The sequence below is a fragment of the Hasllibacter sp. MH4015 genome, assembly GCF_020177575.1.
Lineage (GTDB): Bacteria > Pseudomonadota > Alphaproteobacteria > Rhodobacterales > Rhodobacteraceae > Gymnodinialimonas.
Window position 1 is genome coordinate 108753 of record NZ_JAHTBK010000001.1, and the last position, 108633, is coordinate 217385.

128 protein-coding genes and 1 riboswitch (2 of these 129 running past the window's edge) are annotated in these 108633 nt (G+C 64.5%); of the genes, 59 read left to right on the top strand and 69 right to left on the bottom strand.

The features are described 5' to 3' along the window. Together KUW62_RS00625 and KUW62_RS00630 are read left to right on the top strand one after the other, a co-directional pair. Positions 1–612, top strand: the 3' portion of a protein-coding gene (locus KUW62_RS00625) for a serine protease (protein WP_224813582.1). 243 nt of this gene lie to the left of the window's left edge; 612 of the gene's 855 nt are visible here — the last part of the coding sequence; its start codon lies beyond the left edge, outside the window; the stop codon is at positions 610–612. 178 nt (positions 613–790) lie between these two features. After that, entirely contained in the window at positions 791–1252 is a 462-nt protein-coding gene (locus tag KUW62_RS00630; RefSeq protein WP_224813583.1) for an Hsp20 family protein, read from the top strand. A 52-nt stretch (positions 1253–1304) separates the two neighbouring features. On the opposite strand, the gene KUW62_RS00635 is transcribed toward KUW62_RS00630, so the two are convergent. Both KUW62_RS00635 and KUW62_RS00640 read right to left on the bottom strand, forming a co-directional pair. Then, the gene (locus KUW62_RS00635) at positions 1305–2147 is read right to left on the bottom strand and encodes a Hint domain-containing protein (protein WP_224813584.1); all 843 of its coding nucleotides are present in this window, start codon (positions 2145–2147) and stop codon (positions 1305–1307) included. Positions 2148–2237: 90 nt separating this feature from the next. Beyond that, complete coding sequence (locus KUW62_RS00640) at positions 2238–3116, bottom strand: hypothetical protein (RefSeq protein ID WP_370632914.1); 879 nt, start codon at positions 3114–3116, stop codon at positions 2238–2240. 171 nt (positions 3117–3287) lie between these two features. Here KUW62_RS00640 and miaB point away from each other — a divergent pair, with 171 nt between their 5' ends. Next, positions 3288–4601: a tRNA (N6-isopentenyl adenosine(37)-C2)-methylthiotransferase MiaB gene (gene miaB, locus KUW62_RS00645; RefSeq protein WP_224813586.1), complete on the top strand. Its 1314-nt coding sequence runs from the start codon at positions 3288–3290 to the stop codon at positions 4599–4601. Positions 4602–4628: 27 nt separating this feature from the next. Here the strand turns inward: miaB and KUW62_RS00650 are convergent, their stop codons facing one another. After that, positions 4629–4958, bottom strand: a complete 330-nt coding sequence (locus KUW62_RS00650; RefSeq protein ID WP_224813587.1) for a helix-turn-helix domain-containing protein — start codon at positions 4956–4958, stop codon at positions 4629–4631. Positions 4959–5440: 482 nt separating this feature from the next. Between KUW62_RS00650 and KUW62_RS00655 the strand changes: the two genes are divergently transcribed. The 3 genes from KUW62_RS00655 (at position 5441) to KUW62_RS00665 (ending at position 7619) form a co-directional block, all read left to right on the top strand. Beyond that, positions 5441–5992: an OmpA family protein gene (locus KUW62_RS00655; protein WP_224813588.1), complete on the top strand. Its 552-nt coding sequence runs from the start codon at positions 5441–5443 to the stop codon at positions 5990–5992. Between the two features lie 17 nt (positions 5993–6009). Continuing rightward, on the top strand, positions 6010–6378 hold the full coding sequence (locus KUW62_RS00660) for a hypothetical protein (protein WP_224813589.1): 369 nt from the start codon (positions 6010–6012) through the stop codon (positions 6376–6378). Positions 6379–6596: 218 nt separating this feature from the next. Continuing rightward, entirely contained in the window at positions 6597–7619 is a 1023-nt protein-coding gene (locus KUW62_RS00665; RefSeq protein WP_224817007.1) for a PhoH family protein, read from the top strand. On the opposite strand, the gene KUW62_RS00670 is transcribed toward KUW62_RS00665, so the two are convergent. After that, entirely contained in the window at positions 7592–7789 is a 198-nt protein-coding gene (locus tag KUW62_RS00670) for a hypothetical protein (protein WP_224813590.1), read from the bottom strand. The genes KUW62_RS00665 and KUW62_RS00670 overlap by 28 nt on opposite strands. Before the next feature lie 279 nt (positions 7790–8068). Here KUW62_RS00670 and KUW62_RS00675 point away from each other — a divergent pair, with 279 nt between their 5' ends. From KUW62_RS00675 to aroA, 7 genes are all read left to right on the top strand, one after another. Continuing rightward, positions 8069–8545, top strand: a complete 477-nt coding sequence (locus KUW62_RS00675) for a GNAT family N-acetyltransferase (RefSeq protein WP_224813591.1) — start codon at positions 8069–8071, stop codon at positions 8543–8545. A 61-nt stretch (positions 8546–8606) separates the two neighbouring features. After that, on the top strand, positions 8607–9104 hold the full coding sequence (ybeY, locus tag KUW62_RS00680) for an rRNA maturation RNase YbeY (RefSeq protein ID WP_224813592.1): 498 nt from the start codon (positions 8607–8609) through the stop codon (positions 9102–9104). Positions 9105–9149: 45 nt separating this feature from the next. Beyond that, a complete protein-coding gene (locus KUW62_RS00685) occupies positions 9150–10049 on the top strand; it encodes a transporter associated domain-containing protein (protein WP_224813593.1) in 900 nt (299 codons plus the stop codon). After that, positions 10046–11560: an apolipoprotein N-acyltransferase gene (lnt, locus tag KUW62_RS00690; protein ID WP_224813594.1), complete on the top strand. Its 1515-nt coding sequence runs from the start codon at positions 10046–10048 to the stop codon at positions 11558–11560. Before KUW62_RS00685 ends, lnt begins: the two co-directional genes overlap by 4 nt. Before the next feature lie 29 nt (positions 11561–11589). Continuing rightward, positions 11590–11637: riboswitch (SAM-SAH riboswitch) on the top strand. A gap of 6 nt (positions 11638–11643) precedes the next feature. After that, positions 11644–12825 (top strand): methionine adenosyltransferase, encoded by a 1182-nt coding sequence (metK, locus tag KUW62_RS00695; protein ID WP_224813595.1) that lies wholly within the window; start codon positions 11644–11646, stop codon positions 12823–12825. A 108-nt stretch (positions 12826–12933) separates the two neighbouring features. Continuing rightward, positions 12934–13629: a tRNA (guanosine(46)-N(7))-methyltransferase TrmB gene (locus tag KUW62_RS00700; protein ID WP_224813596.1), complete on the top strand. Its 696-nt coding sequence runs from the start codon at positions 12934–12936 to the stop codon at positions 13627–13629. A gap of 192 nt (positions 13630–13821) precedes the next feature. Further along, the gene (gene aroA, locus KUW62_RS00705; protein ID WP_224813597.1) at positions 13822–15177 is read left to right on the top strand and encodes a 3-phosphoshikimate 1-carboxyvinyltransferase; all 1356 of its coding nucleotides are present in this window, start codon (positions 13822–13824) and stop codon (positions 15175–15177) included. Here the strand turns inward: aroA and KUW62_RS00710 are convergent. Genes KUW62_RS00710 through KUW62_RS00720 form a run of 3 tightly spaced genes read right to left on the bottom strand, consistent with a single transcriptional unit; the run spans position 15174 to position 17429 of the window. Next, positions 15174–15590: a hypothetical protein gene (locus KUW62_RS00710; RefSeq protein WP_224813598.1), complete on the bottom strand. Its 417-nt coding sequence runs from the start codon at positions 15588–15590 to the stop codon at positions 15174–15176. The genes aroA and KUW62_RS00710 overlap by 4 nt on opposite strands. Continuing rightward, positions 15583–16521 carry an acyl-CoA desaturase gene (locus KUW62_RS00715; RefSeq protein ID WP_224813599.1) on the bottom strand — a complete coding sequence of 313 codons (939 nt, stop codon included), beginning with the start codon at positions 16519–16521 and terminating at the stop codon, positions 15583–15585. The genes KUW62_RS00710 and KUW62_RS00715 overlap by 8 nt, the downstream gene beginning before the upstream one ends. Beyond that, positions 16518–17429 carry an acyl-CoA desaturase gene (locus tag KUW62_RS00720; RefSeq protein WP_224813600.1) on the bottom strand — a complete coding sequence of 304 codons (912 nt, stop codon included), beginning with the start codon at positions 17427–17429 and terminating at the stop codon, positions 16518–16520. The genes KUW62_RS00715 and KUW62_RS00720 overlap by 4 nt, the downstream gene beginning before the upstream one ends. 75 nt (positions 17430–17504) lie before the next feature. On the opposite strand from KUW62_RS00720, the gene KUW62_RS00725 reads away from it, so the two are divergent. The 7 genes from KUW62_RS00725 (at position 17505) to rpsA (ending at position 23094) form a co-directional block, all read left to right on the top strand. Beyond that, positions 17505–17861 (top strand): metalloregulator ArsR/SmtB family transcription factor, encoded by a 357-nt coding sequence (locus KUW62_RS00725; protein WP_224813601.1) that lies wholly within the window; start codon positions 17505–17507, stop codon positions 17859–17861. Between the two features lie 50 nt (positions 17862–17911). Further along, positions 17912–18322, top strand: a complete 411-nt coding sequence (locus KUW62_RS00730; protein ID WP_224813602.1) for a GFA family protein — start codon at positions 17912–17914, stop codon at positions 18320–18322. Continuing rightward, positions 18319–18813, top strand: coding sequence for a hypothetical protein (locus KUW62_RS00735; protein ID WP_224813603.1), 495 nt, complete (start codon positions 18319–18321; stop codon positions 18811–18813). Before KUW62_RS00730 ends, KUW62_RS00735 begins: the two co-directional genes overlap by 4 nt. Further along, on the top strand, positions 18810–19424 hold the full coding sequence (locus KUW62_RS00740) for a d(CMP) kinase (RefSeq protein WP_224813604.1): 615 nt from the start codon (positions 18810–18812) through the stop codon (positions 19422–19424). Before KUW62_RS00735 ends, KUW62_RS00740 begins: the two co-directional genes overlap by 4 nt. A 102-nt stretch (positions 19425–19526) precedes the next feature. Continuing rightward, a complete protein-coding gene (locus KUW62_RS00745; protein WP_224813605.1) occupies positions 19527–20084 on the top strand; it encodes a hypothetical protein in 558 nt (185 codons plus the stop codon). Between the two features lie 457 nt (positions 20085–20541). After that, positions 20542–21129: an outer membrane protein gene (locus tag KUW62_RS00750; protein ID WP_224813606.1), complete on the top strand. Its 588-nt coding sequence runs from the start codon at positions 20542–20544 to the stop codon at positions 21127–21129. Between the two features lie 216 nt (positions 21130–21345). Next, positions 21346–23094, top strand: coding sequence for a 30S ribosomal protein S1 (rpsA, locus tag KUW62_RS00755; RefSeq protein WP_224813607.1), 1749 nt, complete (start codon positions 21346–21348; stop codon positions 23092–23094). Positions 23095–23157: 63 nt separating this feature from the next. Here rpsA and KUW62_RS00760 read toward each other — a convergent pair whose 3' ends face one another. After that, a complete protein-coding gene (locus KUW62_RS00760) occupies positions 23158–23709 on the bottom strand; it encodes a hypothetical protein (protein ID WP_224813608.1) in 552 nt (183 codons plus the stop codon). A 94-nt stretch (positions 23710–23803) separates the two neighbouring features. Between KUW62_RS00760 and KUW62_RS00765 the strand changes: the two genes are divergently transcribed. From KUW62_RS00765 to KUW62_RS00775, 3 genes are all read left to right on the top strand, one after another. Next, positions 23804–24652 (top strand): MBL fold metallo-hydrolase, encoded by an 849-nt coding sequence (locus KUW62_RS00765; RefSeq protein WP_224813609.1) that lies wholly within the window; start codon positions 23804–23806, stop codon positions 24650–24652. Positions 24653–24750: 98 nt separating this feature from the next. Beyond that, a complete protein-coding gene (locus tag KUW62_RS00770) occupies positions 24751–25488 on the top strand; it encodes an HAD-IA family hydrolase (RefSeq protein WP_224813610.1) in 738 nt (245 codons plus the stop codon). Positions 25489–25596: 108 nt separating this feature from the next. Next, entirely contained in the window at positions 25597–27102 is a 1506-nt protein-coding gene (locus KUW62_RS00775) for a winged helix-turn-helix domain-containing protein (RefSeq protein WP_224813611.1), read from the top strand. On the opposite strand, the gene KUW62_RS00780 is transcribed toward KUW62_RS00775, so the two are convergent. Next, entirely contained in the window at positions 27099–27275 is a 177-nt protein-coding gene (locus tag KUW62_RS00780; protein WP_224813612.1) for a hypothetical protein, read from the bottom strand. The two genes, KUW62_RS00775 and KUW62_RS00780, sit on opposite strands and share 4 nt — an antisense overlap. 211 nt (positions 27276–27486) lie before the next feature. Between KUW62_RS00780 and KUW62_RS00785 the strand changes: the two genes are divergently transcribed. From KUW62_RS00785 to KUW62_RS00795, 3 genes are read left to right on the top strand one after another with little or no spacing between them, the layout of a single operon-like run. After that, positions 27487–28044 (top strand): GbsR/MarR family transcriptional regulator, encoded by a 558-nt coding sequence (locus tag KUW62_RS00785; RefSeq protein WP_224813613.1) that lies wholly within the window; start codon positions 27487–27489, stop codon positions 28042–28044. Then, positions 28045–29481: a cytochrome ubiquinol oxidase subunit I gene (locus KUW62_RS00790; protein ID WP_224813614.1), complete on the top strand. Its 1437-nt coding sequence runs from the start codon at positions 28045–28047 to the stop codon at positions 29479–29481. It abuts the gene before it with no gap. Between the two features lie 6 nt (positions 29482–29487). Next, a complete protein-coding gene (locus tag KUW62_RS00795) occupies positions 29488–30501 on the top strand; it encodes a cytochrome d ubiquinol oxidase subunit II (RefSeq protein WP_224813615.1) in 1014 nt (337 codons plus the stop codon). A gap of 160 nt (positions 30502–30661) precedes the next feature. Here the strand turns inward: KUW62_RS00795 and KUW62_RS00800 are convergent, their stop codons facing one another. After that, positions 30662–31471: a division plane positioning ATPase MipZ gene (locus tag KUW62_RS00800; RefSeq protein ID WP_224813616.1), complete on the bottom strand. Its 810-nt coding sequence runs from the start codon at positions 31469–31471 to the stop codon at positions 30662–30664. Between the two features lie 206 nt (positions 31472–31677). On the opposite strand from KUW62_RS00800, the gene KUW62_RS00805 reads away from it, so the two are divergent. Further along, positions 31678–32955, top strand: a complete 1278-nt coding sequence (locus KUW62_RS00805; protein ID WP_224813617.1) for a tetratricopeptide repeat protein — start codon at positions 31678–31680, stop codon at positions 32953–32955. 230 nt (positions 32956–33185) lie between these two features. Here the strand turns inward: KUW62_RS00805 and rpmE are convergent, their stop codons facing one another. Beyond that, complete coding sequence (gene rpmE, locus KUW62_RS00810) at positions 33186–33407, bottom strand: 50S ribosomal protein L31 (RefSeq protein ID WP_224813618.1); 222 nt, start codon at positions 33405–33407, stop codon at positions 33186–33188. A gap of 12 nt (positions 33408–33419) precedes the next feature. Continuing rightward, the gene (rplS, locus tag KUW62_RS00815; protein WP_224813619.1) at positions 33420–33809 is read right to left on the bottom strand and encodes a 50S ribosomal protein L19; all 390 of its coding nucleotides are present in this window, start codon (positions 33807–33809) and stop codon (positions 33420–33422) included. A gap of 321 nt (positions 33810–34130) precedes the next feature. Between rplS and KUW62_RS00820 the strand changes: the two genes are divergently transcribed. After that, on the top strand, positions 34131–34541 hold the full coding sequence (locus tag KUW62_RS00820; protein WP_224813620.1) for a MarR family winged helix-turn-helix transcriptional regulator: 411 nt from the start codon (positions 34131–34133) through the stop codon (positions 34539–34541). Positions 34542–34595: 54 nt separating this feature from the next. Then, positions 34596–34985 carry a hypothetical protein gene (locus tag KUW62_RS00825; protein WP_224813621.1) on the top strand — a complete coding sequence of 130 codons (390 nt, stop codon included), beginning with the start codon at positions 34596–34598 and terminating at the stop codon, positions 34983–34985. 2 nt (positions 34986–34987) lie between these two features. On the opposite strand, the gene trmD is transcribed toward KUW62_RS00825, so the two are convergent. Then, a complete protein-coding gene (gene trmD, locus KUW62_RS00830) occupies positions 34988–35809 on the bottom strand; it encodes a tRNA (guanosine(37)-N1)-methyltransferase TrmD (protein ID WP_224813622.1) in 822 nt (273 codons plus the stop codon). A gap of 50 nt (positions 35810–35859) precedes the next feature. Further along, the gene (locus KUW62_RS00835) at positions 35860–36390 is read right to left on the bottom strand and encodes a hypothetical protein (protein WP_224813623.1); all 531 of its coding nucleotides are present in this window, start codon (positions 36388–36390) and stop codon (positions 35860–35862) included. A 189-nt stretch (positions 36391–36579) separates the two neighbouring features. Here KUW62_RS00835 and KUW62_RS00840 point away from each other — a divergent pair, with 189 nt between their 5' ends. Together KUW62_RS00840 and KUW62_RS00845 are read left to right on the top strand one after the other, a co-directional pair. Then, positions 36580–37518 (top strand): ABC transporter ATP-binding protein, encoded by a 939-nt coding sequence (locus KUW62_RS00840; RefSeq protein WP_224813624.1) that lies wholly within the window; start codon positions 36580–36582, stop codon positions 37516–37518. Then, a complete protein-coding gene (locus tag KUW62_RS00845; protein ID WP_224813625.1) occupies positions 37515–38276 on the top strand; it encodes an ABC transporter permease in 762 nt (253 codons plus the stop codon). The genes KUW62_RS00840 and KUW62_RS00845 overlap by 4 nt, the downstream gene beginning before the upstream one ends. Positions 38277–38421: 145 nt before the next feature. Here the strand turns inward: KUW62_RS00845 and rimM are convergent, their stop codons facing one another. From rimM to KUW62_RS00905, 12 genes are all read right to left on the bottom strand, one after another. Beyond that, the gene (gene rimM, locus KUW62_RS00850) at positions 38422–38967 is read right to left on the bottom strand and encodes a ribosome maturation factor RimM (RefSeq protein ID WP_224813626.1); all 546 of its coding nucleotides are present in this window, start codon (positions 38965–38967) and stop codon (positions 38422–38424) included. A 75-nt stretch (positions 38968–39042) separates the two neighbouring features. Beyond that, a complete protein-coding gene (gene rpsP / locus KUW62_RS00855; RefSeq protein ID WP_224813627.1) occupies positions 39043–39504 on the bottom strand; it encodes a 30S ribosomal protein S16 in 462 nt (153 codons plus the stop codon). 48 nt (positions 39505–39552) lie between these two features. Next, a complete protein-coding gene (locus tag KUW62_RS00860; RefSeq protein WP_224813628.1) occupies positions 39553–39852 on the bottom strand; it encodes a chorismate mutase in 300 nt (99 codons plus the stop codon). Positions 39853–39940: 88 nt separating this feature from the next. Then, positions 39941–40447, bottom strand: coding sequence for a GNAT family N-acetyltransferase (locus tag KUW62_RS00865; RefSeq protein ID WP_224813629.1), 507 nt, complete (start codon positions 40445–40447; stop codon positions 39941–39943). Continuing rightward, positions 40444–40905 carry a GNAT family N-acetyltransferase gene (locus KUW62_RS00870; RefSeq protein WP_224813630.1) on the bottom strand — a complete coding sequence of 154 codons (462 nt, stop codon included), beginning with the start codon at positions 40903–40905 and terminating at the stop codon, positions 40444–40446. The genes KUW62_RS00865 and KUW62_RS00870 overlap by 4 nt, the downstream gene beginning before the upstream one ends. Then, positions 40902–41441 carry a GNAT family N-acetyltransferase gene (locus KUW62_RS00875; RefSeq protein WP_224813631.1) on the bottom strand — a complete coding sequence of 180 codons (540 nt, stop codon included), beginning with the start codon at positions 41439–41441 and terminating at the stop codon, positions 40902–40904. The genes KUW62_RS00870 and KUW62_RS00875 overlap by 4 nt, the downstream gene beginning before the upstream one ends. A gap of 88 nt (positions 41442–41529) precedes the next feature. Further along, positions 41530–42090, bottom strand: a complete 561-nt coding sequence (locus tag KUW62_RS00880; RefSeq protein WP_224813632.1) for a GNAT family N-acetyltransferase — start codon at positions 42088–42090, stop codon at positions 41530–41532. Beyond that, positions 42090–43616 (bottom strand): signal recognition particle protein, encoded by a 1527-nt coding sequence (gene ffh / locus KUW62_RS00885; protein WP_224813633.1) that lies wholly within the window; start codon positions 43614–43616, stop codon positions 42090–42092. The genes KUW62_RS00880 and ffh overlap by 1 nt, the downstream gene beginning before the upstream one ends. 3 nt (positions 43617–43619) lie before the next feature. Then, positions 43620–43943, bottom strand: a complete 324-nt coding sequence (locus KUW62_RS00890; RefSeq protein ID WP_224813634.1) for a hypothetical protein — start codon at positions 43941–43943, stop codon at positions 43620–43622. Between the two features lie 262 nt (positions 43944–44205). Beyond that, positions 44206–44718 (bottom strand): hypothetical protein, encoded by a 513-nt coding sequence (locus tag KUW62_RS00895; protein ID WP_224813635.1) that lies wholly within the window; start codon positions 44716–44718, stop codon positions 44206–44208. A 118-nt stretch (positions 44719–44836) separates the two neighbouring features. Then, positions 44837–45202 carry a DoxX family protein gene (locus KUW62_RS00900; protein ID WP_224813636.1) on the bottom strand — a complete coding sequence of 122 codons (366 nt, stop codon included), beginning with the start codon at positions 45200–45202 and terminating at the stop codon, positions 44837–44839. An 11-nt stretch (positions 45203–45213) separates the two neighbouring features. Next, positions 45214–45792 (bottom strand): FMN-dependent NADH-azoreductase, encoded by a 579-nt coding sequence (locus KUW62_RS00905; protein ID WP_224813637.1) that lies wholly within the window; start codon positions 45790–45792, stop codon positions 45214–45216. Between the two features lie 224 nt (positions 45793–46016). Here KUW62_RS00905 and KUW62_RS00910 point away from each other — a divergent pair, with 224 nt between their 5' ends. The 3 genes from KUW62_RS00910 (at position 46017) to KUW62_RS00920 (ending at position 48359) form a co-directional block, all read left to right on the top strand. Then, on the top strand, positions 46017–46892 hold the full coding sequence (locus KUW62_RS00910; protein ID WP_224813638.1) for a LysR family transcriptional regulator: 876 nt from the start codon (positions 46017–46019) through the stop codon (positions 46890–46892). A gap of 70 nt (positions 46893–46962) precedes the next feature. After that, positions 46963–47808, top strand: coding sequence for a DMT family transporter (locus tag KUW62_RS00915; RefSeq protein ID WP_224817008.1), 846 nt, complete (start codon positions 46963–46965; stop codon positions 47806–47808). Positions 47809–47867: 59 nt separating this feature from the next. Then, on the top strand, positions 47868–48359 hold the full coding sequence (locus KUW62_RS00920; protein WP_224813639.1) for a ClbS/DfsB family four-helix bundle protein: 492 nt from the start codon (positions 47868–47870) through the stop codon (positions 48357–48359). Between the two features lie 322 nt (positions 48360–48681). Here KUW62_RS00920 and KUW62_RS00925 read toward each other — a convergent pair whose 3' ends face one another. After that, positions 48682–49299 (bottom strand): hypothetical protein, encoded by a 618-nt coding sequence (locus KUW62_RS00925; protein WP_224813640.1) that lies wholly within the window; start codon positions 49297–49299, stop codon positions 48682–48684. A 60-nt stretch (positions 49300–49359) separates the two neighbouring features. Beyond that, positions 49360–49686, bottom strand: coding sequence for a helix-turn-helix transcriptional regulator (locus tag KUW62_RS00930; protein WP_224813641.1), 327 nt, complete (start codon positions 49684–49686; stop codon positions 49360–49362). A gap of 197 nt (positions 49687–49883) precedes the next feature. Here KUW62_RS00930 and KUW62_RS00935 point away from each other — a divergent pair, with 197 nt between their 5' ends. The 5 genes from KUW62_RS00935 (at position 49884) to KUW62_RS00955 (ending at position 52571) form a co-directional block, all read left to right on the top strand. Then, positions 49884–50216: an AtpZ/AtpI family protein gene (locus tag KUW62_RS00935; RefSeq protein WP_224813642.1), complete on the top strand. Its 333-nt coding sequence runs from the start codon at positions 49884–49886 to the stop codon at positions 50214–50216. Positions 50217–50307: 91 nt separating this feature from the next. Further along, positions 50308–51054 (top strand): F0F1 ATP synthase subunit A, encoded by a 747-nt coding sequence (locus KUW62_RS00940; RefSeq protein WP_224817009.1) that lies wholly within the window; start codon positions 50308–50310, stop codon positions 51052–51054. A 57-nt stretch (positions 51055–51111) separates the two neighbouring features. Further along, positions 51112–51348 (top strand): F0F1 ATP synthase subunit C, encoded by a 237-nt coding sequence (locus tag KUW62_RS00945; protein ID WP_224813643.1) that lies wholly within the window; start codon positions 51112–51114, stop codon positions 51346–51348. 88 nt (positions 51349–51436) lie between these two features. After that, a complete protein-coding gene (locus KUW62_RS00950; protein WP_224813644.1) occupies positions 51437–51994 on the top strand; it encodes a F0F1 ATP synthase subunit B' in 558 nt (185 codons plus the stop codon). A 4-nt stretch (positions 51995–51998) separates the two neighbouring features. Continuing rightward, positions 51999–52571, top strand: coding sequence for a F0F1 ATP synthase subunit B (locus KUW62_RS00955; protein WP_224813645.1), 573 nt, complete (start codon positions 51999–52001; stop codon positions 52569–52571). A gap of 74 nt (positions 52572–52645) precedes the next feature. Here KUW62_RS00955 and KUW62_RS00960 read toward each other — a convergent pair whose 3' ends face one another. The 9 genes from KUW62_RS00960 to KUW62_RS01000 form a co-directional block, all read right to left on the bottom strand. Then, entirely contained in the window at positions 52646–53635 is a 990-nt protein-coding gene (locus KUW62_RS00960) for a P1 family peptidase (protein ID WP_224813646.1), read from the bottom strand. Next, positions 53632–53961 carry a hypothetical protein gene (locus tag KUW62_RS00965; RefSeq protein WP_224813647.1) on the bottom strand — a complete coding sequence of 110 codons (330 nt, stop codon included), beginning with the start codon at positions 53959–53961 and terminating at the stop codon, positions 53632–53634. Before KUW62_RS00965 ends, KUW62_RS00960 begins: the two co-directional genes overlap by 4 nt. Continuing rightward, positions 53958–54308 carry a cupin domain-containing protein gene (locus KUW62_RS00970; RefSeq protein WP_224813648.1) on the bottom strand — a complete coding sequence of 117 codons (351 nt, stop codon included), beginning with the start codon at positions 54306–54308 and terminating at the stop codon, positions 53958–53960. Before KUW62_RS00970 ends, KUW62_RS00965 begins: the two co-directional genes overlap by 4 nt. Next, positions 54305–55045: an SDR family oxidoreductase gene (locus KUW62_RS00975; protein WP_224813649.1), complete on the bottom strand. Its 741-nt coding sequence runs from the start codon at positions 55043–55045 to the stop codon at positions 54305–54307. Before KUW62_RS00975 ends, KUW62_RS00970 begins: the two co-directional genes overlap by 4 nt. Continuing rightward, positions 55042–55602, bottom strand: coding sequence for a hypothetical protein (locus tag KUW62_RS00980; protein ID WP_224813650.1), 561 nt, complete (start codon positions 55600–55602; stop codon positions 55042–55044). The genes KUW62_RS00975 and KUW62_RS00980 overlap by 4 nt, the downstream gene beginning before the upstream one ends. A 135-nt stretch (positions 55603–55737) precedes the next feature. After that, on the bottom strand, positions 55738–57183 hold the full coding sequence (locus KUW62_RS00985) for an aldehyde dehydrogenase family protein (RefSeq protein ID WP_224813651.1): 1446 nt from the start codon (positions 57181–57183) through the stop codon (positions 55738–55740). After that, positions 57167–58747 (bottom strand): ABC transporter ATP-binding protein, encoded by a 1581-nt coding sequence (locus KUW62_RS00990; protein ID WP_224813652.1) that lies wholly within the window; start codon positions 58745–58747, stop codon positions 57167–57169. The genes KUW62_RS00985 and KUW62_RS00990 overlap by 17 nt, the downstream gene beginning before the upstream one ends. Then, entirely contained in the window at positions 58744–59571 is an 828-nt protein-coding gene (locus KUW62_RS00995; RefSeq protein ID WP_370632821.1) for an ABC transporter permease, read from the bottom strand. Before KUW62_RS00995 ends, KUW62_RS00990 begins: the two co-directional genes overlap by 4 nt. Then, positions 59568–60509, bottom strand: a complete 942-nt coding sequence (locus KUW62_RS01000; protein ID WP_224813653.1) for an ABC transporter permease — start codon at positions 60507–60509, stop codon at positions 59568–59570. Before KUW62_RS01000 ends, KUW62_RS00995 begins: the two co-directional genes overlap by 4 nt. Positions 60510–60707: 198 nt before the next feature. Here KUW62_RS01000 and KUW62_RS01005 point away from each other — a divergent pair, with 198 nt between their 5' ends. Continuing rightward, entirely contained in the window at positions 60708–61718 is a 1011-nt protein-coding gene (locus KUW62_RS01005) for a Hint domain-containing protein (RefSeq protein ID WP_224813654.1), read from the top strand. A gap of 18 nt (positions 61719–61736) precedes the next feature. Here KUW62_RS01005 and KUW62_RS01010 read toward each other — a convergent pair whose 3' ends face one another. The 4 genes from KUW62_RS01010 to KUW62_RS01025 form a co-directional block, all read right to left on the bottom strand. Then, the gene (locus KUW62_RS01010; RefSeq protein WP_224813655.1) at positions 61737–63128 is read right to left on the bottom strand and encodes a hypothetical protein; all 1392 of its coding nucleotides are present in this window, start codon (positions 63126–63128) and stop codon (positions 61737–61739) included. 88 nt (positions 63129–63216) lie between these two features. Then, positions 63217–64170, bottom strand: a complete 954-nt coding sequence (locus KUW62_RS01015; protein WP_224813656.1) for a hypothetical protein — start codon at positions 64168–64170, stop codon at positions 63217–63219. Positions 64171–64226: 56 nt separating this feature from the next. Beyond that, positions 64227–65699, bottom strand: coding sequence for an ABC transporter substrate-binding protein (locus KUW62_RS01020; RefSeq protein ID WP_224813657.1), 1473 nt, complete (start codon positions 65697–65699; stop codon positions 64227–64229). Positions 65700–65773: 74 nt separating this feature from the next. Next, complete coding sequence (locus KUW62_RS01025) at positions 65774–66643, bottom strand: sulfotransferase (protein WP_224813658.1); 870 nt, start codon at positions 66641–66643, stop codon at positions 65774–65776. Positions 66644–66777: 134 nt separating this feature from the next. On the opposite strand from KUW62_RS01025, the gene KUW62_RS01030 reads away from it, so the two are divergent. Continuing rightward, a complete protein-coding gene (locus KUW62_RS01030; protein ID WP_224813659.1) occupies positions 66778–66978 on the top strand; it encodes a hypothetical protein in 201 nt (66 codons plus the stop codon). A gap of 9 nt (positions 66979–66987) precedes the next feature. Here KUW62_RS01030 and KUW62_RS01035 read toward each other — a convergent pair whose 3' ends face one another. Further along, entirely contained in the window at positions 66988–68259 is a 1272-nt protein-coding gene (locus tag KUW62_RS01035) for an acetylornithine deacetylase/succinyl-diaminopimelate desuccinylase family protein (RefSeq protein ID WP_224813660.1), read from the bottom strand. 93 nt (positions 68260–68352) lie between these two features. Here KUW62_RS01035 and KUW62_RS01040 point away from each other — a divergent pair, with 93 nt between their 5' ends. Together KUW62_RS01040 and KUW62_RS01045 are read left to right on the top strand one after the other, a co-directional pair. Beyond that, positions 68353–68613 carry a hypothetical protein gene (locus KUW62_RS01040; RefSeq protein WP_224813661.1) on the top strand — a complete coding sequence of 87 codons (261 nt, stop codon included), beginning with the start codon at positions 68353–68355 and terminating at the stop codon, positions 68611–68613. 14 nt (positions 68614–68627) lie between these two features. Beyond that, positions 68628–69236, top strand: a complete 609-nt coding sequence (locus tag KUW62_RS01045; RefSeq protein ID WP_224813662.1) for a DUF1523 family protein — start codon at positions 68628–68630, stop codon at positions 69234–69236. 86 nt (positions 69237–69322) lie between these two features. Here KUW62_RS01045 and KUW62_RS01050 read toward each other — a convergent pair whose 3' ends face one another. The 6 genes from KUW62_RS01050 to KUW62_RS01075 form a co-directional block, all read right to left on the bottom strand. Further along, a complete protein-coding gene (locus tag KUW62_RS01050) occupies positions 69323–71662 on the bottom strand; it encodes an aldehyde dehydrogenase family protein (RefSeq protein ID WP_224813663.1) in 2340 nt (779 codons plus the stop codon). After that, positions 71663–71944: a hypothetical protein gene (locus KUW62_RS01055; protein ID WP_224813664.1), complete on the bottom strand. Its 282-nt coding sequence runs from the start codon at positions 71942–71944 to the stop codon at positions 71663–71665. It lies immediately after the preceding gene. A 3-nt stretch (positions 71945–71947) separates the two neighbouring features. Then, on the bottom strand, positions 71948–72229 hold the full coding sequence (locus KUW62_RS01060; protein WP_224813665.1) for a hypothetical protein: 282 nt from the start codon (positions 72227–72229) through the stop codon (positions 71948–71950). 6 nt (positions 72230–72235) lie between these two features. Further along, positions 72236–72481: a hypothetical protein gene (locus KUW62_RS01065; protein WP_224813666.1), complete on the bottom strand. Its 246-nt coding sequence runs from the start codon at positions 72479–72481 to the stop codon at positions 72236–72238. Beyond that, positions 72478–73479 (bottom strand): deoxyribose-phosphate aldolase, encoded by a 1002-nt coding sequence (gene deoC, locus KUW62_RS01070; RefSeq protein WP_224813667.1) that lies wholly within the window; start codon positions 73477–73479, stop codon positions 72478–72480. The genes KUW62_RS01065 and deoC overlap by 4 nt, the downstream gene beginning before the upstream one ends. A 98-nt stretch (positions 73480–73577) precedes the next feature. Beyond that, positions 73578–74024, bottom strand: coding sequence for a DMT family transporter (locus KUW62_RS01075; protein ID WP_224813668.1), 447 nt, complete (start codon positions 74022–74024; stop codon positions 73578–73580). Positions 74025–74124: 100 nt separating this feature from the next. Between KUW62_RS01075 and rpe the strand changes: the two genes are divergently transcribed. After that, positions 74125–74805, top strand: coding sequence for a ribulose-phosphate 3-epimerase (gene rpe / locus KUW62_RS01080; RefSeq protein WP_224813669.1), 681 nt, complete (start codon positions 74125–74127; stop codon positions 74803–74805). Between the two features lie 102 nt (positions 74806–74907). On the opposite strand, the gene KUW62_RS19060 is transcribed toward rpe, so the two are convergent. The 4 genes from KUW62_RS19060 to KUW62_RS01100 form a co-directional block, all read right to left on the bottom strand. Continuing rightward, positions 74908–75300 (bottom strand): thermonuclease family protein, encoded by a 393-nt coding sequence (locus KUW62_RS19060; RefSeq protein WP_224813670.1) that lies wholly within the window; start codon positions 75298–75300, stop codon positions 74908–74910. Positions 75301–75923: 623 nt separating this feature from the next. Beyond that, a complete protein-coding gene (locus tag KUW62_RS01090) occupies positions 75924–76742 on the bottom strand; it encodes a hypothetical protein (protein WP_224813671.1) in 819 nt (272 codons plus the stop codon). Between the two features lie 233 nt (positions 76743–76975). Continuing rightward, positions 76976–78271, bottom strand: coding sequence for a crotonyl-CoA carboxylase/reductase (gene ccrA / locus KUW62_RS01095; protein ID WP_224817011.1), 1296 nt, complete (start codon positions 78269–78271; stop codon positions 76976–76978). A gap of 197 nt (positions 78272–78468) precedes the next feature. After that, complete coding sequence (locus KUW62_RS01100; RefSeq protein ID WP_224813672.1) at positions 78469–79863, bottom strand: 1-acyl-sn-glycerol-3-phosphate acyltransferase; 1395 nt, start codon at positions 79861–79863, stop codon at positions 78469–78471. Positions 79864–80072: 209 nt separating this feature from the next. Here KUW62_RS01100 and KUW62_RS01105 point away from each other — a divergent pair, with 209 nt between their 5' ends. From KUW62_RS01105 to KUW62_RS01120, 4 genes are all read left to right on the top strand, one after another. Beyond that, positions 80073–82037, top strand: coding sequence for a protein meaA (locus KUW62_RS01105; RefSeq protein ID WP_224813673.1), 1965 nt, complete (start codon positions 80073–80075; stop codon positions 82035–82037). 110 nt (positions 82038–82147) lie between these two features. Beyond that, complete coding sequence (locus KUW62_RS01110) at positions 82148–82465, top strand: H-NS family nucleoid-associated regulatory protein (protein ID WP_224813674.1); 318 nt, start codon at positions 82148–82150, stop codon at positions 82463–82465. Between the two features lie 130 nt (positions 82466–82595). Beyond that, entirely contained in the window at positions 82596–83300 is a 705-nt protein-coding gene (gene deoD / locus KUW62_RS01115) for a purine-nucleoside phosphorylase (RefSeq protein WP_224813675.1), read from the top strand. After that, positions 83297–84268 carry an aldo/keto reductase gene (locus KUW62_RS01120; RefSeq protein WP_224813676.1) on the top strand — a complete coding sequence of 324 codons (972 nt, stop codon included), beginning with the start codon at positions 83297–83299 and terminating at the stop codon, positions 84266–84268. Before deoD ends, KUW62_RS01120 begins: the two co-directional genes overlap by 4 nt. 216 nt (positions 84269–84484) lie before the next feature. Here KUW62_RS01120 and KUW62_RS01125 read toward each other — a convergent pair whose 3' ends face one another. After that, entirely contained in the window at positions 84485–85654 is a 1170-nt protein-coding gene (locus KUW62_RS01125) for a type III PLP-dependent enzyme (protein ID WP_224817012.1), read from the bottom strand. Positions 85655–86012: 358 nt separating this feature from the next. On the opposite strand from KUW62_RS01125, the gene KUW62_RS01130 reads away from it, so the two are divergent. Further along, the gene (locus tag KUW62_RS01130; protein ID WP_224813677.1) at positions 86013–86330 is read left to right on the top strand and encodes a multidrug efflux SMR transporter; all 318 of its coding nucleotides are present in this window, start codon (positions 86013–86015) and stop codon (positions 86328–86330) included. A gap of 103 nt (positions 86331–86433) precedes the next feature. Here the strand turns inward: KUW62_RS01130 and KUW62_RS01135 are convergent, their stop codons facing one another. From KUW62_RS01135 to KUW62_RS01145, 3 genes are all read right to left on the bottom strand, one after another. After that, positions 86434–87288 (bottom strand): DUF1989 domain-containing protein, encoded by an 855-nt coding sequence (locus KUW62_RS01135; protein WP_224817013.1) that lies wholly within the window; start codon positions 87286–87288, stop codon positions 86434–86436. Between the two features lie 135 nt (positions 87289–87423). After that, positions 87424–88866: a cell envelope integrity protein CreD gene (gene creD / locus KUW62_RS01140; RefSeq protein WP_224813678.1), complete on the bottom strand. Its 1443-nt coding sequence runs from the start codon at positions 88864–88866 to the stop codon at positions 87424–87426. Positions 88867–89396: 530 nt separating this feature from the next. Continuing rightward, complete coding sequence (locus KUW62_RS01145) at positions 89397–91028, bottom strand: FAD-binding dehydrogenase (protein ID WP_224817014.1); 1632 nt, start codon at positions 91026–91028, stop codon at positions 89397–89399. 96 nt (positions 91029–91124) lie between these two features. Between KUW62_RS01145 and KUW62_RS01150 the strand changes: the two genes are divergently transcribed. Continuing rightward, entirely contained in the window at positions 91125–91826 is a 702-nt protein-coding gene (locus tag KUW62_RS01150; RefSeq protein WP_224813679.1) for a DUF1868 domain-containing protein, read from the top strand. A gap of 17 nt (positions 91827–91843) precedes the next feature. On the opposite strand, the gene KUW62_RS01155 is transcribed toward KUW62_RS01150, so the two are convergent. From KUW62_RS01155 to KUW62_RS01210, 12 genes are all read right to left on the bottom strand, one after another. Next, complete coding sequence (locus tag KUW62_RS01155) at positions 91844–93217, bottom strand: TrkH family potassium uptake protein (protein WP_224813680.1); 1374 nt, start codon at positions 93215–93217, stop codon at positions 91844–91846. Positions 93218–93485: 268 nt separating this feature from the next. Continuing rightward, a complete protein-coding gene (locus KUW62_RS01160; protein ID WP_224813681.1) occupies positions 93486–94280 on the bottom strand; it encodes a succinate dehydrogenase iron-sulfur subunit in 795 nt (264 codons plus the stop codon). Between the two features lie 51 nt (positions 94281–94331). Then, positions 94332–94634, bottom strand: a complete 303-nt coding sequence (locus tag KUW62_RS01165) for a hypothetical protein (protein WP_224813682.1) — start codon at positions 94632–94634, stop codon at positions 94332–94334. Between the two features lie 14 nt (positions 94635–94648). Then, entirely contained in the window at positions 94649–94996 is a 348-nt protein-coding gene (locus tag KUW62_RS01170; protein ID WP_224813683.1) for a succinate dehydrogenase, read from the bottom strand. A 1-nt stretch (position 94997) separates the two neighbouring features. After that, positions 94998–95189 carry a hypothetical protein gene (locus KUW62_RS01175; protein WP_224813684.1) on the bottom strand — a complete coding sequence of 64 codons (192 nt, stop codon included), beginning with the start codon at positions 95187–95189 and terminating at the stop codon, positions 94998–95000. Further along, the gene (sdhA, locus tag KUW62_RS01180) at positions 95189–97009 is read right to left on the bottom strand and encodes a succinate dehydrogenase flavoprotein subunit (protein ID WP_224813685.1); all 1821 of its coding nucleotides are present in this window, start codon (positions 97007–97009) and stop codon (positions 95189–95191) included. Before sdhA ends, KUW62_RS01175 begins: the two co-directional genes overlap by 1 nt. 12 nt (positions 97010–97021) lie before the next feature. Next, positions 97022–97393: a succinate dehydrogenase, hydrophobic membrane anchor protein gene (gene sdhD / locus KUW62_RS01185; protein WP_224813686.1), complete on the bottom strand. Its 372-nt coding sequence runs from the start codon at positions 97391–97393 to the stop codon at positions 97022–97024. Between the two features lie 13 nt (positions 97394–97406). Continuing rightward, complete coding sequence (gene sdhC, locus KUW62_RS01190) at positions 97407–97790, bottom strand: succinate dehydrogenase, cytochrome b556 subunit (protein ID WP_224813687.1); 384 nt, start codon at positions 97788–97790, stop codon at positions 97407–97409. Positions 97791–97996: 206 nt separating this feature from the next. After that, entirely contained in the window at positions 97997–99034 is a 1038-nt protein-coding gene (locus KUW62_RS01195) for a MaoC family dehydratase (RefSeq protein ID WP_224813688.1), read from the bottom strand. Further along, on the bottom strand, positions 99031–99234 hold the full coding sequence (locus KUW62_RS01200) for a DUF1737 domain-containing protein (RefSeq protein WP_224813689.1): 204 nt from the start codon (positions 99232–99234) through the stop codon (positions 99031–99033). The genes KUW62_RS01195 and KUW62_RS01200 overlap by 4 nt, the downstream gene beginning before the upstream one ends. A gap of 3 nt (positions 99235–99237) precedes the next feature. Beyond that, the gene (locus KUW62_RS01205) at positions 99238–99807 is read right to left on the bottom strand and encodes an NnrU family protein (RefSeq protein WP_224813690.1); all 570 of its coding nucleotides are present in this window, start codon (positions 99805–99807) and stop codon (positions 99238–99240) included. Then, positions 99804–100670, bottom strand: a complete 867-nt coding sequence (locus KUW62_RS01210; RefSeq protein WP_224813691.1) for a CoA ester lyase — start codon at positions 100668–100670, stop codon at positions 99804–99806. Before KUW62_RS01210 ends, KUW62_RS01205 begins: the two co-directional genes overlap by 4 nt. 276 nt (positions 100671–100946) lie before the next feature. Between KUW62_RS01210 and KUW62_RS01215 the strand changes: the two genes are divergently transcribed. Then, positions 100947–101258 (top strand): hypothetical protein, encoded by a 312-nt coding sequence (locus tag KUW62_RS01215; protein WP_224813692.1) that lies wholly within the window; start codon positions 100947–100949, stop codon positions 101256–101258. 120 nt (positions 101259–101378) lie between these two features. Continuing rightward, positions 101379–102341 carry a malate dehydrogenase gene (gene mdh / locus KUW62_RS01220; RefSeq protein ID WP_224813693.1) on the top strand — a complete coding sequence of 321 codons (963 nt, stop codon included), beginning with the start codon at positions 101379–101381 and terminating at the stop codon, positions 102339–102341. Positions 102342–102396: 55 nt separating this feature from the next. On the opposite strand, the gene KUW62_RS01225 is transcribed toward mdh, so the two are convergent. After that, positions 102397–103410 (bottom strand): glycosyltransferase family 2 protein, encoded by a 1014-nt coding sequence (locus tag KUW62_RS01225; protein WP_224813694.1) that lies wholly within the window; start codon positions 103408–103410, stop codon positions 102397–102399. Positions 103411–103670: 260 nt separating this feature from the next. Here KUW62_RS01225 and sucC point away from each other — a divergent pair, with 260 nt between their 5' ends. The 7 genes from sucC to sucD form a co-directional block, all read left to right on the top strand. Beyond that, positions 103671–104864: an ADP-forming succinate--CoA ligase subunit beta gene (gene sucC / locus KUW62_RS01230; protein WP_224813695.1), complete on the top strand. Its 1194-nt coding sequence runs from the start codon at positions 103671–103673 to the stop codon at positions 104862–104864. 4 nt (positions 104865–104868) lie between these two features. Further along, the gene (locus KUW62_RS01235) at positions 104869–105330 is read left to right on the top strand and encodes a hypothetical protein (RefSeq protein ID WP_224813696.1); all 462 of its coding nucleotides are present in this window, start codon (positions 104869–104871) and stop codon (positions 105328–105330) included. Continuing rightward, the gene (locus tag KUW62_RS01240) at positions 105327–106139 is read left to right on the top strand and encodes a class I SAM-dependent methyltransferase (protein WP_224813697.1); all 813 of its coding nucleotides are present in this window, start codon (positions 105327–105329) and stop codon (positions 106137–106139) included. Before KUW62_RS01235 ends, KUW62_RS01240 begins: the two co-directional genes overlap by 4 nt. Beyond that, the gene (locus tag KUW62_RS01245; RefSeq protein ID WP_224813698.1) at positions 106136–106792 is read left to right on the top strand and encodes a class I SAM-dependent methyltransferase; all 657 of its coding nucleotides are present in this window, start codon (positions 106136–106138) and stop codon (positions 106790–106792) included. Before KUW62_RS01240 ends, KUW62_RS01245 begins: the two co-directional genes overlap by 4 nt. 62 nt (positions 106793–106854) lie before the next feature. Then, positions 106855–107334 (top strand): succinyl-CoA synthetase subunit beta, encoded by a 480-nt coding sequence (locus KUW62_RS01250; RefSeq protein WP_224813699.1) that lies wholly within the window; start codon positions 106855–106857, stop codon positions 107332–107334. Further along, entirely contained in the window at positions 107331–107876 is a 546-nt protein-coding gene (locus KUW62_RS01255) for an STM3941 family protein (protein WP_224813700.1), read from the top strand. The genes KUW62_RS01250 and KUW62_RS01255 overlap by 4 nt, the downstream gene beginning before the upstream one ends. A 36-nt stretch (positions 107877–107912) precedes the next feature. Further along, on the top strand, positions 107913–108633 hold the 5' portion of the coding sequence (gene sucD / locus KUW62_RS01260; RefSeq protein WP_224813701.1) for a succinate--CoA ligase subunit alpha. The gene runs 161 nt beyond the window's last position; only the first 721 of its 882 coding nucleotides appear in the window; the start codon lies at positions 107913–107915; its stop codon lies off the right edge, out of view.

A 108633-nucleotide genomic window follows, 5' to 3' on the forward strand; every position in this document is an offset into this window, starting at 1 on the left:
GACGCCGCGTTCGTGCCCGACGACCTCACCTTTTCCGCAGGTTTGCGAAACGGACGCGCCGCCGCCGTGCGCGGGGTGCGGCGGACGGTTGTCCTGCCCGATTACACGCCCGAGATCGGCGAGGAGATGGACATGATCGGGGCCGACCTTGCGCTGCTGCAATTACAGCACCCGATTTCGGAGGCCTCCATCCAGCCGATCCCGACCGGGCGCACCGGGCGCGGGGACGATCCGGTCACGGTCGTATCTTACGGGATGGAGCGGGAAGCCTATGCCTCCATCGAGGAAGGGTGTGAGATCCTCGCGCGGCGCGGGCCGGTACGCTCGTTGAGTTGCGAGGTCGTGTCGGGGGCGTCCGGCTCTCCGGTCTTGCGCATCGCGCAAGGCCGAGCCGAAATCGTGGCCGTCATGTCCGCTATGGCCGAAGTGGACGGGGAAGCCGTGTCGCTTGCGGTGATCCTGGACGATCAGCTGGCGCAATTGCTCGATCAATATGAACGGGAGGGGGGTATCGGCCTGTCCCGCCCGAGCCAGACCCTCGGTGGCACCGCGTTTCTGGGCCAGGGCAATGACGGGCGCGAAACCATCGGCGCGCGGTTCATCCGGCCCTGAAAACCACGCCTTTTCGGGTCTTGAAACCCGGCGCAGGGCTTCCCAAATTTGCTGGTGTCGGCGCCGTTGATCGGGCCGGCACCTGAACCGGTGGCCCGTTTCGGCCGCCAGCACCTGGGCTTGCGCCTTCTGAAAGGGCAGCCCGCACAAATCGTTGTCGCTCAATGGAGGATGACCCATGCGAACCTATGATTTTTCCCCGCTTTACCGCGCAACCGTCGGCTTTGACCGGATGGCAGACATGCTTGACCGCGTCCTGACGCAAGATGGCAGCACGCCGACCTACCCGCCCTACAACATCGAAAAGACCGCGGACGATGCCTACCGCATCTCGGTCGCCGTGGCGGGCTTCACGGAAGCCGATCTTTCGGTCGAACAGCGCGAGCAGGAAGTCGTCGTGTCCGCCCGTCGTGAGAAGGACGAGGAAAAGCGCACCTATCTGCACCGCGGCATCGCCACGCGCGCGTTCGAGAAGCGCTTCCAACTGGCTGACCATGTCCGCGTGACCGGTGCGGTTGCCGAAAACGGCATGCTGCATATCGACCTGGTGCGTGAAGTGCCCGAGGCGCTCAAACCCCGCCAGATCGAGATCGGGTCCGGCACGGCCAAAGCCATCGAAGGTGAGACGGTCGACGCCTAAGTCGCCATCGCCTTGAGACAAGCGGGGGGCGGTCCAATCGGGCCGCCCTTTTTCATGCGCGCCTCAGCCGCCGGGGGCGCATGCCGGGCTGCTCGACCCGCCGGGCGGGTTCCATCCCGATACACCGGTTCAGGAGCGCCCGCGCCGCCCTGTGGTGGTGCTCAAGACTGCGCGACGTGACCAACATGCTTTCGACCCAGCACCCGGCGGCCTGGATGATCGAATGCCGCTCCATCACGATGGACAGGTAATGGGCCTTTTTCCGTCCGCGCATCCGCCGGACGCCGTTCTGGCCAACCAATTTGATCGCGGGGACCAACACCTCCTCCCCCGTCGCGTGGTCGATGCGCAGGACGCGGTGTTGGGGCGACGTAATCAGATCGGAATGCGGCGTATCTTGGCCCAACGCGCCTTTGGGGATCAGGATCGGCTTGGCGGGATCATCGTCGGCTTTGAATGTCATCCGCTCGAACATGACAAGGCGGATCGCCTGCCAGCCGAGATCCTTTGTCCAGACGATGTCATCGGGGCGCAGATCCTCAATCGGGATTTCGCCCCGTTCGGTGCAGATCGGCGTTCCCTCATGCAGGCAGAAGGGCCCGGCGGAAAAGGTGAAATCGGATGCCGAGACGTCCGACATGCCCACGTCTTTCAGGCGCAACGTTTCGCCGTTGTCGAAGGTCAGGACGGTGTCGCCCCCATCCCCCGACATGCGCGCCCGGACATCTTCGTAGGAGGAGAGTTCGGCCATGTCGAACGTGACGCGATCCGTGCCGGGTCGAAACCCTTCGAGGACGTCACAGCCGTGCCCATCGCGAAACACGAACGTCTCGCAGGCACCATGGGCCTCTGCCCGATCCAAGCCTGAGACGCCGTCGGCACGGCCAGTCGACATAACGGGACCTCGTCGCAATTTTCGTGCGACAGCGGTAGGAAACCGGGCCTAATTGTCGGTGAATGGAGCGGATTACTTAGGTAAAATTGACTAGAACCATTGCCCCGGTTCCATCAACCCCAGCTCCATCAATTGCATGGAGGACCACTGGAATTGCACGGATTTGTGCCAGCGGAAATCGGGGATGTCGTGGCGGGAGCCGGGATTGGTCCTGAGCGCCTTGGCCACCCGGAACGAGCAGATCGTGGCACTCAGCGAATGGTGCCAGGGGCAGGTATAGGTGTTCAGCTCTTCGTTGCTGAGCGTGTGGTCGTCCCGCAGCCTGAGGCCCGGTTGCGCCTGGAACAGGCCGACGCGGTCGATCTTGCGCTTCGGTTTGGCGACATGCTCCTCAAACCGCCAGCGCAGGCCGCCGTAGAAGTTGAGCTGCCGGTCCATGACGTCGTCGCCCTCCGGCCCGCCCCGGCGTGTCTCGGCGTAGTAGCCGGAGCTGTCGAGAAGCGCACTGTCCAGATCGACCGCGTTGGGGTGGGCGGTCAGGTCGCCCGCGTAAAGGTCGATGACGTAGGTCAGAACCGCCTCGCGCCGTTCCTCCATCACCCATGTCACAAGCTCTCCCACGGTGCGATCTTCGCAGAAGGGGAAGAACAGGAATTCACCGTTATAGCAGTAGTGAATCCACTGCCCCGGCACCTTCTCGATCAAGGCGTTGACGACGTCGACGGCCACGCCGGGCCTGCGCGACGGGTGGCGAATGATATGTTGCCGGGCCGTCGTGTCCGCGGGTGCGTCCGGCACTTCCACCTCTTCGGGGGCCACGACGATGATCCCCTTGAAGCCGAGCGAATGGAGGTGGTCGAGGCTGCTCGCAAGCTCCACCCGGTCCTCAGCGATCAGCACGGCGAACGGCCCCTTGCCCAATTCGCCGGGGGCGAGGGCCTGAAATTTCGTGAGGTTGGAATGCTCTATGGCCATGCTGCTCGTCGTTATTGCCGGACGCGTGTGCCACGCCGAACCGCTTTGCGCGCCAAAATGCCTGCAAGTCGGCGATATTGCAATTCCGCCATCGGTTGAAGCGCGGGCCGCGGCACGATAGAGGACGGCGGTTGATAATTCCTTGTCCCGAGGGTGCCTCCCGCGATGACCAAGAAGCTCTACGTCAAAACCTATGGCTGTCAGATGAACGTCTATGACAGTGAGCGCATGGCCGAGGCCCTGAGCGGCGAAGGGTATGAGCAGGTCGACAGCCCCGAAGACGCCGACATGATCCTGCTCAACACCTGCCACATCCGGGAAAAGGCGGCAGAGAAGGTTTATTCCGAACTGGGCCGGTTCCGCCCGCTTCGCGATGCCAACCCCGACCTCAGGATCGGTGTCGCGGGTTGCGTGGCCCAGGCCGAGGGCGAAGAGATCATGCGCCGTCAGCCGATGGTCGATCTTGTCGTAGGCCCCCAAACCTATCACCGCCTGCCGAAAATGATGGAAGCGGTGGAGAAGGGGCAAAAGGCGCTCGACACCGATTTCCCCGAGGAAGACAAGTTCCTGAAACTGCCCAGGCAGCGCGCCACGCGGGGGCCGACGGCGTTCCTGACGGTGCAGGAAGGCTGTGATAAATTCTGCGCCTTCTGTGTTGTCCCCTATACCCGTGGTGCGGAGGTCAGCCGCCCGGCGGATCGGCTTCTGGGGGAGGCGCGCGATCTGGTGGACCGTGGCGTGCGGGAAATCACGCTTTTGGGGCAGAATGTGAATGCCTATCACGGCGCGGGTGAGGGCGGCGATTGGGGCCTTGCGCGGCTGATCCGAGAAATGGCGAAGATCGACGGGCTGGATCGTATCCGCTTTACCACCTCGCATCCAAACGACATGAACGACGACCTGATCGCGGCCCACGGCGATTGCGAAAAGCTGATGCCCTACCTGCATCTTCCGGTGCAGGCGGGGGCGGACAAGGTGCTGAAGGCGATGAACCGCAAGCACACGGCCGAGGATTACGTCCGCCTGATCGAGCGTATTCGCGCCGTGCGGCCCGATCTGCACCTGTCGGGCGACTTCATCGTCGGCTTCCCCGGCGAGACGGAGGCGGATTTCCAGGATACGCTGTCGCTGGTCGAAACGGTCGGCTACGGCACGGCCTATTCGTTCAAGTATTCCAGCCGTCCGGGCACCCCCGCGGCGGAACGGGCGGGCCAGGTATCAGCCGAGGAAGCGAGTGACAGGCTCCAACGGCTGCAATCTCTCCTCACGCAGCAACAGCGCGCGACGCAGGACGCGATGGTGGGCCGCCGCGTCCATGTCCTGTTCGAGAAGCCAGGGCGCGAGGCGGGGCAGATGGTCGGCAAATCCGAATACCTGCACGCCGTCCATGTCGACGGGCCCGCCGAGTTACGCGGACGGATCGCACCGGTGGAGATCGTGGAAAGCCGCACCAACTCCCTGCGCGGACGCCTGGTCTAGGGCGGGACAATGCCCGCCCCACGGGATTTACCGGCCCGGCGGGTTTTCCGCGATGATGCGATACATCACCTGAACCGCCGCGTCGGGCCGATCCACGGTGGAGGGATCCCGGCACACCCGCTCTCCGATCGCGTGGGCCTCCGGATAGGAATATCCGGCGTTCACAAGGCTATCTATGAAGACCGGGTTGGGCCGGTCCCAGATCACCTCGGTAAACGGGCCGCGGAAACAGCTGACCGTCACTGTGATCGTGTTCACGATCATTCGGTATTCGTAGGTGGTGGCTTGGACCGGTGCAGATAATCCGGCCAGAACGACTGCACCGGCGGCACCGGTGCGCGCAAATTTACTCAACATTTATACTTCCCCAATCAGTCGGCGCGCCCGTGTTGGCAGACAGGGCTCCGTGCGCCGGTTCGTGACGGCACGGTATCACGATGCGCGGGCGGCGCGGATCACTTTTGACTAAAATCGGTAAGATTCGAATTGGCGCGAAACAATGCCGGGCCGATTCGCCCAATGTTCGCAAATCACTGACAATCTGACGCGGCACGGCCCCTTCGCGCCGATCCTACGCCAAATCTCCGTCGAAGGACCGGCAAAAATAGCCGAATCGCGGCCAAGCTGTTTCCGAATCCGCAACCTTCGGGCGATTAAACCCCTTCCCAAGTGGGGATAAGGTGCTATCCTGCCGAAATCTAACGCGTTTTCGCCATGGGCGCTGCCATGCCCGATGAATTGGCGACAAATGCAGGACATGTTGCCGAATCCGCGCCTGCGTTTTCGGGGGATTCGAAACGAGAGGGGATGCAGGTGTGATCTACGCTTTGACACGCAGATTGACGGGTGCGCTTGGTGCGGCTGCCTTGGCGGCGGGGGTGATGTTCGCCGTCGCGACGCCGGCCGCTGCGCAGCAAACCGTGACGATTACCGGAACCGTTCAACCGGGTCTTTGGGTTGATCCGGATGGCTGTATGCACTGGGTCGCCGATGGCGGGATCGAGGGCTATATGGAAGGCCGCGTGAACCCCCATAACGGGATGCCCGTGTGCCTTGATGTGAACCCGTGCGGCGTCGCGAACACCGATACGATGTTCCACACCGATTCCGCGCGATTGACCTCCGCCGGCCGCGCGCATCTTCAGCAATTCTTCCAAAGCGCCGGGGCCTTCGCCTACGCCATCTATGGCCACACCGACAGCCGCGCCTCCGACGAATACAACATGCGCCTGAGCAACCGTCGCGCCGCCGCGGTGGCGAACCTCGCACGCTCCATGGGGGCCCGCGTCGCTCGCGAGATCGGGTATGGTGAACGCCGTCCGGTCGCGCCCAATGACAGCGCCGCTAACATGCAGCGCAACCGCCGCGTCGAAATCGTGTGCTACCGCTAAGCGGGAAAGGGACAGACATGAATATTCTCAAACTTCCCCTGCTGATGGCCGCACCGCTTGCGCTGATGGGCTGCGTGGAAAACTTCGAAGGGGTGGGCCCCGCCCGCCTGGGTCCCAACGGCGAACCGCCGGTGATCGCCATCGGTGAAGACCGCGGTCGGGATGCCGGGTCCCTGTCGCGGCTAGAGGCCGGGATCTACATCGACCCCGACGGTTGCCACATCTGGATGATCGACGACGGGCTTGAGGGCTACTGGTCGCGCCGCCTGGATCCGCGCTCGGGTCTGCCGGTCTGTACCGAGCCTGCGCCGCGCGGCTCCATCATCGGGGATTACAGCTCCGGCAGCCCGGGTATCGCGGATCGCGTGCCACGCATCCGGCGCTGACGCCATCGAGAATACCTTGCGGCAGGCGGTCCTTCGGGGCCGCCTGTTTTCGTACCGGCACCGGGCAGGTGTCGCGGGCGCAACCATGGGCACCACAAAATATCGTCTCAACCGCAAGGATCGCTGTGGACAACAATGGCCCGTGCGGCCAGACTCGGATCAAGACAGGAGCCTCGGGTGGTCCGGGGTAGACACCTCGACCGGAGATTTCCTTGGCAATCAACACGCTGTCTGAGACCGACCCGACCGGCCAAGCGCCCGTATCCGCCGAATCCCCCGAACACATCCTGACCTTCCCCGACAATCGCCTGCTGATCGAGTTATGCGGCGAATTCGACCGCAACCTCGCGCAGGTGGAACACCTGCTGTCGGTCCACATCCTTCGCCGTGGCAACGAGCTTGCCATTCTGGGCGATGCCAAGGACCGCGCGGCAGAAGTGTTGCAAGGCCTCTACGAGCGGGTGGAGGCTGGTAAATCGCTGGAACCGGGCGATATCGACGCCGCTGTGCGCCTCGGCGGCTCGGGCGAGGGCACCGGCACGCGGGATGGCGATCAGATCGAGATGTTCAAGGGCGGCACGCTGGAGATCGGCACCCGCAAGAAGACGGTCGAGCCGCGCACACAGGCGCAGCAGAACTATGTCCGCGCGCTCTACGATCACGAATTGGCCTTCGGGATTGGCCCCGCAGGCACCGGCAAGACCTACCTCGCCGTCGCGGTCGCCGTGAACCAGATGATGAGCGGACATGTCGACAAGATCATCCTCAGCCGACCGGCGGTGGAGGCGGGCGAACGGCTCGGCTTTCTTCCCGGCGACATGAAGGACAAGGTCGATCCGTACATGCAGCCGCTTTACGACGCGCTGAACGACTTCCTGCCGGGCAAGCAATTGGCCAAGCTGATCGAGGAAAAGACGATCGAGATCGCGCCGCTGGCCTTCATGCGCGGGCGCACCCTGTCGAATGCCTACGTGGTGCTGGACGAGGCGCAGAATGCCACCTCGATGCAGATGAAGATGTTCCTCACGCGCCTGGGGCAGGGCAGCCGGATGGTCATCACCGGCGACCGGTCACAGGTTGACCTGCCGCGCGGCGTGACCAGCGGCCTGTCGGATGCGGAACGGATTCTCGACGGGGTGAAGGGCATTTCCTTCAACTATTTCACGGCAAAGGATGTCGTGCGCCACCACATGGTCGCGAAGATCATCGAAGCCTACGACAAGGATGCGCCGGCGGGCTGATCGCTGCGGCGCGCCCCGGTTTTCCCGGCGGCCTTGCGGGACCAGCGCGATTGCAGGACCCACGTGCCGATCAACAGGCACAGGCCGAATCCCACGAGAATCGGATGGTTCGTCAACGGTACGCTGATGGCGCGGCCAAGCTGCAAAAGCGCCTGTGTGAAATGGTCCATGATAACTGCCTCGAATTTTGTTTTGTCCTCGGTACCGAAACAATTGGGCAGAAAAAGGGCAGGTGTTTCCCATTTCGCGGGGCAGCCGCCCGTTGACCGCGCGGGTTTCAACCCTCAGGCTACGCCAACACGCGCATATTCGCGCGTGCGGAGGTTTCATGTTCGGTCGTCCCGCGACCCCCTGATTTAGCCGGCCCCGAGAGCGCGGGCCTGTGACCGCAACCCCTTTCGGGCAGCGGCGTCTTCAGCCATGAAACCTCAGAAAAGTGGATCAAACCATTGACCCAACATGACTTCACCCTGCGCCGGGCGCGGACCCAAGATGCGCAGGACCTCACCACAATCATCACCGCAAGTGGCCTTTTTTCTCCGGCGGAAGCTGAGGGCTTCGGCGATAACCTGCCCGATATGCTGTCGGGGGACGACGCGACCTGGTTCCGGCTCGACCACGGCACCTTGATCGCCGGGGCCGCCTACCTGACCAGGGACGGCATCAACGAAGATGTGTTCAACCTGCTCTTCATCGCCGTGGCCGGTGCCTTTCGTGGCCGGGGCGGCGGTGCGGCCCTGATCTCGGCGGCGGAGGATGCGGCAAAGGCGGATGGCGGACGTCTGCTGCTGATCGGGAGGAGCGACGGTGCGGAGCAATCCCGCGCCCGCGCGGTCTATCGCGCGGCCGGGTATGTGCAACAGGGCAAGATCGCCGATTACTACGCGGCTGGTCTCGCCAAGGTGATTTTCGCCAAGGCCCTCTGACACGCACGGCATCCGGGCGCGGTGATTGCGCCCGGGTGTCATTGCGCCTAATCCCCCGGCCATGGAGATCGACATTTTGATCGAAGCGCCCGCATGGGACGCCGTGGCGCTGGAGGAGCTGGCCCAGACCGCCGCGGAGGCCACGCTGCGCGAACTCGCGTTGGAGCCGGAGCATTTCGCGCTGTCCGTGCTGGCCTGCGACGATGCCCGGATCGCGGTGTTGAATGCGGAGTTTCGCGGCAAGCAGACGCCGACGAATGTTCTGTCCTGGCCCGCTACAGACTGCGCGTCGGCAATTGCGGGACAGATGCCGGACCTGCCCGCCCCCGATCCGGTCGGCCCACCGGAGGAGATCGGCGATATTGCGCTGGCATTCGAGACCTGTGCGCGTGAAGCGGACGAGGCCGGCAAGACCCTGCCACATCACCTGAGCCATCTGATCGTGCATGGCGTGCTGCATTGCCTTGGATTCGACCACGAAACCGACCCTGATGCCGCACTCATGGAGGGGTTGGAGACGCGTATACTTGCCAGATTGGGTGTCCCTGACCCATATTAGACCCACGGGCAATTGCAGCCCGGTTTATTGTTTCGGAAAGGAGCCATGAGCTCAAACCCTGATCCGTCGTCTCCCGCGGCGCGTGGCGCGCCCTCGGACGATGATGACCCCTCGCCTGAACGGCCCGGGTTCTTTGCACGCTTGTTCGGAAATGCCGGTAACGGCGCTGACCCGGACGATGCCCCCAATTCCACAGATGAAGCCACTCCGACCGTTCTGGGCCCCCGGCTGCCGAGCATGTCGAATCTGCGCCAGATGCGGGTGGAGGACGTATCCATCCCGCGCGCGGAGATCGTGTCGGTCGCCAGCGACATCGGGCTGGACGAATTGGTGCAGGTGTTCCGCGACAGCGGCCTGACGCGCCTGCCGGTCTATGACGGGACGCTGGATGAACCCATCGGCCTCGTGCATCTCAAGGACATCGCGTTGCAGCACGGCTTCAACGGGGACGGGGCGGAGTTCATCTTGTCGGAATCCCTGCGCCCGGTGCTGTACGTCCCGCCCTCGATGCCGATCGGCGTGCTTCTGACGAAGATGCAGGCGGATCGCATCCATATGGCACTGGTGATTGATGAATATGGTGGCGTCGACGGGCTTCTGACCATCGAGGATCTGATCGAACAGGTCATCGGTGAGATCGAGGATGAACACGACGTCGAGGAGGCGCAGCACTGGACGCGGGAAGACGATGGCGCATTCCTCGCGCTGGCCCGCGCGCCGCTCGATGAGTTTGAATCCGAGATCGGCCTCGACCTCGTGGACGAGACGGAGGAGGAGGAAGTCGATACGCTCGGCGGCCTGGTCTTCCTCCTGTCAGGCCGGGTGCCCGCGCGCGGTGAAGTCGTGCCGCATCCCTCGGGCGTGGAATTCGAAGTGATCGACGCCGATCCGCGGCGCATCAAGCGCCTGCGCGTCCGTCTGCCCCAGGACGAGGCGGCGGAGTGAGCGATGCCGATACGCCCGACGGGGGCCTGACGCGCTGGCAATCCCGCGCGTTGGCCGTCTTGGCGGGCGGTGTGGCCGCTCTGTCCCTTCCACCGTTCGAGGCATGGTACGCGATGTTCCCGGCCCTCGCGCTTGTGACGATTCTCGTGGCCCGGTCCGCCACGCCGAAGCACGCCTTCGCGATGGCATGGTGGGCCGGTCTGGGCTGGTTCGGGCTCGCGATGCACTGGATCGTGCAACCGTTTTTCGTGGATGCCGCCGCGACGGGCTGGATGGCCCCTTTCGCGCTTGTCCTGATGGCGGGCGGTCTGGCCCTGTTCTGGGCCGTGCCGGGCTGGGTCGCGGCGCGCCTGACGGGGCCGGGGGCGGGCCGTGCCATGGCCTTCGCCGGGCTTTGGGCGCTGTCGGAATACGCCCGCGGCCACGTGCTGACCGGCCTGCCATGGGCGGAACCGGGCCACGGTCTGATCGGGACGGAGGCGTTGGCGCTGTCGGCGCTTGGGGGACCATTGGCGCTCACGCTGGTGGTTTTGCTGCTGTCCGCAGGCTCCGCCGCGCTCTACCTGCGGACCGGCCCCGCGCTGGCGGGTCTGCCCCTCGCCGCCGGCCTCGCAATCGGACTGATCCCATGGGCCGGACCCGCCCCCGCGCCGACCGACCATCTCGTGCGGATCGTCCAGATCAACGCGCCCCAGCACCTGAAATGGCAACGCGACATGATCCCGGTCTTCTTCCAGCGGGCGCTGGACCTCACGTCCTCCGCGCCGGGGCCTTCGGGCGCCCCGGACCTGGTTGTCTGGCCCGAAACCTCGCTTCCCACCATCTTGCGCGATTCCGAAACGCCGCGCGCCCGCATGGCGGAGGCGGCGGGCGACGCCCGGATCATCGTGGGCGGGCAACGCTATGCGGGGATCGAGCCGCGCAATATCCTCGCGCTGCTCGCCCCGGACGGAGAAATCACTCAGGTCTACGACAAGCACCACCTTGTGCCCTTCGGCGAATACATCCCCCTGCGCGGGCTGGCCGACCGGTTGGGTCTCAGCGGATTGGCGCAACAGATGGCAAGCGGCTACCGCCCCGGCGCAGGCCCCGGCCTGGTGGATGTCGGCCCCCTCGGCCGCGCCTTCCCGATGATCTGCTACGAGGCGATCTTCCCCCGTTACATCGCCCGTCTCGACCGGCCCGATTTCATGGTGCAGATCACCAACGATGCGTGGTTCGGCAGTTTCGCCATGCCCTACCAGCATCTGGCCCTTGCGCGTCTTCGCGCCGCCGAACAGGGGCTGCCGATGATCCGCGCCGCGAATACCGGTGTCTCCGCCATGATTGATGCGCGGGGGCGCGTGGTGGAGGCCTTGCCGATGGACGTGCACGGGGTGCTCGACGTGCCGCTGCCCGCCGCGTTGCCGCCCACGCCCTACGCGCGCATGGGCGATCTGCCCGCGCTGCTTGTCGCCCTAATTGCCACAGCGCTTGGGCTTGTTGCCGCACGGCGCGCCGGCGTGCATTGAACCTTCGCCCATTCAGGCGTAAGTCGCCCAAAACCTCACAACGGCTTCCTGACGTGAGGTGTCATTATAATGGAGCACCCCCCATGGCGCGCGATAACTACCTCTTCACTTCGGAATCCGTTTCCGAAGGGCATCCCGACAAGGTTTGCGACCGGATTTCCGACGCTGTTCTCGACGCCTTCCTGGCCGAAGAACCCGAAGCGCGCGTCGCGGCAGAGACCTTCGCCACCACCAACCGCGTGGTGATCGGCGGTGAAGTGGGCCTGAGCGATCAGGACAAGCTGAAGGAATACATGGGCCGCATCGACGCCATCGCGCGCGACTGCATTCGCGACATCGGCTATGAGCAGGACAAGTTCCACCACGAGACGGTGGAAATCACCAACCTGCTGCACGAGCAATCCGCCCATATCGCCCAGGGCGTCGATGCCGCCGAAAACAAGGATGAGGGCGCGGGCGACCAGGGGATCATGTTCGGCTTCGCGGTCAACGAAACGCCCGAACTGATGCCCGCCCCGATCTGCTATGCCCACAACATCCTCAAGCGGCTGGCCGATGAACGTAAATCCGGGGCGGAGCCTGCGCTGGGACCGGACGCGAAATCGCAATTGTCGGTGCGCTACGAAAACGGCATGCCGGTCGGCGTGACCTCCATCGTCTTGTCCACACAGCATCTTGACGAGAGCCTCACCTCCGACGACGTGCGCGCCATCGTGGAGCCCTATATCCGCGAAGAACTGCCCGACGGCTGGATTTCCGACGACACGGTCTGGCACGTGAACCCCACGGGCAAATTCGTGATCGGCGGGCCGGATGGCGATGCGGGCCTGACCGGGCGCAAGATCATAGTGGATACCTATGGTGGCGCGGCGCCCCATGGCGGCGGCGCGTTTTCCGGCAAGGATCCTACCAAGGTCGACCGCTCAGCCGCCTATGCGGCGCGCTACCTGGCCAAGAACGTCGTGGCCGCAGGCCTCGCCCATCGCTGCACGATCCAGTTGAGCTACGCGATCGGCGTTGCCTCGCCCCTGTCGATCTATTGTGACACGCACCAGACGGGTGAGGTTCACGAGGCAGAGATCGAGCGCGCCTTGGGTCGGGTCATGGACCTGACGCCGCGCGGCATCCGCACCCATCTGGGCATGAATAAGCCGATCTACCAACGGACCGCGGCTTACGGCCATTTCGGACGCGCGCCCGAGGCCGATGGCGGCTTCTCGTGGGAGCGCACGGATCTGGTCGATGCGATCAAGGGCGCACTCTGACCCCGGGCCGCATCCTGAACAATGTCCGGAAGGCCGTACTCGAAAGGGTGCGGCCTTTTCGCTGTCCGGCCCTTGAGCCGGTCCGAGGATCACGCTAAGCGCGCCGCCATGGAACGCCCCCATCGCAATTTCTACGGCCGCCGCAAGGGCCAGCACCTGAAAGACAGCCAAGAACGGTATCTGGCGGAGGATCTGGACGCCCTGTCGCCGGGGGATGTCGATTGGGATGCGAACCCAGATCGCACGCCTCTCGACCTCGACGCGCTCTTCGGCGGACGCGATGTCTGGCTTGAGGTCGGCTTCGGCGGGGGGGAGCATCTGGTCCATCAAGCGGCGAGCAACCCCGATGTCGGCATCCTCGGATGCGAGCCCTATATCAACGGCGTTGCCATGCTTCTGGGCAAGATCCGTAAGGCGGGCGTCGAGAATCTGCGCGTCTATCCCGGTGATGCGCGCGACATGTTCGATGTGCTGCCCGACGCAAGCATCTCCAGGGCTTTCCTGCTCTACCCCGATCCGTGGCCCAAGAAACGCCACCACCGCAGGCGCTTCGTCACGCCCGAACACCTCGATCCCTTGGCGCGCGTCCTGAAACCCGGCGCCGAGTTTCGTGTGGCCACCGACATCCCCGACTACGTGCGCCAGACACTTGAAGAAGTGCCGGGGCCCGGTTTTGAGTGGCTTGCCGAAGGTCCGTCTGATTGGCGCGAGCCGTGGATGGATTGGTTCTCGACCCGCTACGAACAAAAGGCCCTGCGCGAAGGCCGCGTGCCGCATTACTTGACCTTTCGGCGAGCCGGATGAGTGGCTAAAAGGTTAAGATTCGGTTAAAGGAAATCTGAAAATATATTGAATACGAATACTTAAGGTAGGGTTGCACGCGTGCAACCTTGCTGTTGCAACATCAATTCACCCCCCAAAAATCACCCATGGACCCCCACCGGTCCCGCGTCTATCACCACGGCCCAAGACCCATCGCAAAAGGCCGCATGCCCCATGTCCTCCCACGGTGATCCCCAGCCCATGACCGCGCGCCGCGGCGGTGCCCTTAACGGTGTGGCAGAGGTGCCGGGCGACAAGTCGATCTCCCACCGCTCCCTGATCCTTGGCGCGATGGCCGTGGGCGAGACGCGGGTGACCGGCCTCTTGGAAGGCCAGGACGTGCTGGACACGGCCGCCGCCATGCGGGCCTTCGGGGCGGAGGTGACGCGGGAAGGTGACGGGACGTGGTCGATCCACGGCGTCGGCGTGGGTGGGTTCGCGGAGCCCGAGGATGTCATCGACTGCGGCAATTCCGGCACCGGCGTGCGCCTGTTGATGGGGGCCATGGCCACGACGCCGATCTCCGTGACATTCACCGGCGATGCGTCGCTCCGGTCCCGGCCCATGGCGCGGGTGACGGACCCGCTGTCCCTGTTCGGCACGCAATCCTACGGGCGCGCGCAGGGGCAATTGCCGATGACGCTCGTGGGGGCGGCCCATCCGCTTCCGGTGCGCTACACCACGCCCGTCCCCTCGGCGCAGGTGAAATCCGCCGTGCTCCTCGCGGGCCTGAATGCACCCGGTCAGACCGTGGTGATCGAGGCGGAGGCGACGCGAGATCATTCCGAACGGATGCTGGCGGGCTTCGGCGCGCAGATCACGACCGAGGTGACGGAGGAGGGCCGCGTCATCACCCTGACCGGCCAGCCTGAACTGAAGCCCCAGACCATCGCCGTGCCGCGCGACCCAAGCTCCGCCGCCTTCCCGGTCTGTGCGGCGCTGATCTGCGAAGGCTCGGACGTGGTGGTCCCCAATATTGGCCTCAACCCCACCCGCGCGGGCCTGTTCGAGACGCTGCGCGAAATGGGCGCGGATCTGACCTATGAGAACCCCAGGGAGGAAGGCGGCGAACCGGTCGCGGACCTGCGTGCGCGCTTCTCGCCCGACATGAAGGGGATCGAAGTGCCGCCCGACCGCGCGGCGAGCATGATCGACGAATACCCAATCCTGTCGGTGGTCGCGGCGAATGCCGAGGGGCCGACGGTGATGCGTGGCGTCAAGGAATTGCGGGTCAAGGAAAGCGACCGGATCGCCGCAATGGCCGATGGCCTGCGCGCGGCCGGGGTGAAGGTCGAGGATGGCCCCGATTGGTGGATCGTCCATGGGCGCGGCCCCGGCGGCGTGAAGGGCGGGGCCAAGGTCGCGACCCATCTCGACCATCGCATCGCGATGTCATTTCTATGCGCCGGGTTCGCGAGCCGCGAGCCGATCACCGTGGATGATGCGGGGCCCATCGCGACGTCGTTTCCGATTTTCGAAGGGCTGATGCGTGACCTCGGCGCACGGCTCGAGCGGTCCAACCGAGCTTAGGGAAGGCAGGGGTCTTCAAGCGGGGCGAGCGGGACCGACCAACGCCGCCCGACGGCACCCAACCAGAAGGCCGGGCTGGCCACGATGCCGATCCCGACGGCCCAGACCAAGCCAACCGGGGATTGAAAGAAAAGCCCGAGCACCACGACAGACCAGCCCGTGATGATCACAGTGCTGTGCCACCAATAGGCTCTTTCGATGTGACCCCTTAGCGCGGCATTGGTGGCAAAGGCCAACCCCGCCGCTGGCAGGAACGCGACGACGCCAAATGTCGCGAAGAACAACGTGTTGACCACCATGGCCTCCAGAATTTGGCGTTCTGGGCCTGTGCCGACCGAAATGAGAGCGGCGAAAGCCAGAATGCAGGCGCCGTAGGCCCAGAGGCAACCACGCCAGATGTCATGATTAGGCATGGGCCAGGTTCTCGCTTTCCGCATGCAAAGATTGGCGGACCCGGGCCAGCCCTTCGCGAGCCGGTTCGGAGTCCGGCCGCTTCACATCCCAAGCCAACCCCACGGCTTCCAGTGCCTTGATGAACCAGAAGCCCGGATCGACCTGGCCATGTTCGACGCCAAGTTGCGCGGAATGCGGAAAAGCATGGTGGTTGCCATGGAAGCTCTCGCCGAAGGTCAGGAACCCCAGGCCGCGCAGGTTGTAGCCCTGCACCGGCAATCCCCTGACCTCCCACCCCTGATGTCCGCCCTTGTGGGCGGCATGGCCCACGGCCCAATGGCCGATCAGCGACACCGCGATGCGGAGCGACACGCCCCACAGAACCAATCCGATGCCGCCGATGGCGAACAGGATCGCCGCGGGGATCAGTTGTTGCGCCATCCAATGCCGTTCCATCCACGCGTAGACGGGATCGTCAGCGATCTCCGCCTCCACCACGAAACGGGGCGGGTGGGTCAGGCGGAATTCGCAATGCATTTGCCACCACGCATCCCTCAGCCAGCCCGCGCCATGGGACGGATGGGGCGGGCATACCGTCTGCCGCTGGTGCCAATCGCGCATGTCATGGGCGCGGATCATGCCGATCGGCCCCGCCATGCCGACCAGCGTTCCGAGCCAGACCAGAACGCGTTCCACCCCCTTCGGCGCGTTGAAGCTGCGGTGGATCAAAAGGCGATGCATCCCCACGGAATGCCCGGCGCAAAGCGTGAGGGCCGACAGGACAAGAAACGCCGCCACGCCCCCCCAACTGGGGAATACGACGATCGCGGCAAGGCCGCCGGCCATATGGGTAAGCGTCCAAAGCGATTTGCCCGGGGCCCAGACGATGCGGCCTTCGGTGGCGGACGTGCGTGGCGTGGCGAAGACGCGGTCAGTGTCGATCAGGTTCATTGGATGGCTCCTTTGAATGCGGGGTTTTGCAGCCCGTGCGGTAAGCGGATGTTCCACGCGAGCCCGAGGGCCGACAGGGCGCGGATCACCCACCAGCCGGGGTCGATCTGGCCCGCGTGATGTCCCATCCGGGCGGAACGCGGAAACGCGTGGTGGTTGTTGTGGAAGGCTTCGCCAAAGGTGAACACGCCCCAGAACGGCAGGTTGCGCCCGTCAATCGCGATGTCGTCCTGCACGAACGGGCGCTCTCCGGTCGTGTGGGCGAAATGGACCGTGACCCAATGGCCCGCCAGCGACACCGCGATGCGCAGACTCACGCCCCACAGGACGAAGCCGATACCGCCCATGGCGAAAAGGAGCGCCGCCAGCGGCAATTGCTGCCACCGCCACGTCGCCTCCAACCAGCGGTAGAAAGGATCGCCCGTGATGCGGCCCTCGATATGAAGGACCGGCGGATGGTCGAGGTTCATCTCGCAATGCATCTGCCAAACCGCATCCCGCCAGAACCCGACATCGTGCTTTGCGAAGGAATGGCAATCACGCTGCTGTTGCTGCCAGTCGCGGATCTCGTGGATGCGGAACATGCCGATGGGTCCCGCCATGCCGACAAGGGTTCCAAGGTAGACCAGCGCGTATTCCAGCCAGCGGGGTGTCTCGAAACTGCGATGGATCAGTAGGCGGTGCATCCCGACGGAATGGCCGAGGCAGAGGGTCAGGAGCATCAGGGCGAAGGTAACGCTGGCGGCCTCCCACGACGGGAAAGCCACGACGCCGATGATGCCCGCCAGCGCCATGGCGCTGAACCAGAGCGATTTTGCGGAGGACCAGACGACCCGCCCCTCAACCGCGGAACTGCCTTGCATCGGCGTCACACGATCGGTGGCGCGTAGCGTCATGTCCTCAGCCATCCCTTGTATCTCCTCGCTTCATCATTTAACTAATAAGTGAAATCTCTATTTAACCTGTGAGTTAATTGGTGAATTATGTCAAGCCCTGACAAAGTCTTTGAAGCCCTGTCTTCGACCACGCGCCGGAAAATCCTTGCATATCTGCGGGATAGGCCCCTGCATGCCGGTGCCATCGCCGACCGGTTCGAGATGTCGAAACCAGCGGTCAGCAAGCATTTGTCCATTCTCGAATCGGCCGGCCTGATCTGGCGCAAGCGGGAAGGGCAGTTCATTCTGTACGGGATGGAGCAGGATCAACTGGCCGGTCATCTGTGGTCGTTCATGCAGGAAGTCTGCCCGCCCTCCCGCGCGCTGCGCCGCGAGGTGCGCGAGGAGATGGAGGGGCCTGGGCCACGCGCGGCGGACGCGGACCCTGATCCGTCGCACTCGTGATGGCCACGGCATTCCTGCCCGCCTAGGTTTCCCGTGAAGGAGGCCTTGCCATGTCATATCCCCATGGGTCCTGCCTGTGCGGCGCAATCACCTACGCCGTCGCGGGCCCGCTGCGCCCCGTGATCGCGTGCCACTGCGCGCAATGCCGCAAGACCTCCGGCCATCACGTCGCCGCAACCTCCGCCCCGCGCGATGCCGTGCGGATCACGGGCGCGGTGACCTGGTTCGCCTCCTCCGCCAAGGCGCGGCGCGGGTTTTGCGCAACGTGCGGGTCGAACCTGTTCTGGGATGGATCCGGGACACATCTGTCGATCTTTGCCGGGACATTCGATGGTGATCCGGGCGTGCGGCTGGCGGGGCATATCTTCTGCGCCGACAAGGGCGCGTATTACGACATCGCGGATGATCTGCCGAAGGCGGCGCGGGATGATCCGAGCCTCACCACGCAGGTTTCGGGATGACGGAATGGGCGTTGTGGCGGGGCCTCGCGGTTCTCACGGCATTGCTATACGCCGGGCTGGCGTGGATCGTTTTTTCCGATGTGATGCCCGGGGCAGGTGGGTTGATGCCGTTCGATGGCCGTGTGTTCGGCTATTCGGTGGCGGAGGCGCGGGCGTTCCTTGACGCGCTGACGCCTGAGGCGCGGGAGACGTATCTTGGCCCCGCGCGCCTCCTCGATACGGTGTTCCCCCTTGCGCTCGGCGCGTTGCTGGCCTGGCCGCTCTGGCGCTTGTCCCCAAGTCCATGGCGCATCCTCGCGGCTCTCGCATTGGGATACGTTGCGGCGGATCTGGTGGAGAATGCGGCGGTTGCGGGAATGTTGAGGGAGACAGGACCCGTCACGCCCGCCACCATCCAGGTCGCCAGCCGCCTGACCGTTGCCAAATACGTGCTTTTGATTGGCAGCGTGATTGCGCTCGGGGCCATATTCGTGAGAACCAGACGCCCATGAGATTCACGGTCGCCATTGATGGCCCGGCTGCGGCGGGCAAGGGCACGATCGGTCGCGCAGTGGCGGACCGGTTCGGCTTCGCCCATCTCGACACGGGCCTGCTCTACCGGGCGGTTGGCGCGCGGCTGTTGCGGGGTGAACGGGCGATCGATGCCGCGCGTGGCCTGACGCCGGATGATTTGGCCAATCCCGATGCCCTTCGTATCCCCGATGTGGCGCAGGCCGCCTCCAAGGTCGCGGTGATCCCCGAAGTGCGGGAGGCCTTGCTGGAATTCCAGCGCGCCTTCGCCCACCGCATCGGGGGCGCGGTGCTGGACGGGCGGGACATCGGCACCGTGATCTGCCCGCGCGCCGAGGTGAAATTGTTCGTCACCGCCAGCCCTGAGGTTCGCGCCCAACGCCGGATGGAGGAGATGGCGGCCAAGGGGATCGACATCGCTTACGACGACGTCCTCGCCGATGTGCGTGCCCGCGACGCCCGTGATACGGAGCGCGCCGCGGCACCAATGGTCGCCGCCGAGGATGCCGTGACGCTCGACACCAGCGACCTCAGCATCGCCGCGGCAATTGCGGCCGCCGTGGACCTGGTCGCCGCGCGGCGCGAAACATGAGCGAGCCGTCGCGGGAGCGTGACCGGGGGTGAGGCATTCCCCCCTAGGTTGCCGTGCCTTGCCGGTCTAGGCTGGACTCCCATTGATCCCGGAGTTCGTCCCATGCCGCGCATCCTCATCGCCCTGACCCTCGCCCTTACCGCCGCCATCGGTCCTGCCCTTGCCCAGACCGAAGAGACGCCGGACGCGCAGCCCGAGGTGCCGCAGATCGAGGTGGAGCCGCCGATGACCATGGCCCGGCTCGGCGCGATCATGACCCTTATCGACGAGGCCGCCGTGGTGGAGCCGGGCGGAATTTCCCTCACCGTCGCCAACGTTCCCGTCACCATCATCGGCGATCCCCGGGCCAACCGGATGCGCATTCTGGTGCCGATCTCCTCCGCGGCGGGGCTGACGGAAGCGGAGATGTTGCGCATCCTCCAAGCCAATTTCGACACTGCGCTTGATGCGCGCTATGCCGTGGCCAATGACCGGCTCTGGTCCACGTTCATCCATCCGCTAGCCGAGCTGACCCAGGACCAGGTGATCTCCGGCCTCGCCCAGACCGTGACGCTCGCCCAGACCTACGGCGACACCTACACGTCGGGCGCGATCATGTTCGGCGGCGGCGATACACGCAGCCTGATCGAGGAGTTGCGGAACCTCGGGGAGGAGCTGTGAGGGCGTAGCTTATCACGCTTGATAAAGTGGGTTAAGTATCTGGAATGAAACAACATCCTCTGCGATTTTAACTGAATCTTAAGGTTCTGAGACCGTTTTCGGGTTGCCCGATGCGTGTCCGGCTGGTGAGGTGAGCGGGTCGGAACGCGCTGCCTTGGGGGGCGGGGCAAGACGCTCTTTCACGGGAACTGCCCGGAGGAGTTGCGCGAGACGGAAGGGCGTCCGGGCCATCACCTCCTGCCCGTAAGATGCGCCGAGGCCCGGGCGATCGCGGTTCGTCTCGCGGTACAATTTGGTCTGGTTGGATGTTTTCCGAAGTCTGCGTCTAACCATGAAATGCTGGCCAGATATGTCACAAGCTTCAAAAAATGAAAGCGGCGCCTGTGAAACGTTTATTCCATTGGGGCGGGAGGTGCTAAACATTTGCGAAACAACATGACCACTGTCAGGGGACAGCATGCTTAGGCCCATCATCACCGCGCTTGCCGCGACACTTGCTTTTTCCACGGCAGCGACTGCGCAACAGGCCTATGATTGGTCCGGCGCTTATGGTGGCGTAAGCCTCGCTGCCATTGATGTGCACTGGGATTTCAATACCAACCCCAGTGATCCTGAAAACCCGTTTGATGCGGAAGCCGCGCCGGGGGTTTTTGCGGGCTATCTGTTCCAAAACGACGCCTTCGTTTACGGTGCCGAGATTTCGCATAATATCTATGACGGGGAGCAAGGTGCGGGCCCGTTCCTTTTCGAATTGGGCAGCCAGACCGAGCTGCGCGCACGGGTCGGGTACGCGTTCGATAACGTGCTGGTGTCTGCCTCTGTCGGCTATGCGTCGCGCGAATTCTTTTCACGCTTCGTGGACGTGCGTGACAACATCACCGGCATGACCTACGGGCTTGGTGCTGACTATGCGATCAATGACCGAATGTTCGTCGGTGCGGATTGGACGCATTCGAGCCTGAACGGATCAAACGCCAGCTCCTTCTACAATTCCTACGAAGTCACCGAAGACGCGTTTCGGCTTCGCCTCGGCTTCCGTTTCTGAGAACAAGTCGCGCCGGATGCAATCGAGCCTCGCTGGCCTTCGGCCTGCGGGGCTTGCGCATTTTGGTTGGCAGAGCTATACGCGCGCTCGTCAACTCGGCGGATAAGTCGGGGGCATGAGATGAGCAGGGTCGGACGTTCTCCGGCCCTCTTTATTTTCCCGGCCCCGCCACGGAATGACCAAGCAACGCCCTCACGCAGCGAAGCGGTAGGGCTAATGAAACCAAGACCGGCGGAGACAACCGCGCGGCCAGATCAAAACCGAATAGGAACCCAAAGCCACATGGCAAATGCAACCATGGAGGAATTCGAAGCCCTCCTGAACGAAAGCTTCGAGATTGACACGCCCGACGAGGGCTCGGTTGTCAAAGGCAAGGTCATCGCGATTGAAGCGGGACAGGCCATCATCGACGTCGGCTACAAGATGGAAGGCCGGGTCGAGCTGAAAGAATTCGCGAATCCCGGTGAAGCGCCCGACATCTCCGTCGGGGACGAGGTCGAAGTGTATCTTCGCAACGTCGAGAACGCCCGTGGTGAGGCCGTGCTGTCGCACGAGATGGCCCGCCGCGAAGCCGCCTGGGATCGTCTGGAAAAGGCCTATGCCGCGGAAGAGCGTGTCGAAGGCGCGATCTTTGGCCGCGTGAAGGGTGGCTTCACCGTGGATCTGGGCGGCGCTGTTGCGTTCCTGCCCGGCTCCCAGGTTGACGTGCGCCCCGTGCGCGATGCGGGCCCGTTGATGGGCCTCAAGCAGCCGTTCCAGATCCTGAAGATGGACCGTCGCCGTGGCAACATCGTTGTGTCGCGCCGCGCGATCCTGGAAGAGTCCCGCGCCGAACAGCGCGCCGAGGTGATCGGTAAGCTGAACGAAGGCGACGTTGTGGACGGCGTGGTCAAGAACATCACCGAGTACGGCGCATTCGTCGATCTGGGCGGTGTGGACGGCCTGCTGCACGTCACCGACATGGCCTGGCGCCGCGTCAACGACCCCAAGGAGATCCTGACCATTGGCGAGACCGTCAAGGTGCAGGTCATCAAGGTCAACAAGGAAACGCACCGCATCAGCCTTGGCATGAAGCAGCTGCAGGACGATCCGTGGGATGCCGTTCAGGGCAAGTACCCGCTCGATTCCGTCCACACGGGCCGCGTGACGAACATCACCGATTACGGTGCGTTCGTTGAGCTGGAGCCTGGTGTCGAAGGCCTTGTCCACGTCTCCGAGATGTCTTGGACCAAGAAGAACGTGCATCCGGGCAAGATCGTTTCGACCTCCCAGGAAGTCGAAGTGATGGTGCTGGAGATCGACCCGGTCAAACGCCGCGTCTCCCTCGGCCTCAAGCAGACCATGCGCAATCCGTGGGAAGTCTTCGCGGAAACCCACCCCGAGGGCACGCAGGTCGAGGGCGAAGTCAAGAACATCACCGAGTTCGGCCTGTTCGTGGGTCTCGACGGTGAAATCGACGGCATGGTCCACCTCAGCGATCTGACGTGGGAAGGCCGGGGCGAAGACGTCATCGGTGAATTCCGCAAGGGTGACATCGTGAAGGCCGTCGTCACCGAGGTCGACACCGAGAAGGAGCGTATCAGCCTGTCCATCAAGGCGGTTGACGGCGATCCGTTCGGGGAGACCATCGAAGGCGTCAAGCGCGGCTCCGTGATCACGGTGGAAGTCACCGCAATCGAGGATGGCGGGATCGAAGTGGATTACGAGGGCATGAAGTCCTTCATCCGCCGCTCCGACCTGAGCCGGGATCGCGCCGAACAGCGCCCCGAACGCTTCGGCGTCGGCGACAAGGTGGATGTCCGCGTGACGAATATCGACGCGAAGTCCCGTCGCCTTGGCCTGTCGATCAAAGCCCGCGAGATCGCCGAAGAGAAGGAAGCCGTGGAACAGTTCGGCTCCTCCGACAGCGGCGCATCGCTTGGCGACATCCTTGGCGCGGCGCTGAAAACCGACGACGACAAGTAAGCGTTTGCGTGTGAGATAGAGGAGGCCCCGCTGGCGACGGCGGGGCCTTTTTCAGGCCCGCGGCTATTCCGTCACCATCATGAATTGGTCACGCAGCTCCGTGACCGCCTTTAGGTCCACATCTTCCGGCACCACGAAAGCCGCCTGCCGGTCGGAGCGTTCGGAGGCGCGCAAGACCTCCTCCACGATATGATAGGTCCGCCGCCCCACGTAATCGTCGAACACGACGACACAGCCGGGATCGGCATGGATCAGCGTGGTCAGGAAGCTCGCCACCCGAAACCGCCCGTCCACCAGAACGACATCGGGCTTGACCGGCGCGTTCCAGGGGCCTTCGACGTAGTGAATGAAATTGCGCCGCTTGCGGTAGCTGCGCGGTTTGCCCCATTTGGCCACCGGCCCCACGTCGATATGGCGCAGGATGTGGCCGGGGCGGGTGACGGCGGCGCTGGTCTGTGCCACCCAATCGGCCGAGGTATCCACCCCGATGATCGCAGCGTCGGTATAGGCGTCGACCCAAAGCGTGGACGCCCCCATGCCATATTCGCCATAGACCTTTGCCGCATCGATGGCGGCGAGGAACAGGCGGTCGTCACCGTCGAACAATGCGCTCATCCCGCCATCCTGCGCGCGCGGACGCGGCTTGTCACGGGGGGCGGTATGGGAAAGGCTGGTCCCGTGGCGTGCGGGCCCGAGGGGGAGATGCGAAATGCTGTGCAAGATCGGCGACATTGAAGTCTGGCGTATCCTGGAATTGAACGGCCCGTTCCGGGAGGCGGAGACGTTATACCCCAATGCAGGCCCCGACGTGGCCGGCCTGATGGAAGAGATCGCGCCGGGCCAGATCGAGAAGGGCAGCACACGGGTCATCCTGCCTGTTCAGGGTTTCCTTCTGCGCACCCCCGATCACGTGATCCTCGTCGATGCCTGTGTTGGCAACCACAAGACGTTCCCGAGCTTCGAGACCTGGAACATGCGCGACAGCGACCGGTTTCTGGCCGCGCTCACCGCGGCGGGTGCCACGCCGGATGAGGTCGATTACGTCTTCTGCACCCACCTTCATGTCGATCATGTGGGGTGGAACACGCGCCTTCTGGACGGTCGCTGGGTCCCGACCTTTCCCAATGCGCGCTACCTTCTGCCGAAGGCCGACCTGGCGATGTTCGAGGACAATCCGCACCCGATGTATGACGAAAGCATCCTTCCGGTGATCGAGGCCGGGCAGGCGGAGGAAGTGGGGCCGGATCACGCGCTCGGCGATCATGTCACCCTGATCTCCACCCCCGGCCATACACCGGGCCACGTGTCGGTACGCATCCGGTCCCAAGGTCAGGAGGCCGTGATTACCGGCGATGCGATCCACACGACCCCGCAATGCGCCTTTCCCGAATGGCATTTCGTCTATGACAGCGACCCGGAGCTTGCCGTGACCTCGCGCAGGCATTTGCTGGAGAGCGTGGCCGATAGCGGCGCGCGGGTGCTGGGGACGCACTTCCAGCTGCCGTCCTTGGGGCGGATCCGGACCCAGGGCGACGCCTTCGAATGGGTCGCGGACTGAGGGGGGTCGGATACCCATACCGCGCGTCCGGTGGCGATCGCGATGGCAGAGGCGTCCATCACCTGTTACGCTGATGCTCATCTTGAGAGCATACCTTCATGGCTGGACGACACTGGACGAGACGGCTGGAAGATACCCCGTTGCCGCAGGAGGTGCCTCTGCGCGGCCCGCTTTTGTTGTTCGACGTTGACGGGACCTTGCTTGATGCGGGCGGGGTGATCGCGGACACAATGGTCACAGCGTTCGAGGCCGCAGGCGAAGACCCGCCGGAGGCAGCATTCGTCCAGTCGCTTATCGGTCTGTCACTTCCCGAAATGGTGGACGTGCTGGCCAGTCGCCTTCACCCGGATCGACGTGAGAAAATCCTGTCGGGCTATCGGTTGCGCTATTTCGACCTCATCGAACAAGATGATCCTTCGCCGGTCTTTCCCGGGGCGGACGCGGCGCTGGGTCGGCTGCGCGCAATGGGCTTCGTCTTGGGGCTCACGACCGGTAAGGCCCGGCGGAGCACGCAGCATATGCTGTCCACGATGAACTGGCACCAATATTTCCACACCGTGCAATGCGCTGACGACAACCCGTCAAAACCCAACCCGACCATGATCGCGCGCGCCCTGGCCGAGACCGGACGAAGCGCGGAGAACACGATCCTGATCGGCGACTCGCGCTATGACATGCGGATGGCGGAGGCTGCGGGGATCCGCGCGGTCGGTGTATCGTGGGGTTACAATCCTCCGGTGGAACTTGTGCGCGAAGGCGCCGTTGCCATCGCACGGGACTTCGACGACCTCGTTGCGATCGTGGCCAGGGTCGCCGCGCAATTGGCACCGGCCTGACGCCGGCTTGGCTAAATCAAGACGCGGATCGGTTTGACAGCTCACGCCCTGCCGTGCCTAGCTGCCCGGATCGGGCCTTGTTTCAGGCGCGCTGCAACGGGACGCAGGATGCTCGAAATTCAGAACGATCAACGGGTTGCACGGTGGCAGGGCGCAGGGCTGAGCCTGGGCGCGCGGGCCTTTGACGTCCTCAGCTACCTGCACGCCCACGCCGACCGCGTGGTCTCCAAGGCCGAGCTGCTGGACCACGTCTGGCAGGGCCTGATCGTCGAAGACGGCAATCTAGCCGTTCAGATCACCGCCCTGTGCAAGGCACTGGGGCGCACGGCGATCAAGACGGTGCCGGGTGTGGGATATCGCCTGACCATAGGCGCCGCCCCGGTCGAGGTGGAAGGACCCGCCGTTCCCGACATTCCGTCCCTTGCTGTTCTGCCGTTTTCCAACCTGACCGGCAGCGTGGATCGGGAGTATCTGGTCGACGGTATCGTGACCGAAATCATCGGCGCGTTGGGGCGGGTGGGATCGTTCTTCGTGACGTCTTCCACGTCGACGTTCACCTACAAGGGCCGCGCCGTTGATCTGGCCGAGGTGGGCCGCGAATTGGGGGTGCGGTATATCCTGGAAGGCTCCATCCAGGCGGCGGGTGAGCGCATCCGCATCTTCACGCAACTGGTGGAGGCCGAGACCGGGCGGATGATCTGGCAGGACCGGTTCGATGGCGAGATGGGCGATATCTTCGATCTGCAGGACCAGGTGGCCGAAAGTGTGGCGGGCGCGTTGGAGCCCAAGCTGATCTGGGCCGAGGCCGCGCGGGCACGGGCAAAGCCGACAGAAAGCCTGAGCGCCTATGACCTGTGCCTGAAGGCCACCCCGATGGTCGCGCGGCTCGATTCAGCGGAAGGGTTGGAAGAGGGGGTAAAGCTGTTGCGCAAAGCGCTGGAGTTGGACCCCGCTTATAACCACGCCAAAGCCTTGATCTGCTTTGCCTGCGTGACGGGTGTCGCGACACGCTTCTGGAGTTTTGAGAAAGGCGCCATGGCGCTGGACTATGCGGAGGAGGTGGTGAATTCGTCCGAGGATGACCCGGTCGCGCTGGCCTATGCGGGCAATTACCTCGGATATGTGCACCGCCGCTATCGCGACAGCCTGATCGCGCTGGAACGGGCCGAGCGGATCAACCCGAACTCGGCCACCACGGCGATGCTGAAGGGCTGGCTGCATGTCTATCGAGATGAAAATGACGAAGCGGTCGCCTGTTTGACACGGGCCAAGCGGCTGAGCCCGTTGCACCCCAATCTGGGCGTCATGACCTGTGGGTTCGGCAATGTCGCCCTGCAACGGGGCCAGCCGGAAGAGGCGATTGTGCACTTCGAACAGGCGCTTTCGGAATATCCGACCTTCATGTCGACCGTGCAGGGCCTGATGACGGCCTATCACGCGGTGGGCCGGATGGAGGAGGCGGCGGAGCTTGCGCGGCAATACCGCGAACGCGCGCCGGAGTTTTCCGTTGAAAGCTTCCTGACCCACCGGGCGGTGGCGAGCCAGGGGTACGTGGATCTTACGGTCCGGGCGATGCGCGATCTCGGGTTTCCCGAGACCGGCGTGGGAGATTAGCGTAGCAGGGTGTCGACACGGGCGCGGGCCTCGGTCCGGCGCTGTTGGGCGGCAAGGTGATCTTCGGGCGACTTGGGCGTGGGGCGCAGGGCTGCCAGGTGGCTCAGCAGCGTCTTCGCCAGGGTCGTCAGGGTGGATACGGTGACGGTGGTGTTCGTGGTGAAAACGGCCATGGGATGCGGTCCTTATCGGGTGTGATCTGATGCATCCTTTGTGCCTTGGGGCCGCATAAAACGTCCTTTAGCCGCCCCTTAAACGATCTTAAGCGCGCCTAAACACTCCCTCGCCACCATGTCGCACCCCTGCGCGTTGCCTTTGCAAGGACAAGCTTTATATCAATTTCAGAAATTACTGAAATCCAAGAACGCGAACGGGATTTTCAAGATGAACCTGACACCTCTCCAGCAGGAGTTTGTCCTGCATTTCGGGGAAATGGGCAGCCGGTGGGGGATCAACCGCACGGTGGGGCAGATCTATGCCCTGCTGTTCCTGTCCTCCGCCCCTCTGAACGCGGAACAGATCACCGATGGATTGGGCGTCAGCCGGTCCAACACGTCGATGGGATTGAAGGAACTTCAGGCTTGGAATCTCGTCCGCTTGCGCCATGTCCCCGGTGACAGGCGGGATTACTTCACGACGCCCGAGGATCTGTGGGAAATCACCCGCATTCTGATCGCGGAGCGCAAGAAGCGCGAGATTGACCCGACCTTAACGAAACTGCGCGAGTTGGAGATGGCCGGCCCCAAGGGTGACGATTATGCGGAGGCCCGCATCGCCGAATTGCGCGAGATGATCGAACTGATGACCGGGTTCTACGACGACATGGAGAAGCTGGAGACGGAGCGTCTGGTCAAGATGCTGACACTTGGCAGCCGGATCGCCGGCCTGATCGACAAGACAAGCGGGGCCCTCACATTGGGCCGCCGGAAAGAGGTTAAGTAGATGGAAGCCCTCCACACACTGATCCTGAGCCGCATTCAATTCGCGGCCAATATCTCGTTCCACATTCTGTTCCCGACGATCACGATCGCGCTGGGATGGGTGCTTTTGTTCTTCCGCATCCGGTTTGCCCAGACCAAGGACATCAAATGGATGGAGATCTACCGCTTCTGGGTGAAGATCTTCGCGCTGTCCTTTGCCATGGGCGTGGTCAGTGGCATCACAATGTCCTTCCAGTTCGGCACCAACTGGCCGGGTTTCATGGAAACCGTGGGCAATATCGCGGGCCCGCTTCTGGCCTACGAGGTGATGACCGCGTTCTTCCTTGAGGCCGTGTTCATCGGCATCATGCTGTTCGGCTTTTCGCGGGTGCCGTCGTGGCTGCACATCCTTGCGACGTTCCTGGTGGCGTTCGGGACGACCGTGTCGGCCTTCTGGATCATCGTGCTGAATTCCTGGATGCACACGCCCCAGGGGTATGAGATCATCGATGGCGTAGCCCATGCCACTGATTGGTGGGCGATCATCTTCAACCCCTCCATGCCCTACCGCTTCGCCCATATGTGGATGGCGTCGGGCCTGACGGTGGCGTTCCTGATCGCCGGTGTGTCGGCCTTCCGCTGGCTCTTGGGCGACCGGTCGCGCGATGTGCGCACGGCGCTTAAGGTCGGCGTGTCGATCGGCGCGCTCTTGATCCCCGTCCAGATCTACCTGGGCGATCTGCACGGGTTGAACACCAAGGAATACCAGCCTGCCAAGGTCGCGGCGATGGAGGGCCTGTGGGAGACGGGCACGAACGTGCCGCTCATCCTTTTCGCCATCCCCGACGAGGAGGCGCGCGAGAACCACTTCGAGGTGGGTATTCCCGGCCTCGCCTCGCTGATCCTGACCCATTCGTGGGACGGGGAGTTGCAGGGCCTGAACGATTTCGTGGCTGAGGATGGCACGGTGATGCACCCGCCCGTCGCGCCCGTCTTCTGGTCCTTCCGCACGATGGTCGGCACCGGTCTGGCGATGCTGCTTGTGTCCTGGACCACGGTGTTCTTGATGTGGAAGCGGCGCCGGATGCATGTGGATGCGTCCGCCGGTCACTGGTTGGCCGTCGAGGGCATCCCGAAGCCGGTCTTCTGGGTCCTTGTGCCGATGGCGTTCAGCGGCTGGGTCGCGACGCTCGCGGGCTGGTACACGACCGAGATCGGGCGCCAACCGTGGCTTGTCCAGGGTATCATGACCACCGACATGGCCGTGGCCGACGTGCCCGCGCCGATGGTGATGGGCACGCTCATCGGCTACCTCGTGGCCTACGGCGTCCTGCTCTTCGCCTATATCAGCGTCATCGTCTACCTCGCCCGCAAGGCGGCGCGCGGCAACGATGAGCGGGCCAATGACATGAGCCATTCGGGCAAGGCGCAGGTCGAAGCCCTGCAACCGGCGGAGTAAGCGCAGATGTTTCCCGACTTCGCCAACCCCGCCGAATGGCTGCCCTGGGCCTTCGCCTCGCTGATGGGGTTCTCGATCCTCGTCTACGTCATCCTCGACGGGTTCGATTTGGGGGTCGGCATCCTCTTCCCCTTCGCAAGCGAGGCGGAGAAGGACCGGATGATCGGCTCCATCGGCCCGTTCTGGGACGCCAACGAGACGTGGCTGGTGCTGGCGGTGGGCCTGTTGCTGGTGGCGTTTCCGACGGCCCACGGGCTGATCCTGACAACGCTCTACCTGCCGGTCTTTGTGATGCTGATCGGCCTGATTCTGCGCGGCGTCGCGTTCGAATTCCGCGCCAAGGCCCACGTGAAACACAAGCGCCTGTGGAACAACCTGTTCTTCGTGGGCTCCACCATGACGGCGCTGAGCCAGGGCTTCATGCTGGGGCTCTACATCATGGGGCTGGAGCAGACGCTGGCCACCTATGCCTTCGCGACGCTGACGGCGGTGGCCCTCGCGGTGGGCTACAGCTTCATCGGCGCGACATGGCTGATCCACAAGGCCGAGGGCGGGCTGCAACTCAAGGCCGTCCAATGGGCGAAAGAGAGCCTATGGGGCATCATCATCGGCATCGGCGCGGTGTCGCTGGCCACGCCGCTGGTCTCCACGCGGATCTTCGACCGCTGGCTTGATTTTCCCACCGCGTTTTACCTTGCGCCGATCCCGATCATCTCCGGCCTGCTGGTCGTGTGGCTGTGGTGGATGATCCGCCAGATGCCCTACAAGGACGATGCGCGATCCTGGCTGCCGTTCGCGGTCAGCACCGCGATCTTCGCGCTGGCCTATCTGGGCCTCGCCTACAGCTTCTATCCGTATGTCGTGCCGGAGCAACTGACGATCTACGAGGCCGCGGCCGCGCCGGAAAGCCTTCTGATCATCCTGATCGGGGCATGTTTCGTGGTGCCGACCATCGCGGGCTATTCGGTCCTTGCCTATTACATCTTCCGGGGCAAGGCGACGGAACTGCGCTATGATTGAGGTGTCCCGCCGCTGACCGAAAGGTGCAGGCGGGGCCTGCATTTTTCTTGCCTCACGCCCCTTGGGGCGCTCAGGTGGGGGGCGCTGCCCCCGTCCTGCGGACTCCCCCGGGATATTTCGGGCACATGGAAGATGGGACGGGCCCGATGCGCGAGCGGGTTCAGAAATCCACGCTCACGCCGGGCAGGTTCAGCGCCCGCACGAGGTCGCGCAATTCCTGGCGCGCCGCAACGTTGGAGATGTTGAGCCGCTCCACCCCCAACTCCCGCAGATCCAGGAGCGTCATGCCCGAGGGGAACAATTCGCGAAAGATCACCCGTTCCGAGAAACCGGGTGCCACGCGGAAGCCGATGCGCTTGGACAATTCCTCCAACGCGCGGCCCATCTTCTTCTTGTTGTGCATCTGCTGCGCCGGAAGCCGGTTGCGCACCACGACCCAATCGGTGGGTTTCAGCCCGGCCCGGGCGCGCAATTGCCGGGCGTGCCAGACCATCTCCGAATAGACGCTGGGGCCTTTCAGCTCGTAGGTTTCGGGGTCGATCTTCGCCAAGAGGTCGAAATCCACGAAACTGTCATTGAGCGGCGTGATCAGCGTGTCGGCCAGGGAATGGGCCACCTGGCTCAACCGTGTATGGCTGCCGGGGCAGTCGATCACGATGAAATCGCAGACCCGTTCGTGGTCCGCGACGGCGGCCGACAGGCGCAGGTCATAGATATTCTCGCCCTCCGGCACGTCGTCGGCGGCGATGTCGGGCAATTCGAGGATGCGCGGCAGGGCGGCGTCCATCCCCTTGCGCTCCACCGTGCGGGCGCGGTTTTCGAGGTAACGCTGGAAGCTGCGCTGTCGCAGGTCGAGGTCCAGGCCGCCCACCACGTGACCCAATCGCGCAAGCGCCGTGGCCACATGCATGGCGGTCGTGGATTTTCCCGATCCGCCCTTCTCGTTCCCCAGAACAATGATATGCGCCATCGGCCTGTCCCGCCTTGCTTTACTGCCGCGACCCGCATCGGGGCCCTTGCCCTACCCACGGGCGGTCTTCTTGCGCGGACCGCCCCTTGATTGCCCGGCACGATACGCCCTGCACGGCACCTTGTTAAGCGCAAAGCCCGGACCGGTGGACCGAATCGCGGAATGCGTGCGACCCTTTTGCCGCAAGGGATTCGGGGCAGGGCGAGATGCAGCACGACAGATACGGCAATGAGTTGACCACCGATGAGGGCGCGGCGGCGCGCGCCTATAGCCGCGGGGTGGATCACGTGCTTGGCGCGACCCACGGCGCGGACATAGCCTTTGCGGAGGCGATTGCCGCCGATCCGAACTTCGCGCTGGCCCATATCGGTGCCGCGCGCGCCGCGATGTATGCCGGCGACATGGCCGGGGCCAAGGCCGCGCTTGGCCGGGCGCAGGCGCTGGCGGACGGGGTGAGCGTGCGCGAACGCGCGCATATCGGGATTTTCGCGCTGCTTCTGTCGGGCAAACCGGTGGAGGCGCGCGCGGCCGTGCTGGCCCATGTCCGGACCTATCCCCGCGACGCGCTTGCGGCGCAGATCTGCACCAACATCTTCGGGCTGATCGGGTTCTCAGGCGAGCCGGGCCGGGAGGCGGCGCTTCTGGCCTATACCTCCGCGCTCATGCCCCATTACGAGGGCGATTGGTGGATGATGTCGATGCATGCCCTGTCCCTGTGCGAGGTGGAGCAGACGGCGGCATCGCTGGAGCTGATGGAGGCGTCGCTTGCGCTTCACCCGCGCAACGCCAATGGCTCTCATTTCAAGGCGCACGCGCTTTATGAGGAGGGGCGCACGGAGGAGGGGCGGGCCTATCTCGATACATGGATGCGGGAGTATGAGCCGGAAACGGTTCTGCATGGCCACCTCAGCTGGCACCAGGCGCTCTGGGCGGTGGAGGCGGGGGATTGGGACGCGATGTGGGCCACGTACCGCGGTGCGATTGCCCCCGGTGCGTCCCATGCGCTGCCGATCAATACGCTGACCGACGGGGCCGCGTTGCTGTGGCGGGCGGAGATGGCGGGGGCGGACGTGCCACCCGAGGATTGGCAGAGGCTAAGTTCCTTTGCGGCGCAGACTTTCCCCGATCCGGGGCAGAGCTTTGCGGATATCCACGCGGCACTCGCCCACGCCATGGCCGGTGACGGTACGCAGCTGGCCCGGTTCGTGGACGCGGGCAAGGGCTACGCCGCCGATCTGGTCGCGCCCATCGCGCGGGCGTGGAAGGCGGTGGCGCGGCAGGATTGGGCCGGAGCGTTGGAGGATCTCACGCCCGTGATGTCGGCGCATGTGCGCGTGGGCGGGTCGCGCGCGCAACGCGATGTGCTGGAGCTGACATGGCTGTTGTGCCTCATGCGCGCAGGCCAGAGGGAGGAGGCGCGTCGCGCTGCGGCCACACGTCGCCCGATCTTTTCGCCCGTCGCCCCGATCGCGGCATTTTCGTAAACTTTTTGGTAACGTTTTCCGAGTGATGTGCGGCCCATGGGTCTGATTTGCCCTGCCGCGCGCGCGGGTCTTCGTGCGCACGGCCCGGCGTGTTTGTGTATTGCGCCGGGGATGCGCCCCCTGCCGTTTGGTGGGGGGCGTTTTCCGTTTCGCGGCCCTGCATGGTCCGCCACGAAAAACGCCGCCCGTGTGACGGGGCGGCGCAATCATTGGTCGAACGGGCGTGTGGCTTAGAAGCCCAGGCCTTCGTACTTCTTCTTGAACTTCGACACGCGACCGCCGGTATCGAGCAGACGGGCCCCGCCGCCGGTCCAGGCCGGGTGGACCGTGGGGTCGATGTCGAGCGACAGGGTGTCGCCTTCGCTGCCCCAGGCCGAGCGCATCTGGACGATGTCGCCGTTGGTCATCTTCACGTCGATCACGTGATAATCGGGATGCAGATCCTTTTTCATCTCACGGTCTCCTTACGCTTCGGCCTGCGCATCTTTGCGCGGCTTGTAATTGGTATCCTCGGCGATCCGCGCGGATTTCCCGCGGCGCGAGCGGAGGTAATAGAGCTTCGCCCTGCGCACGCGGCCACGGCGCACGACGGTGATGCTGTCGATGTTGGTGGAGTAGAGGGGGAACACACGTTCCACGCCCTCGCCGAAGGAGATCTTGCGCACGGTGAACGATCCGGCAATGCCGTCGCCGTTCTTGCGCGCGATGCAGACGCCTTCGTAATTCTGAACACGGGTGCGGGTGCCTTCCGTCACGCGGAAGCCCACGCGCACGGTATCCCCGGCCTTGAAATCGGGAATGTCTTTCCCGAGGGCGGCGACTTGTTCCGCCTCGATCTGTGCGATCAGGTCCATCTGATACGCTCCTTTGTTGCCCACGGTTTGCCCGCGGAGGTCACGATCCGCCCCAGAGCTCTGGTCTTCGACCGGGTCCGCCTTGCTCCCGCTTTCGGGGGCGCCCGCCAGAGATACGCGCATGCATTTGCTTTTGCGTGTTCCGCACGCCGTATTGGGCCCCGAAAGTTCGACCCGGCAAAACGAAACGATCCGGTTGGCCGATTCCGACCCCGGATGCAGCGCGTATACGGGCGCGCGGCCTTGGGATCAAGGGGTGGGATGGCTCTTGACCTGCGCATGTACGCCTATTAGTTAGGAAGACGAACTAATAGGTGCCGAATGCCAGAAGCCGCCGAGATCCTGCAAGTCATTCACCGCCTCTCCCACCGGGCGTGGGCGAAGGAGGGCGCGGCAATCGGGTTGAGCCACAGCGAGTTCGAATACCTCGCGGCAATCCACGCCGAGGCGCAGACGCAGTTCTGGGACGGGGATACCCACGGGCAGCACCTGCACAATATCGTGGATCGCCTTGGCGTCTCCAAGGCGTCGGCCAGTGCCATGGTCTCCAAGCTGGAAGGTCGCGCGTTGATTACGCGCATCCAATGTCAGATGGATGCCCGCGCGCAGCATATCATCCTGACCGATGCAGGTGCCGATCTGCTGAGGCGGGGGGAGGAGATTTACGACGCGATCGCACGGACCCTGCCCGACCAGATCGCAGCGGAGGTGGCGGCGCTCACCGCGCCGTGATCCTCGTTTTGCGAAAAGTAATTAGGAAGACAAACGAACAAAAGGAACAAGATCATGAATATCGAGATGCTGATCCTAGCCGCATCTGTCCACGCCCTGATCTGGGAGCATCTGCCCCATTGGGGGACGTGGTTCATGCGCATGATCGAGGCGCTGCCGCGGCCGTTGCAGACGCTCTATGGCCAGTGGCATTGCCCCTATTGCGCGGGTTTCTGGATCGCGCTTGTCCTGCACGGGATCACCGGTATCTGGACGTTTGAGGCATTCGCGGGTTTTTCCGTGGCCTGGGGCGGTCTGGCCGCACCACTGGCGTGGGTCTTCGACGCGCTCGCAACGGCGCTCTTGGTCAAGACAACCATGCTGACGCTGAACGCATTGTCGGGTCCGGCCCTGGCGGGCTACCGGGCGAAGGCGGAATTCATGGCCGCGCGAGATGCGGAATGAGGTCAGTCTTCCCGCGATTTGGCCCACAGGTCGGGGCGGCGCGCTTTGGTCAGCGCCTCGGCCTGGTCACGGCGCCATCGCGCCACCGCGCCGTGGTCGCCCGACAAAAGGACCGGCGGGATGTCGTGGCCGCGCCACTGGGCGGGTTTGGTGTATTGGGGATGCTCCAGCAATCCTTCGGAAAAGCTTTCCTCCTGCGTGGAGGCGGCGTTTCCAAGCACGCCGGGGATCAATCGGACGGTTGCATCCAGAAGGACCTGCGCGGCCAGTTCACCGCCGGTCAGGACGTAGTCGCCGATCGACACCTCCTCCAGCGGGTAATGGTCGATCACCCGCTGGTCGAGGCCTTCGAACCGCCCGCAGACAAGCGTCATGCCCTTCGCGCGGGCAAAGCGTTCGGCATCGCGTTGATCGAAGGGCTTGCCCCGGGGGGAGAGGTAGACGCGCGGCCAGAGGGACGGATCGTCGGGCGTTCCGGCACTGGCCATGTCCAGCGCGCGGCCCATCACGTCGGGCTTCATCACCAGCCCCGCACCGCCGCCCGCGGGCGTATCGTCCACCTGCCTGTGTTTGCCGATGCCGAAGCTTCGCAGGTCCACCGGCTCCAACGCCCAAAGGCCGTCGTGCAACGCCTTGCCGGTCAGCGACGCTCCAAGGACGCCGGGGAACGTTTCGGGAAACAGAGTGATGACCTTGGCGCACCATGCCGTTGCAAGGCGCGGGCGGTCCGTCATCAGCGCGCGCGGCTTCAGACTTGCCGATTGCGACAGCCGGCCATGGGATCTGGCGGCTTGCGGGGGACGGGAGGCGGGTTCATCGGCCATACCGCCGCTTTATGCGAGCGGCGGCATGGGATCAATGTGGTGCGGCCCGATCAGGGCGCGACGGAAAAGCGGACATTGTCGATGACGATGCCCCCGTCATCGCCGCCCTGATGGTCGAAGAAGATCGCGCCATTGGTGCCATCGCCGTCGAAGGACAGGGTCCAGGTGCGGTAATGCTGGGGCTCCGCGGGGCGGGTTTCGGAGATGGCCATGACCTCTCGGAAGCCGCCGACGCCGAAGATCATCGTGTTGCCGTTGTCCTGGGCGAAGCTGTTCCAGGTGTAGTCGAAGGTCAGGTTATAGCGCACACCCGGTTGCAGGGCGAAGGTGGCCATGGATTGCAGGCGACCCGCGTCAAGCGTGCTGCCGTCAAGGTCGATGCAGGTCTGGCCGGTCGGCGCGCAGATATCGGGGAAGGTGCCCTGGCCAACCGTATCGACGCTGCCGCCCGTGACCGTCCAGCCCGCGGGGGTGAGGTTGAGGCCGGTGGGATTCGCATCGAAATTATCCTCGAACAAGACCTGCGCGGAGGCGGTGGAGGCAAGCAGGACAAGGGCAGCGGCAAGGCGAAGGGGCTTCATGAAAGGGAGTCTCCGAGTTGGGAAAAAGAAGTGGTTATAGAATGACTTACTGCTACGTCAGGGCGCAAGGTCGGGACATGGCGGAATACCCGCATTCCGTGCTTTTGCGCGCAGAATTGGCGCGGCGGCGCACCTTGTGCGCCGCGCCGCGCAACCTTAGGGTCCGGTCTGGCTGAAGGAGGCGCGCCAATGACACCCATTTTGAAGGTCGACCGCCTGACCAAGACCTATGACGGTGGGTTCACCGCGCTCGACGCCGTCTCGCTGGAGATCATGGAGGGGGAAATCCTCGCGCTGCTGGGTCCGAACGGCGCGGGCAAGACGACGCTGATCTCGGCCATTTGCGGGATCGTGCAGCCGACCTCCGGCTCCGTGAGTGTCGGCGGCTTCGACACCCAGACACAGTATCGCGGCGCACGCGCCCTGATCGGGTTGGTGCCGCAGGAGATCAACCTGGAACCCTTCGAAAAGGTCATCAACACGGTCCGCTTCTCGCGCGGGTTGTTCGGCAAGCCCCGCGATGACGCCTATCTGGAAAAGATCCTCCGCCAATTGTCGCTGTGGGACAAGAAGGACAACGCGATCCGGGAGTTGTCCGGCGGGATGAAGCGCCGGGTGTTGATCGCCAAGGCGCTGAGCCACGAGCCGCGTGTCCTGTTCCTCGATGAGCCCACGGCGGGCGTGGACGTGGAATTGCGCCGTGACATGTGGGAGATCGTGCGCACGCTGTCGGACAGCGGCGTCACCATCATCCTGACCACCCATTACATCGAGGAGGCCGAGGCGATGGCCGACCGCGTGGGCGTCATCAACAAGGGCAAGATCCTGTTGGTGGAAGAGAAGGCCAACCTGATGGCGCGCATGGGTCAGAAGGAGCTTCGGATCGACCTGACGGAGAAGATAGACGCGATCCCGCCGGACCTGGCCGACCGCGACCTGGACCTGTCCGACGACGGAATGCGGCTCACCTACCGGTATGACACGCGGGCCGAGCGCACAGGCATCGTGCGCCTGCTGAGCGCGTTGCAGGCGGCGGGGCTGGCCGTGGCCGATGTGGAAACCAAGCAAAGCTCCCTGGAGGAGATTTTCGTGGGTCTGGTCCAGGACCAGGGGGAGGATGCGGCATGAACCTGCAAGCCGTCCGCGCGATCTATATCTTCGAGATGGCGCGCACCTTCCGCACCATCGCGCAGTCCATCATCTCTCCGGTCCTGTCGACCTCGCTCTACTTCGTGGTCTTCGGCACGGCCATCGGGTCGCGCATCGAGCAGGTGGAGGGCGTCAGCTATGGCGCCTTCATCGTGCCGGGGCTCATCATGCTGACGGTGCTGACCCAGTCGATTTCGAACGCGAGCTTCGGCATCTATTTCCCGAAATTCATCGGCACGATCTATGAATTGCTCTCTGCGCCGGCCTCGTTCCTGGAAATCACGGCGGGCTACGTTCTTGCGGCGGCGACGAAGAGCTTCATGATCGGGCTCATCATCCTCGTCACCGCGTTCTTCTTCGTGGATTTGCAGATCCTGCACCCGGTCTGGATGCTGACCTTCCTTGTGCTGACATGCCTGTCGTTCAGCCTGTTCGGCTTCATCATCGGCATCTGGGCGCAGAATTTCGAGCAATTGCAGCTGATCCCGCTTCTCGCGGTCACGCCCTTGGTGTTCCTGGGCGGGTCGTTCTATTCCATCACGATGCTGCCCGAGACGTGGCAGACGATCAGCCTGTTCAACCCGGTCGTCTACCTGGTGAGCGGATTCCGGTGGAGCTTTTTCGGAACGGCGGACGTGGCGCTGGTCTGGTCCATCGTGGCGATCCTCGGCTTCACGCTGGCCTGCATCCTGACGATCGGCTGGATCTTCAAGACCGGCTGGCGGATCCGCGCGTGACCTGAAGGAGCAGCGAAGCTGCACGATCCTGCCTCGCTGGTCCGCTGGCGCGGCCTGCACTCAGGGGGCGCAAGAGCGCCCCGGGGGGGCCAGCCCCCCGCCTGCGGCCCCCCCGAGGTATTTTTGAAGCAAAGAGGGGCGGAGATCAGCCCTTGTCAGCGGACCTGGGGGCGGGTTCGTCGGACAAAAGACCATCGGGCGGGTCGACGATGATGCGGCCTGCGGTGAGATCCACCGTGGGCACGACAGCGGCGGTGAAGGGGATCAGAAGGCCGTTGCCAAGGCCTTTGCCGCGCACTTCGAGGATGTCACCGGCCCCGTGGTTGAGGATCGCGGCGACCTTGCCGATGGCCTCTCCGCCCGTGTCGAGCACGGCGAGGCCGATCAGGTCGGCATGGTAGAATTCGTCATCGGGCAGGGAGGGAAGCGCGCTGCGCGGAGCGTAGAGGCGGGTGCCCCGCAGGGCGTCGGCGGCGTCCTTGTCACGGATGCCGGAGAGTTTGGCGGCGTAGCCGGTTTTCACCGGGCGGGTCAGGGTGAGCGTGAATTGGCGCGTGCCATCTTCGGTGGAAAGCGGCCCGTAGGCGCCGATATCCGATGGTTCCGCGCAGAAGCTTTTCACGCGCACCTCCCCCCGGACGCCGAAGGCGCCCATGATCGCGCCGACGCAGACCTGGTCGGATTTTGCCATGTTCGGGGACCTCGCGCGCGGGGTGCGGGCGCCCACCGGCCTGGCGGGCGCCCCGATGCAGGGATAGGCGGGGACTTAGTCCGCCTTTTCTTCTTCGGCGGGTGCGTCAGTGGCGGCCGCGTCCTCTGCGGGTGCGTCTTCCGCCGGTGCATCTTCGGCCACGGGTTCCTCGGCGGGTGCCGCGGCGGCTTCGGCGGCAGCGGCGGCCTTGGCGGCTTTCTCCTCGGCCCGTTCCACGGCTTTCTTGCCGGGCTCTGCCTTCTTCATGTTGGCGCGCTCTTTCTTCTCGATCACGCCGGCGGCTTCGAGGAAACGGCTGACGCGGTCGGTCGGTTGCGCGCCGTTATCGAGCCAGTGCTGGACGCGGTCCATGTCCATTTTCACGCGCTCTTCGCTGTCCTTGGGCAGGAGCGGGTTGTAGGTGCCGAGCTTCTCGATGAAGCGACCGTCGCGGGGCATGCGGCTGTCGGCGGCAACGATCCGGTAGAAGGGGCGTTTCTTGGAGCCGCCGCGGGCGAGACGAAGTTTGATGGCCATTTTGGTTTCTCCTTGGAATGGCTTGCGTTTTCCGGTCTGAAGCCGGGTCTACGATTGATGTTGTTCGTGGTGTCGGATCACCTCGTCGATGACGAAGCGCATGAGTTTCTTGGCAAAATCCGGGTCGAGGTCGGCCCGGTTCGACAAGTCTTCGAGCCGTGCGATCTGCGCGGCTTCGCGCGCGGGATCGCTGGGCGGAAGGTCGTGTTCGGCCTTGAGGCGGCCGACGGCCTGGGTGTGCTTGAACCGCTCACCCAGGGTGTAAATGAGGATGGCATCGAGCCGGTCGATGCTGTCGCGATGTTCGGCCAAAATCGCGGCCGCGCGGGTTACGGCGTCTTGGGTCATGGGGCCTCCGAAGCGGCGAAAACCGCGATATGGAACCGGTATATCCGGGGTATATTTCCGGTATATACGCGCGAAATTCCGTCAAACGTCATGCCGCGACCTCCGCCGGGGCGGGGTGGCGGTAGACGAGCGCCTCCGCATTGGGGTGGCGGGCCGTGTCATCGCGCGTGCATCCCAGCCGTTCCGCCAACGCGATGGACCGCGCATTGTCGCGGTGGATGTAGCTGACGGCGGTATCCCATCCGAAGGGGCCGTAGCAGTGTGCGCGGGCGGCGCACGCGGCCTCGAACGCGAAGCCGCGACCTTCGTAATCCTCCCAGATCAGCCAGCCGATTTCCCGCTCCGGCCAGCCTTGGGGAAACCAGCAGCCGACAAGGCCGACGGGCGTGCCGTCAGCCTCCACCGTCCACATGCCGAAACCGTGCAGGTGCCAATGGCCAAGTTCCGCCGCGAACAGAATCCAGGCCTGCCGTTCGTCCTTCGGCCCGCCGGTATGGATCGAGCGGTCGGAGGCGAAGTAATCCCGGAAGGCGGGGAAATCGCTGGCCTCGGGGCCGCGCAGGGTGAGGTGGGAGGTCTTGAGGACGGGGATCATGCCGCACCTCCGTGGACCCAAATCTCGCACTTCGGATCGTGGGTGGCCATTTCGCCGTCGAACCGCGCGCCGAGTTTTTCGGCGACCCGCTTGGAGGCCGCGTTGTTCCGGTCGATGTAGCTCACGATGCGGGCGTCGCCGATCACGGTCGGCGCCCAATCGAGCACCGCGCGCGCGGCCTCGGGCGCGTAGCCCGCACCGCGATGTCCGTCGTAGGTGTTCCAGGCAAGTTCCGGCTCCCCATGGGCGGGGGGATGGTGAAGCGCCACGTTGCCGACCGGGGTGTCGCTCTTGCGCACGATGAACCAGCCATAGCCCAGGACGGCCCAATGGCCGATATCGCCGGTGAATTCATCCCAGGCTTCATCGCGATCCTCGCCGTGCCAACGTTCGTAGATCGGCCAATCGTCCGGGGAGACCTGGCGCAGGATCAGACGGTCGGTGCGCAGTTCGGTCATGCCAGCACCTCCGCGAGAACGGGGTGGCGATAGACAAGGCTTTCCGCACCGGGGCCGTTTGCGCCTTCGTCGATCACGCAGCCCATCCGTTCGGCCAGCGCGATGGAGCGGGTGTTGGCGGGGTCGATATAGCTGACGGCGGTGTCCCAGCCGAGGACGTCGTAGACGTAGCGGCGGATCTCGATCATCGCCTCGAACGCGAAGCCCTGACCTTCGGCGGCGGCGTCCCAGATCGTCCAGCTGAGTTCCGGTTCGGGCCAGCCTTCGGGGTTCCACGGACCCATGGAGCCGATGGCCGTGTCGGAGCCTTTCGGGACGATCACGTAGACGCCGTAACCGCGCAGGTGCCAGTGGCCGGAGAGGGTAGCGAGGACGCGCCAGGCATCGCCCCGGTCGGCGTCGCTGCCACCGCCGACGAAGCTGGCGCGGTCGGACATGACGAACGGCGCGAGTGCGTCCAGATCGCGGGCCTCGGGGGCGCGGAGGATCAGGCGCTCCGTCTCAAGCTGGGGGATATCCACAAGGCGGGGGATCATCGCTGGCCACCCGTCGTCGTTGCAGAAGTGCAGTCAATGGCCCCGGAAACTGTGGACAAATCTGTGAGTTGCGCGCGGATGTGCAATGTCATGCCGCCGCTCCATGTCGCCAGACCTCGATCGTCATGCCTTCGCGTTCGGCGATCTGCGCCTCTGCCCTGTCATCGCGGACAGCGTTCAGGCGGCGCGCCACGGCAGATGATGCAATGTTCTTCGGGTCGATGTAGCTGACGCAGGTGGGCAGCACGGAGAGGCCGAAATCGCGCACGGCCCGGGCCGCTTCCGTCCCGTAGCCGTGGCCCCGGTATTCGGGCAGGAGCATCCAGCCAAGCTCCGGCTCGTCATCACCCCATTCAAGGCCGACGATGGTGAAACCGACCAGCGTGCCGTCGCGCAGCTCCACCGCGAAGGGGCCGTGACCGTGGAGCATCCAGCACGCGACGTAGGTGCTGAACTGGGTCCACGCATCTTCCGCGTCCATCGGCTCGCCCGGCCAACCGGCGAAGATGCGGGTCCAGGCGGGAAGGTCGTGGAGGTCAGGCGCGCGCAGGCGCAGGCGCGCGGTTTCCAGCACCGGGACGGACGCCCGATGCATCGCCGCAGCCTCCGCCGCGGGCCCCGAAGGGGGCTGGGTGCAGCGTTGCGCCATCACTTCTTCTTGCCGTCGCCCAAACCGCCGAGGCCGGGTGGAAGTGCTGCACCGCCGCCGAGGCCGGGCAGACCGCCACCGCCGCCCGCCCCCATCTGCTTGGCCGCGCGTTCCAGCGCCTTGGCGTCCATGCCGCCCATGCCCGCGGCATCCATGCCCGGCGGCATCCCGCCGCCCTTGCCCATCAGCGCACCGAGGCCGCCGCGCATCAGGCCCTTCTTGCCCATCTTGCCCATCTTCTTCATCGCATCCGCCATCTGGCGCTGCATCTTCAGAAGCTTGTTGAGGTCGGCCACGTCCTGGCCCGCGCCCTTGGCGATGCGCTTCTTGCGGGACGCCTGGAGCAGGCCGGGATTGGCGCGTTCCTTCTTGGTCATCGACTGGATCAGGGCGATCTGGCGGGTGATGACCGTGTCGTCGAAGCCCGCCTCCTCGATCTGTTTCGACATCTTGGCCATGCCGGGCATCATGCCCATCATGCCCTGCATGCCGCCCATCTTCTGCATCTGCTCCAGCTGGCCCTTGAGGTCGTTCATGTTGAACATGCCCTTCTGGAAGCGCTTCATCATGCGCTCGGCCTGTTCGGCCTCCAGCGTTTCCTGCGCCTTTTCGACCAGGCTGACGATGTCGCCCATGCCGAGGATGCGGCCCGCGATGCGCTCCGGCTCGAACGTCTCAATGGCGTCCATCTTCTCGCCGAGGCCGACGAAACGGATCGGTTTGCCGGTGATCTGGCGCATCGACAGCGCCGCACCGCCACGGCCATCGCCGTCCATCCGGGTGAGGACCACGCCCGAGACGCCGATCTTGTCGTCGAATTCCTCGGCCACGTTGACGGCGTCCTGACCGGTCAGGCCGTCGACCACAAGAAGCGTCTCACGCGGGTTGGCGACATCGCGCACGGCGGCGGCCTGGGCGATCAGTTCCTGGTCGATATGCAGGCGACCGGCGGTGTCGAGCATGTAGACGTCGTAGCCGCCGAGCCCTGCCTGGGTCTTGGCGCGTTTGGCGATGGCGACCGGGTCTTCGCCGGCCACGATGGGCAGGGTATCGACGCCGATCTGGGTGCCGAGGATCGCCAGTTGCTCCATCGCCGCGGGGCGGTTGGTGTCGAGCGAGGCCATCAGCACCTTCTTGCCCTCACGGTCCTTCAACCGCTTGGCAAGTTTCGCCGTGGTCGTCGTTTTGCCCGAGCCCTGCAGGCCGACCATGAGGATCGGGGCGGGCGGGTTGTCGATTTTCAGGACACCGGGATCCACGTCGCCGCGCAGGGTCGCGATCAGCTCATCATGGACGATCTTGATGACCTGCTGGCCGGGGGTGATGGATTTCGTGACGGCGGCACCGGTCGCCTTCTTCTCCACCGCCTTGATGAAGGAGCGCGCCACGGGCAGGGAGACATCGGCCTCCAGCAGCGCCACGCGGACCTCGCGCATCGCGGTGCGCACGTCATCTTCGCTGAGCGCGCCTTGCTTGGTGAGGCGGTCGAAGACGCCGGACAGGCGTTCGGAGAGATTCTCAAACATGACTTAGTCCTTTTGCCGCTTCAGGCGATTGCGTTCCGCGATCTCGAGCAGCGCCACCACGATGAGCCATCCGCTCACCCAGATCGGGCTGAAGATCACGACGCTGAAGGTCGCATAGGTCAATTCGCTGGCCACAACGCCGATCAGGTCGGGCAGATGCTCGCAGGTCGCGGGCGGGTAGTTGAACGGGTCGGTCATCATGGGCATGCGCCCGCCGCTGCACCCGCCCCAGCTTGCCAATGCCGCGAACACGGCCACCGCCACGACGAACGCGCCCACCAGCAGCAGGCCCGCGAACAGCAGTTTCTTGGCAATCGGTGACTTCACGTCGCTTCATTTCCGTACCACGCCCCAGATAGGCATTGCGTGCCGTCGGTCCAATCCCTGTGTCCCTTGCGCGTTGCCCGGCGGCGTCGCGTCCGGACAAGGGCAATGCCCAAACGGGCTTTGCCCCCGTGGGCGAAACTCGCTGACGGGGGGCGATCCTACGAACGCGCGCGGGACCGGGAAGCTTGGCTTTCCGGCTATTGCGGGCGGATTAGGCCGATTGGGGGCGGGAGTCAATCATCGCGGGGCGCGCGGGGCGGGATCAGGTGCAATCCGCCGTAAGGTCCACCACATCGCCCGCCAGCATGTCGGCATCGGCATGCAGGGTGAAGGACCGCCTGAGGCTCATGTCGTCCCATTCGGCTTGGGTGATCGGCGGCGCCGTCGTGGGCCGCGTTCCCGGCTCCCCAAAAAGCGTCAGCGCCATCGGGCCGTCGAAAACCTGACCGGCGAAGGTCAATCCTTCGACGTCATAGGCGTAAACGCCGGTCAGATCGGCGGCCGATCCGCGCGAGGTGGTGATGAGTGTCCAGATGCGGCCCGAAATGTCGTCGCCGAGGGTCATGCTGCCGGTCGCGTAATGGGCCACCGTCCCGCCCTCCTGCCGGAAGGTTTGCCCGGAGGTCACGAATTCGGCGGAGCCGGGTATTTGCGTACCGGGCCGGATGAAGCCCACGCCCTGCGTCACCTCGATCGTGAACGCGAGCGTACAGGTCTGCGCCGGAGCCGCGGATGGCGCGACCAAAGCAAGGGCGATGAGGAGATGTCTGAGCATGGATGCAAAGGTAGCACGGGCATCCGGTCGATCAAAATCCTCGTTGCGGCCCGGCCCCCATCGGCGCTTATCCGTCGCCGGAGATGGATGCGCCGAGGGACCGGGGACGCGAGGGGGATCAGGCGGGCACGGCCCCGCGCAGCTGGCCGCGATGGGCGTAGAGAACCAGCGCGGACAAGAGGCCGAGTACCGCGGCGGGCACGGCAGACGGGCCGAGGACGAGCAGGTGGAACCCCACGGCGGCGATCATCGTGGCGGTCAGAAGGAAGGCCCCGATAGCCTGACGACCCGGCACCCAAAGCAGGATGGCCGCGCCCACCTCGATCACGCCGGTCACGTAGCGGAACCACTGGCCCCAGCCGATCGCCTCGAACGTGGCGACCATCATCTCCGCCCCGATCAGCTTTGCCGCGCCAGCGGCGACGAAGGCCAGCGTCAGGAGGGCCTTTACGGCAAGAAGTCCGTATTTATGGACATTCGACATCGGAAAACTCCTCAGGCTGCGAGCGCGTCGACTTGCGACTGCGCGGATTTCAGGGACGCTTCCGCATCCACCATCAGGCGGTCGGCGGTGACGAAGGTGACGTCATGGATGCCGATGAAGCCGAGGATGTGGCGGATATAGCCGGTGGCGAAGTCGATCTCCGACCCGGCCTCTGTCCCGCCGGAGGCAACGGCGACGATGGCGCGCTTGCCGTCCAACAGGCCCTTCGGTCCGGTCTCGGAATAGCGGAAGGTGACGCCCGCGCGCGCGACCTGATCCACCCAGGCCTTGAGCGCGGCGGGTACACCGAAATTGTAGATCGGAAGGCCGATCACGATCGTGTCGGCGGCCTGAACCTCGGCCACGAGCGTGTCGGACAACGCGAGCGTTTCGCCCTGGTCCGGGCTGCGCGCATCGGCGGGGGTGAAATTGGCACCGATCCACGCCGCGTCGATCAGCGGGATACCATGGGCGAGGTCGCGCACGGTCACGGTATCGGGCGACAGGCGGGCGATGATCTTGTCGGTCAGGTCGCGAGAGACGGAGCCCTCGGTCCGGGCGGAGGCGTCGAGGCGCAGGATGTGGGTCATGGTCTGGTCCCTGAATGGTTGGATCGTGATTGGTGCGAACGTGGTCCCCTGCGCCCAGATGCGCAATTCTCGAAAAATGCGGTATTTGTGTGCGCAATCGAACAGAACGCGCCGACGGAGCAGGGGCGCGCGGGCGGCGGGCCGTTTCCGCGCGTTGCCAACGCGCATCTGTGCGCGCATGGTGGGCCAAATCCATTCGTTTGTGAGGGAGCGCACAGAGAGACATGGACAATTGGGACGAAATCCGCACCGCGTTTCAGGTCGCCAAGCGCGGCACCGTATCGGGCGCGGCGGAGGCGCTTGGCGTACATCACGCCACGGTCATCCGCCATATCGACGCCCTGGAATCGCGGTTGGGCGCGAAGCTGTTTCAGCGCCATGCAAGGGGCTACACCGCCACCGAAGCCGGCCAGGACCTGTTTTCCGTGGCCGGGTCCGCGGACGATCAGTTCACCCAGCTCGCCAGCCGGATCAAGGGCCGCGGGGATGAGGTGACGGGGGAGTTGATCGTGACCTCCCTCGGCGCGCTGTCGCCGCTTCTGGTGCCGACGATTGCGGAGTTTCAGGAGCGCCACCCGGATCTGCGCGTGCGCCTGATCTCGGACGCGCGGCTGTTCCGCCTGGAATACGGCGAGGCCCATGTGGCGATCCGGGCAGGCAAGCTGCCCGATCAGCCCGACAATATCGTGCAGCCCTTCTTCACCCAGACCCTGAAACTGGTGGCGAGCAAATCCTACGTGAAGCGGTTCGGGATGCTGGAGGGCGACGATGTCAGCCAGCATCGCTTCGTGGGCACCACGGACGAAACACCGCGAGCCCCCTATTTCCGCTGGCTGAACGAGAATGTGCCGGGCGCGTCGATCTATTTCCGCGCGTCGTCCATGGTCGCGGTGAAGGAGGCGGTGCTTGCGGGCGTCGGCATCGGGTTCGTGGCCTCGTGGGACCGGGACCGCACCGATGACTTGGTGGAGATGTTGCCGCCGCTCGAAGATTGGACGGCGAAGATCTGGCTGGTGACCCATATGGACCTGCACCGCACCGCGAAGGTGCAAAGCTTCGTGCGCCATCTCAAGGAAGAAGTGAAAGCCTGGCCCGTATGAAAGCCCCGCGCGCGGGGCGGCACCGACGGTGAGGGAGGCCATCGGCAGCAGCCGGGCGGGCCATCTGGCGATGCTGGCGTTTTCGGGCCTCGTGGCCGGATCGTTCAGCCTGGGCGGGCAGGTGGCCGCGGAGATCGCGCCGACCGCGCTCAACGCCGTGCGGTTCGCCATCGCGGCCCTCATCATGGCGGCGTTCGTCTGGGCGCGGGGCGTGCGCGTGGGCCCGGCCCTCGTTGCGCCGTGGCGATACCTGATCCTTGGCGGGCTCTTCGCGATCTATTTCGTGCTGATGTTCGAGGGGTTGAAGACCGCACCTCCCGTCTCCGCCGCCGCCGTCTTCACGCTCACGCCCCTGATGAGCGCGCTGTTCGGTTGGGTGCTGTTGCGACAATTGGTGGACGGGCGCATCGCGCTGGCGCTCAGCATCGGGGGTGTCGGCGCGGCATGGGTGATCTTTCGCGCCGATTGGCAGGCGGTTCTGGCGTTCGAGGTCGGTCGGGGGGAGGCGATCTACTTCGTCGGGTGCATCGCCCACGCGCTCTACACCCCCATGGTGCGGGTCCTGAACCGGGGCGAGCCGGTGCTGGTCTTCTCCTTCCTCACGCTGGTGTCGTGCGCCCTCTGCATCGCGATCTGGGGCATCGGCGACATCGCGGCGACCGATTGGGCGGGCCTGCGCCCAATGGTCTGGATCGCCATCGCCTATGTCGCGATCTTCGCCAGCGCCGCCACGGTCTTCCTGATCCAGTTCGCGTCCCTGCGCCTGCCGTCGTCCAAGGTGATGGCCTATACCTACCTGACTCCGTCCTGGGTGATCCTGTGGGAGATCGCGCTTGGCCAGCCCGTTCCCGCCGCGCTGGTCCTGGTGGGCGTGGGGCTGACGATCACGGCGCTGCTTTTGCTGCTCAAGAATTGACGCGGATCAAGGGATCGCGGCCCGAGGACCGCTAGAGTACCGCGGAAAGGAGCCGGATCATGCCCGCTGCCACCTGCCGCGCGGAACTGCTTGCCGTGACCGACAAGGAATGGGCCAAGCTCACCGCCACGCTGGACCGTGTGTCGGACGACATCGCGATGGTGCCCCTGGGCGATGATCCGAGCCCGAGGGATATCGTCACCCACCGCGCCCATTGGATCGGCCTGTTCTTTCAATGGCTGCGGGAAGGGGAGGCCGCGCAAATGCCCGATCACGGGGTGAAGTGGACGCAGTTGAAGCCTTACAATACCGGGCTGCGCGCGCAATACGCGGATATGTCGTGGAATGAAGCGCGGAACTGGCTTAACATGGAGCACACCCGCCTGCGCGCCTGGATCGCGGGGGCGGGTGACGACGTGCTCTACGGTGCGCCGATGCCGGGCGGTACGGGATGGACGACCGGCCGATATGCGGAGGCCGCAGGTCCGAGCCACTACCGGTCGGCGGCGAAATATGTGCGCGGGGTTCTAAGGCAATCGGGAACGATCTGACACCGTTTCGAAAGTTTTTGGGAACCGAATGCATGGCGGGCGCATTGTCCGGTGGTAATAACGAAAGGATCAGATCCATGCGCGCCATCCTCACCATCATCGGCCTTGTCGTCGTCGTCATCGCCATTATCAATTTCCTCTGAAGGAGGATCCGATGCGTAATATTCTTTATCTGGTCGGCCTGATTGTTGTCGTTCTGGTGATCCTGCGTCTCGCCGGGATCATGTAGACCGCGCAAGGCTGCGCACATCACGAACATGAGGCATGGGCCGGTCATCGAGCCGGCCCTTTGTCGTGGGGCACGGGAAATTGGTCTGCGGACCTACTCCACCACCTCGCGGCGCGCGTCCCCGAACGCATCGAGCGGGACGCGCGTGAGGTTGTAGGTGATCGTCCCCAGCGGCGCGGGCAGCGCCACGTTTTGCTGCATGCTGTCCCCGGAACATGAATAGCTGATGACCGGGTTGAACGTGTTCTCCGGCACCGCGAAAAGCGGCACGGTCGTCGATTCTCCGTTCGTGGTGACGGTCATTTCCCCGTTCAGGTTGCCAAGCGCGCCGGGCAGGTAGCACAGGTCGAGCGTTCCGCCGATGGCCGAGATGTAGCCCGCGGTCGTCACGGTCTGGCCCACCATCTCGAACGAGGTGACGTCGCCTTCGCTGTCGACGAAAGTGGCGAAGCCGTCGGCGGTGATGGGAAACGTCTCGAAAAACCCGTCATCGTAGATGATCATCGCAACCGGCACGCCGAAGCTGCTGAAATTCGCGGCGACATTGTCGGGCATGGAGCGCATCGCCTGCTCCAGCGCCTGGGGGATGGTGGACGATCCGACCCACGCGCCCACCAGGCAGGTCTCCAACGGGCCGGACGGGGCCTCGCAAACCGGTTGCGCAAGGGCGGGGGTTGCGGAAAGCAGCAGCAGGGGCAGGGTCAGACGCATAGCGCGGGTCCTTTCGCTTTGCCCGACCCTAACACGAAACCACGGCACGGCGCGGGTACGTTATTCCCCACCCAACTCGCGTTCCAAAAACGCCTCGAACGCATCGAGGTTTATCGGCTCGAACTGCCCGAAGCCCTGCATCCAGACGGAGGCGCCCTTCATTGCGTCGGGGTCCAGCTTGCACCATTTCACCCGCCCGCGTTTTTCCTGGGTGATGAGGCCCGCATTCGTCAAAACACCAAGGTGCTTGGAGATCGCGGCCAGGCTCATGTCGAAGGGGTCCGCCACGTCGGTGACGGCCATGTCATCCTCCAGCAGCATTTGCAGGATGGCGCGCCGTGTGGGGTCGGCGAGCGCGGCAAAGACGGTGTCGAGCGTGGGGGCCATGGGGCGATTAGGCCCGCTTGGCGTCGATCGTCAACCAGATGGTTGAATATGGCTATGCGGCCACGGACCGGATGCGCGAATGTCGCGCCCCGCATTTGCGTATGAATTTCAATGACTTGACGTATCTCGCGGCGCGTTGACTCTGCCGCCCCCCGCGCCTAGCTTCCGCGCAACTTCCATCGGGGGTGTTTCGGGCCATGGCCGAGAGTGACGAGGATCGCCTGCGCGCGCTTGAAGCGCGGATCGCGGCGGCCAAGTCGAAGGCCGATCCCGAACGCGACCATATGGAGGAGCATTATTCCCAGGCGCAGCTGGCCTGGCGGATGGTGATCGAGCTGGTGGCCGGTTTGGGCATCGGTTTTGGCATAGGCTACGGGCTCGACTGGGCGTTGGGCACCACCCCGTGGCTGATGGTCGTGTTTGTAATTCTGGGTTTCATCGCCGGGGTCAGGACCATGATCCGCTCGGCGCAGGAAATCCAAAAGGCCGCGGAAGACCGCGCAAGGACGGAGACGCACGATGGCGACTGAGAGCACCAACACCGACGCCAAGGGTGGCGCGGGCAAGATGATCTTCTTCGTTCTGATCGGCCTGGCCGTCCTGGCGTTCATCGCGGCGCTGATGGACGATTACGAGGGCGGGCTGTCGATCCACCCGATGGATCAGTTCATCGTCTCGCCGGTCTTCGGCGACGGTCCGGTGGGCATGTTCACTGTCACCAACGCGACGCTGTGGATGGCGCTGGCGGTCCTGTCGGTGATCTTGCTGATGGTCGTGGGGACCCGCGGGCGTGCCGTGATCCCGTCGCGCAGCCAGTCCATCGCGGAGCTTGCCTACGGCTTCGTGCGCAACATGGTGGAGGACGTGGCAGGCAAGGACGCGCTGCCGTACTTCCCCTATATCTTCACGCTCTTCCTCTACATCCTGTTCGCCAACTTCCTGGGCCTGATCCCCGGCAGCTTCACCACGACCTCGCATATCGCGGTCACCGCGATCCTTGCCGGCGCGGTGTTCCTGACGGTGACGATCCTGGGCTTCGTCAAGAACGGCGCGGGCTTCCTGAGCCTGTTCTGGGTGTCGTCCGCGCCGCTGGCGCTGCGCCCGATCCTTGCCGTGATCGAGCTGATTTCCTACTTCGTGCGCCCCGTCAGCCATTCCATTCGTCTGGCCGGTAACGTCATGGCGGGCCACGCGGTCCTCAAGGTGTTCGCAGGGTTCGCGGGCGCGCTTGGCCTGGCCGGGATCGCGCCGATCATCGGTGTGGTCGCGATCTACGGCCTCGAAGTCCTCGTGTCGGCCATCCAGGCCTACGTGTTCACAATCCTGACGTGTGTCTACCTCAAGGACGCGCTTCACCCGCATCACTAATTCGGCTCGGGCGGACCTGCCCGGACGATCGAAACTTCCAACGTAAGGAGATACATCATGGAAGGCGATATCGCACAAATGGGTCAATTCATCGGTGCCGGCCTGGCCGCCATCGGTTCCGGCGCCGCCGCTATCGGTGTGGGCCACGTGGCGGGGAACTTCCTTGCCGGCGCCCTGCGCAACCCGTCCGCGGCTGGTGGTCAGACCGCAACCCTCTTCATCGGCATCGCATTCGCCGAGGCGCTGGGCATCTTCGCCTTCCTCGTCGCGCTGCTGCTGATGTTCGCTGTCTGAAGACACGGCGAACCACGATCCTTACGTCGGGCGCGCCATCCTTTCGCGGTGGCGCGCCACGTAAATCCGGCCCAGTTGGAGAAGACACATGGCTGACGAAGTCACACTCGGAGATGTCGAACACGGCGTGGAAGGCGGGCCGCCCGAGGCGCCCGGTATGCCGCAGCTCGATTTCTCGACCTTCGACAACCAGATCTTCTGGCTGATCCTGACCCTGCTTGCGATCTACTTCGTCCTGTCGAAGATCGCGCTGCCGCGCATCTCTGCCGTGATCGCCGAGCGGCAGGGCACGCTCACCAATGACCTGGCCGCCGCCGAGGACCTCAAGCGTCAGGCGGCCGAGGCCGAGGAAAGCTACAACACCGCGCTTGCCAATGCGCGCGCCGAATCCCAGCGCATCGCGCAGGAGACGCGGGACGAAATTCAGGCGCAGCTCCAGGTGGAGATCGACAAGGCGGATGCGGCCATCGCCGCCAAGACCGCCGAGTCCACCGACCGCATCGCCGAGATCGAGGCCAGCGCCGTCGCCACCGCCGAAGAGGTGGCCCGAGACGTCGCCGCAGAAATCGTCCAGGCCCTGTCGCCCGGGCAGGACGTCGACACGAAGGCGATTGCCGATGCTGTCGCAAACCGGGTCAGGGGGTAAGAACATGCGTTACTTGATGGTATTGCCCGCCCTGATCGCCACGCCCGCCTTCGCCGCCGAAGACGGGTATGAGCCGGGCTATGGCCTGGTGTCGCTGTTCAACACCGACTGGGTCGTCCTGATCGGTTTCCTGACCTTCCTGTCGATCCTGTTCTATTTCGGGGTCCCCGCCATGTTGGGCCGGATGCTGGACCAGCGGGCCGAGGGCATCAAATCCGAACTGGACGAGGCCCGCGCTCTTCGGGAAGAGGCACAGACGCTGCTGGCCTCCTACGAGCGCAAGGCCCGCGAGGTGGAGGACCAAAGCGCACGGATCGTGGCGGAGGCGAAGTCCAACGCCGAGGATGCCGCCGCCGAGGCGAAGGTTGAGATCGAACGCTCCATCGCGCGCCGCCTTGCCGCCGCCGAGGAGCAGATCGCCAATGCGGAAGCCAAGGCCGCCCGCGCCGTGCGTGATCGCGCGGCCTCCGTCGCCGTGGCCGCCGCGGCAGAAGTCATCGCCGGAAACACCAGCGCCGCCGACCAGAACAAACTGATCGACGACGCCATCGAAGAGGTTGGGCGCAAGCTGCACTGAGCCTGCCGATTGAAATTACCCATTAGAGGCCTCGCCATTGCGGCGGGGCCTTCTTCGTTTGGGCTGCGCTTTGCCTAGCCGTGTCTGGACCGGTAGCTCGGCACAGGATCGCCGGGCGCATCCGTCGCTGCATAGACGCCCCTTGCAATCGCGCGGGCAAGGCAGAGTGCGGCCACGTGCCCGAGCATCAGGGGATCGGCGCCGTCGTCGCGCAACGGCACCGCCCCGGTCGATGCCGCGAAGACCAGGTCGCCATCCATCGGTGTGTGGCTGGGATAGATCGCGCGCGCCATGCCGTCATGGGCCGCGATCGCCACCCGCGTCGCCTGCGCCTGGGTCAGCGCGGCATCGGTGGCGACGATGGCGATGGTGGTGTTGCGGGCCTCCCCGCCTTTGACCGGCGGAATCGCGGTAGGATCGAAGGTGGGGGCGGGGCCATGCCCGCCGAATTCCCCGTCCATCTCGAACGGCGCGGCCCAGAAATGCGGGCTGTCTCCAACACAAACCCGACCCAGCGCGTTTACCGCCACCAGCGCGCCGATTGTATACGGCCCGTAGGTTGCCGAGGCGGAGCCGAGCCCACCCTTGCGGTCCGCAATCAACGCACCAGTACCCGCGCCCGCGCTGCCGAGCGCGAAATCTGTCTCCGCGGCCTCCAACGCCTCCGCCCCCAGCCGCCGGTACGGGTTCCCCGCCCAATTCTTGTCGCCACCATTGATGAGGTCGAACAGAATCGCGCCCGGCACGATCGGCACCACCTGATCGCCGACGGCGAAGCCTCGGCCCTGCGCCCGAAGGGCGTCCGCCACGCCGGAGGCGGCATCGAGCCCGAAGGCGGAGCCGCCGGAGAGGACCAGCGCATCGGCCTGCTGCACGATCCTGTCAGGCGCAAGTAGGTCGGTTTCGCGGGTGCCGGGCGCGCCGCCCATGACGTGCACGGCGGCGGTGAAGGGCGCATCGCCCACCAAAACGGTCGTGCCGGTCTTGATAACACCGTCCTGCGCATTTCCGACGCGGAGGCCGGTGACATCGGTGATGAGGTTGCGGGGGCCGGGGCGGATCATGGCGCTGCGCTCAGATGCGGGATCGTGCCGCGGAACGTGCCAAGCCGCCGCAGATGCGCGGTGTCGCCGATTGGGCATTCCGCGCCCGGGTGGGCGGCGGGCAGGATCAGGACCACCGTGCCGTCCGACGGCAGGCCCGCCACCTGCGCCGCATCGAACCGGGCCGCGAGCCGCGCGGCGTGGTTGGCCTGGATCACCTCCACATGGGTCAGGTCGAGGTTCGGGGCTTCGTCCAGAAGATGGGCGAAGACCAGCGGCTGGCTGGCGAACTCGCCCGCCAAAACCGTGATGTCGGCGGGCAGGTCACGGCGGGTATAATCGCTCACAACATTTCCTTCACGACCGCCGTTTCCGCGTCGCCGGTATTGGGCGTGCCCGCCGGTTCGATCAGCATCAGGTGTGCCTCCGCCCGCGCGACGGGGCGGTGTTCGACGCCCTTGGGCACCACGAACATCTCACCCTCCCGCAGGGTCACGGTGCGGTCGCGCATCTCGATATCCACTTCGCCCTTAAGGACGAGGAACAGGTCATCGGTGTCGGGATGGGAATGCCAGACGAATTCCCCTTCGACCTTCACCACCATCAGGTCGTGGCCATTGAACTGGCCGACGATCTTGGGGCTCCAATGCTCCGAGAATTGGCTGAGCTTGTCGGCAAGGTTGATCGCACTCATATGCAGCGCCCTCCGTCCACTTCCATCGCCACGCCCGTCACCATGCTGGCCGCGTCGGAACACAGGAACGCCGCCGCCTCCCCCATGTCATCGGGGGTCGAGAACCGGCCGATCGGGATGGTGGACAGGAACTTGGCCCGCGTCTCCGGCGTGTCCTCCCCCATGAAACTGGCCAGGAGCGGCGTTTCCCCCGCCACGGGGCAAAGCGCATTGACGCGGATCCTATCGGGGGCAAGCTCCACTGCCATGGTCTTCGTGGCCGTGATCATCCAGCCCTTGGAGGCATTGTACCAGTTTAACCGGGGACGCGGGGACAGGCCGGCGGTTGACGCGATGTTCAGGATCGCCCCGCCGCCCGCCGCCTTCATCAGGGGCACGATGTGGCGCGCGGTCAGGTAGACGGATTTCGCGTTCACGGCGAGGACACGGTCGAACTCCTCCTCGCTCACCTCTTCCAGCGGGGTGGGCATGTGGGTGATGCCCGCATTGTTCACCAGGATGTCGATCCGGCCCCAGGCGTCCATGGCGGCGCCGGTCATCGCGGCCACCTCCGGCCCGGCAGAGACGTCGACGCAGCAGGCCACGCCACCGATTTCCGTGGCGATGTCTTCCGCCGCCTCCGCATTGAGGTCCGCGACCATCACCTTTGCACCTTCGCGCGCGAAGATACGCGCAATGCCCGCGCCGAACCCCGATGCGGCCCCCGTGACGATGGCCGTCTTTCCCTCAAGCCTCATGGCGAAACGCCTCCCTCTGTCCTGACCTCTGCCCTGTGCAGATCAATCTTCCGCCCGCGCCGGATCGGGAAGACCGCTGCGATCAGGCCAAGCGCGCCCGCGAGGTAGCTTGCATCATGCATGAAGCCCGCGCGCAGGAAATCGGACCGGGTGGGTCCGTCGCGGAAATTCAGATAGGGGTCCAGAAGCCCGGTCGTGTCGGCCACCAACCCACCGATCAACCCGGCCAGCGCCCCGAACGTGGCCAGGAAGATCACCGTGAAGACCGCGCCGCACCCGGCAGCGAAATAGGTCCGCGCGCTTGGCACGGCGAAGAGCCCGTAGAGAAACGCGGGCAGCCCGATGATCGGGCCCATCCACCAGCTCGCCATCACACCGACATAGGCCGCGCCGAGGCGTGGGGGCGTGCCGTCCGCGATCTGGAACTGGTCGAACTTGAACGCGGTGAAATATGTCGGCCCCATCGTGTAGCTCAACTGGTTGTGCAGCGCGCCGAACAAGGCCGCCGCCAGCGCCGCGATGCCTAACAACAGGAAAAAGATCGGAAATTTGCCCAAGCGCCCCGTCTCCTCTTCGCGCGTGGCAAAGGTAGCGGGCCGCGCCGATCCCGTCCATGCCCGCCCCTCTTTGCTTCGAAAATACCTCCGGGGGAGTCCGCAAGGACGGGGGCAGAGCCCCCTGAAGGAAAGGCTCTACCCGTGATGGGCCGCCACGGTTTTGAGCGTGGTGAAGGCGTAAAGCGCCTCGAACCCCTTCTCGCGGCCATGCCCGGACTGCCCGACACCGCCGAAGGGCAATTCCACGCCACCTGCCGCGCCGTAATTGTTCACGAAGACCTGCCCGGCCTGGAGCCGTTTGGCCAGCCGCATCTGCCGCCCGCCATCGGCGCTCCAGACGGATGCCACAAGCCCGTATTTCGTGCCGTTGGAAATGCGCACCGCGTCCTCCTCATCCTCGAAAGGGATCAGGACCTGCACGGGGCCGAAGATCTCCTCCTGCGCCAGGGGATGATCGGGCGCGATGTTGCCGATCAGCGTTGGGGCCACGTAATTGCCCCCCTCCGGCAGGTCGTCGGGCAAGGGGGCCTGCGCCAGCACCTGATCCGCGCCGGCCTGCGCCAGAAACCCGTCCACGATCCCCTTCTGGCGGGCGGAGACGAGCGGCCCGACATCGGCATCCTCCATCGCGGGTGCCACGCGCAGCTTGCCGATCGCGTCGGCCATTCGGGCGGCCAGATCATCGTGAATCTCCCGCTGCACAAGGATGCGCGACCCGGCGGAGCAGGTCTGGCCCGCATTCTGGATGCCCGCGTTCACGAGGAACGGCAGCGCCTTGTCCAGGTCGGCATCGGCGAAGACCACTTGCGGGCTCTTGCCGCCCAGTTCCAGCGTGACGGGCACGATATGCTCCGCCGCCGCGATCTGCACGCGTCGCCCCGTGGCGACCGATCCGGTGAAGGACAGGTGCCGCACGCGGGCATCCGAGGTCAGCGCCGCGCCCGCCACTGCCCCCAGCCCCGGCACCACGTTCAGCGCGCCTGCGGGCAGGCCCGCCTGTGCCGCCAGATCGGCGAAGGCGAGGGCGGTCAGGCACGCCTCCTCCGCCGGTTTCAGGACGCAGGCATTGCCCGTCGCCAAGGCCGCCCCGATGGAGCGCCCGATGATCTGCATCGGGTAATTCCACGGGATGATGTGGCCGGTGACGCCGTGGGGTTCGCGCAGGGTGTAGACGGTGAACCCCTCACTGAACGGGATCGTCTGCCCCATCAGCTTGTCTGCCGCGCCGCCGTAAAACTCACAATACCGCGCCAGCGCGACCACGTCGTTCTTCGCCTGTTTCAGGGGTTTTCCGACATCCGTGGTCTCCATCTCTGCCAGCGCATCGCCGTGCTCCAGCACCAGATGCCCCAGCCGGAAGAGGATGCGCCCGCGTTCCGCCGCGCTCAACGCGCCCCATTCGCCTGCCAGCGCCTCCTCCGCCGCGCATACCGCCGCGTCGATATCCGCCGCGCCGCCCTTCGCGATTCGCGCGATTTCCGCGCCGGTGGACGGGTCGGTCACGGGCAAGGTCTCGCCCGAGGCGCAGGGTCGCCACTGGCCGCCAACAAAGATGAGCTTGGGGTCAAACCACGGTGTCATGGCGCTCTCCTAAATCGTTGGGCAGCATGGGGGCTGCGGCCAGAAGTTGCTGCGTGTAGGGGTGGCGCGGGGCGGTGAAGATGTCTTCCGTCGCGCCCTGTTCCACGATCTGCCCCTTTTGCATGACCAGCACCCGGTCGGTGATGGCGCGCACCACGGTCAGATCGTGGGAAATGAACAGGTAGCTGAGGCCGAATTCCGCCTGCAATTCCGCCAGAAGATCAAGGATCTGCGCCCGCACCGATACGTCGAGCGCGCTGACGGCCTCGTCGAGGACCAGCAGTTTGGGCCGGGTGATCAGCGCGCGCGCGATGGCGATGCGCTGCCGCTGCCCGCCGGAAAATTCGTGGGGATATTTCTGCGCATCGTCGGGGGAGAGGCGCACGGCGCGGAGCGCGTCGGCCACGGCAGGGCCGCGCGCGGGCGGCGTGTCGAGCAGGTAGAACGGCTCCGTCACGATGCGGTCGACGCGCCAGCGGGGATTGAAGCTGCCATAGGGGTCCTGGAACACCACCTGCACATCGGCGCGGCGCGCGCGGGGCATGGCAGGGTGCACGGCATGGCCGTTGAGCGTGATCTGCCCGGATGTGATCGGGTCGAGCCCGAGGATCGCGCGGGTCAGGGTGGATTTCCCGCAACCGCTTTCGCCCACCAGGCCCAGGCTTTCGCCGCGCACCAGATCGAAGCTGACCCCATCGACGGCGCGCACCGGATCGCCGCGGGTGAAGCCCTGTCGCGGGCCGGGGTAGTGGCGGTGGACATCCGAGAGGCGGAGGATCGCATCCTCCCTCGGTTCCGCCGCGCGGGCCGGTTGGTGGGAGGACGCCTCAAACAGCGCGCGGGTATAGGGGTGGGCCTGATCGCGCAGAACCTGCGCCGTCGCGCCCTGTTCCACGATTTGCCCCGCCTGCATAACGGCGATGCGGTCGGCCATGTCCGACACGACGGCGAGGTCGTGGGTGATGAGCAGAAGCGACATCTCCTCCTCCGCGACAAGGCCCTTGAGCAGGTCGAGGATCTGCGCCTGCGTTGTCACGTCAAGCGCGGTTGTCGGTTCATCGGCGATCAGAAGGCGGGGATGCAGCGCGATGGCGGCCGCGATGCAGACCCGTTGCCGTTGCCCGCCGGACAATTCGTGGGGATAGCGGTCGAGCCCGATCATCGGCAGGCCCACGCGGTCCAGGCGGTCGCGGGCGATTTCCCGCGCTTCGTGCCGTCCCGCCGCGCGATGGATCAGCAACGTCTCCGCCACCTGGTCGCCGATGGTCTGCACGGGATTCAGCGCCGTCATCGGCTCCTGAAAGATCATCGCGATGTCGTTGCCGCGCAGGTGCTGCATCTGCGCCTCGGACTTGGTCAGCAGGTCGGCGCCGTCCAGTCGCGCTTGCCCCGTGACCGTGAAACTGCGCGGCTGGAGGCCCATCAGCGACAGGGCGGTCATGGACTTGCCCGACCCGCTTTCGCCGACGAGCCCGAAAATCTCCCCCTCCGCGATGCGCAGGGACACATCGCGCAAGATGTCCACCGCGCCGACCTTGAGGGACATGTTGGATATGTCGATCATACGCCCCGCACCCGCCGCAGCCGAGGGTCGAGCGCATCGCGCAAACCATCACCCATCAGATTTAGACCCAGCACCATCACCACGATGGCAAGCCCCGGCAGGACGGCGAGTGACGGGTGGGAATAGATCATGGTCTGGGACTCCGCCAGCATCTTGCCGATGGAGGAGGTGGGCGGCTGCGCCCCCAGGTTTACATAGCTGAGCGCGGCTTCGGCCAGGATGCCGAGGGAGAACTGAATCGTCGCCTGCACGATCAGAAGGTTCGCGATGTTGGGCAGCACGTGTTCGGCGCTGATCCGGGCGCGGGATTTGCCCGCGGTGCGCGCGGCGAGAATGTAATCGAGCGTCCAGATCGGCAGCGCGCCGCCACGGGCCACGCGGGCGAAGACGGGAATGTTGAAGATCCCGATGGCGATGATCGCGTTGGTGGCCGATGGCCCGTAGGTGGCGGTGATCAGGATCGCGATGACCAGCGACGGGAAGGCAAAGATCAGATCGTTGCCGCGCATGATGATCTCATCAAGCAGCGACCCGCGCGTGGCGGCCGCCGCCAGCCCCAGAGGGACGCCCACGACAATGCCGAGGCCCACGGCGATCAGCGCCACGGCGATGGAGGTGCGGCTGCCCTCCATCAGCATCGACACCATGTCGCGCCCGAATTGGTCCGTTCCCAGCCAATAGGTGGCGGAGCGGGGCTGCAACCGCTCCGAGATCCGCAGATCGGTGATGTCGTGGGGCGTCCAGACGAGTGACAGAAGCGCGATGCCCACGAAGAAGGCCGTGATGATCGCGCCGACGACCAAGGTGGGGGGCAGACGGTTCATTTGCGCCGCAACCTCGGGTCCACCAGCGCGTAGGCGATATCCACGAGGAACGTCACCACGATGACCGCGAAGACCAGCAACATGGTCACGCTTTCCACCACGACCAGGTCACGCTGGGTGATGCCCTGGAAGATCAGCCGCCCCAGGCCGGGCAGGAAGAATACGTTTTCGATGATGATCGCGCCCGCCAGGAGGAAGCTGAATTGCAGGCCGATGATCGTCAGCACCGGGATCAGCGCGTTTTTCAGGGCGTGGCGGCGCGTGGCCTGACCGGGGCTGAGCCCCTTGGCGCGCGCGGTGCGGATGTAATCCTGGTCCATCGTCTCGATCAGGGCGGAGCGCATGACGCGCGCGAGGATCGAGGCCTGCGGCAGGGCGAGCGCGATGGCGGGCAGTGTCAGCGCTTTCAGGGCGGCCAGAGGTTCATCCCAGCCGGGGAAACCGCCCGCGGAGAACCATTGCAACGTCACCGCGAAGAGCAGCACCAGCAGCATGGCGAACCAGAAATTCGGCACCGCGATGCCCAGTTGCGTGCCGCCCATGATCGCGAAATCGCCGAAGCGCCCCCGGTTGGATGCCGCGATCAGGCCCACGGGGATGGCGATCAGCGTCGACAGGATCAGGGCGAATATGGCCAGCGGCAGGGACACCCAGATACGGTCCAGCACAAGCTCCGCCACCGGGACGCGGTAGGTGTAGGAGGTGCCGAAATCCCCCATCACCATGCCCGAAACCCAGCTCACATAGCGTTCCACCATCGACCCGCCCAGGCCCAGTTCCGCGCGCAGGTTGGCAATGGCCTCGTCCGTGGCATTCAGCCCCAGCATGAAGGCCGCCGGGTCGCCCGGGATCACCTCGATCAGCGCGAAGATCACGACACTGGCCACCACGAGGGACAGGGTTAGCGAAAGCGCGCGGATAAGCAGGTAGCGGATCATGGAAGGGACGTTATTGCGCCTGACGCGGATCGGCCAGAGGGCGCAGGCCGATTGCCGGCGCGGCGCATTGTTTCCAAATTTCCTTGGGTTCGCCGCATTTCCGGCAGGTTTGTTTCCGATCCTTGGACAAATTTACGCAATGTTTCGGCGCGTGATGTCCATGCGCCGAGTGCCAAGGGAAAGTGCGCAGAGGGCATCATGCCGACACTTGTCATCTACGAGATCAACGTCGATCCGCTGAGCTCGTCCAACGTGACGGTGCTCAACGAATACATTGTTGACGTGATTGATGACGACCCGTTTCTGCAAGACCCCGATGCGGGCGGCGGCCTGCAACTTGATGTCAGCGGCGTGCCGGGGTTCCTGGGCACATCCAGCAATTTCCAGGTGTTCGAGACCTATTCCGGCAACCTTGCCGGCTCCCCCGTCAGCTTCACGTTGCTGCAATATTCCAACCCGCAATACATCATCGCCACGCAAGGCACGTTCGATGTGGGTGACACGATCACCGGCACCAACAATTCCATCGTCACCGCCCCGCCAAGCACCTATTCGACCCTGCCCGATTACGTCTGTTTCTGTGCCGATACGCTGATCGACACGCCGGGTGGCCCGCGCCGGGTGGGGGATTTGCAGGTGGGGGACCTGGTGCGCGTCGATGGCGGGCGCGCCAAGCCGATCAAATGGATCGGGCGCAACCGGCTGGACGCCGACGACCTCGCCCGCAATCCGCATCTGCGTCCGATCCGCTTCGCGCCCGACGCGCTGGCGCCCGGCGTTCCCTCGCGGGCCGTTTCCGTGTCGCCGCAGCACCGGATCGCTGTCAGCGCCGGGGCAAGTGCCGTCCTTCTGGGGGCCGACGACGTGCTGGTCCCCGCCCTGTGCCTGCGCGCCATTGACGGGGTGGAGGTGATCGCCGACACGGACGCGGTCGAATACGTGCACATTTTGCTGGACGACCACGACCTGGTCAGTGCATCCGGCCTGTGGTCCGAGACGTTGTTCCTGGGCGACACGATGATGACGGCCATCGGAGAACAATCGCACCGCGAAATCGTGCGCCTTTTCCCGCAATCGCGCGACCGGGGGCAGGGGTTGATGGAAACCTGCCTGCCCGTCGTCCGCCCGTTCGAGGCCAGCACCGCCGTCCCGGATTTCGGGGCCTATGTCGCGGACAGGGAGTGCGAGGCGGCGCGCGCCATCGCGTGACCCGCGTGGCGGGCGGGCCTAGTCCGCGTCCAGGTCGGCCCCGTCCGTCTCAACCCCGTCAGCGACTTCCGCGTCGATGATATAGACCGCGCCGGTGCCCTCATCCTCTTGCACGGCTTCGATCCCCAGATCGCCATCATCGTTACCCACCGTGGCCCCGCCAACGACGGTCAGTTGCAGATCGCCGCCATCCTCCTCTTCGAACACCATGCCGACGCCGCCATTGCCGATCATCTCGGACCCGAAGACAAGTCCCGTGACGTCGCCCGGCCCGGATTCGGAGATCTTGATCCCGTCATCGGCATTGTCGGCGGCAAAGGCGACGATGAAGGTGGCCGTAGCGTCGCCGGGGCCTTCCTCGTCGAAATCGTATCCTTCATCGAGGTTGCCGTTCATCGTGCCGCCGTTGATGTCCACGATCAGGTTGCCCGGCCCGGCCTCATCAATGTCAAAGCCGTCATCCACGTCGATGCCGAAGGCGTATTCCGCCACGCTGCCATCATCGTGAAGCGCCACCTCGCGTTCGAAACAGCGATCGTCGGGGGAGCCTGTGACAGGCCCTGGAATGTCGCCTTCGGCCTGCACGCCTTGTGCGAATTCGCGCTCGTCCGGCTCCGGCAGGAAGACGTCCAAGAGGTCGGGCGCGCAATAACCGCCATTGGCGGTGAAGGTGCCTTGCGTGACCGACGCGATGACGTTGCCGTCCTGCCCCTCGTCCAGTTCCACGCCGTCGGCGCCGACCCCGTCCACATACAGGCCGATCGCGTCGAAGACGATGTCGCCGGGGCCGCGTTCATCGACGCGCAGGCCGTCGGCATCGAACCGACCATAGGCACTGTCCACGATCCGCACGTCGAGCAATTCAACGGCGATGGAGGCATCGGATCCGCCCCCGTCGCCGCCGCCCCCGCTGCCGCATTCATCGCCGAGCGAGCAATCGGAGATGTGGATGCCGTGGCCCGCGGTCCCGGTCACGAGAACCCCGGTCAGGCGCAGGGTGACGGTGCCGGTCGCCCCGTCCGGCACGGCCATGAAAAGGCCCTTGCCGCTGCCCTGTTGGTCGATGGAGAAATCGCCGGGCCCGTGGAATTGCAGATTGTGGATGCTCAGCCCGCCGGTCGCCGTCGTCTCCAGCAAGGTGAAATCGCCGCCCGCGCGGATGGCCTGCCCCTGACCGTGGAGTGTCAGGCGGTCCACGCCGCTATAGCTGAGCGTGGAGGTCAGGGTGATGTCGTCGATTGTTTCTATGAAGATGACATCTTCGCCGTCGCCTACCGACGCGGCCGAGGCAAGCGCCGCGCGCAGGCTGCCCTCACCGGCATCGGCCCCGTTGGTCACGATGAAGGTTTCGCCCATGGCGGGCAGCGCGGCGAAGGCGCAAAGGGCGGTGGTGGCAAGCAGGCGTGTCATGGGTCCCCCGGTGGTCATGTTCGTCTGGTCCCGGGTCTAGCGGGCGGACATGACGGGACCATGACACGGGCAGGCGGTCTGCGTCACGTCATGGCGCGTCGAGAAAGCCAAAGCTGGGATCGGTGCAGGCCGCCCCGGCGGATGGCCGGACGTCATTGGCCCGCACGTGCTGCAACAATTCGATGAGCGGCTCCAATGTGTCGCCATATTCGGCCAGAATCGCATCGAACCCAGCCCGGTCATCGGCAAATTCGCCATCACCGAAGAGCTCCCAAGCCGCCTCCGCCGGATCGCCCCTGTCCTCAGGCATGGAGGCAAGCAGGCTTGGCAGGAGCGTCGCGATGCGCAGAACATCGATCCGTGGCGTCTCGTCGGGATTTGGCTCACCAAACATGGGGGCAAGGGCGGCAAGCTCCGTGTGAAAGGCCTGCCCAAGGGCAAATCCACGTAAAGCCAGCCGAAACCGCGCCTCCGCCTCCGACGGGTCGGGATCGGCGAAAAGCGGTGCAAGGACGCGGATTTCGCACCCGGCCATGCGCGTGATGGAGACGTTGAACGCCAGGGGATAGGTTCGGATCACGTCCCTTGTGGCGGCGTCGGTTTCAAAGAAGTGCCAGTCGCCGGCCGTGCCGCTGAGGGTGAAGCCGGTATCGGTCGACGTCAGGCGGGCCCCGGTCAGCCCGTTCAGGACCGGATCGGTATAGACCTCACGGACCGGGCGGGAATTCGCGGCCTCCAACGGCGTGTCGGTGTCGATCACGACATCGCTCAGCCGGAGGATATCGTTTTCGAGGATCGCCGTGGCCGTCGCCACGTTGGCGGCATAGATGCAGGCCCCCGTCGTGTCACATTCGTCGATATTCAGCGCTACCCCGCCGGAGATTTCCACGGCCAGCGCCGCGCCCTCCACATGGAGCGTGACATAGCGGGCAAAGACATTATCGGGCCAGATATACGTGCCCAACATGAATTCGCCCTGGGGCAGGGGATCGGCCAAGGCAGGCAAAGCGGCGCAGCAGAGAGCCGCGGTCAGGAAACGCATGGGGCACGACCTCACTGGGAAAAAGCCCCCCGCCCGAGGGCGAGGGGTTGGTCCTGTCACTGGGTCCAGCTGACGCCGGTGAGGTCGTTGGCCTGGGTGGGGGAGTTTTCCCACAGGCCGGTGATGTTGGCATTTGCCACGCCCGTTTTGGCCAGCTGGAACAGGTAGGCATTGACGTAATCGCCCGCGATCATCTCCTGCGCGGCCTGGTTGATGCGCGTCCGCTCCGCCGGGTCGGCGGTTACGGACAGCTCCTCCATCAGGGCCTGGAAATCCGGATTGTCATACTGGAAGTAGTATTCCGGGCGCGCGTAGATGTTGATGTCGGCGGGTTCGGTGTGGCTGACGATGGTCAGGTCGAAATCATAGCCGCGGAACACCTGCTCAAGCCATTGCGCCCATTCCAGGTTGGTGATCTCCGTCTCGATCCCCACATCACGGAGCTGGCTGGCGATGATCTCTCCCCCACGACGGGCATAGGACGGCGGCGGCAACATCATGCGCAGCGTAAGGTTTTCAACGCCCGCTTCGGCCAGCAATTCGCGGGCGCGGTCGGGGTTGAACTCGGAATTGCCCGTCAGATCCACGTAGTCGGGATTATGGGGCGCGAAATGGGTGCCGATGGGCGTGCCATAGCCGAACATCGCGCCGTCGATGATGTCCTGCCGGTTGATCGCGTGGCTGATCGCCTGCCGCACCAGCGGATTGTCGAGCGGTTCGGCCCCATTGTTCATGGCAAGGATCGTCTCCCCCTCGGTGGAGCCGACGATGACGTTGAAGCGGGGATCACCGTCGAATTGCGACAGGGTTTCGGGCGCGGGGAAGACCGGGAAAGCGTCCACATCCCCCGCCATCAGCGCGGCGAAGGCGGCGTTGGGGTCCGAGATGAAGCGGAACGTCACCTCCGTCAGGGCGGGGGCGTCGCCCCAGTAATCGTCGTTGCGCACAAGCGATACGCTGTCACCCTGTGCCCAGTTCTCGAACCGGAAGGCGCCGGTGCCGATCGGGTTGGTGGCGTTGGTCTCCGCCGAAGCGGGGTCGACGATCACCGCGTCCCCCCAGGCCATGTCGAAGAGGAAAGCGCCGTCCGGCCCGTCGAGCGTGATGGTGACGGTGGTGTCGTCCACGGCTTCCACGCTCACGATATTCTCGAACAGGGCGGTCTGGGCGTTTGTCGTATCGTCCGCGCGCGCCCGGTCGAAGGAAAAGACGACATCTTCTGCCGTCATCGCTTCGCCGTCGTGGAAGGTCACGCCGGAGCGCAGGTTGAAGGTGTAGACTGTCCCATCCTCCGAAATGTCCCACGATTCCGCGAGGCCGGGGATGACCGAGCCGTCGGCGGCAAAGCGTGTCAGCCCTTCGAAGACGTTGGAATAGACCACTTCGTCGATGGCCGCCGCCGCCCCGCCCGTGGGGTCAAGCATCGGCGGTTCAAGCTGCATCCCGATGGTGATGGTGGTCTGCTGGGCCATCGCGGGTGCGGCGCACAAAGCCAAAGCAGCCGCAGACAGGCGGAGGGTGCGGTTCATGGTGATCTCTCCCTGAAATTGTTGTTTTCCGCATTGTGCCGCAGGATCGGCGCGGAATCCCAGAGAAAACTGACCTAGCCCCAGGACCGTGGCGGCGTCAGGCCCAGATCCTTCAAGCCTTCAACCTGGGCCGCGACGTCGTCCGCGAACCGTTCGGCCAGCCCGTCCGGCATGGCGCGGGGCGGGGAAGGATTGACGACGCGCCCGATCACGTCCCCGGGCAGATCGTCGGGCGGAAGGTCCAGAAAGCGCACGATATCGGCGATGAACCCGGTGGGATCGGCGGGGATGCGATCAAAGAAATCCACCCGCAGGCAGTCGCGCGGAAGGGCGGCCTGCATCCGGGCGATGGCCGCGACATAGTTGGAATGATCGAGGTAATCGCCGCCGTGGCGTATGTGATCCTCCAACTCATCGAGGGACCATTCCTCCAGCTTCGCGCTCGCCTTTTGCATCTTGAGGTGGAACCGCACATGGGACCAAAGCCGGTCCAGCGGTTCGCGCAGGGTGTAGATGACGCGCAATTTTCCCGTGCGGGCGTGAAGGTCGGCCCAGGCCTGTTCCGGCAGCAAGGCGGTCAGATTGGAAAACTCCGCCACCCAGCGCGCATCGCCGCGATGCAGGAAAAGGTTGTTGAACCAATCATCGTCCACCGGCCCGTCGAGCCAATTCGCCGTCCAGCGCACGCGCTTTTGCAGCACCTTGGGGGCGGACACCTCCGGATCGAAGGCAAGATAAGCCTTGGCGCGCCGCATCCGGGCCTTGTCGGACAGGATGTCGGGGTTCAGGTGGCGCGCGAAGAAATAGTGAATCTCCTTCTCCCGACAGAAGTGGATGTCGGGGTGGCGGTGCAGCGCGTCGTAGATCCAGGTCGTGCCCGCCTTCATCGCGCCGACGCCCAGAAACAGGTGATCGAATACCGGGCCTTTGACCATCGCCAACATCCTCTCGCGCCCTTCTGGGCGGATTTCATCCACAGGTTTTCGCCCTGTCTGCTTGATTAAGGTCAAAGCGAGGTTAACGAATCGCTGTAAGAGGGATGGCACGACGATCAGGGTTTTCGGCAGACGGGGGTGTCATGACGGATACAGCTATCTCGGCAGAGGTATTGTCACTGGACGCGGACAAGATCGCCACGTTCATCCAGGAACACGCGACAGCAAGAACGCTCAGCGACGTGGTGCGGCGGTTGAACGACGAACTGATCGCCGGTGACCAGACAGCCAGCGAAATGGCGGCGCAAGCGTTGCAGCATCTGGGTTTCGTCGAAACCGTCTGACGCGCCCCGCTAAAGGAGCAGCTCCGCCAGGGTCAGCGCCATGACCTTGGCCGCATCTTCCATGTCCTGGATACCGACCCATTCGTCAGGCTGGTGCGCCAGGTCGAGGATGCCGGGTCCGTAGGCGATGCAATTCTTCAACCGCCCGATCCGGTCGATATGCTTCTGGTCGTAGGTCCCCGGTGACACGACGAATTCCGCTTGCGTGTTCAGCACCTTGGCAATCGCGCCCTGCACCGTCTTAACCACCGGCGCGTCCGGATCGGTCATGGTGGGCTTCACGTCCCACAGGTCGCGGATCTCGTAACGGAAATCGGGCCGCTCGGCGCGGATCTTTTCCAGCAGGTTCGTCACTTCGGCCTTCACCTCGTCCAGATCCTCCTCGATCAGGAAGCGGCGGTCGATGGTGATGGTGCAGCGGTCGGGCACGCAGGCCGCAGGCAGGCCGGTATAACCCTCCTCCTGCACCGGTTCGCCGCCATGGATAGAATTGATGTTGAGCGTCGATTGCTTCGCGCCTTCGGGGACCACGGGCATATCCGTTAGCTTGGTGGCGAGAAGCGGGAACAGCGTCGCCTCCATCTCCTCCAGCACCGCGCCCATGTGGCGGACGGCGCAATCGCCGAGAAACGGCATGGAGCCGTGGGCGATGCGGCCCTTGGTCTCGATCTCCGCCCACCAGACGCCACGGTGGCCCAGGCAGATGCGATCCTTGTTGAGCGGTTCGGGAATGATGACGTGTTGCACGCGGGCCGGGTCGAAATAGCCCTGCTCGGCCAGGTAGGCGACGCCGCCGAAGCCACCCGATTCCTCGTCTGCCGTGGCGGAGATTTCGACCGCACCCCTGAATTCGGGATGGGTGTCCACGAACGCCTCCGCCGCGATGATGGAGGATGCGAGGCCCCCCTTCATGTCGCACGCCCCGCGCCCGTAGATGCGGCCGTCCTCCACCTCCCCACCGAACGGGTCCCTGGTCCAGCCCTCGCCCACGGCGACGATGTCGTGGTGGGAGTTGAAGTGGACGCAATCGCCCGGCGATGCGCCGGCGCGCCGCGCCACGAGGTTCCAGCGGGGATACTTGGTGCTGTCGGCGATCGCGCCCTCGGCCCGGATCAGTTCCACCTTGAAATCGCGTTTCGCCAGCCGCTCGGCCAGGTAGACGCAGATTTGCCGGTAATTGCGCCCCGGCGGGTTCAGGGTGGGGATCGCGATCAGGTCGCGGGTGAGCTGGATCAGCTCATCCCGGCGGGCGGAGATGGCGGAGAGGAGCGCGTCGGACATGGGCGCAAACTTGCGCCGCGCACGATCTGGTCGCAAGCCCTGCCATTCGCCCTGCACTTGCCCTATATCCAGTGGAAGTGAAGGAGTGTCGCGATGCTGGTCCTTGGTCGTACGGTTTTGTTCATGGTGATCGGCCTTTCGGTCGTCTACCTGTGCCTGTTCTTCTATCTGCGATCCGGTGCCCGGATGCGGCTGGAAGAGGATTGGGTGCAGGAAGGCCGCCCGGGCGACCGCGACGCGTGGATCGACGAACGCATTGAACCGGTTGCGGCGCGGCTGCGGGTGTGGTTGGCCTTTTTCGTCTATGTGGTGCCGATTGTGGGCGTGGTCGCCTTCGTGTGGATCACGAATTGAAGGAAAGCTGAGACATGCGCTGGCCCCGGATCATAATCCTTCTGATCGTGCTGAGTTTTCTGGGCGCGTTTCTGCATTACACGCTGCCCCAGCGCGACATCGTGCGCATCGTGAACGTGGAATCGCGCCTGACCGAAGTGTCGGGGTGGACGCGGTGGTTCTTCGCCTCCCCCGATAGCGGGACAAGCCAGAGCACCCCCACGCGGGATCTGCGCCTGATCTCCACCGTGCGGCCCGACGGGTCGATCATGGTTTACCGCAACGAGGATACGGGCGTCCTTTGGCCGCCCTACCTGAAATTCGACAGCGAGGATTTGCAGGCCGAGGCCGCGAATCTGCAATCCACCGAAGCCGACCCTCGATGGGTCGCGGTGACCCATTACGGCTGGCGGTTCAATATCCTGTCGATCTATCCCAACGCGCTGGAGATTCACCCGGTCGAGGGGCCGGATGTGCAGCTGATCCCCTGGATGCCGTTCGCGGTGTTGTTCGTGCTGGCCCTGATCGCGTTCATGGCCTGGCGGATATGGGAGCGGTTCGAGGATCGGGTGATCGCGCCCGCGCTTGACGGCACACGGGTGCGGTGGGCGAAGTTCAAGGACCGCCTGTCCGGCCGCGGCTGACCTGTTTCGCGCCACCCGCCCCATCCTTGCTCCCTGAAAATGCCCGCTCGGGGGGGCGTAGCTTGCGTGCAAGCAAACCCGGTGGATCACTCGCCGTAGGGCACCCAGATCGTCTTGGTCTCCGTCGCGTGGGCAAGCGCGGTTCTCGGGCTCAGACTTGTCCAGTCCGGGTTGCCGGAATGGTTGATCCACGTCCGCTTGAGGTTCAGTGCGCTGGCCTGTTCCATCTCCGCCCGGTCGGCATGGGGGGAGAAGGACCAGAGCGCGTCGACATTCATGTGCGCGGCCAGGGTCGGGGCGACGTCGGCGTGGGTGCCGGTGACGATGTTCACGACCCCCGAGGGGACGTCGGACGTGTCGAGCACCTGGTAGAGGTCGGTCGCGGCCAGGGGCGCGGCCTCGCTTGGGGCCAGGACGATCCGGTTGCCCATGGAAAGCGCGGCACCAAGGAGCGTGACCGGCGCCAGAAGCGGCGCGTCATCCGGCGCGAGGGCGGCGATAGTGCCAACGGGTTCGTGCATGGCCAGCGCGATGCCCCGGATCGGGACGCCCTTGGCGGCCCCGTCGTATTTGTCCGCGAAGGCGGCGTAGGTGAAAAGCGTGGTGATTGCCGCGGCAACCTCCGCCCCCGCCTGGTTCGCGTTGCTGCCGGTAATCTCCCTGAGCCGCGCCGTGAATTCCTCCGCCCGGGCCGAAAGGTTCTCCGCGATATAGTAAAGGATTTGCGCGCGCAGGTGGCCGGTGGTCTTCGACCATTTCGCGGCCCCCGCCGCAGCCTCCACCGCGTTGCGGATATCCTTGCGATTGCCAAGGCCGGTATGGCCGATCAGCGCGCCCTTGCGTGTGTAATGGGCGCGGCTGTAGCCACCATCGGGGCGGGCCTGTTTGCCGCCGATATACATCTTGGCGGTCCGGTCGAGATCCGGGGCATGGGGCGTGTCGGGGGCCGGGTTGGGCGCTATGGCCTTGGCCGGATGGAGCTTGGCGGTCGGTTTGAGATAGGCCTCCAGCCCTTCCCAGCCGCCTTCGCGCCCGAAGCCGCTTTCGCGCACACCGCCAAAGGGGGCGGCGGCATCGAAGAGGTTGGTGGCGTTCACCCAGACCACGCCTGAGACCAGCTTGGGCGCGATGTCCAGCGCGAGGTTCAGGTTTTCGGTCCAGAGCGTCGCGGCCAGCCCGTAGCGGGTGTTGTTGGCGACCTCCACCGCTTCGGCCGGCGTGCGGAAGGTGGTGGAGACGAGGACGGGGCCGAAAATCTCCTCCTGCATCAGGGGCGAGGCAGTGGAGAGACCGGTGATCAGCGTTGGCGGATAGAAGCAGCCCCGTTCGGGGATCGCGATGGGGGCGTGGTGGATGTCGCCGTCGCTGGCCCCCACGAGCCGCGTGATCGTGTCGTGCTGGACCGGGTCCACGATGGCGCCGATGTCGATGCTCTTGTCGAGCGGATCGCCCATGCGCAGGGCGGCCATGCGGGCCTTGAGGCGGGTGTGGAAATCCTCGGCAATGCCTTCCTGCACCAACAGGCGAGAGCCCGCGCAGCAGACCTGGCCCTGGTTGAACCAGATCGCGTCCACCAGCCCTTCGATGGCTGAATCGATATCGGCGTCGTCGAAGACGATGTAGGGCGACTTGCCCCCAAGCTCCAACGTCAGCGACTTTCCCGTCCCGGCAGTGGCTTCGCGGATGCGGCGGCCCACATCGGTGGAGCCGGTGAAGGCGATCTTGTCGACATCGGCGTCAACGAGCGCCGCGCCGGTTTCCCCGTCCCCGGTGATGATGTTGACGACGCCGGGCGGCACACCCGCCTCCGCACAGATCTCGGCAAAGACCATAGCGCTGAGGGACGTGTATTCGGCGGGTTTCAGGACGATTGTGTTACCAGCGGCCAGGGCGGGCGCGATTTTCCACGCCAGCATCAGGAGCGGGAAGTTCCAAGGGATGATCTGTCCGCAGACGCCAAGCGGCGCGTGGTCCGGCATCTCGGTCGGCAGAAGCTGCGCCAGGCCCGCGTGGTAGTAGAAATGGCGGATCGCCAGCGGCACGTCGATGTCGCGGCTCTCCCGGATCGGTTTGCCGTTGTCGAGGCTTTCCATCACGGCGAGCAGGCGGGAATGCTTCTGCATCAGCCGGGCGATGGCATAAAGGACGCGGGCGCGGGCATGGCTGTCGCGCGCCCATTTCGGTTGCGCTTTGCGGGCGGCGGCGACGGCCTTGGCAACCTCGTCTGCCGTGCCCTTGGTCACACCGGCCAGCTTCTCTCCGCTCGCGGGGTTGTTGGATGGAAAGTCGTCTCTCAAGGGACCCCATTTGCCGCCGATGAAATGGCCCGCGATGCCGCCGCGATCGGCCAGCCATTTCAGCGCCTCGGCGGAGCTTTCCGGGGCGGGGCCGTATTCCATGGAATCGAAGATTTCTCGGGTGGTCATCTAGAGCCCCCTGTAGAGGATGAGGAAAGCGACGGCGATCAGCAGGACGATTGCGATGGCCTTGCGGATGCGCGCGCGCTGCGCGATGGCGGCATGGGGTTGCAGATCCGCGTCGTATTCGGATGCGGGTTGGGCGAACACATAGGCCGCGTCGAAGCGTTTGCGCTGGTCCGGCGTCAGGGTCGCGGTGGAGGCCGTTTCCTTCTGGTGCTCGGACCAGGCCATCCAGATCACGTAGAGCGTCAGGAGGGCGAGAATGATGGCGTTGAAGCTCAGCACCATCGCTCAGGCCCCAATGAAGATGTAGGCCGCGACGGAGGCGGCGATGGTGGCACAGGCGGCCAGCGTCACCGGACGCGCGCGGTCAGAGGCTTCGGCGACGGCGCGCAGCTCGTCCGGCATATCGGCGCGGTTCGCCTTCTTGCGATACTTCTGGTGGAAGCTCCGCGCCTGATCGACGGAGAGCTTCAGCGCCTCCTCCTTCAGCGGACGATTGGCGCGCATCATCAGCCACAGCGAGACGCCGACGACGATGAGAAGGAGGATGAAGTTGAAGTCGATGGGCATGGGCAATTACGCGATTTCCCAAGGCAGAGCTTTGTCATCCACAGCTTTTAATCTTCCTTCCTTGCGAAGGGTGAAGGCTGCCCATCTCATGTCGTATTGCCAGGTAAAAAAGAGATCGCCGCTTTGTCGAAGGTCCTGCTCATGTGTCTGCCAAATCCTTTTGGCGACCGATACCACATCGGAAGCGCCGCCCTCCGTGGCGAGCGCCTCCGAAACCCAATCCTTTAGATCGTGCTTAGTAGCCATTTTCATCCCATCCCATGCCGGTACCCGGCAGAATAGGCGCCGGTAACGTGGTGTTCTAACTGCCGCTCGATATCGCCCAGAAGCGACGACGCGCCGAAGCGGAAGAGGTCGGGTTGCAGCCAGCGATTGCCCAACTCCTCTTTCATCAGGCTGAGATAGACGAGGCTATCCTTGGCCTTGGAAATCCCGCCCGCCGGCTTGTAGCCCACCTTGTAGCCCGTGCGCGCCTCGAACGCGCGGATGGCGCGGATCATGGTGAGGGAGACGGGGAGCGTCGCGTTCACGCTTTCCTTGCCGGTGGAGGTCTTGATGAAATCGGCGCCCGCCATCATGCACACAAGCGAGGCCTTGGCGACATTGCGCAGGGTGCCAAGCTCACCGGTCGCAAGGATTGCCTTCACGTGGGCCTCGCCACAGGCGGAGCGGAACGCGCGCATCTCCTCGTAAAGGGCCTTCCAATTGCCGGTCAGGGCGTGGCGGCGGGAGATGACGATGTCGATCTCCTTGGCGCCTGCGGCAACGGACATCTCGATCTCCTTCACGCGCAACTCGAACGGGCTGAGGCCCGCCGGGAACCCGGTGGAGACGGCGGCGACGGGGATGTTGGTGCCCTGCAATGCCTCCACCGCCACGTCGATCATGTCGTGGTAGACGCAGACCGCGCCCGTTGTGATCGGCGGCAGGCCAAGGGCATCCAGCAGATCGGCGCGCACCGGCTGGCGGGCCTTGGCGCAGAGGCGACGCACGCGGCCCGCCGTGTCGTCGCCCGACAGCGTGGTCAGGTCGATGAGGGTGATCGCTTTGGCCAGCCACGCCGCCTGATGGGTTTTCTTGACCGAACGCCTGCCGGGAAGCGTGGCGGCGCGCCGCTCGATGGCGCTTGTATTGGCCTGGACGGAGGCTACCCAGTCGAGGTCCAGTTCCATGCCGTCATTGCGCGGCAGATGGACTTGGGGAAGCTGATCGGTTGCGGTCGTGGTGGCGGGGTGCAGCGTGTCGGTCATGGGAGGGCCCTTTGGCGTTGTCCAAGCGTCTCACGCGCGCGGCCCGAACGCAAGGTTGACCAAACGGTCAAAAAACTGCCGGGCGGGCGCATTCCGGGTCACAACCGGCTGAGGACAAGCCCCGCGGCCACCAGGGCCACCGCCGCGATCCGGGTCCAGCTGATGTCCCGCACCTGAAGGCCGAACGCCCCGATGGCATCGAGCGCCAGCGCCGCCGCAAGCTGCCCGAAAATCAGCGCGGCCACCATCGTGACGACCCCCAGCGTGCCGACCGACCAGACCGCCGCCCAGACATAGACCGCGCCAAGCGCCCCGCCGACCCAGGCCCACCACGGCGCGTCGGCCATCTGTCCGACGCTCGGCACCGCGCCGCGCAGAACGACGATCACCGACAGCACCACCGCGCCGACGATGAAGCTGATCGCTGCGGCCACCACGGGGTCGCCCGCAAAACTGCCCAGACGCGCGTTGATCGGGGCCTGGACAGCGATGCAGGCACCACCGACAGCGATGGCAAGCAGGGCGAACATGTATTGGGCGGTCATGGGAAACTCCGAAACGGGACGGGGCGACGATGCGCCGTTCGTGCGGAATTGCCAAGACGCCGCGCGCGGGCTAGGACCGCCGCAACCGGAGGATTTGCCCATGCCGTTTGATCGTTCCATCAAGATCGCGCCGTCGATCCTTGCCGCCGATTTCGCCAATTTCGGGGCGGAGGTGCGCGCGGTCGAGGCAGAGGGCGCGGATTGGATTCATATCGACGTGATGGACGGGCATTTCGTGCCGAACCTGACCTTCGGCCCGCCCATGGTAAAGGCGTTGCGGCCCCATGTGACAACCGTGATGGACGTGCATCTGATGATCACGCCGGTCGATCCCTATATCGACGCCTATGCCGATGCGGGTGCCGATGTCCTGACCGCCCATGTGGAGGCGGGGCCGCATATCCACCGCACGTTGCAGGCCATTCGCGGCGCGGGCATGAAGGCGGGCGTGGCGCTGAACCCCGGCACGCCTGCGGGGGCGGTCGCGCATGTTCTGGACCTGTGCGACCTGATTTGCGTGATGACAGTGAACCCCGGTTTCGGCGGGCAGAGCTTCATCGACATGTCCGCCAAGATCACCGAATTGCGGGAGATGATCGGCGACCGCGAGGTCCATATCGAGATCGACGGCGGCGTAGACGTGAAAACCGCCCCGCTGGTCGCAGGGGCAGGTGCGGATGTGCTGGTGGCCGGCTCGGCGGTGTTCCGGGGCGGGTCCGTGGACGATCCCTCACCTTATGGCGAGAACATTCGGGCGATCCGGGCGGCTGCGGGCGCATAGCCGGGTTTTCGCGCCGGATGCGCTGCACCCGCTGTCGGATGCTCCATGCCATTCGCGGCGGCGGGGCCCGAGCCCGCCCCACCCACGACCGCGCGACAGGCCCTAGCGATCTACCCCGTCCGCTTGCCGTGCATCGAACCTGTCCCAGACATGCATTCGGCCCTTTTGCCGGGCATCCGCCAGCCAGAGTTTCCGGCGCGCGTCGGAGGTCTCCAGCGCCCGGTAAAGGCCGCCTGAGAATTTCGGCCAGTCGAGTGCAAGGCCGAGTTTCACAAGCTCCGCCGAGAGATCACGCCCGTCGTCGAGAAAGCATTGGGCCACCGCGCGACCGTGATCGTCAAGCTCCGTGATTTCGGCGGTGATCATCTGGTTCTTGCAGAGCTCGAACATGGCCCATTTGGCGCGTTTTCCGAAGGGGTGGTTCATCTCGGGTGCGTCGATGCCGAAAAGGCGGATCTGGGTGCGCTTGATGCGGATCGTGTCACCGTCGACCACGTAGGCGCGTCCCCGCAAGGTCTGACCGTCCGGCGCAGGCCGCGCGTTCGAGGCCGAAAACGGCGCGGGCGGCGGGGGAGAGGGTGTGCGGGGAGAGGGAGGTGGGGGAGAGGGTGCGCGGGGAGAGGGCGAGGGAGGTGGGGGAGAGGGTGCGCGGGGAGAGGGCGAGGGCGAGGGTGACGGGGATGGAGGAGTGCGCGGCGGGGGAGAGGGACGGGCATCACGCGGCTCCTCCGGCCGGAAATCCGACGGAGGATGTCTACGCGCACCCCGTCGGAACACCGTGGCGGCAAGACCGACGATGAACCCGAATGCGAGGAGTAAGCCCAAGGCTTCCATTCTCGACCTGCTGTCTTCTGCCGGTATATCAAGGCGCTAAGCGCCCGTTGCGTCAAGTGTGGCGGGCCCGCCGAGGGGGCGGAGCGGCCCGTTGCGCCGGGTTGGTTAGGTCCGGCGGCCAAGGGGCGAGGCCCCTTTGTCTAGCTCTGGTCTGGCATCCCGTCCTGCACCCTCATCGGGTGGTCTATGGCCGGGATCGAACCGTCCTGATGCTGCAGCGGGGACGGTTTATGCCCTGGTTGGGTTAAGGAAGCGTGAAGAAAGCCCGCGCAAAATTCGGGCATCTAGACGATGGGCAGGCCCGTGGGGTCGACGCCGTGGCGTTTGCAGATCAGCTCCAGATAGGAATTCTCGGGCGGCAGGCCGCCGCATTCCTCCTTCACGAAGGTCCGGGTGCGCCCGTAGAAATGGACGGAATAGGCAGGCGGCAATTCGATCTTATTCAACGGCGCGTGGGGCGTGGTGAAGGGCTTCTTGCGCGACCGCATCCCGCCGTAGAAGTAATCCTTGGGCATGGCCAGCTTACCCTCGCCGCTTTCCCGCAGCATGTGGGTCAGAAGGCGCGGGCCGGACGTGGCCCAGGCGGTCAGCTCGATCCGGAACGGGTCCCCGCGCTTGAGCGCCTTGCCCGCCTCGCGCTGGTCGCGATCATTGGCGAATGGCAGGGGCGGGTTGTCCTGGTAGAAGACGTCAATACAGGCGTTGAGCGCCGGGCTGTCGGGGGGAAGGTGCAGGACGCCGTTGGCGATATCTTCATCTGGCACGGCGCCGTTTTCCGACGCGAAGACATGGGCGCCCTTGGGGAAATCGAACGCCTTCACGCAATAGGCGTCCATGTCGACCCAGCAGAACTCCAGATCCCGGATCATCACCAGGCGAAACAGGTCCGAGAAGACGCCGTTGAGGTGATAGGACGTGTCGTCAAGGGGGAAGGGCGCCTCCAGCAGGTCCCGGTAGTCGTAGAATTGGGCGGCCCGGGGCAGGGAAGCTGGCTTGCGGTCGCCGAACAGGACGAAGGTGTGGCCCGCATCGACATAGGATTGCGCCACGACCTGTTCCATGAACGACCAAGGCCGCCCGATCCAGAGGCTTCCGATCGTCATCAGGGGCGGGACAGGGGATGATGGTGTCATGGGCGGGCAGACTTGGGGCTTGGGTCGCGCCACCGTTGACCGGGCCTGCGCCTCGGTAAAGGGGTGGGGCGCTGAATTCCGCGAGATGCGGGATCACGGGCACAGTCTTCGCGCGCCGCATGGGAACCGGGGGCGGATGGCACGAAAAAACCCGCGCCCAATTGCTCGGGCGCGGGTCAGTCCTGGGGTGCATTCGGTTGAGATCAGGAGGCGGTCGGCCCGGCCTCCAACACGTCTTCAAGGGTGCGCAGGCCGGTCTTGGGGGCCTGAACAAGCACGGACATGTTGCCGGGCTTATGCTCATTGCGGAGCATCTTCATGTGCGCGCCGGGAAGCTCGTCCCAGGGGAAGACCTCGGACATGCAGGGGTCGAGCCGCTGCTGGACCATCAGGTCATTGGCGGCGGAGGCCTGCTTGAGATGGGCGAAGTGGGAGCCCTGCAGGCGCTTTTGGTGCATCCACATGTAGCGCACGTCGAAGGTGCAGTTGAATCCGGTGGTGCCCGCACAAATCACGACCATGCCGCCTTTCTTGCAGACGAGGGTGGAGACGGGGAAGGTCGCCTCGCCCGGATGCTCGAAGACCATGTCGACGTTCACGCCCTTGCCCGTGATGTCCCAGATCGCCTTGCCGAACTTCCGGGCTTCCTTGAACCATTCCGCGTATTCCGGCGTGTTCACGGTGGGGAGTTGGCCCCAGCAGTTGAAGTCCTTGCGGTTGATGACGCCCTTGGCGCCGAGGGACAGGACGAAGTCGCGTTTGGATTCGTCCGAGATGACTGCGATGGCGTTGGCGCCCGCGGTGTTGGCCAGCTGGATCGCGTAGGAGCCGAGGCCGCCCGACGCGCCCCAGATCAGGACGTTCTGGCCGGGCTTGAGGTCGTGGGGTTCGTGGCCGAACAGCATCCGGTAAGCGGTGGCGAGTGTGAGGGTGTAGCAGGCGGCCTCTTCCCAGGTCAGATGCTTGGGTCGGGGCATGAGCTGCTGGGCCTGCACGTTGGTGAACTGGGCGAAGGAGCCGTCGGGCGTCTCGTAGCCCCAGATCCGCTGGGAGGTGGAGAACATCGGGTCGCCGCCGTTGCAATGCTCATCGTCGCCGTCGTCCTGGTTGCAATGGACCACGACCTCATCGCCAACCTTCCAGCGCTTCACCTTGTCGCCCACGGCCCAGACGATGCCCGACGCGTCGGAGCCCGCGATGTGGTAGGGCGCGCCGTGGCCGTCGAAGGGAGAGATCGGCTGGCCGAGGCCCGCCCAGACGCCGTTGTAATTCACGCCCGCGGCCATGACGAGGACAAGCACTTCGTGGCTGTCGAGCACAGGCGTGTCGACGACTTCGACCTCGAACGCCTTGTCCGGCTCCCCATGACGTTCGCGACGGATGGTCCAGGCGTACATCTTGGGCGGGACGTAGCCCATCGGGGGCATTTCGCCCATCTCGTAGAGGTCTTTCATGGGCGCATCGTAGGGGGCGGTCTGCGTAGGGGCGTCCAGGGCCATCGTGCTCTCCGTCATCTGGTTTCCTCCGGCGGTCATGCCGCGCTGCGGAATCAATTGCTGCTGATGCGAGAGATATTTGTGGGTGAGCAATAATGCAATCAAGAAATACGCGTTTGGGTAATTTTATGTCGTGACGAGGCATTGAATTTCCAAATGCGGGTCAGTAGCGGGCAGCGCCTGTTGCGCGGATCAAGCGGCTATTCCGCCGCATCCTCCAGCCGCTCCTCATCCAACAGATGCGCGACGCTGGCCGCGTAGTAGTCGACCACGGGCTTGCCGCGCTCGGTCACTGTGATGGCGTTCGGGTCTTTATCCCTGTCGATGAAGCCGCGCTCCTCCAACGCGCGTAGCCCTGCCTCGATGGTGTAGCGCAGATCATCGCGGGCGAGGTGGACGCCGACGCCCTTGGCCTCAGCCCGCGCGATGCGGGTTTGGATCGCCGCGTCGAGGCCATCCGCCGTGACAGCTCCGTCGCGGAGCGCGTGGGCGACGAGGGGGACGGGGACGATGGGGGTCACAGCGGCAATGCGGTCCATCAGGGCGGTACCGAGGGCGGCGGGTTGGTCGGGGCGGTCGGTGTTCAGGAAATCGGTCAGCGACAGCGGGTCGCCGAAGCTGACCGCGGCATAGCCATAGCGGTGGAACTTTCCGGTGATGCGGTGCCAGATCTGGCGGCGGAGGTAGCGGAAGATCGGCAGGAGAGAAAAGCGGAAGCCCGCCGTGCCGCCCTTCTGCGCCTCGATCAGGTTCCGATCCTCCATCACCCGATCGTAGTTGAGTGCGACCGGCACGAAGACCACGTCGCGGGAGGTGCCGGGGGTGAAGCCATCGAGGATGTAGGAGATCAGGCCGAGTTTCGGTTTGCCCAAGCCCCCGGTGCGTGACAGGCCGCCCTCGGGGAAGACGGCTTGGGTCACGCCATTCTCCGTCGCCATCTGGACGTAACGGGCCAGCACCTTGCGATAGAGCGGATTGTTGTGGCGGCGGCGGATGAAATAGCCGCCCATGGCCCGCACCAGGGAGCGAAGCGGCCAGACCCGCGCCCATTCCCCCACCGCATAGGCCAGCGCCGAGCGTTCGGCGACCAGCCACGTGACCAGCACGTAATCCATGTTGGAGCGGTGGTTCATCACGAAGATGACGGTGCTGTCGTCCGGCACGGCCTCCAACGCATCGTCGTTGGGATTGGTGAGGCGCACGCGGTAAAGCGATTGGCTGAGCCAGCGGGCGGCGCGGGTGCCGAAGGAGAAATAGGTGAAGGCGGAAAAGCCGGGCACGATTTCCCGCGCGTAGCGTTCGGCCTTTTCCGCGGCGACATCTTCGCGGATGCCGGTGGCCTGCGCGTGGTCCGCGATGGCCTGGGCGACGTCGGGGTCGTAGACGAGGCGGCGGACGGTATCCATGCGCCGCGCGAGCTTGAAGGGCTGGATCGGGCGCTTGAGGCGCTTGTTCAGCTCACTGACCGCGTTTTCGAGGCGCCGGCGCAGGAACCATCGGACCGAGGGAAAGAGGAAATGCGAGGCGAAGGTGACGGCCGCAAAGAGCAGGATCAGCAAGAACAGCCAAAGGGGGAGCGTCACCGGACTCGTCATTGCGCGAAGGTGTCAGGATTTTCCAGGTGGCGCAATCGGGGCGGGGGAGATGCCGTTGTAGTGAAGCCGCATCGCGGCCCGCCCGCCGTGCCGAGGGACGCCCGTGCTGCAACGCGGCTTTGCAGGTGCAGCGAATTGACAGGGTCATTTTATTCCGTCTAGATGCGACCTGACGAAACGATGTTGCTGAAACTGAGTCGAGGTTCCCGATGGCGGATGCGAAGAAAGACAGGCCGTGGCTGATCCGGACCTATGCGGGGCATTCCACGGCGAAGGCGTCCAACGCGCTTTATCGCGGGAACCTCGCGAAGGGGCAGACGGGCCTTTCGGTGGCCTTCGATCTGCCGACCCAGACGGGATATGACAGCGATCACGTGCTGGCGCGGGGCGAGGTGGGGAAGGTCGGCGTCCCGATCAGCCATCTGGGCGACATGCGCGCGCTGTTCGATGAGATCCCGCTGGAGCAGATGAACACGTCGATGACGATCAACGCGACCGCGCCGTGGTTGCTGGCGCTCTATATCGCCGTGGCGGAGGAGCAGGGCGCGGATGTGGCGGCCCTTCAGGGCACGGTTCAGAATGACCTGATGAAGGAATACCTGTCGCGCGGGACCTATATCTGCCCGCCAAAGCCGAGCCTGGCGATGATCGCGGATGTGGCGGAGTATTGTTATACCAACGTTCCGAAATGGAACCCGATGAACGTGTGCTCCTACCACTTGCAGGAAGCAGGGGCGACGCCGGAGCAGGAACTGGCCTTCGCGCTTGCTACCGCCATTTCGGTTCTGGATGAATTGCGGCCCCGCGTACCGGAAGAGGATTTCCCGGTTCTGGTCGGACGCATTTCGTTTTTCGTGAATGCGGGCATCCGGTTCGTGACCGAGATGTGCAAGATGCGCGCCTTCGTCGATCTGTGGGACGAGATTTGCGAAAACCGCTATGGCGTGAGCGATCCGAAAATGCGGCGGTTCCGCTATGGCGTGCAGGTCAATTCGCTGGGCCTGACCGAACAGCAGCCGGAGAATAACGTTTATCGCATTCTGATAGAGATGCTGGCGGTGACGCTGTCGAAAAAGGCGCGGGCGCGGGCCGTGCAATTGCCCGCCTGGAACGAGGCGCTGGGATTGCCGCGGCCATGGGATCAGCAATGGTCGATGCGGATGCAGCAGATCATGGCATTCGAGACGGATTTGCTGGAATACGGCGACCTGTTCGACGGAAATCCGGTTGTCGATGCCAAGGTCGAGGCGCTGAAAGAGGGCGCGCGGGCTGAATTGGCCAATCTCGAATCAATGGGCGGGGCGATTGCCGCGATTGATTACATGAAGGGTCGATTGGTGGAATCGAATGCCGATCGCGTAAATGCGATCGAGCGTGGCGAAACCGTTGTTGTGGGTGTCAACAAATACACGGCGTCCGAGCCGTCGCCCCTGATGGGGGAAGATGGCGGGATCATGGTCGTGGACGAGGGGGTGGAGCAGGACCAGATCGCGCGGCTGGAGGATTGGCGCGGCGCGCGCGATGGCGCGGCGGTCGCGCAGGCGCTGGCGGATTTGCGGGCGGCGGCACAGGACGGGCGCAACGTCATGCCAGCCTCCATCAACGCGGCAAAGGTCGGCGTAACAACCGGCGAATGGGCCGGTGTGATGCGTGCGGTCCATGGCGAATATCGCGGGCCGACCGGCGTGTCGGGCGCGGTGTCGAACAAGACCGAAGGGCTGGACGATATTCGGGAGGCGGTGGATGCAGTCTCCGACAAATTGGGGCGGCGGCTGAAATTCCTTGTCGGGAAGCCGGGCCTGGACGGCCATTCCAACGGCGCGGAGCAGATCGCGTTCCGGGCGCGGGATTGCGGAATGGATATCTCCTACGAAGGTATTCGCCTGACGCCGGAGGAAATCGTTGCCGCCGCGATTGCCGATCAGGCCCATGTAATCGGGCTGTCGATCCTGTCAGGCTCCCACGTGCCATTGATAAAGGATGTCATGGACCGATTGCGGGCGGAGGGCGTGGATATTCCCGTGATGGTGGGCGGCATCATTCCCGACGAGGACCGCGTGACACTGCTGGGATACGGCGTTGACCGGGTCTATACGCCCAAGGATTTCGAATTGAACCGGATCATGATGGATATCGTCGAATTGGTTGACCCTACGGCAATTGCCGCGGAATAGCGCGTAAGTCGCTAATTGCCCAAAATAGACATATCTAAAAGTCTGCTTGCTATGGGTAGGTCTTTTCTGCAATGGCCCAAGGGCAATCTGCCGAAAAGAGGAAACCCGAGATGGCGAAAGCATTGGACAAGATGAGCTTCGAAGAATTGCAGGCCCACCAGAAAGAAGTGGCGGCCACGATCAAAAGCTATGACAAGAAGCGCCGGGCGGAATGCCTGAAGGAATTGAAAGCGGTCGCGAAAAAACACGGCTTTGCGCTGGAAGAATTCACCGGGGGCAAGGCGGCGAAATCCTCCGGCCCCAAAGGCGTCGCGAAATACGCCAATCCCGCCGACGCATCCCAGACCTGGACCGGGCGGGGACGTCAGCCGAATTGGGTCAAGGACGCGCTGGCCAAGGGCAAGAAGCTGGACGATATGGCGATCTAGGTCGGTATCGCTTGACGTATGAGGGGCCGGTCCGCGAGGGGCCGGCCTTTTTCGTGGATGCGGCGCGAATTGCTCTTCCGCGCGCGGTCGCCTATGCCATGGGAAACCCCTGGAACAGGAGCCATGGCCGATGACGGTTCATATCGGAGCAAATCCCGGAGATATCGCGGAAACGGTCCTGATGCCGGGCGATCCGCTGCGCGCGAAATGGGCGGCGGAGCGGTTTCTGGACGATCCCGTCTGCGTGAACGAGGTGCGCGGGATGCTGGGGTTCACGGGTACGTGGCGCGGCAATCGGGTCACGATCCACGGATCAGGCATGGGCATGCCGAGCCTGTCGATCTACGCCAATGAACTAATCCGCGACTATGGTGCGAAGACGCTGATCCGTATCGGGTCGTGCGGGGCGATGCAGGAGAAGGTCAAGTTGCGCGACGTGATCCTCGCCATGACCGCGTCGACCTTGTCCACGCCGTCGTCGGGCATATTCCGGGACCTGAATTACGCGCCATGCGCCGATTACGGATTGTTGCAGGCGGCCTACAAGGCGGCCGACGGCAAGGGATCGGCGATTCACGTGGGCGGCATCTATTCGTCTGACGTCTTCTACGACGAGCGGCCCGACCTGAACGAGCAGATGGTGCGTCACGGGGTATTGGCGGTGGAGATGGAAGCGGCGGAGCTTTACACGTTGGCCGCGCGCTACGGTTGCCGCGCCTTGGCGGTTCTGACCGTGTCCGATCATCTGCTGACCGAAGAGGCGCTGCCGTCCGAGGATAGGCAATCGAGCTTCTCCGACATGGTGGAGATCGCGCTGGAGGCCGCGTTCGCGTGAGGCAGCTGGCAGGCCGGGATGTCGGCCCGATCGGGCTTGGCTGCATGAGCTTCGGCGGTATCTACGGCGCCACGGACGAGGCGGAGAGTATCGCCTGCATGCAGGCCGCGTTGGACCTTGGCGCGACCCATTGGGACGTGGCGGAAATTTACGGCGACGGCGTCAGCGAGGCCGTGATCGGACGGTTCCTGCGTGACACGGGCGCCCAGGTAACGCTGGCCACCAAAGCCGGCATCTATGCAGGGCCTGAGCGGTATTTCAGCAATGAGCCGGGGCATTTGCGGCGATCCCTGGAGGGCTCGCTGGAGCGGCTGGGCCGGGACCGGGTGGAGCTGTTCTATATCCATCGGCGGGAGCAGGCGCGCCCGGTGGAAGAGGTGATGGAGACGCTTGCGGGCTTCATCGAGGAGGGGATGATCGGCGCCATCGGCTTCTCCGAGATCGCGCCGTCCACACTCCGCCGAGCCCATGCCGTACATCCCGTGGCGGCGGTGCAATCGGAATATTCCCTTTGGACGCGCTTGCCAGATTTGGGAATGATCCAGGCCTGCGCGGATTTGGGCGTGACGTTCGTCGCGTTTTCCCCGTTGGCGCGCGGGATGTTGAGCGACGATTTCCAAGGGCGGGAAAATTTTCCGCCCGGTGATTTCCGCACATCCAATCCCCGTTTCATCGACCCGAATTACCGAGCGAACCTTGGGATCATCGCGGGCTTCAAGGCATTTTGCGCAGAGCACGGCTGGCCCACATCGGCCACGGCGCTGGCCTGGGTCCTGGCGCAGGGCGCGCATATCATCCCGATCTCGGGCACCCGCTCCGCCGCGCATTTGGCGGAATTGGCGCAGGGGGCGGAGATCGTGTTGACGGATGCGGATCTGGCGGAAATTGACCGGCTTCTGCCGCCCGGCTTCGCCCACGGGAACCGCTACAGTGAGGCGCAGCAGCAGGGGAACGAGGCGTATTGCTGAAGGGGTGGTGTGGACCGACATCGCGCTCTGTATCGCCCGACCGGGGGCGACAGCGCGCAATTCGCGCCTCCTGAAAATCACCATGACGGCCTCACGCGCCGGAACCGGCCTCCCCACCGGTCCCGACGCGGGCGTCTCTGATCCCGGCACCTTCGTCGGGTCGAGACAGACGCGCGGCCCGGGATCGTTCTCCGGGCCGTCGCGGGTCTTGCCGCCTTACAGGATCACGACATCCAGCGGCGGGAAGCCGTTGAAGCCGATGGAGGCGTAAGTCGTGGTGTAGGCGCCGCAATTGCGGATCCAGATCCGGTCGCCTGCCTTCAGTCCGAGGGGCAGGGCCACCGGGCGCTTCTCATAGAGCACGTCGGCGCTGTCGCAGGACGGACCGGCGAGGATGCAGGGGCCGTGGCCCTCATGGTCGCGGTCGGTGGCGAATTGGTAGCGGATCGCCTCGTCCATCGTCTCGGCCAGGCCGGAGAATTTGCCGATGTCCAGATAGACCCAGCGGTGCAGGTCATCGGGTGATTTGCGGGAGACGAGCAGAACCTCGGCGGCGATCATCCCGGCCTCTGCCACCAGCCCGCGGCCCGGCTCCGCCATGATGCGGGGAACGTTGCCGAAACGGGCGTGAACCAGCTCCATCACGCGGGCGGCGTAGGGCGTGGGGTGCGGGATGTCGTCCCCGTAGAATGCCGGGAACCCGCCACCGATGTTCAGCAGGTCGAGCGCAAAACCCTGGGCATGGGCAGCGTGCCACACGGCGGCGATCCCGTCGAGAACAGGCGCCCACATGGCCGGGTCGCGGGTTTGGGAGCCGACATGGAAGGACAGGCCCACCGGGCGCAGACCGAGTGTGCGCGCCTCACCCATCAGGGCGATGGCGTTGTCGCGCGTGGTGCCGAACTTGCGGGTCAGCGGCCAATCTGCGCCCGAGGCGTCAACCAGCAGGCGGATATAAACCTGTGCGCCGGGGGCGTGCTCGGCGATTTTCTCCAGTTCTTCGGAGGCATCTGCCGCGAAGACATCGACGCCGACGGAATGGGCGAAGGCGATGTCGGCGGGTTTTTTGACCGTGTTGCCGAAGGAGATATGGGCAGGGGCGGCCCCGGCATCGAGGCAGATCTGGATTTCGTGACGGGAGGCGGCGTCGAAGCCCGAGCCGAGCGCGACGAGACGCTCAAGGATCGCAGGTTCGGGGTTCGCCTTCACGGCATAGTGGATATGGGCGCGGCCCAGACCGTTGGAGAGCGCGGTATATTGCTGCGCCACGCGGTCGACATCCAGGACCAGCGTCGGACGCTCGAATGAATGGGCGCGGGCATAGGCCTCCGCGCGGGATACAGATACGGGAGCGGCGGCCGAAAGGCCGGGAAACGTAGCGGTCATCACGTTCTCCAAGTGGACGAAACGCCCCATTCAAGGGGACGCGTTGCATTCAAAGGGAGACGTTACCGTCGCTACGTAACTGCGATGGTTATCCCGGCCCAAGCGTACTGATCGTGCGCGAGGCCGACTTACCATCCGTGACAGAGGCGCGTGCGTTGGCGTCTATGGGCGGCATGTGGGCCAAAGGGTGAGTCGGATCAAGCGGTTTTTTCCGACACGGGCAAGTTTCTTCCGACGTGTCCGCGTGACCACATTCTTGACAGGGTCATGGGGCGTGCGGCATGCCGGACCGGTCGGCCGGGACGACCCGGGCAGAACCGACCATCCGGGACCGCCCGTATCCGTGGAGGGAGCGCGTATGGGTTGGCTATTTCTGATTATCGCAGGGCTGCTGGAGACGGCGTGGGCCGGTCTTCTGAAGTCGATGGCGGGTGAGTGGAGCCTGGGACGCGGCGCGGGGTTTGCCGCGGCGCTTGTCGGCAGCATGTGGTGCCTGGGCCTTGCGCTGAAACACCTGCCGATCTCCATCGCGTATCCGATCTGGACGGGCATCGGATCGGTGGGCGCGGTCGTTCTGGGCGCGACCCTGTTCGGAGAGACGGCAAGCTGGCGCGTTCTGGCGGGCGTGAGTCTGCTGATTGCGGGCATGGCGCTGCTGGCCTCCGACAGCGTGTGAAAGTCTTTTTGCAGGGGGCGCTGCCCCCGTCGCCCGAGGGCGACTCCCCCGGGATATTTGGGGCACATGGAAGACGGGCGCGCGCGTTAACCTTAACGGGGGGTTAGCGTCCGTGGGACCGGTCGTAGGGGTTTGCCGCGGGCGGGTGATGGCGCGGCGTATGGGCGGTGTCGAAAACCTCGACCTTCAGCGGGTAACAGGGCGTCGTATCGGATGAATGCTCCGCCCCGCAATCGCCGCCGGGGCAGGCGGACAATGCGCCGAGCAGGTCGATCTCGGCCCGGAATTCCAGCGTGTCACCGGGGCGGACGGGGCTGGCCTTCATGAAATATTGGCCCGTGTCGCGGGTGAAGCCGGTGCACATGAAGACATTCAGGACATCGTGGACGTGAAGTTCGGCCTCGTGGAGCGGCAGGCCGGTTTCATCCGACAGGGCACGTGTGAGGTTCGAGTGACAGCAATAATGGTATTGGTCGCCGCCGTTGAGCAGCGCGTTGGTGTAGGGATCGCAGCGGGTGCCGATCACGTCATGGACCGCGCCGCCGTATTCGTCGATGCCGTACCAGTCGAGGCTGTCGTGGGTGATCGTCGCCATCGCGCGCAGATGCGGCAGGTTGGACCAGAGCACATCGCCGGTGGTGACATGTGTGCCGTGAAGCGCGCGGGTCTTGCCGGAGAAGAAGCGTTCCGAAAGGTCGTGGGCGTTCCAGAGGTTGAGGTCGCCGACCTGGGGGCCATCGACGGAGGTGATGCGGATGGTCTGGCCCGCCCGCGCGCGGAAGGTGGCGGCGTCACGGGGCTGGGCGAGGACGGTGGCGATGGGGCCGGTCGGCGTGGCGGGGCCGAGATGGACCGGCTCGGGCAGGGTTTCGGGCGGGTAGCAGACGACCGGCGCGATGGCGCGGCGCTGGGCGGCGTCGGGTGGTGCGGAGCTGAGCTTGGGGCGGCGGTTGGGCATCGGGAGCGATCCGGGGATGGTGGGTTTCACCCACCCTACGGTGCTGATGGGAGGATGCGAGGGCAAAAAAAGCCCCGAGGTTCGGACAGAAACCTCGGGGTCAGGGGGCAGAAGCGGGCGGCACGGGCCTGCCGGTCAAGAGGTTCCCGGAGAGGGGGGAAGCTCGGGCGGCGCCTGTGGGGCCTCCTGTGCCTGGGTCTTCTGCGGTGTTTGGGGCACGCCGTGGCGCGGGGTGCCGAAGATCGTTTTCGTGGGGTCCCGCGGCGCGCCATACCAATCCTCGTTCCGGGTCATGTACATCGTGAGGGCAAGCGCGAAGAACGCGAGGGTGGATCCGGCCAGAAGCGCGTAATCGGCGGAGCGCAGGATGAGGTAGAGGACGCCGTAGGTGACCGCCAACATCAGCCCGAGGATCGCGGCCCGTTTGCCGAGCTTCAGGCCGAGCCAGCCGAAGAGCGTCAGCAGGATCGTCGTGGCGCCTGCCGACAGAAGATAGGCGGGCCCGAAGCCGACCTGTTCGGCGTAGGAGACCATGAGGAGGACGAAAGTGGATTGGGCCAGGCCGATCAGGATGTATTGCACCGGATGGGTGGGCCGCTTCGTGGCGCCTTCGATCAAGAGGACGGTCAGGAAGGTGAGCGCAATGAACAAGATGCCGTAGCGCGCGGCGCGGTAGGCCTTCTGGTAGAAATCGTTGGGCTGGAAGAAGCGCACACCGAAGGCGGCCTGGCTGCGCGCGGTCGTGTCGTAATCCTCTCTCGCGGCCTGGGGCAGCGGGCGGGCGAGGTGCGGGATTTCCCACGTGGCGGTGAAGCCGTCCTCCGTGATCTCCCGCGTGTTGGGGAGGAAGGCCCCGTAGAAGCTGGGATGGGGCCAGTCGGAGGTGAACGAGATCGTGGAGGTGCGGCCCATGGGGGTGGCGCGCAGATCGGCCGCGCCGTTGAAGCCGAGGGTCAGGGCATAGCCGTCGTGATCACGCGGATCGCCGAGTTCAGCCATGACACCGGCAATGTCACCGGCCCGGGGTTCGAGCGGGATCTGCGTTTCCCCGGTGGACAGCTGCGCGGCGCCGCGCAGGGCGCGGTTGGCCGATACCGTAAGGCGCAGCGTCGCCTCCTCCCAAAGAATTTCCTCGTCCCCGACCAGTTGATCCTCCGCCGCAGCGAGATCGTAGGTCAGATCCATCGCCGCAATGGCCTGGAAGACCGGTACATCGAACAGACCACGGGAACGGATTTCCGTCTCCGTCGTGATGTCGAGGGCGAACTCCTCCGGCAGGAGGTAGACGGAGGCGGTGCGGCGGATGCGCGTGACCTGGCGTTGCTCCTGCGTGACCTCGCCCGTGTCGGGGTCGGTCACGTTGATCCGCTCCGAGGTTGTGACAGGCCCCTGGACCGGCAGGATCATCACCGGACCGGACAGCAGCTGCGCCCCGCCCCATTCCTGCCCGACCTCCGCCAGGGTGCGATCGGCAAGGCGGGAGCGATCCTCCACCACCAGCGAGACGAAGAAGATCGGGATATACATCAAGACGGCCAACAGGCCGACGATCAGGAAACGGGTGCCGAGGGAGCGCATGGACGGGTCCTTGATTGGGGCAGTAATGGGCTGACCCTAGGGACAATGGCGCGCAGGTGTGTGCAGGTCTTGTGCAGGTTTTCGGGTCTTTACACGGTCGAATCCGTAGGGTTTTCGGTGCGCATCATGCCCTTAGCGCGACGTATTTCGCCGCGGAAATCGGCGCAAAGCCTTGGCGGAAGGTGATCCGGGCTTGCACCAAGCCCCTCGCAATCAGAGCAAACATACATCCAGGTTTTGCCGTTCGGGTGTCGCCCAACCGGGTGCCATTTGCAGTCGGTTGGCGGAAGGGTTGCGACACCGGGATCCATGCCGAGGTCTGCCTCTGCCTTGATGCGGCGTTGCGAGCGGATCACGAGGATGACGGCTGCGATGGCCACAATGGGAAAGATCGCATCAAGAAGTGCGTCGATATTGGCAAAGGGTCCCATTGGTCGGGGATTGGCAGGTCTTCATGACGATTCTATGGTCGGCATGGCGGTCGGGCTTGCGAACCTTCGGAGTTTTGCGGCCAGGGTGAAGGCGCGCGGTCAGAGCGTTTCGCCAAGCGTTTTGCCCGAGAAGATGCAGCCGCCCAGAAACGTGCCTTCGAGCGCGTTGTGGCCGTGGTAGCCGCCGCCGCCAAAGCCCGCGACTTCGCCTGCCGCGTAGAGGCCGTTGAAAGCGGTGCCGTCGGGGCGGAGGCATTGGCCGGCCAGATCAGTATGCAGGCCACCGAGTGATTTGCGGGTGATGATATTGAGGCGCACGGCGATGAGGGGGCCGTGGGCGGGGTCAAGGATGCGGTGGGGCTTGGCCGCGCGGATCAACTTGTCGCCGATATATTTGCGGGTCGCGCGGATGGCGTTGATCTGTGCGTCCTTGGAGACCTTGTTGGTGAGCTGCGCATCGCGCGCCTCGATCTGGGCGCGGATATGCGTGGGATCGAGCGGGGCTTGGGGCGTGATGCGGTTCATGCCCGCGAGGAGGGTATCGAGGTCATTCGCGACCACGAAATCCTCGCCCTTTTCCTTGAACGCTTCGACGGCCTGGGTCGCGCCTTTGCCCAGACGTTCGCGCAGGACGGCGCGCCATCTGGCGGAGGTGAGATCGGGGTTCTGTTCGGAGCCCGAAAGCGCGAATTCCTTCTCGATGATGCTTTGGGTCAGGATGAACCAGCTGTGGTCGTGGCCGGTTTGCAGGATGCGTTTGAGGGTGGAGGTCGTGTCATGGCCGGGGAAGCAGGGGGCCTCCAGCCGCGTGCCGGTTGCGTCGAACCACATCGACGACGGGCCGGGCAGGATACGGATGCCGTGGTTTGGCCAGATCGGATCGTGGTTCCTGAGCCCTTCGGTGTAATGCCACATGCGGTCTTCGTTGATGGCCGCTGCGCCTTGCGCCTTGGCCCGGGCGGCCATCTGGCCGTCGACGTAATCGGGCACGCCGGAGATCATGTGGATCGGCGGCGGGCCGAGGCGGTCGGTGGGCCAATGTTCGCGGACCAGGTCGTGTTTGCCGCCGATGCCGCCCGTGGTTACGGCGGTGGTTTCGGATCGCAGGGAGAATTGGCCGGTGACGGTGCGGTTGGTGGATTGGCCGCGATTGGCCGCGTCGTCGGCAAGGGTGTCGCCTTCGACGCCTTTGACCACGCCGCCTTCGATGAGGAGCGAGGTGACGCGGTGGCGGAAATGGAGCGTGATGTTGGGATGCGTGCGGACGCGGTCGGCATAGGGGCGCACGACGCCGGTGCCGGTGCCCCAGGTGATGTGGAAGCGGGGGATGGAATTGCCGTGGGCATCGGCGTGGGCTCCGCCGCGTTCAGCCCATCCGACAACCGGGAACCAGCGCATCCCGAGATCATGGAGGTAGGCGCGCATCGGGCCGGCGGCGAAGTCGAGATAGGCTTCCGCCCAGGCGCGGGGCATGACGTCTTCGGGTCGGTCGAACTGGGCGGAGCCGAACCAGTCGGAGGCGGCAAGGTCGCGACTGTCGCGCAGGCCGAGGCGGCGCTGCTCGGGCGTGTCGACCATGAAAAGGCCGCCAAGGCTCCACCACGCTTGGCCACCGAGCGATTGCGGACCTTCCATATCGAGAAGCGCGACCTTCCGGCCCCGTTCGGCGGCATGGTAGGCGGCGACAAGGCCAGAGAGGCCGGCACCGATGATGATCGTGTCGTAATCCATGATCCATGCTAGGTCAGGCGTGGCAGGGCTGTCGATACGCACCGTCACGTCAGGGCAGTGTTACCGTGCCATGCCATTGTCGCCCCGTTCGAGCAGATGGAGATCGCGATGCAGGTGGACGATTTTGCGCAAAGCGCCCACAACGCGCCGCCGATGCGGTTGGGCCAACGTTATGACGCGACCGGGTTCCTGCCCGATCCCGGAAACACGGTGGTTTGCCATCTGGACCGGGACGCGCCGGGCGGCAAGGCGGTGCTGGCGGCCCGCGCGGCAATGCAGGCGTTGCCGGGCGCGGATCGACTGCTCTTCACGCCGGAGGACAGCCTGCACATGACCGTTTTCGAGGGGGTACTGGACAATCGCCGGGTGCCAGATGCGTGGCCGGACTGGATGCCCGCTGACGCGCCGGTGGACGCAGTGACGGACGCGATGTGCGAGCGGTTGGGCGGCTTCGCGGGACCGGGGGCCTTTGCGGTCAGCGTGGCGGCCCTGCGACCCACCGGGCTGGCACTGCGCGGCGCGGCGGCGGGAGATGCGGCTGTCCTGCGGGCGTGGCGCGATGCGCTGGCCGAGACGTTCGGTTACCGTCAGGCGGTCCATGACCGGTACGAATTTCATATGACCTTCGCCTATCCCCTTGCGTGGTTGCCGGACGATCATGTCCCCCTGTGGCGGGAGGAATTGGCCCGGATCGGCGCGGAACTTGCGGCGGCGACGGCGGTGATCCCGCTGGGCGCGCCCGCGTTTTGCCGGTTTGCCGACATGACCCGGTTCGAGGAGTTGGTCGTGCTTGGATGATCCGCCTGCGGGACGCGTCAAAGCACCAGCTCGTTATCCTCTTCCTCCAGTCGGCTTTCGTCTTGCGAGGCAAGAGCGATGCCGAAGGTCAGGATGCCGATGCGACCGGCTGTCATCAAGATGATGACGAGAAGCTTGCCCAATTCGCTCAACTCTCCGGTGAGGCCCATGCTGAGCCCGACGGTGCCCATGGCCGAGAAGACCTCGAACAGCACAACTTCGAACGCGGCGTCCGGTTCGGTGAGAAACAGCAAGAAGGCCGCCATCGCGGCGAGGCAGAAGTAATAGGCGAAGGACGCGGTGGCGTTCTGCAATTGGCCAAGCGGGATCTGGCGCTTGAAGAACCGGATGCGGTCCCGGCCCTTCAAGGTGGAGCGGACAAGACCGACGAGCGCCGCGAAAGACGTGGTTTTCAACCCGCCGCCGGTGCCCGCGGGCGACGCGCCGATAATCATCAGGAAAAAAAGCAAAAGCAGGATCGACGCGGACAGGCCCGATATTGGCAGCGTGTTGAACCCCACCGTCGTCGACGCCGTCATGACCTGGAAGAAGGAGGCGAGAAGGCGGTCGGTCGGATCAAGCGGTTGCACGCTGGGCTCGATCACGAAAAACAGCGCCGTTCCGATCAGAAGGAACAGCAGTGTCATGCGCACGATGATCTTGGTGGTGAAGCCCAGATGGCTGGCCTTGCCGGTCAGGGTGCGGGAGACGTCGAGTACGATGAGAAAGCCCATCGCGCCGAGAATGCTGAGGGCGGAGATGACGAGGTTCACGCCCACATCGCCGCTGAAGGCCTCGAAACTCGTGGAATTTAGGCTGAACCCCGCCGTGCAGAAGGCCGAGATGGAGTGAAAGATTGCACTCCAGACCGGGTTTTCGACACCGGCGGACACGAACATCGGGTAGAGCGCCACGGCCCCGACCGTCTCGCAGATCAGGGTGAAGAGCACGACCGATTTCACGAATTGGCCGGGCTTGATCGAATCCGGCAGGTTGAACGCCCGCTGTGTCGCCTTCTTGCGCAATCGGCCAAGCTCATTGGAGACCGACAGGACGAGAAAGGAGCCAAGGGTCATGTATCCAAGACCGCCGATCTGGATCAGCAACAGGATCACCAATTGCCCGAAAAACGTGTAGCTGCTGCCCGGATCGACGGTCACGAGGCCGGTCGTGGACACGGCGGAGGTCGCGATGAACAGGTTATCTATCGCCGAGATGTCGATCGCCTGCGCGAACGGAAAGCTCAGCAGAATCCATCCGATGATGATGTAGCTGCCATAGCCCAGAAGCAGGAGTTTCGCGGGGCTGAGCCGCAGGATCGCGAAGCGCGCGCTGGCCTGGGTGCGCCGCATGTCGCGGGACCAGCCGCTGAATCCGTCTTCATCGGGCATGGATCTTGCACCCTATCACTACAGAAACCGAACGCACCGGATGCACGCAAGGTTCCTGAACGGCGATATGGGGCGGCGCGGCGGGGTGGCAAGCATCGCCCACGCTCAAATCTGCGCCATGGCCGATGCGACACCGTCGCCCCCGCGGCGATGGAGACGGACTCCCCACGGATCGCAAAGCACGCCCCGATGCCCGAAGTGGAACAACGCGGTGACGTGCCACGGACGCGCAGGCACATGGGCCCCGGCAGCCGCGGATGTGACCGCGTCAGAGCTGCCGTTCGACCATCATCTTCTTGATCTGCGCGATCGCCTCTGCCGGGTTCAGCCCCTTGGGGCAGGTCTTGGTGCAATTCATGATCGTGTGGCAGCGGTAGAGCTTGAACGGGTCTTCAAGATCGTCCAGCCGCTCCCCCGTCGCCTCGTCCCGGCTGTCGATGATCCAGCGATAGGCATGGAGCAGCGCGGCGGGCCCGAGGTAGCGGTCGCCGTTCCACCAATAGGAGGGGCACGAGGTCGAACACGACGCGCACATCACGCATTCATAGAGACCGTCGAGTTTTTTGCGATCCTCGATGGATTGGCGCCATTCCTTTTCGGGGCGGCGCGTCTTCGTCTCCAGCCATGGCATGATGGAGGCATGCTGGGCGTAGAAATGCGTCAGGTCGGGGATCAGGTCCTTCACGACCGGCATGTGGGGCAGGGGATAGATGGCGATGTCGCCGTCGATTTCATCCATGCCGTAGATGCAGGCGAGCGTGTTGATGCCCTTGCTCTTCACGCCACCGATATTCATCGCGCAGGACCCGCAGATGCCTTCGCGGCAAGACCGGCGGAAGGTCAGCGTCGGGTCGATCTCGTTCTTGATCTTGATGAGTGCGTCCAGGATCATCGGACCGCAGGTGTCGAGGTCCACCCAATAGGTGTCCACGCGCGGGTTTTCACCGTCATCGGGGTTCCAGCGATAGATCTGGAACTTGCGCAGGTTGGTGGCGCCTTCGGGCTTCGGCCATGTCTTGCCCACGCGGATGCGTGAATTCTTGGGCAGGGTGAGCTCAACCATCGTGTCGTTCTCCTGAAGTCGTTCCTGTGCGGCACGGGGCCGGGGATCTTGTCATGTGCGGCCACCCAGATTGATGCCGACGGTCAAGCCGCCGCCGCTGGGATTGGGTTGGCCGCTGAGCCTGCGTTCGACACAGGTGGCGAAAGCCTCCTGCTCGTCGCGGGGATTGAAAATGTCAGACGTAATGCGCACGCCGGCCCCTGCGGACGGCCCGGCGGACCCGCCACTGATGCCGACCCGGCCGGAAATGCCGTCGGCCTGCCGTGCCTCGTCCACGCAAAGGCGCTCCGCCGTGGCGCGGGTGGGGATCTGTCCCGGTCCGCAGGCGGCGAGTATCAGCAGGGGTGCAACCATGAGCGTTAGGCGCATCATCCGAACCCCCTGAGCAAGCCGTCGAAATAATTGCCCGCCGTACATTGCAGGGTCGCGGGGCGTTGCAGAACCTCGGACACCGTGCCGGATGCAGCCTCCGTATTGCCAAGCGCGATGCCGCCCGCGATCGTAATGATCTCCTGCGCGGAGGCGTTGTCGATCACGCAATTGGTGATCGGCGTTGCATCGACACCGGGAAAGCGTTGCTGAACTTCTGCATCGACGTATTGCCGCGCCTGTTCGCGCGCCAGTTGGTCGGCCACATCCTGAAACCCCACGCAGCCCGACAGGAGCAGCGGTGCGGCGACCAGAAGGGCCGCGGGGAGGGACGGGGCGCTGCGCATCCTAGTAGCCGACGCAGATCCGCGTGCCGGCCTGAAGGGCGCCGAACCCCTCCTGGCAACCGGGGGTGATGTGGGCCTCCGCGTTGTAGGCCCCGTTGGCATAACCCGTGCGAACAGTGTCACGGGACGTGAAGCTGTTGCAGCCCGCAAGGACCATGAGGGCCGCAAGCCCCGTCAATGTTGCAATCCGCATCAGTAAACCCTCGCTTTCGGCTTGATCTTGTCCATGTCGATCCCGCCTTCATTGTGACCGATCAGCGGGCTGAGGCCCACGGCGCGGTAATCCAGATCCACCTTGTTACCATCGACATAGGCCAGAGAATGCTTGCGCCAGTTTTCGTCGTCGCGGTCGGGGTGATCTTCGTGTGCGTGGGCGCCGCGGCTTTCCTTGCGCGCCTCCGCCCCTGCGATCGTCGCGAGTGCGTTGGGCATCAGGTTTGCCAGTTCCAGCGTCTCCATCAGGTCGGAGTTCCAGACCATGGAGCGGTCGGTGACGGCCACGTCGTCCATCTTGCCTGCAACGCCGATCATCTTCTCCAACCCTTCGGCCAGTGTCTTGTCGGTGCGGAAGACGGCGGCGTCGGCCTGCATCGTTTTCTGCATCTCCAGTCGCAGCTCCGCCGTGGGCGTGCCGCCATCGGCGTGCCGGATGTCGTCAAAGCGCGCCAGGGCCTTGTCGATCTGGTTTTGCGGGACGTCGGGGTTTTTCTCGTTCGGGTCCACGATCTCGCCCGCCTTGATCGCTGCGGCGCGCCCGAAGACCACGAGGTCGATGAGCGAGTTGGAGCCGAGGCGGTTGGCCCCGTGGACGGAGGCGCAGCCGGCTTCACCCACGGCCATCAGGCCCGGCACGATGCGGTTGGGGTCATCCTCCGTGGGGTTCAGAACCTCGCCCAGGTAGTTCGTGGGGATGCCGCCCATATTGTAATGCACGGTGGGCAGCACCGGGATTGGTTCCTTGGTCAGGTCCACACCGGCGAAGATGCGCGCGCTCTCGGAAATGCCGGGCAGGCGCAAGTCCAGCGTTTCCTTGGGCAGGTGGTTGAGGTGGAGGTGAATGTGGTCCCCGTTCTCGCCCACGCCGCGGCCTTCGCGGATCTCCATCGTCATGCAGCGGGAGACGACATCGCGCGAGGCGAGGTCCTTGTAGGTCGGCGCGTAGCGTTCCATGAACCGCTCGCCCTCGGAATTGGTCAGGTAGCCGCCCTCGCCCCGCGCGCCTTCGGTGATCAGGCAGCCTGCGCCGTAGATGCCGGTGGGGTGGAACTGCACGAACTCCATGTCTTGCAGCGGCAGGCCCGCACGGGCCACCATCCCACCGCCGTCCCCGGTGCAGGTATGGGCGGAGGTGGCCGAGAAATAGGCGCGGCCATAGCCGCCGGTGGCCAGCACACACATCTTGGAATGGAAAACGTGCATCGTGCCATCATCCAGCTTCCACGCGACGACGCCGACACATTGTCCTTCGTCATTCATGAGAAGGTCGGTGGCGAAGTATTCGATGAAGAACTCCGCATCGTTCTTGAGCGACTGGCCATAAAGCGTGTGCAGGATCGCGTGACCTGTCCGGTCGGCGGCAGCACAGGTGCGCTGCACGGGGGGGCCTTCGCCGAATTCCGTCGTGTGGCCACCGAACGGACGCTGATAGATCTTGCCGTCTTCGGTGCGGGAGAAGGGGACACCGTAATGCTCAAGCTCATAAACCGCCTTGGGGGCTTCGCGCGCGAGGTACTCCATTGCGTCGGTGTCCCCCAGCCAGTCGGAGCCCTTCACGGTGTCGTACATGTGCCAGTGCCAGTGATCCGGCCCCATGTTGCCGAGGCTCGCCGCGATGCCGCCTTGTGCGGCCACGGTGTGTGACCGGGTCGGGAACACCTTGGAGATGCAGGCCGTCTTCAGGCCCTGTTCGGCCATGCCAAGCGTCGCGCGCAGGCCAGAGCCTCCCGCACCCACGACGACGACGTCATAGGTGTGGTGGGTCAGCTCATAGGCCGGGGAAACGGTATCTTTCATCTCAACTGCCTCTCAAAGGGCGATCTGCATCAGGGCGATCAAGCCGCCCGCTGCGACGCCGTAGCAAAGAATGGTGGTGGCGATGATCGCGATCTTGCGCGTCAGGCCTCTTGTGTAATCCTCGATCAGCACCTGAACGCCGTAGCGCATGTGGTGCATCCCCACGACAAGATAGGCCGCGACGATCAGCGCGGGGATCGGGCGACCGAGTGTCGCGATCACTTCGCCGTGCTCGGACCCCAGAAGCGGGCCGATCACACCCAGGAAGAAGGGTGTGAGGATCAGAAGCGCCACGGATGTGACGGTCATCGTCCAATGCTGGGCGGTGCCATTGCGCGCAGAACCCAGGCCGGTGACGCGTTTGCGGTCGGTGATGAATGCCATGTTCCTGCTCCCCTCAGACCGCGATGATGGTCAGGAACGTGAGGGCGACCGATCCGATGATCATGCCCCACCCCATACGGTCCGCCGTTTCGACATCAAGGCCGCGCCCGGTGTCCCAGATCAGGTGCCGCAGACCACCAAGAGCGTGGTACCAGAGGCCCAGAACGCTGAGCGTCATGACCAGGTCGCCGATGAAGGACGTGATCAGCCCGTCGATCGTCGCGAAGTAATCCGGTCCCGAGGCCGCGGCCATCATCCACCAGACCACAAGGATGGCGGAAACCAGCATCGCGTTGCCGGTGATGCGCACAAGGATCGAGGTGATGGAGTTCAGCTGCGGTTTGTAGATCGTCAGATGAGGCGAAAGCGGACGGTTGCCGCGGTTGACGTCGGCCATGGCTGGAGTCCCCCTATCAAAAGTGCCGTCAGGATTGGCTGGGTGCCGGTCGTTGCCTTTATCAATAGCAACAATTGCGCTGTAGTCACGCGCTCCGGTTGCATTTTACCGGGTTGTTGTGGGGCTTAACGCCGCAGAATGGCCAAGTGTGATCACAAGATTTGCGAGTGTGATCACAGTTCTGGGCGCGCGGCCAAAACCGGCGATCACCGCGGAATCAGGACCCAGTAGTCGAGGTCGAGCAAGACGTCGGACAGATATTTTCCATCCGCGCCGCGCAGTCGCCCCGCAGCGCCCTTCGTGGCCACAAGCCGCAGTCGAAGTGCACCGACATGGGGATCGGTCGTCTCCGCCCGATCAAGCACTTCGGACCAGGCATAGACGGTGTCGCCCGCCATTGCGGGGTTGGCGTGGGCGCCCGCGTTGATCGCCGCGATCAGCTGCGCGTTGGCCAGTCCGTTGAAGCTGAGCGCGCGGGCCATGGAGATGATGTGACCCCCATAGATCAGACGCTTGCCATCGGGTCGGGCGGTGACGTCGAAATGCACCTTGGCCGTGTTCTGCCACAGGCGGGTGGCCATCATGTGTTCGGGGTCGGTCAGGGTGACGCCATCGACGTGGTCGATGATTTCGCCAATTTCGTAATCGCCCCAGCGGTGCGCCTCTCCCGCAGCGGCGAAATCGTAGCGGGACCAATCCAGGGTCTCGGGGATATGGAGGGCGTCGGCGGGCACAGACTGGGCAAGGTCTGGAACGGTTGGCTCCGGCGCGGGGGCGGATGCGTCCCGTTTGCGGACCATGACCCAGCGCACATACTCCAGGACGGGCGTGTCGAAATTCTTGAACCCGCGCGTGCGGACCCAGACGATGCCGGTCTTGCCGTTGGAATTCTCTTTCAAGCCGATGATTTCAGAGGTCGACCGGATGGTGTCGCCGGATTCCACACGCTCCAGGAACCGGCCCTCGGCATAGCCGAGATTGGCGACGGCGTTGAGCGAGATGTCGGGGACCGTCTTGCCGAAGACCGTGTGGAAGGTGATCAGGTCATCCATGATTGGATTGCGCAGGGCGCTGCCGCGGGCGGCGAAATCCCACGAGCTTTGCAGGGCGAAACGCGGGCCGTAGAGCGACTGGTACATCGCCACATCCCCGTCGTGCAGCGTGCGCGGCGTTGCATGGTCGATGACCTGCCCGACGCTGTAATCCTCGAAGAAATAGCCCTGATTTGTCTTTGTGCTGCTCATTGCTGACCCAGTTTCATATCGGGCGCATAGGGCGCGTCGATGTCCTTGGTGACGGCCTGACCGCAGCGAACGACCCCGCGCGCCGCGTCGAAGGTCATGGTCGGATCGCCATGCAGCTCCCAGCCGTTCGACAAGGCCTCAGACACCTTATGGCAAAAGGCCGAAGTGTCATCCTCGGTCAGCAAGCGGTAGATTTTCATGCTCTATCCCCAGGGGGTTACGCCAAGCCAGTGGTGAATGCCCATGGCCACGAGGAGAACGACAAGGGCGATCACCGCGATGCGGATTTCCGAGGCACGTCCACCCCATTCGGGCGGGGTCCAGGCCGGTTCCGCCCGGTTGATGATCGCGATTTCCATCAGCGCCCAGATCAACAGCCCGCCGAACAGCACGAACGATGCGAGGTCCCCGTTGGGGATCAGATGCGCAAAGGCCCAAAGCGAGAAGCCGATCAATTGCGGATGGCGCAGCTTGGTTCCAACCCGGTTGCGCGGGCGGCCCGGTGGCGTCGCACCGCTGGCATAGATGTAGAACGCGAGGATCATCAGCAGGTTGTTGATCCCCACCAGCGCGCCAGAGCGGCCCCACCAGACCGGGCCAAACGCGTCGCGGTAGCCGAAAACCATCAAGACCACGGACAGGACAACCAGGCCCGCGACGATGCCTTTGCCCGGATCGCCGAACCGCGCGCGAGAGGATGGGGCCAGCCGTTTCCATCCATGGGCGACATACCAAAGCGCAAGGCCCGCGATCAGTAGAATCCAGCCCATCATGCGGCCTCCAGCTCGGCGATGGCGCGGGCCTTGGCCAGCGTGGCGCGCGCGGTGACGATGTGCAGGTTCTCGACGATCTTTCCGTCCACGACCGCGACGCCTTCGCCACGCGCCTCCGCCTCCTCGAAGGCGGCAATCTGGCGTTGGGCGAGTTCCAACTCGTCGGGGGACGGGGCGAAGATGTCGTTCGCCGTGGCGATCTGGCCGGGATGGATCAGGGTCTTGCCGTCGAACCCGAAATCGCGGCCCTGAATGCATTCCGCCGCCAGCCCGTCCACATCGCGAAACGCGTTGTAGACACCGTCGACGCAGATGAGGCCATGGGCGCGGGCCGCCAGAAGGCTGTGTTGCAGCGCATGGATCATCGCGTCACGGGTCCGCGCACCCAGATCCTTGGCCAGATCGTTGGTACCAAGCACAAAGCCCACCATGCGCGGGGCGGTCGCGATGGTGGCGGCGTTCAGAATGCCAAGTGGCGTTTCCATCATGGCCCAGATGCGCGTATCGGCCAGCGCCTCATGGGCGTCGAGCATGGCGGCAAGGCGTTCCACGTCAGCGGCTGAGTTGACCTTCGGCACCAGGATCGCCTGCGGACGGGCGGGCGCGATTGCGGTGATGTCATCGGCGCCCCATTCGGTATCGAGCGCGTTGATCCGCACGATCTGCCGCCGCGCCCCGAAGCCCCCCTCGGCTAGCGTCGCCACAAGGGTGGCGCGCGCGTCCTCCTTCTCGTTGGGCGCAACCGCATCTTCCAGATCGAAGATGATCGCGTCGACCGGCAACGTGCGCGCCTTGTCCATGGCCCGCGTGCGGGATGCCGGAACATAGAGGACGGAACGGTAGGGAGAGATCGTGTCAGACATCCGGGGAGCCGATCGTTGAGGACGAATTTCCCCTATGTCGGACCACAACTTCGCTGCAAGCGCAAGTCCGTTGCTGCAACGCAGCGCGCCGCGCAAGAAAATTGCGCCGGAAAATTGGGCTCGTTCACGGGCGGTTAACCAGACCATGCCAGTGTGGGGACAGATGCCAGAACGGCACTCATCGGCAAGGAGGAAGGTTTTGCAACCCCGGCGCCTCCGCTGATCCGAATGACATCGCTTGAGTGGCCAGCGCCCCAGAAAAAGGGACATGACCTTATGACGATGTTCAAATCCGCCCTGATGGCCGCGGCGTTCGCGTTGCTTTCGCTGCCGCAGGCCGCGTCGGCTCAATCCGGAATGCTGTGCGCCCAACGCGATCTCGTGCTTGCGCAACTAACCGACCGCTATGGCGAGCAACGCCATGGCATGGGCCTTGCTCCGAATAACCGCATCGTGGAGATCTACGTGTCCGAGGAAACCGGAAGCTGGACGATCATCCTGACCAACGCAGACGGCACCACATGCCTCATGGCCGCGGGCCAGCATTTCGAGGCGGTGGCCCCTGTCCCGGCGGGGGACGACCTGTAGGACACGCCAACGCGCAACCCTTGGTTGATACGATCCGCCGCGCTTGCGAAGGCTTGCACCACGCGCGGCCTGCCGCTACCCCTCCGCCCGACCGTAACACCGGACCGAGGACCTTGAGAGATGGCCAGACCCAAGATTGCGCTGATCGGCGCGGGACAGATCGGGGGCACGCTTGCCCACCTTGCCGCCCTGAAAGAACTGGGGGACGTTGTCCTCTTCGACATCGCGGAAGGCGTTCCGCAGGGCAAGGCGCTTGATATCGCCGAATCCGGCCCGTCGGAGAAGTTCGACGCCAAGTTGAAAGGCACCAACGATTACGCGGATATCGCCGGCGCCGATGTCTGCATCGTGACCGCCGGCGTTCCCCGCAAGCCGGGGATGAGCCGCGACGACCTGCTGGGCATCAACCTGAAGGTGATGAAGGCCGTGGGCGAAGGCATCCGCGACAACGCGCCCGATGCATTCGTGATTTGCATCACCAACCCGCTCGACGCGATGGTCTGGGCCTTGCGCGAGTTCAGTGGCCTGCCGCACGAGAAGGTTTGCGGCATGGCGGGCGTTCTGGACAGCGCGCGGTTCCGCCACTTCCTCGCCGAGGAATTCGATGTCTCCATGAAAGACGTTACCGCGTTCGTTCTGGGCGGACACGGCGACACGATGGTGCCGCTGACGCGCTATTCCACCGTGGCCGGTATTCCGCTTCCCGATCTGGTGGAGATGGGCTGGACCACGCAGGAGAAGCTGGATGCCATCGTGCAACGTACCCGCGATGGGGGGGCCGAGATCGTAGGCCTACTGAAGACCGGATCGGCTTTCTATGCGCCCGCCACGTCCGCCATCGAGATGGCCGAAGCCTACCTGAAAGACCAAAAGCGCCTGTTGCCTTGCGCGGCATATGTCGATGGCGCCTTGGGCCTGAAGGGCATGTATGTCGGTGTGCCCACCGTGATCGGCGCGGGCGGGATCGAGCGGATCGTCGACATCAAGATGACCAAGGACGAACAGGCGATGTTCGACAATTCCGTGGATGCCGTGAATGGCCTCGTTGAAGCCTGCAAGGCCATCGACGACACGCTGGGCTAAGCCCACGGCACGACGCACAGATCAGGGCCGGGCCGAAATGCCCGGCCCTTTGTCGTCAGAGCACGCCGTTCTGCCGCGCCACATCCACCCACGCGTCGATGTTCTTCCGCAAGGCCGCGTCGAACGCTCCGGGGCCGAGGTCGACGGATCGGCCGGGAAACGCGGTCTCGACAATTGGGCCGAGGTCAAATTGATCGCGCTGAATATATCCGTCGTCTTCCAGAACGGCGATCTCGGCCTCGGAATACCCGTTCACCCGGTCGAATAGCGCGCGAAGGGCCGCGGGATCGTGAAGGCAGCCCGCGATTTCACGCCATTGGGCGATGCGGAAGGGGGGCAATTGCTCCAACCGTTCGGGCGTATTGGCGGCCTGTCGGATGAACTTCCCGGCCCAGTGCAGGGGCGTCATCCCGTCAAAATGCACCAGCTCGATCTGGTCGGCGGGGTAGTGGGGCGGCACGACACGGTCCTTGATATGGCCATGCCGCGGCACGTGGATACCGATATTCATCCCGATCCGCGTGCGCACAAAGGGTTTGCCCGCGGCATGGCCCGTGAAGCCGAACGGGGCGAGGGCGGATGTCCGTAACGGAGTATCATCGCGGCCCTGGTAATGGACCTTGAAGACCCCGTCGAAGATCGTGCGCTGCGGCTGACCCCGGACCAATGCGCGTTCAAGGTTGAAGACCTTCGTCCACGTCGCCCATTCCGGCACATCGGCCAGGGCGGCCTGCACATCCGATCCGGGACGCAAGTATTCATCCGCGTCGCAATGGAGCAGGAAATCGAGCTTGCTGACCGATTGCGCATGGGTCGCGTTGATGGTCTGGCGGTTGTTGTGGCGGCGTGGGCGGCGCGGGGCGACGGCGCGCCAATAATGCCGGTCACAGCGGGTCACGTGGACGGGCGGCAACCAATCCAGAAGCTCCCCCACCGGGTCGCGGGGATTGTCGAGGTAGATGTGGATTTCATCCGCGCCAAGGCTCAGGTGGTGGGCGACAAAGGCCATGACCAATTGCGGGGGCTCCGCCACGGTGGCGACGATCCCCCATCGAAATGGCTTGGACATGTCCGATGGCTCCGGGGTTGGGACGCGTGCCGACCACGCTGCGCCGGATCGCGGATCGGGGCAAGTCAGATCACATGCGGCGCGGTGAGTCGCGGCGGCGCGGCAGAGGGCGATATTTTTGTGATCACACGTTGGAAAAGTGTGATCACAAATGTCGGTTTTTCGCCCAAAACCCTGTGCCTGCGGCAGAATGCCGTTTCAATGCAAGCGGCGGTTGTGTCACGTCCAAGTGAACGTGACCTAAAGAACGGACCAGTTCCATGAACATTCATGAGTATCAGGCGAAAGCTCTCCTCCGGCAATATGGCGCACCGGTTTCCGACGGACGGGTGGTGCTGAAGGCGGAAGACGCCAAGACCGCCGCGGGCGAAATGGACGGGCCGCTTTGGGTCGTGAAGGCGCAGATCCACGCAGGGGGCCGCGGCAAGGGCAAGTTCAAGGAAGCCGATGCCGGGGACGCGGGCGGCGTGCGCCTGGCGAAATCGGTTGAGGAAGCGGCGGAAGAGGCCAAGAAGATGCTTGGCCGCACGTTGGTGACGCACCAGACGGGTCCGGCCGGCAAGCAGGTCAACCGTATCTATATCGAGGATGGCTCGGGCATTGAGACGGAGATGTACCTGGCGCTTCTGGTGGATCGACAGACCAGCCGCATTTCCTTCGTCTGCTCTACCGAGGGCGGCATGGATATCGAGGAAGTGGCGGCGGAGACGCCCGAAAAGATCCTGTCGTTCAGCGTCGATCCGGCGACGGGGTATCAGCCCTACCACGGGCGGCGCGTGGCCTTCTCGCTCGGCCTTGAGGGCCAGCAGGTCAAGCAATGCGTCAAGCTGATGGGCCAGTTGTTCGATGCCTTCGTGGAGAAGGACATGGAGATGCTGGAGATCAATCCGCTGATCGTGACCGATGGCGGTGATCTGAAAGTGCTGGACGCGAAGGTCGGGTTCGACGGAAACGCCGTCTATCGCCACGCCGACATCGCCGCGCTGCGCGATGAGACGGAAGAGGACCCCAAGGAACTGGCCGCGTCCAAGTTCGACCTCAACTACATCGCGCTCGACGGGGAAATCGGCTGCATGGTCAACGGCGCGGGCCTCGCCATGGCAACGATGGATATCATCAAGCTTTACGGCGCGGAGCCTGCCAACTTCCTTGATGTGGGCGGCGGCGCCACGAAGGAAAAGGTGACGGAGGCGTTCAAGATCATCACCTCCGATCCGCAGGTCAAAGGCATCCTCGTGAACATCTTCGGCGGTATCATGCGCTGCGATATCATCGCCGAGGGCGTGGTGGCCGCGGTCAAGGAAGTGGGTCTTGAGGTTCCGCTGGTCGTGCGGCTTGAAGGCACGAATGTCGAAAAGGGCAAGGAAATCATCAACTCCTCCGGCCTGAACGTCATCGCCGCAGATGACCTGAAAGACGGGGCGGAGAAGATCGTAAAGGCCGTTAAAGGGTAGGCCGATGCGCCCCGCCGAATTCCCCGAACGCAATACGGCACGCCGCCGGGCCATGCATATGGTCCGGGGTGCGCTATGCGCCGTGGCGATGGGCGGCACCGCGCTGGCCCAGGCTCCGTCCGTCGGATCAGCGGAGGCGAACCCGGCAATCCTTGCCCACCTGTTCGTCAATGTCTGCTTCACCAGCCAATCCCTGACCGAGGCGCAGGATCGTCTTCTGGCAAATAGGATGGTTCCGAACCCTGAGACGGGAACGTATTTCCATCCGGTCTTCGACATGTCCATGAACCCGGCGGGCGACATCTGCTCCATCGTGTTTTCGGGCACGGACGTGGAGGAGGACATCGCGACCTTCCGGGAAACGCTGACGTCGATCGTCGGCATCCGCACCGGAGATGTGGAACTGGTTCCGGTTCCCCAAACCGCCGAGGTGCTGCTGCGCGGTGGCGTGGAGGTGCAGTGGTGAACGCCCCCGACCTCCGGATCGACACGACCCGTCCCTGCCCGAGCTGCGGATCGGAGGCGCGCGCGGAGATGCCGCTTTTCCACCGTGACGAATGGCGAATGGTGAAATGTAGGGATTGCGACCTGGTCTATCTCCTCAACCCGCCGGGATACGAGGCGTTGGTGGAGGATTTCGCGTGGGAAAAGACCTCTGCCGATGAGCACCTGGCCCGACTTGAAGCCCGCCCAATCCTGCAACGGGCGGACCTTGCGACGCGCTGGCGCCACAAGATCGGACGCAAGCCCGATGCGGTGCGGTACGCGGAATGGTTCGGCGGCGGCAACCTTCTGAACGTCGGCTGCGCCGAGGCAAGCGTGCAATATCCCGGCTTCACGCAGTACGGGATCGAGATTTCGGCGGAGCTGGCCGAGGCGGCGAACCGCAACCTGGCCGAGCAGGGCGGCTATTGCGTCCACGGCCCGGGTGCGGAGGCGATCCGCGAATTCCCCGATGCGATGTTCGACGGTGTGATCCTGCGCTCCTACCTGGAGCATGAGGAGCATCCCAGACCGGTTCTGGAGCATGTCGCGCGTGTCCTGAAACCCGGAGGGCGCGCTTACGTCCGGGTGCCGAATTTCAACGCGCTGGGGCGGAAGATCTTCAAGACCAACTGGGTCGGCCTGCGCTATCCCGATCACGTGCAGTATTTCACGCTGGACACGCTCACCGATTTGGCACGACGCACCGGGTTCACGGTGAAGGTGCTGAACCCGGTCCGCCTGCCGTTGGATGACAATATCAACGTGCTGTTCGAGAGGGCCGCGGCATGAGGCGGAAACTGCAAGATGTATTCGAGACGAAGGTTTGGCCTTCCAGCGCGAAGGGCACACGTTCCGGGCCGGGATCAACGCTCAAGGCCACGGAGCGGGTGCGTGCGGCGCTGCCGGATGTCCTGAAACGCTACAAGGTGAAGACGTTCTTCGACGCGCCCTGCGGCGACTTCTACTGGATGCGCGAGGTCGATCTCGGCAAGCGGACCTATATCGGCGGCGACATCTCGTCTGAGATCATCGCCGACGTGACCGAGCAATATGCCAGCGACAAGGTCAGCTTCGTGCATATCGACATCACCAGCGATCCGCTGCCCAAGGCCGACATGATGATGTGCCGTGATTGCCTGTTCCACCTGAAGGACCGCTTCAAGTGGGGCTTCTTGCGTAATTTCGCGGAGGGGCCGATCCCGTATCTGATGATGACGATGCACCATTTCGATCAAAACAATCACCTGAGCGACACGGGGAACTTCCAGCCCTTCTCGCCCATGGCGGCGCCGTTCAACTTCCCCGCGCCGATCGAGATGGTCCACGAGACGGTCGATGAATTGCCCGACGATGTCGCCAATGCGCCCGATGCGCGGCAGATCAAGTCACTGGGCATCTGGAAGCGCAAGGATGTGAAAGCGGTTGTGGAGGCGCAGGGCTGACGATGCGAAGCGTCCGGCGGATCTGGCGAAGGGGAGAGCGTGCAGCATGGCTGTGCGCCGCCATGTTGGTCATGTCCGTCGCGGTCCAAGCCGACGAGGATGCCCTGCCGACCCGCGCGGCGGAGGCGTTTGCCGCCCATTGCTTCAGCCCGTTCATGACCGCCGAGCGCGCGGAAGAGGTGCTTGCCTCCACCGGCGCGCGGGTGGATTTCTACGATCTCGACCCGTTCTCCAACGCGGAGCCGTCGCCGGTGACGGGGCGTCCCGCCACGACGGGTACGGACCGCCGTTGCGAAGTGGCTTTTGACGGCGATCATGCGGAACTCGCCGCTAGCGCCGCCATCGCGGGGCTGGAGATGGAGGGGATCGACACAGAAGCGCCGATCCCCGACCGGTATCAACCCACCGAAGGCACGGCACTCCTGGGCGCACGGCAATTGAACCCGCGCCGCATCGCCGTGGTCCATGTGGGCACGCGCCCCGGCCCGAACGGGGTTGAGACATTCATGTTCGTGGAGCGGCTGATGCCGATCGCGCCATGAGAGATGTGAATCCGAATGAAGCCATGACGTTCAACCGCCGTGCCCTGCCATGGTATTATGTTCTGGTCGCGCTGTTTGTCGCCGCATTGGGCATCACGATCTTATTGATCGGGCCCGAAGAGGGTGAAATCGGGATTATCCTTGTCGCCCTTTTCTGCATCGCGCTGGGCGTTTTTGGCCTCTACGCCGTCGTCAAGACGCGCCGCCACGCGGGTGAGCCGATGGTGACGCTGTCGCCCGACGGCCTGGTGTTCGAGGCGCAGGGCGGCGGCCCCGTGGCGTGGTCCGAATTGACCGGGCTGGCTTGGGTGAACGTCAAGGGGCAGACCGGGCTGGTCGTGCAGATGACCGACGCCGCCCACAGCCGTGTTTCCCCGTCGCGCGCGATGCAAACCGCGGCAAAACTCGACCAAGCGCTTTTGGGCTCCAAGGGTCTGACCGTCTGGCACAACCAGATCGAAGGCTCCCTAGAAGAATTGGCCGGTCTGATCGCCGTTTATTCCAACGCCCATGGCGGCCCCGATCTGAGCGTGGCCCCATGACGAACCCACTTGTCCCAATGACCGAAGGAGGCCCCTATGGCCGTACTCGTTGACGAAAACACCAAGGTGATCTGCCAAGGCTTCACCGGCTCCCAGGGCACGTTCCATTCGGAGCAGGCGATCGAGTACGGCACCAAGATGGTGGGCGGCGTGACGCCGGGCAAAGGCGGGATGACCCATCTGGACCTGCCGGTCTTCAACTCCGTGCATGAGGCCAAGGCCGTGACGGAGGCCAATGCCTCAGTCATCTACGTGCCGCCGCCCTTCGCCGCGGATTCGATCCTGGAGGCGATTGATGCGGAGATGGAGCTGATCTGCTGCATCACCGAAGGCATCCCTGTGCTGGACATGATGAAGGTGAAGCGGGCTTTGGAGGGCTCCAAGTCGATCCTGATCGGGCCGAACTGCCCTGGTATCATCACGCCCGACGCCTGCAAGATCGGCATCATGCCGGGCCATATCCACCGGCGCGGATCGGTGGGCGTTGTCTCGCGCTCCGGCACCCTGACCTATGAGGCGGTCAAGCAGACCTCCGATGTGGGTCTGGGGCAATCCACCTGCGTAGGCATCGGCGGCGACCCGATCAAGGGAACCGAACATATCGACGTGCTGGAATGGTTCCTGGCCGATGACGAGACGCATTCGATCATCATGATCGGTGAGATTGGCGGCTCCGCCGAGGAGGAAGCCGCGCAATTCCTGATCGACGAGGCCAAAAAGGGCCGGAAAAAGCCGGTCGCCGGGTTCATCGCGGGGC

Coding starts and splice junctions, on each gene's coding strand:
- KUW62_RS00630 (WP_224813583.1), top strand. CDS start 791: ATGCGAACCTATGATTTTTCCCCGCTTTACCGCGCAACCGTCGGCTTT.
- KUW62_RS00635 (WP_224813584.1), bottom strand. CDS start 2,147: ATGTCGACTGGCCGTGCCGACGGCGTCTCAGGCTTGGATCGGGCAGAG.
- miaB (WP_224813586.1), top strand. CDS start 3,288: ATGACCAAGAAGCTCTACGTCAAAACCTATGGCTGTCAGATGAACGTC.
- KUW62_RS00650 (WP_224813587.1), bottom strand. CDS start 4,958: ATGTTGAGTAAATTTGCGCGCACCGGTGCCGCCGGTGCAGTCGTTCTG.
- KUW62_RS00660 (WP_224813589.1), top strand. CDS start 6,010: ATGAATATTCTCAAACTTCCCCTGCTGATGGCCGCACCGCTTGCGCTG.
- KUW62_RS00670 (WP_224813590.1), bottom strand. CDS start 7,789: ATGGACCATTTCACACAGGCGCTTTTGCAGCTTGGCCGCGCCATCAGC.
- ybeY (WP_224813592.1), top strand. CDS start 8,607: ATGGAGATCGACATTTTGATCGAAGCGCCCGCATGGGACGCCGTGGCG.
- KUW62_RS00685 (WP_224813593.1), top strand. CDS start 9,150: ATGAGCTCAAACCCTGATCCGTCGTCTCCCGCGGCGCGTGGCGCGCCC.
- metK (WP_224813595.1), top strand. CDS start 11,644: ATGGCGCGCGATAACTACCTCTTCACTTCGGAATCCGTTTCCGAAGGG.
- KUW62_RS00700 (WP_224813596.1), top strand. CDS start 12,934: ATGGAACGCCCCCATCGCAATTTCTACGGCCGCCGCAAGGGCCAGCAC.
- aroA (WP_224813597.1), top strand. CDS start 13,822: ATGTCCTCCCACGGTGATCCCCAGCCCATGACCGCGCGCCGCGGCGGT.
- KUW62_RS00710 (WP_224813598.1), bottom strand. CDS start 15,590: ATGCCTAATCATGACATCTGGCGTGGTTGCCTCTGGGCCTACGGCGCC.
- KUW62_RS00715 (WP_224813599.1), bottom strand. CDS start 16,521: ATGAACCTGATCGACACTGACCGCGTCTTCGCCACGCCACGCACGTCC.
- KUW62_RS00720 (WP_224813600.1), bottom strand. CDS start 17,429: ATGGCTGAGGACATGACGCTACGCGCCACCGATCGTGTGACGCCGATG.
- KUW62_RS00725 (WP_224813601.1), top strand. CDS start 17,505: ATGTCAAGCCCTGACAAAGTCTTTGAAGCCCTGTCTTCGACCACGCGC.
- KUW62_RS00730 (WP_224813602.1), top strand. CDS start 17,912: ATGTCATATCCCCATGGGTCCTGCCTGTGCGGCGCAATCACCTACGCC.
- KUW62_RS00735 (WP_224813603.1), top strand. CDS start 18,319: ATGACGGAATGGGCGTTGTGGCGGGGCCTCGCGGTTCTCACGGCATTG.
- KUW62_RS00740 (WP_224813604.1), top strand. CDS start 18,810: ATGAGATTCACGGTCGCCATTGATGGCCCGGCTGCGGCGGGCAAGGGC.
- KUW62_RS00745 (WP_224813605.1), top strand. CDS start 19,527: ATGCCGCGCATCCTCATCGCCCTGACCCTCGCCCTTACCGCCGCCATC.
- KUW62_RS00750 (WP_224813606.1), top strand. CDS start 20,542: ATGCTTAGGCCCATCATCACCGCGCTTGCCGCGACACTTGCTTTTTCC.
- rpsA (WP_224813607.1), top strand. CDS start 21,346: ATGAAACCAAGACCGGCGGAGACAACCGCGCGGCCAGATCAAAACCGA.
- KUW62_RS00760 (WP_224813608.1), bottom strand. CDS start 23,709: ATGAGCGCATTGTTCGACGGTGACGACCGCCTGTTCCTCGCCGCCATC.
- KUW62_RS00765 (WP_224813609.1), top strand. CDS start 23,804: ATGCTGTGCAAGATCGGCGACATTGAAGTCTGGCGTATCCTGGAATTG.
- KUW62_RS00770 (WP_224813610.1), top strand. CDS start 24,751: ATGGCTGGACGACACTGGACGAGACGGCTGGAAGATACCCCGTTGCCG.
- KUW62_RS00775 (WP_224813611.1), top strand. CDS start 25,597: ATGCTCGAAATTCAGAACGATCAACGGGTTGCACGGTGGCAGGGCGCA.
- KUW62_RS00780 (WP_224813612.1), bottom strand. CDS start 27,275: ATGGCCGTTTTCACCACGAACACCACCGTCACCGTATCCACCCTGACG.
- KUW62_RS00785 (WP_224813613.1), top strand. CDS start 27,487: ATGAACCTGACACCTCTCCAGCAGGAGTTTGTCCTGCATTTCGGGGAA.
- KUW62_RS00790 (WP_224813614.1), top strand. CDS start 28,045: ATGGAAGCCCTCCACACACTGATCCTGAGCCGCATTCAATTCGCGGCC.
- KUW62_RS00795 (WP_224813615.1), top strand. CDS start 29,488: ATGTTTCCCGACTTCGCCAACCCCGCCGAATGGCTGCCCTGGGCCTTC.
- KUW62_RS00800 (WP_224813616.1), bottom strand. CDS start 31,471: ATGGCGCATATCATTGTTCTGGGGAACGAGAAGGGCGGATCGGGAAAA.
- KUW62_RS00805 (WP_224813617.1), top strand. CDS start 31,678: ATGCAGCACGACAGATACGGCAATGAGTTGACCACCGATGAGGGCGCG.
- rpmE (WP_224813618.1), bottom strand. CDS start 33,407: ATGAAAAAGGATCTGCATCCCGATTATCACGTGATCGACGTGAAGATG.
- rplS (WP_224813619.1), bottom strand. CDS start 33,809: ATGGACCTGATCGCACAGATCGAGGCGGAACAAGTCGCCGCCCTCGGG.
- KUW62_RS00820 (WP_224813620.1), top strand. CDS start 34,131: ATGCCAGAAGCCGCCGAGATCCTGCAAGTCATTCACCGCCTCTCCCAC.
- KUW62_RS00825 (WP_224813621.1), top strand. CDS start 34,596: ATGAATATCGAGATGCTGATCCTAGCCGCATCTGTCCACGCCCTGATC.
- trmD (WP_224813622.1), bottom strand. CDS start 35,809: ATGGCCGATGAACCCGCCTCCCGTCCCCCGCAAGCCGCCAGATCCCAT.
- KUW62_RS00835 (WP_224813623.1), bottom strand. CDS start 36,390: ATGAAGCCCCTTCGCCTTGCCGCTGCCCTTGTCCTGCTTGCCTCCACC.
- KUW62_RS00840 (WP_224813624.1), top strand. CDS start 36,580: ATGACACCCATTTTGAAGGTCGACCGCCTGACCAAGACCTATGACGGT.
- KUW62_RS00845 (WP_224813625.1), top strand. CDS start 37,515: ATGAACCTGCAAGCCGTCCGCGCGATCTATATCTTCGAGATGGCGCGC.
- rimM (WP_224813626.1), bottom strand. CDS start 38,967: ATGGCAAAATCCGACCAGGTCTGCGTCGGCGCGATCATGGGCGCCTTC.
- rpsP (WP_224813627.1), bottom strand. CDS start 39,504: ATGGCCATCAAACTTCGTCTCGCCCGCGGCGGCTCCAAGAAACGCCCC.
- KUW62_RS00860 (WP_224813628.1), bottom strand. CDS start 39,852: ATGACCCAAGACGCCGTAACCCGCGCGGCCGCGATTTTGGCCGAACAT.
- KUW62_RS00865 (WP_224813629.1), bottom strand. CDS start 40,447: ATGATCCCCGTCCTCAAGACCTCCCACCTCACCCTGCGCGGCCCCGAG.
- KUW62_RS00870 (WP_224813630.1), bottom strand. CDS start 40,905: ATGACCGAACTGCGCACCGACCGTCTGATCCTGCGCCAGGTCTCCCCG.
- KUW62_RS00875 (WP_224813631.1), bottom strand. CDS start 41,441: ATGATCCCCCGCCTTGTGGATATCCCCCAGCTTGAGACGGAGCGCCTG.
- KUW62_RS00880 (WP_224813632.1), bottom strand. CDS start 42,090: ATGGCGCAACGCTGCACCCAGCCCCCTTCGGGGCCCGCGGCGGAGGCT.
- ffh (WP_224813633.1), bottom strand. CDS start 43,616: ATGTTTGAGAATCTCTCCGAACGCCTGTCCGGCGTCTTCGACCGCCTC.
- KUW62_RS00895 (WP_224813635.1), bottom strand. CDS start 44,718: ATGCTCAGACATCTCCTCATCGCCCTTGCTTTGGTCGCGCCATCCGCG.
- KUW62_RS00900 (WP_224813636.1), bottom strand. CDS start 45,202: ATGTCGAATGTCCATAAATACGGACTTCTTGCCGTAAAGGCCCTCCTG.
- KUW62_RS00905 (WP_224813637.1), bottom strand. CDS start 45,792: ATGACCCACATCCTGCGCCTCGACGCCTCCGCCCGGACCGAGGGCTCC.
- KUW62_RS00910 (WP_224813638.1), top strand. CDS start 46,017: ATGGACAATTGGGACGAAATCCGCACCGCGTTTCAGGTCGCCAAGCGC.
- KUW62_RS00915 (WP_224817008.1), top strand. CDS start 46,963: ATGCTGGCGTTTTCGGGCCTCGTGGCCGGATCGTTCAGCCTGGGCGGG.
- KUW62_RS00920 (WP_224813639.1), top strand. CDS start 47,868: ATGCCCGCTGCCACCTGCCGCGCGGAACTGCTTGCCGTGACCGACAAG.
- KUW62_RS00925 (WP_224813640.1), bottom strand. CDS start 49,299: ATGCGTCTGACCCTGCCCCTGCTGCTGCTTTCCGCAACCCCCGCCCTT.
- KUW62_RS00930 (WP_224813641.1), bottom strand. CDS start 49,686: ATGGCCCCCACGCTCGACACCGTCTTTGCCGCGCTCGCCGACCCCACA.
- KUW62_RS00935 (WP_224813642.1), top strand. CDS start 49,884: ATGGCCGAGAGTGACGAGGATCGCCTGCGCGCGCTTGAAGCGCGGATC.
- KUW62_RS00940 (WP_224817009.1), top strand. CDS start 50,308: ATGGACGATTACGAGGGCGGGCTGTCGATCCACCCGATGGATCAGTTC.
- KUW62_RS00945 (WP_224813643.1), top strand. CDS start 51,112: ATGGAAGGCGATATCGCACAAATGGGTCAATTCATCGGTGCCGGCCTG.
- KUW62_RS00950 (WP_224813644.1), top strand. CDS start 51,437: ATGGCTGACGAAGTCACACTCGGAGATGTCGAACACGGCGTGGAAGGC.
- KUW62_RS00955 (WP_224813645.1), top strand. CDS start 51,999: ATGCGTTACTTGATGGTATTGCCCGCCCTGATCGCCACGCCCGCCTTC.
- KUW62_RS00960 (WP_224813646.1), bottom strand. CDS start 53,635: ATGATCCGCCCCGGCCCCCGCAACCTCATCACCGATGTCACCGGCCTC.
- KUW62_RS00970 (WP_224813648.1), bottom strand. CDS start 54,308: ATGAGTGCGATCAACCTTGCCGACAAGCTCAGCCAATTCTCGGAGCAT.
- KUW62_RS00975 (WP_224813649.1), bottom strand. CDS start 55,045: ATGAGGCTTGAGGGAAAGACGGCCATCGTCACGGGGGCCGCATCGGGG.
- KUW62_RS00985 (WP_224813651.1), bottom strand. CDS start 57,183: ATGACACCGTGGTTTGACCCCAAGCTCATCTTTGTTGGCGGCCAGTGG.
- KUW62_RS00990 (WP_224813652.1), bottom strand. CDS start 58,747: ATGATCGACATATCCAACATGTCCCTCAAGGTCGGCGCGGTGGACATC.
- KUW62_RS00995 (WP_370632821.1), bottom strand. CDS start 59,571: ATGAACCGTCTGCCCCCCACCTTGGTCGTCGGCGCGATCATCACGGCC.
- KUW62_RS01000 (WP_224813653.1), bottom strand. CDS start 60,509: ATGATCCGCTACCTGCTTATCCGCGCGCTTTCGCTAACCCTGTCCCTC.
- KUW62_RS01005 (WP_224813654.1), top strand. CDS start 60,708: ATGCCGACACTTGTCATCTACGAGATCAACGTCGATCCGCTGAGCTCG.
- KUW62_RS01010 (WP_224813655.1), bottom strand. CDS start 63,128: ATGACACGCCTGCTTGCCACCACCGCCCTTTGCGCCTTCGCCGCGCTG.
- KUW62_RS01015 (WP_224813656.1), bottom strand. CDS start 64,170: ATGCGTTTCCTGACCGCGGCTCTCTGCTGCGCCGCTTTGCCTGCCTTG.
- KUW62_RS01020 (WP_224813657.1), bottom strand. CDS start 65,699: ATGAACCGCACCCTCCGCCTGTCTGCGGCTGCTTTGGCTTTGTGCGCC.
- KUW62_RS01025 (WP_224813658.1), bottom strand. CDS start 66,643: ATGTTGGCGATGGTCAAAGGCCCGGTATTCGATCACCTGTTTCTGGGC.
- KUW62_RS01030 (WP_224813659.1), top strand. CDS start 66,778: ATGACGGATACAGCTATCTCGGCAGAGGTATTGTCACTGGACGCGGAC.
- KUW62_RS01035 (WP_224813660.1), bottom strand. CDS start 68,259: ATGTCCGACGCGCTCCTCTCCGCCATCTCCGCCCGCCGGGATGAGCTG.
- KUW62_RS01040 (WP_224813661.1), top strand. CDS start 68,353: ATGCTGGTCCTTGGTCGTACGGTTTTGTTCATGGTGATCGGCCTTTCG.
- KUW62_RS01045 (WP_224813662.1), top strand. CDS start 68,628: ATGCGCTGGCCCCGGATCATAATCCTTCTGATCGTGCTGAGTTTTCTG.
- KUW62_RS01050 (WP_224813663.1), bottom strand. CDS start 71,662: ATGACCACCCGAGAAATCTTCGATTCCATGGAATACGGCCCCGCCCCG.
- KUW62_RS01055 (WP_224813664.1), bottom strand. CDS start 71,944: ATGGTGCTGAGCTTCAACGCCATCATTCTCGCCCTCCTGACGCTCTAC.
- KUW62_RS01060 (WP_224813665.1), bottom strand. CDS start 72,229: ATGCCCATCGACTTCAACTTCATCCTCCTTCTCATCGTCGTCGGCGTC.
- KUW62_RS01065 (WP_224813666.1), bottom strand. CDS start 72,481: ATGAAAATGGCTACTAAGCACGATCTAAAGGATTGGGTTTCGGAGGCG.
- deoC (WP_224813667.1), bottom strand. CDS start 73,479: ATGACCGACACGCTGCACCCCGCCACCACGACCGCAACCGATCAGCTT.
- KUW62_RS01075 (WP_224813668.1), bottom strand. CDS start 74,024: ATGACCGCCCAATACATGTTCGCCCTGCTTGCCATCGCTGTCGGTGGT.
- rpe (WP_224813669.1), top strand. CDS start 74,125: ATGCCGTTTGATCGTTCCATCAAGATCGCGCCGTCGATCCTTGCCGCC.
- KUW62_RS01090 (WP_224813671.1), bottom strand. CDS start 76,742: ATGACGATCGGAAGCCTCTGGATCGGGCGGCCTTGGTCGTTCATGGAA.
- ccrA (WP_224817011.1), bottom strand. CDS start 78,271: ATGGCCCTGGACGCCCCTACGCAGACCGCCCCCTACGATGCGCCCATG.
- KUW62_RS01100 (WP_224813672.1), bottom strand. CDS start 79,863: ATGACGAGTCCGGTGACGCTCCCCCTTTGGCTGTTCTTGCTGATCCTG.
- KUW62_RS01105 (WP_224813673.1), top strand. CDS start 80,073: ATGGCGGATGCGAAGAAAGACAGGCCGTGGCTGATCCGGACCTATGCG.
- KUW62_RS01110 (WP_224813674.1), top strand. CDS start 82,148: ATGGCGAAAGCATTGGACAAGATGAGCTTCGAAGAATTGCAGGCCCAC.
- deoD (WP_224813675.1), top strand. CDS start 82,596: ATGACGGTTCATATCGGAGCAAATCCCGGAGATATCGCGGAAACGGTC.
- KUW62_RS01125 (WP_224817012.1), bottom strand. CDS start 85,654: ATGACCGCTACGTTTCCCGGCCTTTCGGCCGCCGCTCCCGTATCTGTA.
- KUW62_RS01130 (WP_224813677.1), top strand. CDS start 86,013: ATGGGTTGGCTATTTCTGATTATCGCAGGGCTGCTGGAGACGGCGTGG.
- KUW62_RS01135 (WP_224817013.1), bottom strand. CDS start 87,288: ATGCCCAACCGCCGCCCCAAGCTCAGCTCCGCACCACCCGACGCCGCC.
- creD (WP_224813678.1), bottom strand. CDS start 88,866: ATGCGCTCCCTCGGCACCCGTTTCCTGATCGTCGGCCTGTTGGCCGTC.
- KUW62_RS01145 (WP_224817014.1), bottom strand. CDS start 91,028: ATGGATTACGACACGATCATCATCGGTGCCGGCCTCTCTGGCCTTGTC.
- KUW62_RS01150 (WP_224813679.1), top strand. CDS start 91,125: ATGGAGATCGCGATGCAGGTGGACGATTTTGCGCAAAGCGCCCACAAC.
- KUW62_RS01155 (WP_224813680.1), bottom strand. CDS start 93,217: ATGCCCGATGAAGACGGATTCAGCGGCTGGTCCCGCGACATGCGGCGC.
- KUW62_RS01160 (WP_224813681.1), bottom strand. CDS start 94,280: ATGGTTGAGCTCACCCTGCCCAAGAATTCACGCATCCGCGTGGGCAAG.
- KUW62_RS01165 (WP_224813682.1), bottom strand. CDS start 94,634: ATGGTTGCACCCCTGCTGATACTCGCCGCCTGCGGACCGGGACAGATC.
- KUW62_RS01170 (WP_224813683.1), bottom strand. CDS start 94,996: ATGCGCAGCGCCCCGTCCCTCCCCGCGGCCCTTCTGGTCGCCGCACCG.
- KUW62_RS01175 (WP_224813684.1), bottom strand. CDS start 95,189: ATGCGGATTGCAACATTGACGGGGCTTGCGGCCCTCATGGTCCTTGCG.
- sdhA (WP_224813685.1), bottom strand. CDS start 97,009: ATGAAAGATACCGTTTCCCCGGCCTATGAGCTGACCCACCACACCTAT.
- sdhD (WP_224813686.1), bottom strand. CDS start 97,393: ATGGCATTCATCACCGACCGCAAACGCGTCACCGGCCTGGGTTCTGCG.
- sdhC (WP_224813687.1), bottom strand. CDS start 97,790: ATGGCCGACGTCAACCGCGGCAACCGTCCGCTTTCGCCTCATCTGACG.
- KUW62_RS01195 (WP_224813688.1), bottom strand. CDS start 99,034: ATGAGCAGCACAAAGACAAATCAGGGCTATTTCTTCGAGGATTACAGC.
- KUW62_RS01200 (WP_224813689.1), bottom strand. CDS start 99,234: ATGAAAATCTACCGCTTGCTGACCGAGGATGACACTTCGGCCTTTTGC.
- KUW62_RS01205 (WP_224813690.1), bottom strand. CDS start 99,807: ATGATGGGCTGGATTCTACTGATCGCGGGCCTTGCGCTTTGGTATGTC.
- KUW62_RS01210 (WP_224813691.1), bottom strand. CDS start 100,670: ATGTCTGACACGATCTCTCCCTACCGTTCCGTCCTCTATGTTCCGGCA.
- KUW62_RS01215 (WP_224813692.1), top strand. CDS start 100,947: ATGACGATGTTCAAATCCGCCCTGATGGCCGCGGCGTTCGCGTTGCTT.
- mdh (WP_224813693.1), top strand. CDS start 101,379: ATGGCCAGACCCAAGATTGCGCTGATCGGCGCGGGACAGATCGGGGGC.
- KUW62_RS01225 (WP_224813694.1), bottom strand. CDS start 103,410: ATGTCCAAGCCATTTCGATGGGGGATCGTCGCCACCGTGGCGGAGCCC.
- sucC (WP_224813695.1), top strand. CDS start 103,671: ATGAACATTCATGAGTATCAGGCGAAAGCTCTCCTCCGGCAATATGGC.
- KUW62_RS01235 (WP_224813696.1), top strand. CDS start 104,869: ATGCGCCCCGCCGAATTCCCCGAACGCAATACGGCACGCCGCCGGGCC.
- KUW62_RS01245 (WP_224813698.1), top strand. CDS start 106,136: ATGAGGCGGAAACTGCAAGATGTATTCGAGACGAAGGTTTGGCCTTCC.
- KUW62_RS01250 (WP_224813699.1), top strand. CDS start 106,855: ATGTTGGTCATGTCCGTCGCGGTCCAAGCCGACGAGGATGCCCTGCCG.
- KUW62_RS01255 (WP_224813700.1), top strand. CDS start 107,331: ATGAGAGATGTGAATCCGAATGAAGCCATGACGTTCAACCGCCGTGCC.